100 protein-coding genes, 1 tRNA gene, 5 pseudogenes and 1 riboswitch are annotated in these 113668 nt (G+C 63.1%); of the genes and pseudogenes, 57 read left to right on the plus strand and 49 right to left on the minus strand.

Features of this window, described 5'->3' with window-relative positions:
- The 3 genes and pseudogenes from N430_RS19425 to N430_RS19435 all read left to right on the plus strand — a co-directional run.
- A pseudogene (locus N430_RS19425) lies at positions 1-169 on the plus strand (IS110 family transposase); the annotation flags it as partial.
- A gap of 252 nt (positions 170-421) precedes the next feature.
- Complete coding sequence (ada, locus tag N430_RS19430; protein ID WP_110638387.1) at positions 422-1474, plus strand: bifunctional DNA-binding transcriptional regulator/O6-methylguanine-DNA methyltransferase Ada; 1053 nt, start codon at positions 422-424, stop codon at positions 1472-1474.
- A gap of 56 nt (positions 1475-1530) precedes the next feature.
- Positions 1531-3933: a DUF3772 domain-containing protein gene (locus N430_RS19435; RefSeq protein WP_110638388.1), complete on the plus strand. Its 2403-nt coding sequence runs from the start codon at positions 1531-1533 to the stop codon at positions 3931-3933.
- A gap of 111 nt (positions 3934-4044) precedes the next feature.
- On the opposite strand, the gene N430_RS19445 is transcribed toward N430_RS19435, so the two are convergent.
- From N430_RS19445 to N430_RS19465, 4 genes are all read right to left on the minus strand, one after another.
- A complete protein-coding gene (locus tag N430_RS19445) occupies positions 4045-5262 on the minus strand; it encodes a DUF3422 domain-containing protein (protein WP_110638389.1) in 1218 nt (405 codons plus the stop codon).
- Between the two features lie 290 nt (positions 5263-5552).
- On the minus strand, positions 5553-6983 hold the full coding sequence (locus N430_RS19455) for an aldehyde dehydrogenase family protein (RefSeq protein WP_110638391.1): 1431 nt from the start codon (positions 6981-6983) through the stop codon (positions 5553-5555).
- 13 nt (positions 6984-6996) lie between these two features.
- Positions 6997-8496, minus strand: coding sequence for a cytosine permease (locus tag N430_RS19460; protein WP_110638392.1), 1500 nt, complete (start codon positions 8494-8496; stop codon positions 6997-6999).
- 94 nt (positions 8497-8590) lie between these two features.
- Complete coding sequence (locus tag N430_RS19465; protein ID WP_110638393.1) at positions 8591-8980, minus strand: nuclear transport factor 2 family protein; 390 nt, start codon at positions 8978-8980, stop codon at positions 8591-8593.
- A 194-nt stretch (positions 8981-9174) separates the two neighbouring features.
- Between N430_RS19465 and N430_RS19470 the strand changes: the two genes are divergently transcribed.
- The 8 genes from N430_RS19470 to N430_RS19505 all read left to right on the plus strand — a co-directional run bounded on the left by N430_RS19470 (position 9175) and on the right by N430_RS19505 (position 18353).
- Positions 9175-10164, plus strand: a complete 990-nt coding sequence (locus tag N430_RS19470) for a Fic family protein (protein WP_110638502.1) — start codon at positions 9175-9177, stop codon at positions 10162-10164.
- 134 nt (positions 10165-10298) lie between these two features.
- Positions 10299-11318 carry a transporter gene (locus N430_RS19475; RefSeq protein ID WP_110638394.1) on the plus strand — a complete coding sequence of 340 codons (1020 nt, stop codon included), beginning with the start codon at positions 10299-10301 and terminating at the stop codon, positions 11316-11318.
- A 246-nt stretch (positions 11319-11564) separates the two neighbouring features.
- A complete protein-coding gene (gene ppk2, locus N430_RS19480) occupies positions 11565-12383 on the plus strand; it encodes a polyphosphate kinase 2 (protein ID WP_110638395.1) in 819 nt (272 codons plus the stop codon).
- Positions 12384-12418: 35 nt separating this feature from the next.
- Positions 12419-13609 (plus strand): monovalent cation:proton antiporter-2 (CPA2) family protein, encoded by a 1191-nt coding sequence (locus N430_RS19485; RefSeq protein ID WP_110638396.1) that lies wholly within the window; start codon positions 12419-12421, stop codon positions 13607-13609.
- Positions 13610-13649: 40 nt separating this feature from the next.
- Positions 13650-14747: an AI-2E family transporter gene (locus tag N430_RS19490; protein ID WP_110638397.1), complete on the plus strand. Its 1098-nt coding sequence runs from the start codon at positions 13650-13652 to the stop codon at positions 14745-14747.
- 3 nt (positions 14748-14750) lie between these two features.
- On the plus strand, positions 14751-16265 hold the full coding sequence (locus N430_RS19495) for an efflux transporter outer membrane subunit (protein WP_110638398.1): 1515 nt from the start codon (positions 14751-14753) through the stop codon (positions 16263-16265).
- On the plus strand, positions 16262-17353 hold the full coding sequence (locus N430_RS19500; RefSeq protein ID WP_110638399.1) for an HlyD family secretion protein: 1092 nt from the start codon (positions 16262-16264) through the stop codon (positions 17351-17353). Before N430_RS19495 ends, N430_RS19500 begins: the two co-directional genes overlap by 4 nt.
- On the plus strand, positions 17343-18353 hold the full coding sequence (locus N430_RS19505) for a DUF2955 domain-containing protein (RefSeq protein WP_110638400.1): 1011 nt from the start codon (positions 17343-17345) through the stop codon (positions 18351-18353). Before N430_RS19500 ends, N430_RS19505 begins: the two co-directional genes overlap by 11 nt.
- A 36-nt stretch (positions 18354-18389) precedes the next feature.
- Here N430_RS19505 and N430_RS19510 read toward each other — a convergent pair whose 3' ends face one another.
- The 14 genes and pseudogenes from N430_RS19510 to N430_RS19575 form a co-directional block, all read right to left on the minus strand.
- Positions 18390-20111 carry a SulP family inorganic anion transporter gene (locus N430_RS19510; RefSeq protein ID WP_110638401.1) on the minus strand — a complete coding sequence of 574 codons (1722 nt, stop codon included), beginning with the start codon at positions 20109-20111 and terminating at the stop codon, positions 18390-18392.
- A 302-nt stretch (positions 20112-20413) separates the two neighbouring features.
- Positions 20414-21514: a redox-regulated ATPase YchF gene (ychF, locus tag N430_RS19515; protein ID WP_110638402.1), complete on the minus strand. Its 1101-nt coding sequence runs from the start codon at positions 21512-21514 to the stop codon at positions 20414-20416.
- A gap of 22 nt (positions 21515-21536) precedes the next feature.
- On the minus strand, positions 21537-22121 hold the full coding sequence (gene pth / locus N430_RS19520; protein WP_009686183.1) for an aminoacyl-tRNA hydrolase: 585 nt from the start codon (positions 22119-22121) through the stop codon (positions 21537-21539).
- A gap of 81 nt (positions 22122-22202) precedes the next feature.
- Positions 22203-22796, minus strand: a complete 594-nt coding sequence (locus N430_RS19525; protein ID WP_110638403.1) for a 50S ribosomal protein L25/general stress protein Ctc — start codon at positions 22794-22796, stop codon at positions 22203-22205.
- 120 nt (positions 22797-22916) lie between these two features.
- Positions 22917-23858, minus strand: a complete 942-nt coding sequence (locus N430_RS19530) for a ribose-phosphate pyrophosphokinase (RefSeq protein ID WP_003247410.1) — start codon at positions 23856-23858, stop codon at positions 22917-22919.
- 48 nt (positions 23859-23906) lie between these two features.
- Positions 23907-23981: transfer RNA gene (locus tag N430_RS19535), tRNA-Gln, on the minus strand.
- A gap of 21 nt (positions 23982-24002) precedes the next feature.
- Entirely contained in the window at positions 24003-24863 is an 861-nt protein-coding gene (gene ispE / locus N430_RS19540; protein WP_110638404.1) for a 4-(cytidine 5'-diphospho)-2-C-methyl-D-erythritol kinase, read from the minus strand.
- A 4-nt stretch (positions 24864-24867) separates the two neighbouring features.
- The gene (gene lolB / locus N430_RS19545) at positions 24868-25485 is read right to left on the minus strand and encodes a lipoprotein insertase outer membrane protein LolB (RefSeq protein WP_110638405.1); all 618 of its coding nucleotides are present in this window, start codon (positions 25483-25485) and stop codon (positions 24868-24870) included.
- Between the two features lie 4 nt (positions 25486-25489).
- Entirely contained in the window at positions 25490-27202 is a 1713-nt protein-coding gene (locus N430_RS19550) for a tetratricopeptide repeat protein (protein ID WP_110638406.1), read from the minus strand.
- 611 nt (positions 27203-27813) lie between these two features.
- Complete coding sequence (locus N430_RS19560; protein ID WP_110638408.1) at positions 27814-28788, minus strand: hypothetical protein; 975 nt, start codon at positions 28786-28788, stop codon at positions 27814-27816.
- A gap of 10 nt (positions 28789-28798) precedes the next feature.
- A pseudogene (locus tag N430_RS19565) lies at positions 28799-29287 on the minus strand (Hcp family type VI secretion system effector).
- A gap of 174 nt (positions 29288-29461) precedes the next feature.
- On the minus strand, positions 29462-29839 hold the full coding sequence (locus N430_RS29320) for a hypothetical protein (protein ID WP_133248865.1): 378 nt from the start codon (positions 29837-29839) through the stop codon (positions 29462-29464).
- On the minus strand, positions 29836-30813 hold the full coding sequence (locus N430_RS19570; protein ID WP_110638409.1) for a hypothetical protein: 978 nt from the start codon (positions 30811-30813) through the stop codon (positions 29836-29838). Before N430_RS19570 ends, N430_RS29320 begins: the two co-directional genes overlap by 4 nt.
- A gap of 10 nt (positions 30814-30823) precedes the next feature.
- Positions 30824-31312 (minus strand): type VI secretion system tube protein Hcp, encoded by a 489-nt coding sequence (locus N430_RS19575; RefSeq protein WP_110638410.1) that lies wholly within the window; start codon positions 31310-31312, stop codon positions 30824-30826.
- Positions 31313-31788: 476 nt separating this feature from the next.
- Between N430_RS19575 and hemA the strand changes: the two genes are divergently transcribed.
- From hemA to N430_RS19605, 6 genes are all read left to right on the plus strand, one after another.
- Positions 31789-33066, plus strand: a complete 1278-nt coding sequence (hemA, locus tag N430_RS19580; protein ID WP_110638411.1) for a glutamyl-tRNA reductase — start codon at positions 31789-31791, stop codon at positions 33064-33066.
- A complete protein-coding gene (gene prfA, locus N430_RS19585) occupies positions 33063-34145 on the plus strand; it encodes a peptide chain release factor 1 (RefSeq protein ID WP_027918306.1) in 1083 nt (360 codons plus the stop codon). Before hemA ends, prfA begins: the two co-directional genes overlap by 4 nt.
- Positions 34145-34975, plus strand: coding sequence for a peptide chain release factor N(5)-glutamine methyltransferase (gene prmC / locus N430_RS19590; protein ID WP_110638412.1), 831 nt, complete (start codon positions 34145-34147; stop codon positions 34973-34975). Before prfA ends, prmC begins: the two co-directional genes overlap by 1 nt.
- Positions 34969-35724 (plus strand): molybdopterin-synthase adenylyltransferase MoeB, encoded by a 756-nt coding sequence (locus tag N430_RS19595; RefSeq protein WP_110638413.1) that lies wholly within the window; start codon positions 34969-34971, stop codon positions 35722-35724. The genes prmC and N430_RS19595 overlap by 7 nt, the downstream gene beginning before the upstream one ends.
- Complete coding sequence (gene murI / locus N430_RS19600) at positions 35717-36514, plus strand: glutamate racemase (protein WP_110638414.1); 798 nt, start codon at positions 35717-35719, stop codon at positions 36512-36514. Before N430_RS19595 ends, murI begins: the two co-directional genes overlap by 8 nt.
- A gap of 106 nt (positions 36515-36620) precedes the next feature.
- On the plus strand, positions 36621-37139 hold the full coding sequence (locus N430_RS19605) for an acyloxyacyl hydrolase (protein ID WP_110638415.1): 519 nt from the start codon (positions 36621-36623) through the stop codon (positions 37137-37139).
- A gap of 57 nt (positions 37140-37196) precedes the next feature.
- Here the strand turns inward: N430_RS19605 and N430_RS19610 are convergent, their stop codons facing one another.
- The 5 genes from N430_RS19610 to N430_RS19630 form a co-directional block, all read right to left on the minus strand.
- A complete protein-coding gene (locus N430_RS19610) occupies positions 37197-37895 on the minus strand; it encodes an SDR family oxidoreductase (RefSeq protein ID WP_110638416.1) in 699 nt (232 codons plus the stop codon).
- Positions 37892-39334 (minus strand): deoxyribodipyrimidine photo-lyase, encoded by a 1443-nt coding sequence (gene phrB / locus N430_RS19615; RefSeq protein WP_110638417.1) that lies wholly within the window; start codon positions 39332-39334, stop codon positions 37892-37894. Before phrB ends, N430_RS19610 begins: the two co-directional genes overlap by 4 nt.
- Positions 39325-40224 (minus strand): MerR family transcriptional regulator, encoded by a 900-nt coding sequence (locus N430_RS19620; protein ID WP_110638418.1) that lies wholly within the window; start codon positions 40222-40224, stop codon positions 39325-39327. Before N430_RS19620 ends, phrB begins: the two co-directional genes overlap by 10 nt.
- Entirely contained in the window at positions 40214-41182 is a 969-nt protein-coding gene (locus N430_RS19625; protein ID WP_110638419.1) for a DUF523 and DUF1722 domain-containing protein, read from the minus strand. Before N430_RS19625 ends, N430_RS19620 begins: the two co-directional genes overlap by 11 nt.
- A 108-nt stretch (positions 41183-41290) precedes the next feature.
- Positions 41291-42277, minus strand: a complete 987-nt coding sequence (locus tag N430_RS19630; protein WP_110638420.1) for an NAD(P)/FAD-dependent oxidoreductase — start codon at positions 42275-42277, stop codon at positions 41291-41293.
- Positions 42278-42464: 187 nt separating this feature from the next.
- Between N430_RS19630 and N430_RS19635 the strand changes: the two genes are divergently transcribed.
- Together N430_RS19635 and hemH are read left to right on the plus strand one after the other, a co-directional pair.
- The gene (locus N430_RS19635; RefSeq protein ID WP_110638421.1) at positions 42465-43370 is read left to right on the plus strand and encodes a TIGR01777 family oxidoreductase; all 906 of its coding nucleotides are present in this window, start codon (positions 42465-42467) and stop codon (positions 43368-43370) included.
- Between the two features lie 13 nt (positions 43371-43383).
- The gene (gene hemH / locus N430_RS19640; RefSeq protein ID WP_110638422.1) at positions 43384-44397 is read left to right on the plus strand and encodes a ferrochelatase; all 1014 of its coding nucleotides are present in this window, start codon (positions 43384-43386) and stop codon (positions 44395-44397) included.
- 59 nt (positions 44398-44456) lie between these two features.
- Here the strand turns inward: hemH and N430_RS19645 are convergent, their stop codons facing one another.
- Together N430_RS19645 and upp are read right to left on the minus strand one after the other, a co-directional pair.
- On the minus strand, positions 44457-45722 hold the full coding sequence (locus N430_RS19645; protein WP_110638423.1) for a uracil-xanthine permease family protein: 1266 nt from the start codon (positions 45720-45722) through the stop codon (positions 44457-44459).
- A 2-nt stretch (positions 45723-45724) separates the two neighbouring features.
- Positions 45725-46363, minus strand: coding sequence for a uracil phosphoribosyltransferase (gene upp, locus N430_RS19650; RefSeq protein WP_110638424.1), 639 nt, complete (start codon positions 46361-46363; stop codon positions 45725-45727).
- A 160-nt stretch (positions 46364-46523) separates the two neighbouring features.
- Here upp and N430_RS19655 point away from each other — a divergent pair, with 160 nt between their 5' ends.
- The 4 genes from N430_RS19655 to N430_RS19670 all read left to right on the plus strand — a co-directional run bounded on the left by N430_RS19655 (position 46524) and on the right by N430_RS19670 (position 48438).
- Complete coding sequence (locus tag N430_RS19655; protein WP_054887476.1) at positions 46524-47081, plus strand: hypoxanthine-guanine phosphoribosyltransferase; 558 nt, start codon at positions 46524-46526, stop codon at positions 47079-47081.
- Between the two features lie 2 nt (positions 47082-47083).
- A complete protein-coding gene (locus tag N430_RS19660; RefSeq protein ID WP_110638425.1) occupies positions 47084-47557 on the plus strand; it encodes a WbuC family cupin fold metalloprotein in 474 nt (157 codons plus the stop codon).
- Between the two features lie 52 nt (positions 47558-47609).
- On the plus strand, positions 47610-48080 hold the full coding sequence (locus N430_RS19665; RefSeq protein ID WP_110638426.1) for a hypothetical protein: 471 nt from the start codon (positions 47610-47612) through the stop codon (positions 48078-48080).
- A gap of 67 nt (positions 48081-48147) precedes the next feature.
- A complete protein-coding gene (locus N430_RS19670) occupies positions 48148-48438 on the plus strand; it encodes a PA4642 family protein (RefSeq protein ID WP_027918322.1) in 291 nt (96 codons plus the stop codon).
- Between the two features lie 57 nt (positions 48439-48495).
- Here N430_RS19670 and mqo read toward each other — a convergent pair whose 3' ends face one another.
- Positions 48496-50001, minus strand: a complete 1506-nt coding sequence (gene mqo, locus N430_RS19675) for a malate dehydrogenase (quinone) (protein ID WP_110638427.1) — start codon at positions 49999-50001, stop codon at positions 48496-48498.
- A gap of 604 nt (positions 50002-50605) precedes the next feature.
- Complete coding sequence (locus N430_RS19680) at positions 50606-50839, minus strand: hypothetical protein (protein WP_110638428.1); 234 nt, start codon at positions 50837-50839, stop codon at positions 50606-50608.
- A gap of 145 nt (positions 50840-50984) precedes the next feature.
- Here N430_RS19680 and N430_RS19685 point away from each other — a divergent pair, with 145 nt between their 5' ends.
- Positions 50985-51569, plus strand: a complete 585-nt coding sequence (locus N430_RS19685; protein ID WP_054887481.1) for a YajG family lipoprotein — start codon at positions 50985-50987, stop codon at positions 51567-51569.
- A gap of 70 nt (positions 51570-51639) precedes the next feature.
- Here N430_RS19685 and N430_RS19690 read toward each other — a convergent pair whose 3' ends face one another.
- On the minus strand, positions 51640-51846 hold the full coding sequence (locus N430_RS19690) for a hypothetical protein (RefSeq protein ID WP_060484531.1): 207 nt from the start codon (positions 51844-51846) through the stop codon (positions 51640-51642).
- 160 nt (positions 51847-52006) lie between these two features.
- Between N430_RS19690 and N430_RS19695 the strand changes: the two genes are divergently transcribed.
- Positions 52007-52267: a hypothetical protein gene (locus tag N430_RS19695; RefSeq protein WP_110638429.1), complete on the plus strand. Its 261-nt coding sequence runs from the start codon at positions 52007-52009 to the stop codon at positions 52265-52267.
- A gap of 37 nt (positions 52268-52304) precedes the next feature.
- Here the strand turns inward: N430_RS19695 and N430_RS19700 are convergent, their stop codons facing one another.
- Complete coding sequence (locus N430_RS19700; protein WP_165837368.1) at positions 52305-53474, minus strand: 1-acyl-sn-glycerol-3-phosphate acyltransferase; 1170 nt, start codon at positions 53472-53474, stop codon at positions 52305-52307.
- Between the two features lie 123 nt (positions 53475-53597).
- On the opposite strand from N430_RS19700, the gene N430_RS19705 reads away from it, so the two are divergent.
- From N430_RS19705 to N430_RS19720, 4 genes are all read left to right on the plus strand, one after another.
- Positions 53598-53780 carry a CPXCG motif-containing cysteine-rich protein gene (locus tag N430_RS19705; protein ID WP_110638431.1) on the plus strand — a complete coding sequence of 61 codons (183 nt, stop codon included), beginning with the start codon at positions 53598-53600 and terminating at the stop codon, positions 53778-53780.
- The gene (locus N430_RS19710) at positions 53780-54040 is read left to right on the plus strand and encodes a putative signal transducing protein (RefSeq protein WP_110638432.1); all 261 of its coding nucleotides are present in this window, start codon (positions 53780-53782) and stop codon (positions 54038-54040) included. Before N430_RS19705 ends, N430_RS19710 begins: the two co-directional genes overlap by 1 nt.
- A 15-nt stretch (positions 54041-54055) precedes the next feature.
- Positions 54056-54676 (plus strand): SOS response-associated peptidase, encoded by a 621-nt coding sequence (locus N430_RS19715; RefSeq protein ID WP_110638433.1) that lies wholly within the window; start codon positions 54056-54058, stop codon positions 54674-54676.
- 79 nt (positions 54677-54755) lie between these two features.
- A complete protein-coding gene (locus N430_RS19720; RefSeq protein WP_103445691.1) occupies positions 54756-55571 on the plus strand; it encodes a M48 family metallopeptidase in 816 nt (271 codons plus the stop codon).
- A gap of 38 nt (positions 55572-55609) precedes the next feature.
- Here the strand turns inward: N430_RS19720 and N430_RS19725 are convergent, their stop codons facing one another.
- The 3 genes from N430_RS19725 to N430_RS19735 all read right to left on the minus strand — a co-directional run bounded on the left by N430_RS19725 (position 55610) and on the right by N430_RS19735 (position 58471).
- Entirely contained in the window at positions 55610-56191 is a 582-nt protein-coding gene (locus N430_RS19725) for a TMEM165/GDT1 family protein (protein WP_178083401.1), read from the minus strand.
- Between the two features lie 78 nt (positions 56192-56269).
- Positions 56270-56403: riboswitch (yybP-ykoY riboswitch) on the minus strand.
- Positions 56404-56442: 39 nt separating this feature from the next.
- Complete coding sequence (locus N430_RS19730; RefSeq protein WP_110638434.1) at positions 56443-57441, minus strand: class I SAM-dependent methyltransferase; 999 nt, start codon at positions 57439-57441, stop codon at positions 56443-56445.
- Positions 57442-57505: 64 nt separating this feature from the next.
- Positions 57506-58471, minus strand: coding sequence for a 2-hydroxyacid dehydrogenase (locus N430_RS19735; RefSeq protein ID WP_110638435.1), 966 nt, complete (start codon positions 58469-58471; stop codon positions 57506-57508).
- 163 nt (positions 58472-58634) lie between these two features.
- Between N430_RS19735 and N430_RS19740 the strand changes: the two genes are divergently transcribed.
- From N430_RS19740 to N430_RS19795, 10 genes are all read left to right on the plus strand, one after another.
- Positions 58635-60317, plus strand: coding sequence for a fatty acid--CoA ligase (locus tag N430_RS19740; RefSeq protein WP_110638503.1), 1683 nt, complete (start codon positions 58635-58637; stop codon positions 60315-60317).
- A 329-nt stretch (positions 60318-60646) separates the two neighbouring features.
- Positions 60647-62566 carry a DUF1302 domain-containing protein gene (locus tag N430_RS19750; RefSeq protein WP_110638436.1) on the plus strand — a complete coding sequence of 640 codons (1920 nt, stop codon included), beginning with the start codon at positions 60647-60649 and terminating at the stop codon, positions 62564-62566.
- 25 nt (positions 62567-62591) lie between these two features.
- On the plus strand, positions 62592-63956 hold the full coding sequence (locus N430_RS19755) for a DUF1329 domain-containing protein (protein ID WP_110638437.1): 1365 nt from the start codon (positions 62592-62594) through the stop codon (positions 63954-63956).
- A 252-nt stretch (positions 63957-64208) separates the two neighbouring features.
- Positions 64209-66926: a LuxR C-terminal-related transcriptional regulator gene (locus N430_RS19765; protein ID WP_110638439.1), complete on the plus strand. Its 2718-nt coding sequence runs from the start codon at positions 64209-64211 to the stop codon at positions 66924-66926.
- Between the two features lie 175 nt (positions 66927-67101).
- Complete coding sequence (locus tag N430_RS19770; RefSeq protein ID WP_110638504.1) at positions 67102-68709, plus strand: tetratricopeptide repeat-containing response regulator; 1608 nt, start codon at positions 67102-67104, stop codon at positions 68707-68709.
- Positions 68706-69398, plus strand: coding sequence for a sensor histidine kinase KdpD (locus N430_RS19775; protein ID WP_110638440.1), 693 nt, complete (start codon positions 68706-68708; stop codon positions 69396-69398). The genes N430_RS19770 and N430_RS19775 overlap by 4 nt, the downstream gene beginning before the upstream one ends.
- A 168-nt stretch (positions 69399-69566) precedes the next feature.
- Positions 69567-69845: an AbrB/MazE/SpoVT family DNA-binding domain-containing protein gene (locus N430_RS19780; protein ID WP_110638441.1), complete on the plus strand. Its 279-nt coding sequence runs from the start codon at positions 69567-69569 to the stop codon at positions 69843-69845.
- Positions 69842-70189 carry a type II toxin-antitoxin system ChpB family toxin gene (locus tag N430_RS19785; protein ID WP_110638442.1) on the plus strand — a complete coding sequence of 116 codons (348 nt, stop codon included), beginning with the start codon at positions 69842-69844 and terminating at the stop codon, positions 70187-70189. The genes N430_RS19780 and N430_RS19785 overlap by 4 nt, the downstream gene beginning before the upstream one ends.
- A gap of 19 nt (positions 70190-70208) precedes the next feature.
- Positions 70209-70850 (plus strand): MBL fold metallo-hydrolase, encoded by a 642-nt coding sequence (locus tag N430_RS19790; protein WP_110638443.1) that lies wholly within the window; start codon positions 70209-70211, stop codon positions 70848-70850.
- A gap of 109 nt (positions 70851-70959) precedes the next feature.
- Positions 70960-71685 (plus strand): OmpA family protein, encoded by a 726-nt coding sequence (locus tag N430_RS19795; protein ID WP_110638444.1) that lies wholly within the window; start codon positions 70960-70962, stop codon positions 71683-71685.
- Positions 71686-71744: 59 nt separating this feature from the next.
- Here the strand turns inward: N430_RS19795 and pta are convergent, their stop codons facing one another.
- Positions 71745-73832, minus strand: a complete 2088-nt coding sequence (gene pta / locus N430_RS19800; RefSeq protein ID WP_110638445.1) for a phosphate acetyltransferase — start codon at positions 73830-73832, stop codon at positions 71745-71747.
- Between the two features lie 31 nt (positions 73833-73863).
- Positions 73864-74166 (minus strand): DUF3565 domain-containing protein, encoded by a 303-nt coding sequence (locus tag N430_RS19805; protein WP_110638446.1) that lies wholly within the window; start codon positions 74164-74166, stop codon positions 73864-73866.
- Here N430_RS19805 and N430_RS19810 point away from each other — a divergent pair.
- The 3 genes from N430_RS19810 (at position 74165) to N430_RS19820 (ending at position 76507) form a co-directional block, all read left to right on the plus strand.
- Positions 74165-74650, plus strand: coding sequence for a peptidylprolyl isomerase (locus N430_RS19810; protein WP_027918346.1), 486 nt, complete (start codon positions 74165-74167; stop codon positions 74648-74650). The two genes, N430_RS19805 and N430_RS19810, sit on opposite strands and share 2 nt — an antisense overlap.
- A 146-nt stretch (positions 74651-74796) precedes the next feature.
- Positions 74797-75279, plus strand: coding sequence for a glutathione peroxidase (locus tag N430_RS19815; RefSeq protein ID WP_110638447.1), 483 nt, complete (start codon positions 74797-74799; stop codon positions 75277-75279).
- Between the two features lie 124 nt (positions 75280-75403).
- A complete protein-coding gene (locus tag N430_RS19820; RefSeq protein ID WP_110638448.1) occupies positions 75404-76507 on the plus strand; it encodes an NADH:flavin oxidoreductase in 1104 nt (367 codons plus the stop codon).
- On the opposite strand, the gene N430_RS19825 is transcribed toward N430_RS19820, so the two are convergent.
- A complete protein-coding gene (locus N430_RS19825) occupies positions 76476-77690 on the minus strand; it encodes a glycosyltransferase family 1 protein (RefSeq protein ID WP_110638449.1) in 1215 nt (404 codons plus the stop codon). The two genes, N430_RS19820 and N430_RS19825, sit on opposite strands and share 32 nt — an antisense overlap.
- Positions 77691-77959: 269 nt before the next feature.
- Between N430_RS19825 and N430_RS30025 the strand changes: the two are divergent.
- Positions 77960-78598 (plus strand): annotated as a pseudogene (locus tag N430_RS30025) (PAS domain-containing protein); the annotation flags it as partial.
- Between the two features lie 162 nt (positions 78599-78760).
- Positions 78761-79186, plus strand: a pseudogene (locus N430_RS30030) (methyl-accepting chemotaxis protein); the annotation flags it as partial.
- Positions 79187-79244: 58 nt separating this feature from the next.
- On the opposite strand, the gene N430_RS19835 reads toward N430_RS30030, so the two are convergent.
- The gene (locus tag N430_RS19835) at positions 79245-79634 is read right to left on the minus strand and encodes a hypothetical protein (RefSeq protein ID WP_110638451.1); all 390 of its coding nucleotides are present in this window, start codon (positions 79632-79634) and stop codon (positions 79245-79247) included.
- Between the two features lie 127 nt (positions 79635-79761).
- Positions 79762-80265 carry a hypothetical protein gene (locus N430_RS19840; RefSeq protein ID WP_110638452.1) on the minus strand — a complete coding sequence of 168 codons (504 nt, stop codon included), beginning with the start codon at positions 80263-80265 and terminating at the stop codon, positions 79762-79764.
- A gap of 310 nt (positions 80266-80575) precedes the next feature.
- Here N430_RS19840 and N430_RS19845 point away from each other — a divergent pair, with 310 nt between their 5' ends.
- The gene (locus tag N430_RS19845) at positions 80576-81922 is read left to right on the plus strand and encodes a DUF6861 domain-containing protein (protein WP_116583655.1); all 1347 of its coding nucleotides are present in this window, start codon (positions 80576-80578) and stop codon (positions 81920-81922) included.
- 19 nt (positions 81923-81941) lie between these two features.
- Positions 81942-82559 (plus strand): GAD-like domain-containing protein, encoded by a 618-nt coding sequence (locus N430_RS19850; protein ID WP_110638454.1) that lies wholly within the window; start codon positions 81942-81944, stop codon positions 82557-82559.
- Between the two features lie 45 nt (positions 82560-82604).
- Here the strand turns inward: N430_RS19850 and cysZ are convergent, their stop codons facing one another.
- Positions 82605-83333 carry a sulfate transporter CysZ gene (cysZ, locus tag N430_RS19855; RefSeq protein ID WP_110638455.1) on the minus strand — a complete coding sequence of 243 codons (729 nt, stop codon included), beginning with the start codon at positions 83331-83333 and terminating at the stop codon, positions 82605-82607.
- Positions 83334-83646: 313 nt separating this feature from the next.
- Here cysZ and trxB point away from each other — a divergent pair, with 313 nt between their 5' ends.
- Positions 83647-84609: a thioredoxin-disulfide reductase gene (trxB, locus tag N430_RS19860; protein WP_110638456.1), complete on the plus strand. Its 963-nt coding sequence runs from the start codon at positions 83647-83649 to the stop codon at positions 84607-84609.
- Positions 84610-84664: 55 nt separating this feature from the next.
- On the opposite strand, the gene nadC is transcribed toward trxB, so the two are convergent.
- Positions 84665-85513 (minus strand): carboxylating nicotinate-nucleotide diphosphorylase, encoded by an 849-nt coding sequence (gene nadC / locus N430_RS19865; RefSeq protein WP_103445670.1) that lies wholly within the window; start codon positions 85511-85513, stop codon positions 84665-84667.
- A 245-nt stretch (positions 85514-85758) separates the two neighbouring features.
- On the opposite strand from nadC, the gene N430_RS19870 reads away from it, so the two are divergent.
- The 5 genes and pseudogenes from N430_RS19870 to N430_RS30040 all read left to right on the plus strand — a co-directional run bounded on the left by N430_RS19870 (position 85759) and on the right by N430_RS30040 (position 91632).
- Positions 85759-87903 (plus strand): DUF1631 domain-containing protein, encoded by a 2145-nt coding sequence (locus tag N430_RS19870; protein ID WP_110638457.1) that lies wholly within the window; start codon positions 85759-85761, stop codon positions 87901-87903.
- Between the two features lie 89 nt (positions 87904-87992).
- On the plus strand, positions 87993-88565 hold the full coding sequence (ampD, locus tag N430_RS19875; RefSeq protein ID WP_110638458.1) for a 1,6-anhydro-N-acetylmuramyl-L-alanine amidase AmpD: 573 nt from the start codon (positions 87993-87995) through the stop codon (positions 88563-88565).
- Complete coding sequence (gene ampE, locus N430_RS19880) at positions 88562-89392, plus strand: regulatory signaling modulator protein AmpE (RefSeq protein WP_110638459.1); 831 nt, start codon at positions 88562-88564, stop codon at positions 89390-89392. Before ampD ends, ampE begins: the two co-directional genes overlap by 4 nt.
- Before the next feature lie 1178 nt (positions 89393-90570).
- Positions 90571-90774 (plus strand): annotated as a pseudogene (locus N430_RS30035) (HAMP domain-containing protein); the annotation flags it as partial.
- Between the two features lie 153 nt (positions 90775-90927).
- A complete protein-coding gene (locus N430_RS30040; protein WP_371922784.1) occupies positions 90928-91632 on the plus strand; it encodes a methyl-accepting chemotaxis protein in 705 nt (234 codons plus the stop codon).
- A gap of 70 nt (positions 91633-91702) precedes the next feature.
- On the opposite strand, the gene N430_RS19890 is transcribed toward N430_RS30040, so the two are convergent.
- Positions 91703-92479 (minus strand): TatD family hydrolase, encoded by a 777-nt coding sequence (locus N430_RS19890; protein WP_110638461.1) that lies wholly within the window; start codon positions 92477-92479, stop codon positions 91703-91705.
- A 2-nt stretch (positions 92480-92481) separates the two neighbouring features.
- The gene (cra, locus tag N430_RS19895) at positions 92482-93477 is read right to left on the minus strand and encodes a catabolite repressor/activator (RefSeq protein WP_110638462.1); all 996 of its coding nucleotides are present in this window, start codon (positions 93475-93477) and stop codon (positions 92482-92484) included.
- A gap of 298 nt (positions 93478-93775) precedes the next feature.
- On the opposite strand from cra, the gene ptsP reads away from it, so the two are divergent.
- The 3 genes from ptsP to N430_RS19910 are packed head-to-tail and all read left to right on the plus strand — an operon-like array spanning position 93776 to position 99302.
- Positions 93776-96628: a phosphoenolpyruvate--protein phosphotransferase gene (gene ptsP, locus N430_RS19900; RefSeq protein WP_110638463.1), complete on the plus strand. Its 2853-nt coding sequence runs from the start codon at positions 93776-93778 to the stop codon at positions 96626-96628.
- The gene (pfkB, locus tag N430_RS19905) at positions 96628-97575 is read left to right on the plus strand and encodes a 1-phosphofructokinase (RefSeq protein WP_110638464.1); all 948 of its coding nucleotides are present in this window, start codon (positions 96628-96630) and stop codon (positions 97573-97575) included. The genes ptsP and pfkB overlap by 1 nt, the downstream gene beginning before the upstream one ends.
- Positions 97572-99302, plus strand: a complete 1731-nt coding sequence (locus N430_RS19910) for a PTS fructose-like transporter subunit IIB (RefSeq protein ID WP_110638465.1) — start codon at positions 97572-97574, stop codon at positions 99300-99302. The genes pfkB and N430_RS19910 overlap by 4 nt, the downstream gene beginning before the upstream one ends.
- 111 nt (positions 99303-99413) lie before the next feature.
- Here the strand turns inward: N430_RS19910 and N430_RS19915 are convergent, their stop codons facing one another.
- Positions 99414-99635, minus strand: coding sequence for a DUF3820 family protein (locus N430_RS19915; RefSeq protein ID WP_060512540.1), 222 nt, complete (start codon positions 99633-99635; stop codon positions 99414-99416).
- 201 nt (positions 99636-99836) lie between these two features.
- On the opposite strand from N430_RS19915, the gene N430_RS19920 reads away from it, so the two are divergent.
- The gene (locus tag N430_RS19920) at positions 99837-100313 is read left to right on the plus strand and encodes a PA2169 family four-helix-bundle protein (RefSeq protein ID WP_110638466.1); all 477 of its coding nucleotides are present in this window, start codon (positions 99837-99839) and stop codon (positions 100311-100313) included.
- Here the strand turns inward: N430_RS19920 and N430_RS19925 are convergent.
- The 3 genes from N430_RS19925 to N430_RS19935 form a co-directional block, all read right to left on the minus strand.
- Positions 100310-101806, minus strand: a complete 1497-nt coding sequence (locus N430_RS19925; protein ID WP_110638467.1) for a diguanylate cyclase — start codon at positions 101804-101806, stop codon at positions 100310-100312. The two genes, N430_RS19920 and N430_RS19925, sit on opposite strands and share 4 nt — an antisense overlap.
- A 187-nt stretch (positions 101807-101993) precedes the next feature.
- The gene (locus N430_RS19930; protein ID WP_110638468.1) at positions 101994-103328 is read right to left on the minus strand and encodes an OprD family porin; all 1335 of its coding nucleotides are present in this window, start codon (positions 103326-103328) and stop codon (positions 101994-101996) included.
- A 205-nt stretch (positions 103329-103533) separates the two neighbouring features.
- A complete protein-coding gene (locus N430_RS19935; protein ID WP_110638469.1) occupies positions 103534-103755 on the minus strand; it encodes a hypothetical protein in 222 nt (73 codons plus the stop codon).
- A gap of 450 nt (positions 103756-104205) precedes the next feature.
- Here N430_RS19935 and N430_RS19940 point away from each other — a divergent pair, with 450 nt between their 5' ends.
- Positions 104206-106839: an RHS repeat-associated core domain-containing protein gene (locus N430_RS19940; protein ID WP_158288801.1), complete on the plus strand. Its 2634-nt coding sequence runs from the start codon at positions 104206-104208 to the stop codon at positions 106837-106839.
- 3 nt (positions 106840-106842) lie between these two features.
- On the opposite strand, the gene N430_RS19945 is transcribed toward N430_RS19940, so the two are convergent.
- The 4 genes from N430_RS19945 to N430_RS19960 are packed head-to-tail and all read right to left on the minus strand — an operon-like array spanning position 106843 to position 113145.
- Positions 106843-108234, minus strand: coding sequence for a heavy metal sensor histidine kinase (locus N430_RS19945; protein WP_110638471.1), 1392 nt, complete (start codon positions 108232-108234; stop codon positions 106843-106845).
- Entirely contained in the window at positions 108209-108883 is a 675-nt protein-coding gene (locus N430_RS19950; RefSeq protein ID WP_099814267.1) for a heavy metal response regulator transcription factor, read from the minus strand. Before N430_RS19950 ends, N430_RS19945 begins: the two co-directional genes overlap by 26 nt.
- Before the next feature lie 9 nt (positions 108884-108892).
- Positions 108893-111985, minus strand: a complete 3093-nt coding sequence (locus N430_RS19955) for a multidrug efflux RND transporter permease subunit (protein ID WP_110638472.1) — start codon at positions 111983-111985, stop codon at positions 108893-108895.
- A complete protein-coding gene (locus N430_RS19960; RefSeq protein ID WP_110638473.1) occupies positions 111982-113145 on the minus strand; it encodes an efflux RND transporter periplasmic adaptor subunit in 1164 nt (387 codons plus the stop codon). Before N430_RS19960 ends, N430_RS19955 begins: the two co-directional genes overlap by 4 nt.
- Positions 113146-113668 lie beyond the last annotated feature (523 nt).

Consider the following 113668-nt stretch of genomic DNA (forward strand, 5'->3'; position numbering starts at 1 on the left):
CAAGACTTGGTCGCAGTTTTACGCCCATCATCAAGCACGCGGGAAGAAAACCACCCAAGCCTTGGTGATCCTTGCGCGTCGCTTGGCTCGGCTGGCCTTCGGCCTGATGAGGCATCAGGCCGACTGGAAGCCCGAGGTATATACCGGAGGTGCTAAGCCGGCCAACTGAGGCCGGGGCTGCTGCGCAGCCCAACCAAACTGACGGATAGCACCCAACGCCGAAGAGAAATTCTCTGGCGCACTGACTTGTGCCTGGAGATTGCTGAAAGAGGCCGAAGGCGGTTCAACTGAGAAATTGCCTTCGGCCATAGAATCTCCCACAGGGACCGCATCATGCCCGAGCCCAGTGCAGTACCTGTGGGAGCGGGTTTACCCGCGAAGAGGCCGGAACAGACGAAAGAGATAGTCGAGGTAGACCCCGATGAATGCCTTCACCACTGACACCCAACGCTGGCAAGCCGTGCAGACCCGCGACCCGTCCGCCGCTGGACACTTCGTCTACGCCGTGCGCACCACCGGTGTGTACTGTCACCCCGGCTGCAAATCGCGCATGGCCAAGCGCGAAAACGTCGAGTTCTTCAACGATGCCAGCAGCGCCGAAGCTGCCGGCTATCGTGCCTGCCGCCGCTGCATGGCCAAAGCAGACGCCAACCGTCGCTCCGATCTGGTCGCCCGCGCCTGCCGTCTGCTGGAAAGCAGCGACACCCCGCCCAGCCTCGATCAGCTCGGCGCGCAACTGGCCGTCAGCCCCTTCCACCTGCACCGCCTGTTCAAGGCTGAAACCGGGCTCACCCCCAAGGCCTACGCCAGCGCCTTCCGGGCCCGACGCCTGCGCGAGCGGCTGGGCGACGGGCAAAGCTCGGTGACCGATGCTATTTACGACGCCGGCTACAACTCCAACAGCCGCTTCTACGAAAGTGCCGACCAGCGGCTGGGCATGCGCCCCCGCGAGTTTCGGTCAGGCGGCGCCGGGGCGAACATCCACTTCGCCATTGGCCAGTGTTTTCTGGGGGCGATTCTGGTGGCCCAGAGTGACAGGGGGATCTGCGCGATTCTGCTGGGCGATGAGCCTGAGGTGTTGCTCGAACAGCTGCAGGATCAGTTCCCCAAAGCCCGTCTGATCGGCGGCGATGCCGACTATGAGCGCCTGGTCGCCGAAGTTGTCGGCTTTATCGAAGCGCCGGCACTGGGCCTGGACCTGCCGCTGGATGTCCAGGGTACTGCCTTCCAGGAGCGGGTCTGGCAGGCCTTGCGCGAGGTACCGGTGGGCAGCCGGGTCAGCTATACCGACATCGCCGAGCGCATCGGGGCACCCAAGGCCGTGCGTGCCGTGGCCATGGCTTGCGCGGCCAACCACATTGCCGTGGCCATCCCTTGCCACCGGGTGGTGCGCCGCGACGGCGATATCAGCGGCTATCGCTGGGGCGTGGAGCGCAAGCGGCAGCTGTTGGCGCGAGAAACGGCACTCTCCTGATTGGCGGAAGCCGCGTAGAATCCCCCGCCAAATCGATGGGTAAAGAGGAATATTCGATGAGGCGCGTCTGCCTTGCCCGATTCTACCTGGCTGTCATGGCCCTGATGCTGTCGCTGGGCACTCCGGCCTGGTCGGCACCGGCCACGCCGGTATCCAGCCTGGCGGCTGCGGAACTACCGGTGCTGGACGAAAATGCCAGCTACGAGCAACTGAGCGATCGGCTCGACCAGATCCGCCAGGGCGTCACCAGCAATGCCAACGACGACCTGCTGTCGCAGCTGCGCCTGTCGGCCGTGCAGGTGCAGCGCCAGGCTGAAGCACTCAGCACGCTGCGCACCGCCGATGTGGAAAAGCTCGACGACAAGCTCAAGGTGCTTGGCCCGGTGCAACCGGAAGAAGCCGAAGTACTGACTCGCCAGCGCCAGCAGCTGGATGCCGAAAAGAAGGCAGCGGTTGCCGAGCAGGAGCAGGCTGTCAAGCTGACCCAGTCGGCCCGCGACCTGTCCACGCAGATCGTCAACCTGCGCCGCAGCCAGTTCAACTCGCAGATCCTCAGCCGGGCGACCACGCCGCTGAGCCCGGCGTTCTGGCAGAGCCTGATCCGTCCTACGTCAGATGACGTATCGCGCCTGCGTGATCTGCGCGAGGAGGCCACAGACGCTGTCGCCAGCGCCCTCAGTGCCGAACATCGCTGGTTCTTCATCACCAGCCTGGTGGCAGCCATCCTGGTCTGGACCGTGGTCCGCGGCCTGCTCGAGCGCCTGCTGGCCAGTGTAATGGTGCACCGCCTGCCGGAGGGTCGCCTGCGCCGCAGCGCCTTGGCCTTGAGCGTGAGCCTTGCCACCCTGGGCACCATCTCCGGCTCCGTGTCTTTGCTGCGCTGGGGCCTGGAAAGCAGCTCCGAGCTGGGTTCCGATGTCGCCAGCCTGACCAATCACTTCCTCACCCTGGTGGTGTTCAGCGCCTTCATCACCGGCCTGGGCCGCGCCATGCTGATGCTGCAGCGCCCGTCCTGGCGCCTGCCGCCAATTCACGACGAAGTGGCCAGCGCGCTGGGCTGGTTCCCCAAGCTGCTGGCCCTGGCGCTGATGGTCATGCTGACCATCGAGCGCATCAACAGCGTGATCGGCACCAGCCTGGCGTTGACCGTGGCCACCAACGGCCTGACCGCGCTGGTGGTGGCGGTGATCTTCTCGGTGGCATTGCTGCGTTATCGCCGCACCCTGCGCAAGCACGATCTGGAGCGACCGACTGGTTGGGTCGGGCTGGTCCCGTTCGTGATCGTGGTGTGGGTCGGGCTGATCGTGCTGGCGCTGCTCGCCGGCTACCTGACCCTGGCCTACTTCCTCACCGCCAAGCTGCTGTGGATCAGTGTGGTGGCGGTGTGTGCCTACCTGCTGACCACCTTCCTCAGCGACCTGTGCGAAGCCCTGCTATCGCCACGCCAACCAGGCGGCCTGGCACTGGCCTCGACCCTGGGCCTGGCGCCGCGTCACCAGGCCCAGGCCAGTACCATCCTGGTCGGCATCAGCCGCACGGTGCTGCTGTTCCTGGCGATTCTGCTGGCGCTGATGCCGTCGGGCACCAGCCCCGGCGAACTGCTGCTGAGCCTGGGGGATTGGGACGGTACCGGCGGCAAGCTGCTCGGCAACCTCAACATCGTGCCGCAGGACATCCTGCTTGCGGTGCTGATCTTCTTCGGCGGCCTGTTCGCCATCCGTGTGGTCAAGCGCTGGCTGAGCGAGCGGCTGCTGCCGGAAACCGACATGGACGCCGGCATGCGGGCCTCGCTGGTGACCCTGGTCGGTTACCTCGGCTTCCTGTTCCTGGCCATGCTGGTGATGTCGACCCTGCGCATCAACCTCACCAGCCTGACCTGGGTGGTCAGTGCGCTGTCGGTCGGTATCGGTTTTGGCTTGCAGCAGATCGTGCAGAACTTCATCTCCGGCCTGATCCTGCTCACCGAGCGCCCGGTCAAGGTGGGCGATTGGGTGAGCCTTGCGGGGGTCGAGGGGGACATCCGCCGGATCAACGTACGCGCCACCGAAATCCAGATGTCCGACCGCTCCACGGTGATCGTGCCCAACTCGCAGTTCATCTCGCAGAACGTGCGCAACGTGACCATGGGCAATGCCTTGGGCGTGGTGGGCATTACCCTGACCTTGCCGCTGGAGACGGATGCCAACCACGTGCGCGAGCTGCTGCTGGCGGCCTATCACGAGCATGAAGCGATTCTTGATGCACCGGCCTGCTCGGTGACCTTCAAGGACCTGACTTCAGCGGGCATGGTCATTGGTGTGAGTGGCTATGTGGCGGGGCCACGGCAGGTGTCGGGTACCCGCAGTGACTTGCTGTTCACCATTCTTGGCCGCTTGCGCGATGAAGGCATTGCCCTGTCGTCGCCGCAGAGCATGGTGCTGGTACAAGAAGGCTCGCGTCCGGCCGACGAATCGGCGTAAAGGCCTTCGCGGGCAAGCCCGCTCCCACAGGTACAGCGCCGTACTCGGGCTCTGTGATATCGCTGTGGGAGCTGGCTTGCCTGCGAATGGGCTGCAAGGCAGCCCCCGGCCCTAATGCTGCTTGGCCTGCCTGATTCGCATCAGAATCACCAGCAATAACAGCAGCACCGGCGGCGCCATCCCCAGCAGCGCATCCCGCGCCGTCAGCCCAAGCCCCAGCACATTCAATCCGCCATACAACAGCTTGAACAGGTTCAGCAGGTAATAGGTGATGGCGATGATCGACAGCCCCTCCACCGCCCGCTGAATCTTCACCTGAGCATCGGCACGGGCATTGAGACTGTGCAAGATTCCAGCATTCTGCTCTTCCATTTCCACCTGCACCCGCGCCTGCAGCAGGTCGCCCAGGTTGGCAACGTTCTTCGCCAGTTGCTCCAGGCGCTGTTCAGTGGCCGCGCAATAACGCACGGTCGGCTTGAAGCGACGCTCGATGAACACCCCCAGGCGCTGGCAATCACCGACATGGCTCTCGCGCAACTCACCCAGGCGTTCGAACACCAGCTGCGCATAGGCCTGGGTGGCACCGAAGCGATGGCGGGTCTTCACCGTGCGGCTGACCACCTGGCGCGACAGATGGGCGATGGCTTCGAGCAGGGCCTTGGAGTCGTGGCCATCACCGCCGGCGCTGCGCTCCGACAGTTGCACCAGGGTCTTGTCGAAGGCATCCAGCTCCTGGCTCAGGGCCTTGGCCGTGGCCAGGGTCAGCGAGGCCATCATGCGGTAGGTCTCGATCTCCAGCAGGCGGCGGATCATACGGCCCTGGCGGTAAGCATTGAGGCGACGGTTGATGAACAGGAAGCGGTTGGTGCCGTCCTCGGTTAGGCGAAAATCGCTCCACACCACCGCATCGCCACCGCCGACGCAGGAGCCGCATGGGTCCTTGAACCCGTAATGGGGCAGGTCGAGGTCCTGCTCGTCACGCACCAGCACCTGCACGGCATTGATTACCTGCGCCGCCTGGGGCGCGATGGCCTCGGCAAGTACTGGCGGTAGCGCCTGCCATTCGGTGTCGGCGGCAGAGCAAGGCACTACCAGGGTCAGGGTGAAGAACTCGGTGTGCCGTTCCCACTTGAACGGGTGGCCATCCAGGCGGGTGATGCCCTGGGCGGCCTCGGCGTCGATCGCTTCCGGGCAGCAGCGTTGCAGCAGTGCGGCGCAAGCAGCATCGCCGCCCAGGACGGCCAGGTGGAAGACATGTGCCGGGCCATCGAAGTACAGCGACGGGCGGGCGTGCAGCTCGTTGTGCAAGGCGGTGCGTTGAGGGTGCATGGTGGTCCGGCCTGGTGTTGTGATTGTGGGGGTACCAGGGAGTGGGACTCTGCGGGGGGAGGGGAAAGTCACGCGGGGGAGGTTTCTGTTCATCTGCACGTTGGGAAAAGTCTTACACCTGATGTGCGGCGAATGCGATCGGTTGTAGGAGCGTCCTTGTGTCGCGAAAGGGCTGCAAAGCAGCCCCAGGGGTTCAGCGCAGATGCTCAAATTGCTGGGGCTGCTTCGCAGCCCTTTCGCGACACAAGGCCGCTCCTACAAGGGCCCAGTGCGGCCTTGATGCTGTGGTATCAGCCCAGGCAGCGGGTCACATGCTTCACCGACTGATAACCCGACAACCCCCAGGGCCCAAGCTCCCGGCCAATCCCGCTGCCCTTGGTGCCGCCCCACGAGGTCTCGACAAACACCGCCTGCACCGAGTTGATCCACACATGCCCGACCTCCAGCGCATCGGCCACGCGCTCGGCGCGCTCAAGGTCGGCGGAGCAGACCGTGGCGACCAGCCCGAAGCGGCTGTCGTTGGCCTCGGCAATGGCCTGTTCTTCCGTGGCGAAGCGACGTGCGCACAGTACCGGGCCAAAGATCTCTTCAGTCCACAGGCGACTGTCCTTCGGCACATCGGCATACAGCGTCGGGCTCACGAACCAGCCTTCACGGTCCAGCGCCTGCCCGCCGGCCAGGCATTGCAGGCCCTCTTCACGCGCTGTCGCGAAGTAGCTGGCAACCTTCAGCCACTGCGCCTGGCTGGTCAGCGGCCCCATGTCGACCTCTTCGGTCAGCGGGTTGCCGACCCGCAGCTTTTCCAATGCGGCCTGCAGGCGCGGCAGCAGCGCGTCGGCAATGCCGTCCTGTACCAGCAGGCGCGAAGTGGCCGAACACATCTGCCCGGCGTTCCAGGTGATGCCGGCGACGATCCATTCCACCGCCTGGTCCGGGTCGCAGTCGTCGAACACCACGATCGCCGACTTGCCACCCAGCTCCAGGGTCACCGGCCGGCACTGCGCCGAAGCGCTGCGCATGACCTGGCTGCCGACGCTGTTGCTGCCGGTGAACGACAGTTTGTCGAGGCCGTTGTGGCTGCTCAGGGCGGCGCCTGTTTCGGCCTTGCCGTTGACGATGTTCAGCACACCGGCCGGCAGGCCCAGGGCGTCGGCGATCTGGCCGTAGGTCTGCTCGATCAGTGGGGTCACTTCCGACGGCTTGAGCACCACGGTGCAACCGGCCGCCAGGGCCGGGGCGAGCTTCCAGGCGCTGGTCACCAGCGGGAAGTTCCACGGCACGATCAGGCCGACCACGCCCACCGGCTCCAGGCGCGTGCGAGCGGTGAAGCCCGCCGCAGCCAACGGTACGTCACGGTTCTTCGAGGGCAGTTGTTCGGCCAGCTCGGCGTAGTAGGCGAAGGTGGCGACCGCATCATCCAGGTCGATCTCGGCCTCGTGGCGCGGCTTGCCGTTGTTGCGCATTTGCAGAGTGATCAGTTCTGCACGGCGCTGGCCGAGCTGTTCGGCAAAGCCGCGAAGGAAGGCCGCGCGCGTGCTGGCGCTGACCTTTTTCCAGGTCGGCAGGGCATCACGGGCGGCGGCCACGGCCTGGTCGACCTGGGCCACGCTGGCGGCCATCAGTTCGGCGAAGGGCAGGCCCAGCGCAGGCTCGCTGACGCTGATGCAGTCGCTGCCCTGGCCTTCGACCCAGCGGCCGGCAATATAGTGGGAAGTGGTCATGGTCGGTATCCAGTCAGGCCATTTCGGCGGTGGTCACTGGCGTGCGCGGGGCGCTTTTGCAGCGCACCCAGCGCGGGCCATTGGGGCCATACACGCCAGCAGGTTCAGGGAACAGGTTGAGCAGCAGCAGGTACAGCACGCCGGCCAGGCCCAGAGTCACCGGCAGGCTCAGGTCGATGCCGCCGGCCAGGTCACCCAGCGGGCCGACGAACTGCCCTGGCAGGTTGACGAAGCACAGGCCGACCATCGCGCTGGGGATCCACGCGCCCATGCCGCGCCAGTTCCAGCCATGCAGGAACCAGTAGTGGCCGCCACGCTGGCCGCGGGTGAACACCTGCAGGTCGTCAGCGTGGTAGAAGCCGCGGCGGGTGATCAGGCCGAGGATCATGATCACCATCCATGGGCTGGTGCAGGTGATGATCAGCACGGCGAAGGTCGACACGCTCTGCACCAGGTTGAAGGTGAAGCGGCCGATGAAGATGAAACCGATCGCCAGCACACCGATCAACAGAGTGGCGCCAGCGCGGCTGAGCAGGCGCGGGAACACGCTGGACATGTCCAGGCCGGTGCCATACAGCGCGGTGGTGCCGGTGGACATGCCGCCGATCACTGCAATCAGGCATACCGGCAGGAAGAACCAGCTCGGCGCTACGGCCAGCAGGCCGCCGACGTAGTTGTTGGCGGCGATGTAGTCCGGCGCCTGGGTGGCCACCAGGGTGGCAGTGCACAGGCCGAACAGGAACGGGATCAGCGTGGCAACCTGGGCGGCGATCACCGCCAGCATGATGCGCGACTTCGGCGTTTGCCGCGGGATGTAGCGCGACCAGTCACCGAGGAAGGCGCCGAACGACACCGGGTTGCTCATGGCCAGGATCGCCGCGCCGACGAAGGCTGCCCAGAAGCCCGGCTGGCTGAGGTTGACGCTACCGGCAAAGCCGGCTTCGAACGGCTCGGCAAAGGCGAAGATACCCAGCAGGAACAGCAGGCTCGACGCCCACACGGCGATCTTGTTGACCCACAGCATGAAGCGGAAGCCGAAGATGCACACCACCAGCACCAGCACCGCGAACAGGCCGTAGGCCAGGCCCAGGGTCAGGTCGGTTTCCGGCAGCCCGGCCAGGCGCTTGGCGCCGCCGACCAAGGCGTCACCCGAGCTCCACACCGACAGCGAGAAGAATGCCACGGCGGTGAGCAGCGACAGGAACGAACCGACGATGCGCCCGTGCACGCCGAAGTGCGCGCCCGACGATACGGCGTTGTTGGTGCCGTTGAGTGCCCCGAACAGGCCCATCGGCGCCAGGATCAGCGCGCCCACGCCGACACCGAGCAGGATCGCCCAGACCCCGGCCTGGAACGACAGCCCGAACAGCACCGGGAAGCTGCCCAGCACGGCAGTGGCGAAGGTGTTGGCACCGCCGAAGATCAGGCGGAACAGGTCCAGCGGGGAGGCGTCGCGTTGATCGTCGGGGATCTGTTCGACGCCATTGGTCTCGATACCGGTCGAGTGGCTCATGGTGATGCTCCAGCGCGGTTGTTGTAGGCCCGTCGCGGTGCGCGGGCTCTCTTGTGGGGGCGATGGCAGTGCGGCAAGGCCGCGTAAATTCGGATCAGGCTGCGGTGACGACCGACAGGTGCTCGTGGCACGCCAGCCATTGTTCGCCGTGGCGGCGGAAGACGATGGTCTCGCGCTCGGCCAGTTGGTGCTCCTCACCGGCAATGCGAATGTGCGTAGCCACGTCGTGCATGAAGATCGCCACGTCGCCCTGCAGGCTCACCTGCACGTTGCTCGATTCGCAGCCAAGCACGGCAAAACCCTCGGCCTGCCATTGGGCCCAGAGGTCTTCATAGGCACGGCGCGGCAGCAGCGGTTGCGGCAAGGTGTGGAAGAGGAAGGTGGCGTCTTCGCTGAAGCAGGCGAAATAGCGGGCGGTGTCGTTGCTGGCAAAGGCGTCGACGAGGTCGGCGGCAGCTTGCCGTACCTGGAGTGTCTGGTCCACGGGAGTGGCCTCACGGTTATTGTGATTGTGGTGAAGCGATTCTGGTGGGGGCGGGCGAGGGGAAAAATCGCTGGGGGGAAATAATTAGTTCAGGAATTTGTGAACCAATCTCCCGGCTACCTTTACCGGTGCCCCTGCAGTGGATAAGGTTGGCTGCTATGTTGGCGTTCGACCTTGTCCAGGGAACAAAACAAATGAGTAACTATGAGCCGCCATTGACGGTAACGCCGCGCATGCTGGCATTGGTCGCCGAGATCAGTGAGCACGTCGGGCAGTTGACGGCTTATCGGGACGATGCGCTCACACCACAGCTGCGCCGGGGAAACCGCATCAAGACCATTCAGGCATCGCTAGCCATTGAGAACAACACGTTAAGCGTCGAGCAGGTGACGGCACTGTTGGAGGGTAAGCGTGTATTAGGATTGCCGCGCGAAATCCAGGAAGTGCGCAATGCCTTCGCCACCTATGACGCGATGCCGTCCTGGCAACCTGGTCGTCAGTCTGATCTGCTTGCTGCACATGCATTGTTGATGCATGGCCTGATCGATGATGCAGGTCACTTTCGACAAGGTGGAGTTGGCATCTATCGTGGTTCTCGCTTGCTTCATATGGCACCCCCGGCCAATCGAGTGCCGTTGCTGGTTCAAGACTTGTTGCGCTGGCTCTCACGTAGTGAATGGCACCCGCTGATCGTCAGCTGTGTATTTCACTATGAGTTCGAATTCATTCATCCCTTCGCGGATGGTAATGGGCGGATGGGGCGCTTGTGGCAGACCCTCATGCTCAGCCAATGGCGAGGTGTGCTGGCTTACCTGCCAGTAGAAACGGTTATCTGTGAACAGCAGGAGGCATATTACGGAGCGCTTGCTGCTGCCGATCATGCCGCTGAAGCAACGCCCTTTGTCGAATTCATGCTGGAGGCGTTACTCCAAGCCCTGGTTGAGGCGAACTCGACCGATCAAGTAACCGATCAAGTAACCGATCAAGTAACCAGCCTGTTGAGCATCCTGCCGCCAGGCAAGGCGTTGAAAGCCAGCGAGTTGATGCAGCGTCTGGGGCTTTCGCACCGGCCCACTTTCAGCAAGTCGTATCTCAAGCCCGCTTTGGCTTCAGGCCTTATTGAAATGACAGACCCCGATTCTCCCCGTAGCCCGACGCAGCAGTATCGGCGCGTCCAGAAATGAACTGGACCGATTGAGGCCAAGCAATACGAAGCCGGCATCAAGTACCCGGCGCGGGCAAGCATTCCCGTCATCGAACTGCAATCTGCAGCGCGCACCCTCACAGTCTCCGCTCCACTGCCTCATTGCGAGTTCGAATGGGCCATCACGCGCTATATCCCCAGCAGGAACACGACCTGTTCGGCCTGCTCTACGCGTTTTCCTTTCGCCCCGGCGAGTCTGGCCGCGAGCTTGACTCGGCCCAGACGCTGCGCAAGCTCAGTGAACCGCTAGACCCGGACGAATTCCTCTGGCTGCACCTGAACCTCGCCCACGCCGCCTGCGAGCGCTGGCTACGTTCGCACCTGCCGTTGCCGCAGGCGTTCTTCGAAACCTTGCGCGAAGGCTCGCGCTCGACGCGCATCGAGCATGTCGACTCGACCCTGCTGGCTGTGGTCAACGACGTGGTGTTCAACTTCGGCCTGGTGTCGTCGGACGTCTCTACCCTGTGGGCCTGCGCCAGCAGCCAGCTGCTGGTGAGTGCCAGGCTGCAGCCGTTGCATTCGGTGGACAAGCTGCGCTCGTCAGTCAAGCAGGGTGAGCGTTTCCATTCACCGATCGAACTGCTGGTCCACCTGCTGCGCGATCAGGGCGATCTGCTGACCCAGATCGTGCGTGAGACCACCACCAGCGTCGACCGCATCGAAGACCAGCTGCTGTCCCAGCGCCTGAGCGACAACCGCGCCGAGCTGAGCAGCATGCGCCGGGTACTGGTGCGCCTGCAGCGCCTGCTGGCGCTCGAACCCGGCGCCTTGCTGCGCCTGCTCAACCGCCCGCCCGAATGGCTGCAGGAACAGGACATGCGCCAGCTGCGCGCGGCCACCGAAGAATTCACCCTGGTGATCAGCGACCTGACCGCCCTGGGCGAGCGGATCAAGCTGCTGCAGGAAGAAATCGCCGCCAAGCTCAACGAACAGACCAACCGCACCCTGTTCACCCTGACCGTGGTCACCGTGCTGGCGCTGCCGATCAACATCATCGCCGGCTTCTTCGGCATGAACGTCGGCGGCGTGCCGCTCTCGGACGACCCGAACGGCTTCTGGCTGCTGGTGGCACTGGTGGCGACCTTTACTTTCCTGGCGGGGCGCTGGGCGTTCAGCAAGCGTCGCGAGTACTGAGGCAAACCGACTGACGGCCCCTTGCCCCCACATCCTTGCCTACGCTGATAGCCCCAACCCGTCAGAGCAAGGCATTCCGTCATGGCCTTCCAATACAAGCCTCTGGACTATCGCAACCTGATGACCAGCTACAACAAGCTGGCGAAATAAGGGCTGCTTGGGCGCGGCAATTTGCCTTAACAAGCGAAACGGCAAATTGTCATGGATCGACCATACTGACTCTTCATTCGCCCTCGGGAGAGCGCCATGGCCAAGCCGTCCAAGAAGAAAGATGCGAAAGCGCAGGCAGAGAAACTGGGCGGCAAAGCCTATGAGCAGGCGCTCAAGAAACTGCACGTGGAGCTGGTGAAACTTCAGGAATGGGTGGTGGCCAAGGGCCTCAAGGTATGTGTCGTTTTCGAGGGCCGTGATGGTGCCGGCAAGGGTGGCACCATCAAGGCCATCACCGAGCGGGTGAGCCCGCGGGTGTTCCGCGTGGTGGCGCTGCCGGCACCCACCGAGCGGGAAAAGACCCAGATGTACGTGCAACGCTACCTGCGCCATCTGCCTGCCGCCGGCGAGGTCGTGATCTTCGACCGCAGCTGGTACAACCGCGCCGGCGTCGAACGGGTGATGGGGTTCTGCAGCGAAGAGCAGAGCGCCAAGTTCCTCTCCGTGGTGCCGCTGTTCGAAAAGATGATGGTCGAGTCGGGGATCATCCTCATCAAGTACTGGCTCGAAGTCAGCGCAGAAGAGCAGACCCGCCGCCTGCAGGACCGCATCAGCGACGGGCGCAAGTTGTGGAAGCTGTCACCCATGGACCTCAAGTCGTACACCCGCTGGGATGACTACACCCGGGCCCGTGACGATATGTTCGCCGCCTCCGATTCGTCCTGGGCGCCGTGGTTCATGGCGCACTCCAACGACAAGCGGCGTGCCCGGTTGAACATCATCAGCCACATGCTGACGCGCATCCCCTACAAGGACATCACCCGCGATGAGGTGGTGAAGCTGCCCAAGCGCGGCAAGATCGGCAAATACAAGGCCGTGCCTTATCCCTTCAAAGTGGTCGAAGAGCGTTTCTGATCCCTCCCGTCAGTGCGTAGCAAGGGTGCGAACTTATGCCTCATGACGGCAGCCTGCTGCAGGCAACGGTAGTGTTCCTGCTGGCCGTGGTGCTTCTGGTGCCGCTGGCGCAGCGTTTGAAAATGGGTGCAGTGCCCGGCTATCTGCTGGCTGGCATCCTGATCGGGCCGTCGGTGCTTGGCCTGCTGGGTAACCCCGATAACGTCGCTCGCCTGTCGGAGATGGGCGTGGTAATGCTGTTGTTCGTCATTGGCCTGGAGCTGTCGCCACGGCGGCTGTGGACCATGCGCAAGGCGTTGTTCGGCATCGGCTCGCTGCAAGTAGGTTTGACGGCCGTGGTGCTCGGCCTGCTGGCGTACTTCCTGTTTGGCCAATCGAAGCCGGCGGCGATCGTGCTCGGCTTGGGGCTGGCGCTGTCTTCGACGGCGTTCAGCCTGCAAGTGCTGGCCGAACGCAAGGACCTGGGCAAGCCACACGGCCGCCTGGCCGTGGCAATCCTGCTGTTCCAGGACATCGCTGCGATTCCCTTGATTGCTGTGGTGCCGCTGCTCGGTGGCGATGTCAGTAGCGCCGACGAAGGCAACTGGCCACTGCTGGCGGTGGCGGCGGGCATTGGTGTGGTGATCATTTTTGGCCGCTATCTGTTGACCCCGGTATTCAAATGGACGGTCGGCTCAGGTTTGCCTGAATTGTCCACGGCGACTGCCTTGTTGGTAGTGCTGGGCACTGCCTGGGTGATGGAGCATGTCGGTGTATCCATGGCGCTGGGCGCCTTCCTGGCTGGTGTGCTGATGGCCGACTCGCCTTTTCGGCATGAGCTGGAAACCCAGATCGAACCGCTCAAGGGCCTGCTCCTCGGGCTGTTCTTCGTCGGCGTCGGCATGAGTGCCGACTTGCAGTTGTTGTTCGGCATGCCCCTGATCGTGCTGGGGCTGACGTTGCTGCTGGTGGTGATCAAGATGCCTCTGTTGCTCGTGCTTGGGCGCAGGGCAGGCGGGCTTGAGCGCGCCGAGGCCTTGTGCCTGGCGATCGTGCTGGCGTCCGGGGGGGAGTTTGCTTTCGTGGTGTTCAAGCTGGCGCTGGAGAACCAGGTGTTGACGCAACAGGTTCATGACTTGCTGGTGCTCGCCATCACCCTGTCGATGGCGGTGGTGCCCCTGGTGATGATGGCCCTGGCGCGGCAGTTGCGTGACAACGACCGCCCGGTAGCCGAAACGGGCCACTGAATAGCGCCTTGCCGGCGCGCCTGACGTTCGGAGGTGAAACATGCAGCCGAGTTTGAAGCTGGACAGCGCCCTGTCGCGGGGCTTGCTCGACGTGCTGATCAAGGCGGGCCTGGTGGCCGCCCTGGTGATGTTCTCCTTCCAGGTTTTCCAGCCGTTCCTGGAACTGATGCTGTGGTCGGTGATTCTGGCGGTGACGCTGTATCCGTTGTACTTGCGGATCAGGCGCGGCACCGGCATCAAGGATGGCTACGTGGCAGCGTTGGTGGTGCTGCTGGTGCTGATCGTGCTACTGGTCCCGATCTACCTGGTGGTGATGTCCATTGGCGAATCGGTGGACAGCCTGGTGACGCTGCTCAAGAGCGGTAGCTGGAGCGTACCGGCACCGCCCGAATCGGTGGCGACCTGGCCGCTGATCGGGCCCAAGCTGCATGCATTGTGGCTGTCGGCATCGCAAAACATGGCCAGCGTGCTCAACCAGTGGATGCCGCAGCTCAAGGGCGCGGGGCTGACGGTGCTGGGCGCTGCGGCCAGTGCCGGAGGTGCGTTTCTGCTGTTTGTCGGCGCGATCATCATTTCGGGCGTGATCATGGCCTTTGGCGAGCGCGGTGAAGTCGCCTCGCAGCGAATCGCCATGCGGGTGTCCGGCGAGGAACGCGGCAAGCCGCTGGCCCAGCTGTGCACTGCGACCATTCGTGCCGTGGCCCAGGGCGTGATCGGCATCGCCTTCATCCAGATGCTGCTGATTGGCGTCGGTTTCGTGGTCAAGGGTGTGCCAGGTGCCGGCATGCTGGCCATCGTCATCCTCATGCTGGGGATCGCCCAGGCACCCGCGACGCTGGTTACGGTGCCGGTGATCATCTATGTGTTCAACGTCGAGGGTTTCACCGCCGCGACCATCACCTTTGCCGTCTATACCTTCGTAGCCGGGCTTGCCGACAACGTGCTCAAGCCGATGCTGCTGGGGCGCGGGGTGGATGTACCGATGCCGGTGGTGCTGATTGGTGCCCTGGGCGGCATGGTGGTCAAAGGCATCATCGGCCTGTTCATCGGCCCGGTGATCCTCGGCGTGACCTATGTGCTGTTCTGGCAATGGGTGGCGCTGCAGGTGCCGGAGCAACCGACCCCGCCTGCGGACTGAACCATGCCCAAACGCTGCTATGGCCTGGGATTGCTCATGGTCCTGGCTGGCTGTACCCAGGTCGGCCCGGACTTCGAGAAGCTCCAGGACCCGTGGCTCGACAGCTGGAATACGGCCATGCTGGCGCAGGCCGGGCGCTCTGCGCCAGTACCGGACCTGCGCCAGTGGTGGCTTGTGTTCGCCGACCCGACGCTCGAAGGCCTGATCGCCGAAGCCGACGCCAACAATACCAACCTGCGTGTGGCCGGCCTACGCATTGCCGAGGCGCGGGCGCAGCTGGCCATCGTCCAGACCGGACGTTATCCACAGCTGCAGCAGTTGCGCGCGCAGAGCCTGTACCTGAAGCAAGACCAGTCCGGTACTTCCACCGCCCGTGATTCGGTGTTCTGGCAGTCCAGCGTGGGCTTCGATATCGGCTGGGAAATCGACTTCTGGGGCCGCTTCAGCCGCGCCATCGAGAGCGCCGATGCGGTCTACTTCGCCTCCCAGGCCAACTACGCCGATGCCATGTTGCTGCTGCGTGCGCAGGTGGCTGATACCTACTTCGCCCTGCGTACCGCCGAGGCGCGGCTGGATATTGCGCAAGAAAACGCCAAGCGCCAGGAACGCAGCCTGCAGATCACCGAGCGGCTGTTCCGCCACGGGGAGAACGACGAGCTCGACTGGCAGCAGGCGCGTACCCAGTACCTGGCTACCCAGGCCACCATCCCCGAGTTCGAAAACCAGCTCAATGCCTTGCGCAACGTGCTCTGCTCGCTGCTTGGCAGGCCACCGGGCCCGTTGCCCGAACTGGAGGCGCGCCACGGGCAGTTGCCGTTGCCGGACCGCGCAGTGTTGCAGGACGTGCCGGCCAGCCTGCTGCAACGGCGCCCGGACATCCGCGCCGCCGAACAGGCGGTGGCGGCGCAATCGGCGCTGGTGGGCGTGGCCGAAGCAGACCTTTATCCACAGCTGAGCCTGCTGGGCAGTATTGGCTGGACCTTCTTGTCGGCCAGCCACCTGCCCAACACCTTCGACCTGGCGGCGGGGCCGAGCCTGATCTGGAACCCGTTCGACTACGGCCGGCGCAAGAACGCCGTGCGGGTCGAGGATGCCCGCCTGCAGCAATTGATCGAGCTGTATCACCAGAGCGTGCGCGAAGCTGCACACGAAGCCGACGATGCCGCCAGTGGCCTGGTGCGCTCGCTGCAGAGTGCCAGCATTCGCCAGGATGCCTCCCAGGCCGCCCAGCGTTCGCTGACCCTGGCCAGTTCGCAGTACCAGGAAGGCTTTGCCGACTTCCAGCGTGTGCTCGACGCCCAGCAGCTGCTGTTGCAGCAGCAGGATGGCTACCTGGTCAGCCGTGGCAATGCGGTGAGCAGCCTGGTGAGCTTGTACAAGGCGCTGGGTGGCGGCTGGGACAACCGCCGCAAACCGATCGACCCGGCCACTCGCCAGCAGATGGAAAACCGTACCGATTGGGGCGGCCTGCTCGACGAGCCGGCCCCCGCCGACCCCAAACAAGGTGAGCCGAAATGAGTGACGCCGCGCACGCCCCGCCAGCCCCCGATCGCGGCATGCGTTGGGTGCTGATCCTGATCGTCGTCAGCCTGGTCTGGTACCTGCTGGCCGACCGCTTCACGCCCTACACCCAACAAGCCCGGCTGCAGGCCTACGTGGTGCCGGTGGCCGCCGAAGTGGCCGGGCAGATCAAGCGCGTGGCGGTGGGTAACAACCAGGAAGTGCGCCAGGGCGATGTGCTGTTCGAACTGGACCAGGAGCAGTACCGCATCGCCCTGGCCCGCGCCGAAGCCGACCTGGATACCGTGCGCCGGCAGATCGGCGCCAGCACCGCCGGCATCGACTCGGCCCAGGCCGCGCTGGTGGCGGCCCAGGCCAACGAGCGCAAGGCGCGCCAGGATGCCGAACGGCTCAAGCGCTTGATCGACGAGGACCCGGGAACGGTATCGGTGCGCCGCCTGGAAGGCGCCCAGGCCACCCGCGACCAGGCCGTCAGCCAGGTGGTCGCCGCCCGCGCCGAGGTGCAGCGGGCCCGTGAGCAGCAGGGCGGGGCCGATGCCGACAACGCGCAACTGCGCAGCGCCGCGGCCAATGTGGAAAAAGCCCGCCTGGACCTGGCGCGCACCGTGGTCCGCGCCGACACCAACGGCCTGATTACCGACCTGCGCACCGACGTGGGCCACTACGTGGGCGCCGGCAGCCCGATGATGACCCTGATCGCCATCCATGACGTGTGGATAAGTGCCGACATGACCGAGAACAACCTCGGCCGCCTGCGCCCTGGCGCGCCGGTGCTGGTGGTACTCGATGCCATGCCCGGCACGGTGCTGAAAGGGCAGATCCGTAGCATCGGCTATGGCGTGAGCGTCGGCCAGCCTGCGCCCCCGGGAAGCTTGCCGACCGTGCAGAACAGCCGTGACTGGTTGCGTTCGGCACAGCGCTTCCCGGTGATCGTCGAACTCGACCGTGATCAGCTGACAGACAGGTCTGGCTTGCGTGTGGGCGGCCAGGCCGAAGTCATGGCACTGCCCGGCGAGGGCAACCCGCTGAACCTGCTGGGCCGCGTTTTCATGTGGCTGATGAGCTGGCTGTCGTATGCCTATTGAGCTGCGCCGCCTGCGCGCGCTGCGCCTGGCCTGGGGCGTGGCGCTGTGCCTGGCGACCAGTTTCGGCCTGGGCTTGCCGGTGCCGATCCTGGCGCCGGTGTTCGCAGTGCTGTTGCTGGCCATGCGCAGTGAGGCGCTGCCGATCAAGGCGGCTCCGGCCCTGGCGATACTGGTGATGCTCAGCTGCGGCAGCGGCCTGCTGCTGATTCCGCTGCTGCGCCATGCTCCGCTGAGCGGGGTGCTGCTGGTTGGCGTGGGGGTGTTTCTGGTCTTGCGCTATGCGCTCAAGGGCGGCAATGGCCTGCTGGCCAACCTGCTGGTGATCGGCCTGACAATGATCGCGGCGGCCGGTACCAGCGATTTCAGCCTGGCGCTGTCGGTCGTCGAGGCGTTGGCCAAGGGCATGCTATTGGCGGTGCTGGGCACGGCGCTGGCCCATGTGCTGTTTCCTGAACCGGCTGGTGCGCCTGTGCAGCCTTCGCCGCCCTTGCTCGACAGCGCGGATGTCAGCTGGGTTGCCCTGCGCGCCACGCTTATCGTCATGCCGGCCTTCCTGCTGGCGCTGATCGCCCCGGACCAGTTCATGCCGCTGATCATGAAGGCGGTGAGCCTGGGGCAGCAGGCAGGGGAGACGCGGGCGCGGCATGCCAGTCGCGAGTTGATCGGCTCGACCTTGCTGGCCGGGGTGTTGGCAATGCTGGTGTGGGGCGCGTTGAGCCTTTTCGTGCACCTGTGGATGTTCTTCCTGTGGGTGCTGCTGTTCGTCCTCTGGCAGGCGCGCAGGCTCTACCGTGCGGTAGAGACCCGGCAGAGCCCGGCGTATTGGGTGAGCTGCCTGACGACCATGCTGATCCTGCTTGGGCAGTCGGTGCAGGACAGTGCCGGCGGGCAGGATGTGTACAAGGCGTTTGCGGTGCGCATGGCGCTGTTCGTGGCCGTGTCAGTGTATGCCAGCGCCATGTTGATCTGGATCGACCGGCGCCGGGTGCGGGCTGCCTAGCCCTCCTGAACTGGCCTCTTCGCGGGCACAGGCAATTCAAGGCTTCCAGTCAATCCCGGTATCTGCCAGGTAGGCATCCACTGCCGCCCCGACCGTAGGGTGAAACGCCCGCTCACCCATGTGCTCGAACAACCCGAAGCGCTTCATCTTGTCCTTGACCGGGTCTTTCATCTCGGCAAACTGCAGCTCCACCCCCCGAGCCTCCAGCGCCCGGTCCAGCTCGGCGAGCATGTCTGCCGACGTGATATCGATGCTGGTCACCGGTTCCGCCGCAATCACCAGCCGCTGCACCGGGGTCGGTGATTCATCCACAGCCGCCAGCACCGTGCCCTGGAACTGCTCGGCGTTGGCGAAGAACAGCGGCGCATCCCAGCGCAGCAGCACCAGCCCCGGAATCCGCCGTGCCTGTGGATAACGTTTCACGTCATGGTAGCCACGGGTGCCGTCGACGCGCCCGAGCACCGCGTAGTGCGGCCGCCAGCCGTCCCACAGGAATTCGATCACCGATATCGCCACGGCAATGCAGATCCCCGGAATGGCGCCGAACACCGCGACACCGACGAAGCAGGTGAACGACAGCCAGAACTCCCACTGCTGCATGCGGAAGATGCGTTTTAGATCGGCGAATTCGAACAGCCCTAACGCTGCGGCGATCACCACCGCAGCCAATGCGCTGTTGGGCAGGTGCTGCATCAGGTTGGGCGCGACCAATAGCAACAGGGTTACTGCCAGCGCGCCGATGATGCCGGTGAGCTGAGTTTTCGAGCCGGCCGCCTCGGCCACCGGTGTGCGCGACGAACTGCTGCTGATCGGGATGCCCTGGAACAGGCCGGAGGCCAGATTGGCCACGCCGAGGCCGAACATCTCCTGGTTCGGGTTGACCGGGGTCTTCAGTCGCGCGGCATAGGAACGCGACAGCACACTGGTGTCGGCGAACGACACCAGCGCCACGGCAATCCCGCCCAGTATCACTTCGACCAGGTCGATGTCGCTTACCCATGGGAAGACGAAGCTGGGCAGACCCTGGGGCAATTGGCCGAGCACCTTGACGCCCATCTGGTCAAGGTTGAACAGGCTTACGGCCAGGGTTGCCAGCACCACGGCGATGAGGATGCCCGGGATGCGCTTGAAGGGTTTGAGCAGCAGGATCAGCACCAGGCTGCCGGCTCCGACGATGAAGCTTGGCCAGTGTCCCTGACCGGCGAACAGCGCCTGGCCAAGGTGCCAGAGGTCGCGCAAGGGCCCTTGGCTGTCGACTTTGATGCCGAACAGTTTGGGCAGCTGGCTGATCAGCACGGTAAGAGCGATGCCGTTCATGTAGCCGTAGCGGATCGGCTTGGACAGCAGCTCGGTGATGAAGCCCAGGCGCAGCAGCCCGGCAATTACGCAGAAGGCACCGGCCACCAAGGCCATCAAGCTGGCGATGGCGATGGCGCGCTGCGGATCGCTGGCGGCGTACTGTACTACCACCGCCAGGATCGGCGCGGCCAGCGCCGAGTCGGGGCCGAGCACCAGGATGCGGCTGGGGCCGAACAGGGCATAGGCCAGCAGCGGGATGATGGTGGCGTAGAGGCCGTAGATGCCCGGTACCCCGGACGCTTCGGCGTAGGCGATGCCGACCGGCACCAGCATGGTGGTCAGCACCAGGCCGGCGGCGATGTCCTTGGGCAGCCAGGCGTGCTGGTAGTGCAGCAGGGTGGCCAGGCCGGGGAGCCAGCGTTGCCAGTCGAAGCCCGAACGGGGAGGCGTTTTGTGCATGGTCGAGGCTCTTGGGGGGAGGGCGCAGGCCCTTCAGAGACTCAGCTTAGATGCAGAAAGTTGGGGCCGCTCTGCGGCCCTTTCGCGACACAAGGCCGCTCCTACAGGTGCAGCGCAAATTTCCAGATTTCGCTGTACCTGTAGGAGCGGCCTTGTGTCGCGAAAGGGCTGCAAAGCAGCCCCGGCAATTCCCAACGCGTAAGACAATTTCTAGGCGCTACGCAAAGGCATATGTGCCCCACAAAACAAAACCCCTTGAAGCCATAGGCCTCAAGGGGTTTGTCAGTACTGCAGACTTCCGCTTAGACGTTGAAGCGGAAGTGCATCACATCGCCGTCTTTGACGATGTAATCCTTGCCTTCCAGGCGCCATTTGCCGGCTTCCTTGGCACCGCCTTCACCCTTGAACTGGATGAAGTCGTCATAGGCCACCACTTCGGCGCGGATGAAGCCTTTTTCGAAGTCGGTGTGGATCACGCCAGCGGCCTGCGGGGCGGTGGCGCCGACGCGTACGGTCCAGGCGCGGACTTCCTGCACGCCGGCAGTGAAGTAGGTCTGCAGGTTGAGCAGCTCGTAACCGGCGCGGATTACGCGGTTCAGGCCAGGCTCTTCCAGGCCCAGGGCCTCGAGGAACATGTCTTTCTCTTCACCGTCTTCCAGCTCGGCGATTTCCGCTTCGATCTTGTTGCACACCGGTACCACGACCGCGCCTTCTTCCTCGGCGATGGCCTTGACCACGTCCAGGTGCGGGTTGTCTTCGAAGCCGTCTTCGGCAACGTTGGCGATGTACATCACCGGCTTGCTGGTCAGCAGGTGGAAGCCACGGATGACAGCCTTCTCGTCGTCAGCCATGTTCTTCATCAGGCTGCGCGCAGGCTTGCCTTCGGTGAAGTGCGGGATCAGCTTTTCCAGGATCGCCTTCTGTGCCAGGGCGTCCTTGTCGCCGCCCTTGGCGTTGCGGGCAACCTTCTGAAGTTGCTTCTCGCAGCTGTCGAGGTCGGCGAAGATCAGTTCGAGGTCGATGATCTCGATGTCGCGCTTGGGGTCGACGCTGTTGGAAACGTGGATCACGTTTTCGTCTTCGAAGCAGCGCACCACGTGGGCGATGGCGTCGGTCTCGCGGATGTTGGCGAGGAATTTGTTGCCCAGGCCTTCACCTTTCGATGCACCGGCCACCAGGCCGGCGATGTCGACGAATTCCATGGTGGTCGGCAGGATGCGGTTAGGCTTGACGATTTCCGCCAGCGCCGCCAGGCGCGCATCGGGCATCGGCACGATGCCGCTGTTCGGCTCGATGGTGCAGAAAGGGAAGTTCTCCGCCGCGATGCCAGACTTGGTCAGGGCGTTGAACAGGGTGGACTTGCCGACGTTGGGCAGGCCGACGATGCCGCAATTGAAACCCATGGGTATTCCCCTCTCTAGGAAATCAGGCCTTCTGGCTGTGCAGCTCGCGCATGGCCTTGGCGAAGTCGCCAGCCAGCACGTCCGGCAGCACGCCGAGGGCAAAATCGATGCTGGCGTCGAGCTTCTCCTGCTCGGCGCGCGGCGCGCGGCCCAGGACGAAGTTGGAGACCAGTTTGGCGTCGCCCGGGTGGCCAATGCCAAGCCGCAGGCGGTGGAAGTCGTTCTGGTTGCCGAGCTGCGCGATGATGTCGCGCAGGCCGTTGTGCCCCCCATGGCCGCCGCCGCGCTTGAGCTTGGCAACGCCCGGAGGCAGGTCGAGTTCGTCGTGTGCCACCAGGATCGCTTCCGGCTTGATGCGGAAGAAATTGGCCAATGCCGCCACGGCCTGGCCGCTACGGTTCATGTAGGTGGTGGGGATCAACAAACGAACGTCGTTGCCCTGATGGCTGAACTTAGCCGTCAGGCCGAAATATTTCTTGTCAGCGGTCAGCGATACACGCTGGGCACTGGCAATGCGTTCAACGAAAAGAGCCCCTGCGTTATGCCGGGTCTGTTCGTATTCGGGGCCGGGGTTACCCAGGCCAACGATCAACTGGATGGCGGTCACGTCAGGGGCTCTTCCTTGGAGTTGGTGGGTTACAGGGCGCGGGGCGCACTGTAACCCGATCAACACCGGCGCGCGAGTGGATTACTCGGCAGCGCCTTCTGCTTCTGGAGCAACGCGTGGAGCGTGAACGTTGGCAACAGCTTTGTCATCACCGTGGGCCAGAGCTACGAACTCTACGCCTTTCGGAGCTTTCAGGTCCGACAGGTGGATGATGGCGCCGATTTCAGCGTTGCTCAGGTCCACTTCGATGAACTCAGGCAGGTCTTTGGCTTCGCAGGAAACTTCGATCTCGGAAACAACGTGCGAGATTTCGCCGCCTTTCTTGACCGGAGCTTCTTCACCAACGAAGTGAACTGGAACCTTGGCGGTCAGCTTCTGGCCAGCAACGACGCGAACGAAGTCGGCGTGCATGATGAAGCCTTTGGCTGGGTGACGCTGCATGGCCTTGACCACGACGTTCTGCTTGGCGCCGTCGACGTTCAGTTCGATAACGTGGCTGAAGGCAGCTTCGTTTTCGAACAGTTTGGCGATTTCCTTGGCCACGATGGTCAGGGATTGGGCTTCTTTATCGCCACCGTATACAACGGCTGGGATGCTGGCGGAGTGACGCAGGCGGCGGCTCGCACCTTTCCCCAGGTCAGTACGCGCTTGGGCGTTCAGGATGAAATCAGTCATTTTGCTTCTCCAAAATAGCCTCCCCAAAGGCGTTTGCGACCAGCGCCAGACGGGGATGGCAAAAAAGCCCCGCCCCAACAAATGCTGGGGCGGGGCGCTTCACATCAACACGAGTCCCGCTTAGCGGAACATCGCGCTGATCGATTCTTCATTGCTGATGCGGCGTACCGCTTCAGCCACAACCGGTGCGATATCCAGCTGGCGGATACGGTCACAGGCTTGAGCAGCGGCGGACAGCGGAACGGTGTTGGTCACCACCAGCTCATCCAGTACCGACTTCTCGATGTTCTCGATCGCGCGGCCCGACAGGACAGGGTGCGTGCAGTAGGCGTAAACCTTGGCAGCGCCGTGTTCTTTCAGGGCTTTGGCCGCGTGGCACAGGGTGCCGGCGGTGTCGACCATGTCGTCTACCAGGATGCAGGTGCGCCCTTCGACGTCGCCGATGATGTGCATAACCTCGGAGTGGTTAGCCTTTTCGCGGCGTTTGTCGATGATACCGAGATCGACGCCCAGGGACTTGGCAACGGCGCGTGCGCGCACAACGCCACCGATGTCCGGGGAAACGATCATCAGGTTCTCGAAACGCTGGTCTTCGATGTCATCGACCAGTACGGGCGAGCCGTAGATGTTGTCGACTGGGATATCGAAGAAGCCTTGGATCTGGTCAGCGTGCAGGTCGACGGTGAGAACACGGTCGATACCCACGACAGTGAGCATGTCAGCGACGACTTTGGCGCTGATGGCTACACGTGCCGAACGCGGACGGCGGTCCTGGCGGGCATATCCGAAGTAAGGAATCACGGCGGTGATTCGGGATGCTGAGGAGCGGCGGAAGGCGTCGGCCATCACTACCAGTTCCATCAGGTTATCGTTGGTCGGGGCACAGGTCGGCTGGATAATGAAAACGTCTTTACCGCGAACATTTTCATTGATCTCAGTGCTGATCTCACCGTCGGAGAATTTACCGACAGAGACGTCACCGAGAGGGATATGCAGCTGACGTACGACACGCCGAGCCAGATCGGGGTTAGCGTTCCCCGTAAAGACCATCATCTTGGACACGCGCAGTACCTGAAGGCTGAGGGTATACCTGGATGAGTATAAGGAAAATGGCAGGGGCGGCTGGATTCGAACCAACGCATGGCAGGATCAAAACCTGCTGCCTTACCGCTTGGCGACGCCCCTGTATCTGTTGCTTGCGAACGCTTATGCGCTCGACTTCTTGACCAGACTTTGCAGCTTGCGATGCAACATCGAAACATTGCTTCCTTTCGCCACAAACCCTGTTTGGGTCGCTGAAAGAAGGGCCAGAACTTTATCAGCTTCGGCTTTGCTTGGGAAGGCCCCAAACACACAACTTCCAGTGCCGGTTAGTCGAGCCTCTGTGAATTTACCCAATGAATTCAACGCGTTGCGAACTTCTGGGTAATTCTGCTCTACCACCGGTTGGCAGTCATTTCGACTGTTTCCCTCGGGAACGGGGCGCATCTTAAGGGGGAGTGAATCACGTGTCAACTGCGGATGTGAAAAAATTTCTACTGTGCTGACAGACACTTGCGGCACCAGCACGACATACCAGGGCTCTTCGGGGTCGACCGGGGTCAGTTGTTCGCCCACGCCCTGGGCAAAGGCGGCGTGGCCGCGGACGAACACCGGCACGTCGGCGCCCAGGCTCAGCCCCAATGCGGCCAGGCGGTCTTCGTCCCAGTCCAGCTGCCACAGGTGTGCCAGCGCCAGCAGCGTGGTTGCCGCATCCGAGCTGCCACCGCCGATGCCGCCGCCCATGGGCAGCACCTTGGTCAGCCAGATATCGGCGCCCAGCCGGGTGCCGGACTGTTCCTGCAATTTGCGTGCGGCGCGCACGATCAGGTTGCTGTCGTGGGGCACGGCTTCGATTTCGGTGTGCAGGCGGATCACGCCATCTTCGCGTACGGCGAAGCTCAGCTCGTCGCCATGGTCGAGAAACTGGAAAACGGTTTCCAGCTCGTGGTAGCCGTCGGGACGGCGACCGATGATGTGCAGCCACAGGTTGAGCTTGGCCGGGGCGGGCAGGGTAAGCGTGTGCATGCGATCAGTGCCCCAGCTGGCGTGGCTGCCAGTCCTTGACCACCAGGGTCACGTCGAGGTCTTTGCCATGCAGCTTCATGCGCTCGGGTAGCCAGTAACCGTTCTGTTCGGTGTAGCTCAGGTACTGCACCTGCCAGCCATCCTGATCGAGGCTGGCCAGGCGGCTGTCGCCGTCCAGGGTCAGCTTGCTCTTGCTGTCGGGGGCGGGCAGGCCGCGTACCCACCAGACCAGGTGCGAGACCGGCAGCTGCCAGCCAAGCTGTTCTTCCAGCAGGGCTTCGGGGCTGGCGGCTTCATAGCGGCCCTGGTTGGCCACTTCCAGCACCACGCCGCCGGGGCGGCCAGTCAGGCGAGCCGCGCCACGGCCGAGCGGGCCGGCCAGGCGGATGTCGTAGTAATCCTGGCGTTGCAGCCAGAACAACGTGCCACTGCCGGAGTCGCGCGGGGCGCGGATGCCGACCTTGCCGTTGATCTGCCAGCCATCGAGGCTGCTCAACTGCTCTTTATGGGCACGCCACTGCTGCGGGTCGCCGTGGCCCTGCAGGGCCTCGCGGCTCCCGAAGCCGGCACAGCCGGCCAGCAGGGCGATCAAGGTGAAGGTGATGCAATGGCGCAAAAACATGGCGTTAAAGGGTCTCGGATCCGGTCAGGCGCAGGATGGTCTTGCGCAGGATGGGGCTGTCGGCCTGGGCTTCGAAGCCCTTGGCCCAGACCTGGCGGGCTTCGCGGCGCTTGCCGTTGGCCCACAGGACTTCACCCAGGTGGGCGGCCACTTCGTGGTCGGGGAAGCGGGCAAAGGCCTGGCGCAGGTAGGTTTCAGCCTCGTCGAGGTGGCCCAGGCGGTAGTTGATCCAGCCCATGCTGTCGAGCACCGCCGGGTCGTCCGGGGTCAGCTGGTGGGCCTTGTCGATCAGCGCCTTGGCTTCGTCGTAGCGGGTGGTGCGGTCGGCTAGGGTGTAGCCGAGGGCGTTCAGCGCCATGGCGTTGTCCGGCTCGCGGGCGATGATGGCGCGCAGGTCTTTTTCCATCAGCGGCAGGTCATCGCGCTTCTCGGCGAGCATGGCGCGGGTATAAAGCAGGTTGAGGTCGTCCGGGTAGCGGTTGAGGGCTTGCTGCAGCACCTGGTCGGCCTGGGCGTCCTTGTTGTTGTTGCTGTAGCTTTCCGATTCGATCAGGTACAGCTGCACGGCGTAGTCCGGCTGCGTCTCGCGGGCCTCGGCGAGCAGGCGCGAAGCCTCGGTGCCGCGGCCATTGGCGATGAGGATGTCGGCCTGGCGCAGTTGCGCCGGCAGGTAGTCCGGGCCGTTGCCGACCAGGGCATATTCGCGCAGGGCGCCGGCCGGGTCATGGCGTTCTTCGGCGATGCGGCCCAGGTTGAGGTGGGCGGCGTCGACGTTGCTGTCGCGCTCGATCAGCTCGCGCAGGTAGACCTCGGCTTCGTCCCAGTCCTTCATCTCCAGGCACACCAGGGCCAGGGAGTAACGCGATTCGTCGTCATCCGGGTACTGCTGGACCAGGCTGAGGAATTCGGCCTTGGCGTCGGCCATGCGGTCCTGTTCGACCAGGGTGCGCGCGTAGGTCAGGCGCAGGCGCTTGTCTTCCGGATTATCCCGGATCGCCCCGCGCAACAGCGGCAGCGCTTCCGGGCCGCGGTCCAGCGCCTGGAGCAGGCGGGCGCGCAGCAGGATCGGGGCGATTTCGCCATTCTGCGCCGGGTGCGCTTCGAGCAGGTCGAGAGCCTCCTGGGCCTTGCCGTCCTGGTTCAGCAACAGCGCCTTGCCGAACACCAGCTGGCTGTTTTCCGGGTATTTGACCAGCAGGCGGTCGAAGCTTTGCATCAGGCCGTCGCGGGTGCTCTGGTCGGTTTCGGCGGCGGACAGGGCGAGGAAGTCGAAGTGAGTGTCGCCCTGGCCTTGCAGCACCTTCTCCATATAGGTCATGGAGTCGTCGTAGCGACCGGCGCGGGCCAGCTGGATGGCGGCGGCACGTTGGGCGTCGAGGTTCTCCGGGTCGTTCTTGGCCCAGATCAGCGCGCTGTCCAGGGCTGGCTCGTCGGCGCCGAGGTATTCGGCAATCCGGTAGGCGCGCTCGGAGACGCCCGGGTCCTGGGTCTTCTCGGCCTGGTCGGCGTAGTTGGCCAGGGCGATGTCGAAGCGGTTGCGCTGCCCGGCCAGTTCCGCCACCAGGAGGCTATAAAGCGTGTCTTGCGTGAACGACCCATACACCACGGGCTTTTTCGCCTCGGCCTCGGCGGCGGGAGGCTCGGCCTTGTGCGGGGCCAGGCTCTGGCAGCCCTGGAGCAGGGCGAAGGCAAGCAGCAGTGCGTAGGGTCTGTTCATAGAGAGGCTTAAAAAGACTAACCGGCGGTCGGAGCATGATGACACAAGCGCGGGGGCAAACCCACCTGCGAAGGTCGTGGTTTACAGCATGGTGGTGCTAGGTCGGACCGCGGGGTAGGTGAGAGGTTCGGTACCCTTCATTTCCTGGGTGTCGCCACTGTTCGCTGGGCGCGCGAAGGACGTGCTATATGCGATATGGAAGCTCAGATGAGCTGGTGAGGGAGCAGTACTTCTCTACTTTGAGTCGAGGTATTTTGCAATGCTGCCGAATATTATCAGTGAGAGGGTTGATGTAATAAGATAGTACCAAAAAAATAACAGTATTCGCCTTGTTTTGCGTGGGAAGTTTTTGATTTCGCTGGGGCTTGCCAGCTCTCGACGGATGTAGAAATTTGGAGTTGATAGCATGTCGGCGATCATGCAGAGTCGTATTGTTTTTCCGACTAAGCCTGCATGTGAATAAATTTCAATGTTGCCTTTGACGAAATTACAGTTATTTAAAAGCGATTCAATTTTTTCAATTTTTTTATGTGCGATGTACGTCAGTGCGAAAGTATTGATCAGCAGTGAAGTTATTGTGAATAGGCCTGCTATTGCCAATAGTAGGTTTATCATTTGTCCAGCGTCTCATACAGGAACTCGCCTGTCAGTTTCCCCAGAGCTTTTCCGAGCTCGCCACCTAGCATCCCTCCTGCTGCACCTCCAATCACACCGCAAGAAAGCGCTCCAAGCCCGTCTGTTGGTACGCCAACAGCAAGACATAATTTAGCAAGTGCGAAGCCACCTAGCGCAGCTCCGCCGGTCGAGCCGCCCAGGCTACCGGCCAAGGAAGCACTTTCAATATAACTTGCTTTTCTGCAGGCGTCCTCGCGTCCCAATGTGCATGCTCTTTGAACTTCTAGGCCGGTCGCTGCAACTTCTAGTGCAATGCCTATGTAAGTCCCTTTCTTTACTAGGTTGGCAGCTTTGGCCACCCCGGCAACCTTATCCGCATATCCCGCAATCTCCCCTGAATGCAAATAACTTTTCGTAGAAAGGCCAAGCGTTCTCTTGATCGACCCCTTGTTTCGCAAGCTGGCACCAAACGCTGCCATTTTGCTCAACTGCTCATCCAGCCTGGCGAACAGCTCCGCACGCCTGGCATAGAACTGATCGCGAGCTTTGAGCGTCCCTGAACTCATATGCCCCTGATACAGCTTTTCAATTTCCAGCAACGTGTCCTGAATGGCCTTCAGGTGCCTGCTCCAGCCATCGCTGACTACGCCTGCGCCCGAGGCGGCATGGGTGAGCAGACTTTTGAGCAATTCGAAGTTATCCAGAAAAAACTCATCGGCACCTTGCCCGCTGCGCATCAGTCCCATATGCGTCTTGGCAGCCTTCGCCATCAGATACGCCTCCTGGCTGGTACACGAAGGAGTAGACCAATCACCGACAATGACCAGTTCTCCGCTCCTGACCACATTGTTGTAGATGTGTGCATTGAGAACGTCGAACTTGCTGGCCGAGTGCCCACTGAGCGCAAGGCCGGCCTTGAGAGTGTGGTAGTTCTGCATTTTGGGATTGATGAACGCGCGGGCTTCGGTCATGGCATTTTCCTTATGCGTGCGTCTTGTTGCCGATGCGGTCCCACCCGCCAGCGACGTTGCCGCCGCCGGAGCCGTCGATGCGTTTTTGCTGGATTTAGGTAGTCTTGATCCGGCCGTAATCGAGTTGCACTACCTCGATCGGTACGCCATCGGCAGCGCTCTGTGTGTAATCGGCAATGATCACTTCTTCGAGAATGATCTCGTAATACTTGAGCTTGTCGCCGCCCGCGCCACACAGTGCGAGTTTCACTTCCTTGAGATGCAGGCCTGCACAGCTGGCTTCCATCAATTTGCAGCTGGAACTGTCGAGGAACTTGGTGAATCTGAAGTTGCTGACGGCGGTGCGGCCCGAGGTGGCGCCTCCGGCGGAACTTGAAATGGCTGAAGTACTTTGGCTGACACCAAAATCGTAGCCGGTGACTTCAATCCATTTATTGTATTTTTCATCCAGGGCTTCACCTGGGATTTCGTCAATTTGTATATATGCGTCAAATGCCATGCCTGCGAAGGTCGTGGTTTACAGCTTGGTGGTGCTAGGTCGGACAGCGGGGTAGGTGAGAGGTTCGGTGGTGTAGATCGCTCCGCTGATTCGGTTGTTGGGGGTAATGCTCGCCTAGTTGAGCATTACATGTTACTGCTTGAGTTTGTCACTGTCGGCGCGACAGAGCGAGATTCAAATGAAATGCTGGCATGCGTGAAGCAGCAGTAATGCTAAAAATAATGCCAGGTTGAAGATGACAAGTCTGCATAGTCGTTTTTTCATTCGGGTGGGTAGCTGATCAACTTCATCAAGGTTTATCAGACCCCTGCGCGCATACGCATCTGGGAAAACTAACATGAGAGATAGTGCCCCAAATCGAATGATTTTTCCCGTCAGGCCAAATTTAGAATATAGCTTTCTGTTGTCGCTGATGATTTTGCAGTTTGGTAACAGGGATTCAATATGGTCGGTGTCGCGATGTGATAAATAGAAAGTTATAGGTAGTGAGATGAAAATCGCGGTAAATAGGATGGCGTAGGCCGCTCCCAAAGCAAGTTGGGTTGTGGTCACTTTATTACTCGCTCATACAGAATTTCGCCCAGATATGCTCCTCCGTCACTTCCCAGCTCTCCGCCGATCATTCCTCCCAAGGCTCCGCCCCCTACGCCGCAAGCAATCGCTCCAGGCCCACCCGATGCTATTCCCAGGACCACGCTGCAGGCTGCCATGCCAATCAATTTTCCACCGTATGCGCCAATTAGGCCTCCTCCCAAGCTTCCGGCAAGTGAACCACTCTCAACAACGGTAGCTCTTTTGCATTCTCCCTCTCTCCCTTCTGTGCATGCTTTTTTGATTGATAGGCTTGTGCTTGCGACCTCGAGGGCAATGCCTATATAGACGCCTTTCTTGATCAGGTTGGCAGCTTTGCCGACTCCTGCGACCTTGTCGGCATACCCTGCGATCTCACCGGCGTTCAAATAGCTTTTCGTGGAAATGCCAAGGGTCTTTTTAATCGCCCCCTTGTTTCGCAAGCTGGCGCCGAACGCTGCCATTTTGCTCAACTGCTCATCCAGCTTGGCGAACAGCGCCGCACGTCTGGCATAAAACTGATCGCGAGCCTTGAACGTCCCTGAACTCATGTGCTCCTGATACAGCTTTTCAATTTCCAGCAATGTGGCCTGAATAGCCTTCAGGTGCCTGCTCCAGCCATCACTGACCACGCCTGCGCCCATGGAGGCATGGGCAAGCAGACTCTTCAACAACTCGAAATTATCAAGGAAAAACTCATCGGCACCTTGCCCGCTGCGCATCAGTCCCATATGCGTCATGACAGCCTTCGCCATCAGATACGCCTCCTGGCTGGTACACGAAGGAGTAGACCAATCACCGACAATGACCAGCTCGCCGCTCCTGACCACATTGTTGTAGATGTGTGCATTGAGAACGTCGAACTTGCTGGCCGAGTGCCCACTGAGCGCAAGGCCGGCCTTGAGAGTGTGGTAGTTCTGCATTTTGGGATTGATGAACGCGCGGGCTTCGGTCATGGCATTTTCCTTATGCGTACTTTTTGTTGCCGATGCGATCCCATCCGCCTGCGATGTTGCCGCCGCCGGAGCCGTCGATGCGTTTCTGCTGGGTGTAGGTGGTCTTGATTCGGCCGTAATCGAGCTGCACTACCTCGATGGGTACACCGTCGGCAGCACTTTGGGTGTAATCGGCAATGATCACTTCTTCGAGAATGACTTCGTAGTACTTGAGTTTGTCGCCGCCCGCGCGGCACAGCGCGAGTTTCACTTCCTTGAGATGTTGCCCGGCACAACTGGCTTCCATCAATTTGCAGCTGGCGCTGTCGAGGAGTTTGGTGAATCTGAAGTTGCTGACGGCGGTGCGGCCAGAAGTGGCACCACCGGCCGAGCTGGCAGTAGCCGAGGTGCTTTGGCTTACGCCAAAGTCGTAGCCAGTGACTTCAATCCATTTGTTGTATTTTTCATCCAGAGCTTCGCCCGCGATTTCGTTGATTTGTATGTATGCGTCAAATGCCATGCCTACCTCTCCTTGGCAATTATTTTCAGGGTATGAATGACTGACGGGGAACATGGCCCGGTCAGTGATTGGCAGGCTAGGCACCGATATCGGGGAAGGCAATAGAGGGACATCTATTTGGGAAATGGACTACAAGAGTGTGGATAACTTTGCCTTAGATGTGTCGAGAAGTTTCATTGACAGGTGCTATTTGTAGGAAATATTACCTTGTGACTTGTGAGCGCTCGGGGCGGAGAGTGTCACGAGGGGAGGCGATTGGGGGATTCGCTTCTCCTGCTCTGGCCACTTCGCGGGCATGCCCGCTCCCACAGGTTTTTCGCTTGCCTTGGCGGCGGTGTTTTGCTGGGCGGGCCGTGGACGGGGGGCTGCCCAGGGCTGGGTCGGCCAGGCCTATCACGACAATAGCGAACGGTGGTTGTTCTAAAACCTGCGAAAGAGGACAATTATCGGCTTCTCGTCACAACCAGCGACCTTGCATGGCCTTTCTTGCACTTGGTATCAACCATAAGACTGCCTCGGTAGACGTACGCGAGCGCGTGGCGTTTACCCCAGAGCAGCTGGTAGACGCCCTGCAGCAGCTCTGCCGACTGACCGCCAGCCGTGAGGCGGCGATCCTGTCGACCTGCAACCGTAGCGAGCTTTATATAGAGCAGGACCACCTGTCCGCCGACGCCGTTCTGCAATGGCTGGCCGCCTATCACCGGCTGAGCCTGGATGAGCTGCGCGCCAGCGCCTACGTCCATGAAGAACACGATGCGGTGAAGCACATGATGCGGGTGGCCTCCGGGCTCGACTCGCTGGTGCTCGGCGAACCGCAGATCCTCGGCCAGATGAAGTCCGCCTACGCGGTGGCACGTGAGGCCGGCACCATCGGCCCGTTGCTCGGGCGCCTTTTCCAGGCGACCTTCAGCGCTGCCAAGCAGGTGCGTACCGACACCGCGATCGGTGAAAACCCGGTTTCCGTGGCCTTCGCCGCGGTCAGCCTGGCCAAGCAGATCTTCAGCGACCTGGGCCGCAGCCAGGCCCTGCTGATCGGCGCCGGCGAAACCATCACCCTGGTCGCCCGCCATCTGCATGAACAAGGCGTGCGCCGCATCGTCGTGGCCAACCGCACCCTGGAGCGGGCGAGCATTCTCGCCGAGCAGTTCGGGGCCCATGCCGTGCTGCTGGCTGACATCCCGCAGGAGCTGGCCAACAGCGACATCGTCATCAGCTCCACCGCCAGCCAGCTGCCGATCCTCGGCAAGGGCGCGGTGGAAAGCGCGCTGAAACAGCGTCGGCACAAGCCGATCTTCATGGTCGATATCGCCGTGCCGCGCGACATCGAGCCGCAAGTGGGCGAACTCGACGACGTCTACCTGTACACCGTCGATGACCTGCACGAAGTGGTCGCGGAAAACCTCAAGAGCCGCCAGGGCGCGGCCCAGGCCGCCGAGGAGCTGGTTTCGGTGGGCGCCGAAGACTTCATGCTGCGCCTGCGCGAACTGGCCGCCGTCGATGTGCTGCGTGCCTACCGCCAGCAAAGCGAGCGCCTGCGTGACGAAGAACTGCAAAAGGCCCAGCGCCTGCTGGCCAATGGCGGCAACCCCGAGGATGTACTGGCGCAACTGGCCCGGGGCCTGACCAACAAACTCCTGCATGCCCCTAGCGTGCAGCTGAAAAAGCTCTCGGCCGAGGGCCGCCTCGATGCGCTGGCCATGGCCCAGGAACTCTTTGCCCTCAACGAGGGCTCGACGGACAAATCCCCGCAATGAAAGCGTCGCTGCTGAACAAACTGGAGATTCTCCAGGACCGCTTCGAGGAACTCACCGCGCTGCTTGGTGACGCCGAAGTCATATCCGACCAGACCCGCTTCCGCGCCTATTCCCGCGAATACGCCGAAGTCGAGCCGGTTTACGCCGCCTATAAAGAGTGGCGCAAGGTGCAGGACGACCTCGAAGGCGCCCAGGCGCTGCTCAAGGACGCCGACCCCGACCTGCGCGAGATGGCCGTCGAAGAAGTACGCGAAGCCAAGGAACAGCTGGTCGAACTGGAGTCCAACCTGCAGCGCATGCTGCTGCCCAAGGACCCCAACGATGGCCGCAACGTGTTCCTCGAGATCCGCGCTGGCACTGGTGGTGACGAGGCGGCGATCTTCTCCGGCGACCTGTTCCGCATGTATTCGCGCTATGCCGAGAAGCGCGGCTGGCGCCTGGAGATCCTGTCCGAGAACGAAGGCGAGCACGGCGGCTACAAAGAGATCATTGCCCGTGTCGAAGGCGACAACGTGTACGGCAAGCTCAAGTTCGAGTCCGGCGCGCACCGTGTTCAGCGTGTGCCGGAAACCGAATCCCAGGGCCGTATCCATACCTCGGCCTGCACCGTGGCCGTGCTGCCCGAGCCCGACGAGCAAGCGGCCATCGAGATCAACCCGGCCGACCTGCGCGTCGACACCTACCGCGCCTCGGGTGCCGGTGGTCAGCACGTGAACAAGACCGACTCGGCAATCCGCATCACCCACTTGCCCACCGGCATCGTGGTCGAGTGCCAGGAAGAGCGTTCGCAGCACAAGAACCGCGCCCGCGCCATGTCCTGGCTGTCGGCCAAGCTCAACGACATGCAGACCAGCGCCGCGCAGAACGCCATCGCCAGCGAGCGCAAGCTGCTGGTCGGCTCCGGTGACCGCTCCGAACGCATCCGTACCTACAATTATCCACAGGGGCGGGTGACCGATCACCGCATCAACCTGACCCTGTACTCCCTTGACGACATCCTTGCCGGTGGCGTGGAGGCCGTGATCGAACCATTGTTGGCCGAATACCAGGCCGACCAACTGGCTGCCCTGGGGGACTGATGACCATCATTGCCAGCCTCCTGCGCAACGCGCAGCTGCCGGACTCGCCCAGCGAGCGCCTGGACGCCGAACTGCTGCTGGCTGCCGCCATCGGCAAGTCGCGCAGCTTCCTGCACACCTGGCCCGAGCGCATCGTCAGCAGCGAAGATGCCGAGACCTACGCCAGCTACCTGCAGCGCCGCCGTGCCGGCGAGCCGGTGGCCTACATCCTCGGGCAGCAGGGCTTCTGGAAGATCGATCTGGAAGTGGCGCCACATACACTGATCCCGCGCCCGGATACCGAGCTGCTGGTCGAAACGGCCCTGGAGCTGCAGCCCGCATCGCCCGCCAAGGTCCTCGACCTGGGCACCGGCACCGGTGCCATTGCCCTGGCCTTGGCCAGCGATTGCCCGGCCTGGCAGGTGACGGCCGTGGACCGCGTCGAGGAAGCCGTGGCCCTGGCCGAGCGCAATCGCCAGCGCCTGGGCCTGGGCAATGTCCAGGTGCTGGCCAGCCACTGGTTCGGCAGCCTGGCCGGGCAGCGTTTCGACCTGATCCTCAGCAACCCGCCATACATCCGCGCCGAAGACCCGCACCTGGTCGAAGGCGACGTGCGTTTCGAGCCCAGCAGTGCGCTGGTGGCCGGTAGCGATGGCCTCGATGACCTGCGGGTGATCGTCGCCCAGGCGCCAGAGCACCTGCTGCCGGGTGGCTGGCTGCTGCTCGAACACGGTTACGACCAGGCGGCAGACGTGCGTGCCCTGCTGAGCGCGCAAGGCTTCACCGAGGTGGCCAGCCGCAAGGACCTGGGCGGCCACGAGCGTATTTCACTGGGGCGCCTGCCATGCTGAGCGATCAGGAACTGTTGCGTTACAGCCGGCAGATCCTGCTGGCCCAGGTAGACATCGATGGCCAGCTGCGGCTCAAGCACAGCAAGGCATTGATCGTCGGCCTCGGAGGCCTCGGCTCGCCGGTGGCGCTGTACCTGGCGGCCGCAGGCGTGGGGGAGCTGCACCTGGCCGACTTCGACACTGTCGACCTGACCAACCTGCAGCGCCAAGTCATGCATGACAGCGACAGCGTCGGGATGAGCAAGGTGGATTCGGCGCTGCAGCGGCTTCAGGCGATCAACCCCGAGATCACCTTGGTCGCCCACCGCCAGGCACTGGACGAAGACTCGCTGGCCGCGGCAGTGGCAGCAGTCGACCTTGTGCTGGACTGCTCCGACAACTTTGGTACCCGCGAGGCGGTCAATGCGGCCTGCTTCGCGGCGGGTAAACCGCTGGTCAGTGGCGCAGCGATCCGCCTGGAGGGCCAGTTGTCGGTGTTCGACCCGCGCCGTGATACCAGCCCTTGCTACCACTGCCTGTACGGCCACGGCAGCGAAGACGAGCTGACCTGCAGCGAAGCCGGCGTGATCGGCCCGCTGGTGGGCCTGGTGGGTAGCCTGCAGGCGCTGGAGGCGATGAAGCTGCTGGCCGGCTTTGGCGAGCCACTGATAGGCCGCCTGCTGCTGATCGATGCCCTTGGCACGCGACTGCGTGAACTGCGGGTCAAGCGTGACCCGGCCTGCGCCGTGTGCGGCAAGCGTGATGGCTGAGCGCTCGGCGCCGATCGGCGTGATGGACTCGGGGGTCGGCGGTCTGTCGGTACTCGCCGAGATCCAGCGCCTGCTGCCCGACGAATCACTCCTTTACGTGGCCGATTGCGGTCACGTGCCTTACGGCGAGAAGTCCCCGGACTACATCCGCCAGCGTTGCCGACGCATCGCCGAGTTCTTCCAGGCACAAGGTGCCAAAGCGATGGTCCTGGCCTGCAACACCGCGACCGTGGCGGCGGTTGCCGACCTGCGCGAGTTGTACCCCGACTGGCCCTTGGTCGGCATGGAGCCGGCGGTCAAGCCTGCCGCTGCCGCCACCCGCTCGGGCGTGGTCGGCGTGCTGGCCACCACCGGCACCTTGCAGAGTGCCAAGTTCGCCGCCTTGCTCGACCGCTTCGCCAACGACGTGCAGGTGGTCACCCAGCCCTGCCCAGGGCTGGTCGAGCTGATCGAAACCGGTGACCTCGGCAGCCCGCAGTTGCGCCAGTTGCTGCAGGGTTATGTGCAGCCGCTGCTGGCTGCCGGCTGCGATACGCTCATTCTCGGCTGTACCCATTACCCGTTCCTGCGTCCGCTGCTGGCGCAGATGGTGCCTGCCGAGGTGGCCATCATCGATACCGGTGCCGCCGTGGCGCGCCAACTGCAACGCCTGCTGGCCGCACGCGATCTGCTGGCTGATGGGCCGGCCCGCGAGGCGGCATTCTGGAGCAGCGCCGAACCGCAGTCCTTGAGAAAAATCCTGCCAGTGCTGTGGCATAAGTCGGACAGTGTGCAAAGCTTTCAGTTGTAAAAAAAATGTGAAATACAGCTGAACTATCGTTGCATCACCGATTTCTACCGATTTGCCTGATACAAGGCGAACACTAATAACAGCATCAGGAATAAGGAAGTTTCCCATGAAGAAACGGCTTGGTTTGGCGGCGGTTGCCGCTTTTACCTTGGGGCAAGTGATGGCAGCGCAAGCGGCCGATGTTTCGTTTTCGGTGGGGCAGACCGGTGACTCCACCATGGTGTACCGGCTGGGCCTGCAATCCAACTGGGATGCGAGCTGGTGGCAGAGCAGCGTCGGGCGGCTGACAGGCTATTGGGACGGCGCCTACACCTACTGGGAGGGCGACGAGACGTCGAGCAACCACAGCCTGTCGTTCGCGCCAGTGTTCGTCTATGAGTTCGCCGGCAATTCGGTGAAGCCCTATATCGAAGCGGGGATTGGTGTGGCGGCGTTTGCCCACACCGAGGTCGAGAGCAACAAGCTAGGCTCGGCTTTCCAGTTCGAAGACAGGATTGGTTTCGGGCTGCGTTTTGCCGGTGGTCATGAGGTCGGGGTGAGGGCGATCCACTATTCCAATGCGGGGATCCAGACCCCTAATGGCGGTGTCGAGAGTTACAGCCTGCATTATCGCATGGCCCTCTGAGCATTCCTGTGCCGACCTCTTCGCGCTGAACCGCCGCGAAGAGGCCAAGCCTGAACATCAGCGGGATAACGGCCACAGGCTGCTGATATCCAGCACCTCCAGCACCAACTCCGGTTCGCGCAACGCCAAGCGAGTGATCAGTTCATCCGCCGCACCCTGCGGCGTCCAGGCATTCGGTACCGCCTGCACGGAAGTCACCGGCGTCTTCAGCGACTGGGGTGCCACTACGGTCAGATCAATCCCTTGATCCTTCAATACCTGGCGCTGCTCACGCGACCACTGCGGCACATTGTTCCAGCCCGCCGAAACCTGGGTCGGTGAGTAAAGCTGCAGGGCCGAATAGCGGTTGAAAATCGCCATGACCTGCGGCTGATACCCCTTCGCCAGCAAGGGTAGCGCGCTGGCCAGGCAATGCTCGCTAGCCAGTTGGTTGTCAGTGACGATGGCCTCGAACACATCACTGTCAGCCACGTCATCGGCCAGGTAGTCACTGGTCCCGGCGTTGATGATCAGGCCGTCCAGCGAGCACCAGGCATGGCATATCTGCTCAGCTGCACTGGCGGCCTTGCCTTCTTCATGCAATTGCCAAGGCAGGCGCAACAGCCGGCTGCCATGGCGCACGGCCAGAGTCTCCAGCGCCTCGCTTGCTTTGCCACTTGCGCCAACCCGGTGCCCTTGCTCGAGCAGCCGCTCCACCAGGGCCAGACCCAGCCCGTTGCTGGCCCCGGTAACCCAGAAACTACGCGAGTTATTCAAGATGCTGTCCTCTGATTCTGCCGGCGTGGTAGGCCCTTGAAGGCTTCCAGTGCACGCTGGCGACTGCTGCCGAGATCGACAATCGGACTGTGATAGGAATTATTAGCAAAAAGATCTGCAGACTTCACGGGTTGGTGGATGGATTTTTCATCCAGACCCCGCAATTCGGGTAGCCAGTGGCGGATGAAGCGACCTTCGGGGTCGAACCGCTGCGATTGGGAAACCGGGTTGAAGATACGGAAATAGGGCACTGCATCGGTGCCAGTGGAAGCGCTCCACTGCCAGCCACCGTTGTTGGCGGCCAGATCACCGTCTATCAGATGGCGCATGAAATGGCGTTCGCCCAGGCGCCAGTCGATCAGCAGGTTCTTGCTGAGGAACATGGCAACGATCATGCGCAGGCGGTTGTGCATCCAGCCGGTGTGCAGCAGCTGACGCATGGCTGCGTCAATGATCGGGAAGCCGGTACGCCCCTCCTGCCAGGCCTGGAAATCGTCTGGCGCATCGCGCCAGGGCAGGGCTTCGGTCTGGGCGCGGAAGGCACGATGCCTGGAGACCTGTGGGTAACCCGTCAGGATGTGCTTGTAGAACTCACGCCAGAGCAGCTCGTTGATCCACGTCTGGATGCCGCGGCTGCCACTGTCGAACTCGCCGCGGTTGCTGGCGAGGGCGGCATGCAGGCATTGGCGGGGCGAGATCACGCCTGCGGCCAGGTAGGCCGAAAGCTGGCTGGTGCCAGGTTTGGCCGGAAGGTCGCGCAGGTGCTCGTAGTCCTCGACCGTTTCATCGATAAATCGGGCCAGCCGGGCCTGTGCTTCGTCTTCACCGGCGGGCCAGTGATCGCTCAGTGCGCGGGCAGGTTTGTCGAAGCCATCGATATGTTGCGGGATCGGGTCACTGGCGATATCCAGCGGCTGCTGGCGTTTCACCCGCCGGGCCAGTGACGGCACGCTGCGGTTCAGGTGTTCGAGGCAGACCTTCTTGAACTGGGAGAAAACCTGAAAGTAGTCGCCGCTGCGGGTCAGGATGGTGCCCGGGCGGAAGAACAACTGGTCGAGGTAGCTGTGGGCGCGCACGCCGGAATCTTCCAGCAGCTTGCGCGTGGCGGCATCACGGCGTTCTTCGTTGATGCCGTATTCATCGTTCCAGTGCACCGCCTTGATGTTGTGCTGGCGGCACACTTCGAGCAGGGTGGCCGGTGCCTGGTCCCAGGTGTCGATCTTGCGTACCAGCAGCGGGATGTTCAGTTGCTCCAGCAACTGCCGGAGCTGGCGCAGGTTGCGCAGCCAGAAGTCGACCTTGCAGGCAGCGTCGTCGTGGGCTTGCCATTGGCCGGGGCTGGCCAGCCACAAGGCCACGGTCGGGCCACGCTCGCAGGCGACACTGAGGGCGGAGTTGTCATCGATGCGCAGGTCGCTGCGCAGCCAGATCAGTTGCATGGGGGGCTCGTCTCTACAGGCCGGCGGACATTGCCTTGCAGCACACGCAATGCCGCCTGCGGGGTATCGAACAGGAAAAGGTCGGGCAGATCGAAGGCGTGCAGCTGGGCCTGGTGCAGGGCCAGGGTGGCGCCGCCCAGCAGCTTGGTCCCGGCGATGCCCCGCAACGTGCGCAGCAAGGCGCTGGCATCGATACGTGGGCCCAAATGCATCAGGATTGCCCGAGGTTGCAGGGTGACCACGGCGCGTTGCAGCTGCGCGCCACCCACCGGTTGCTCGAAGACCTCTACGGGAATGCCGTTGCTGCTCAGCAGCCAGGCGCATAGCCACAGGCTGGGGTCGAACGGGCGCTCGCTGTCTTCGCATAGCAGCACGGCTGGCCCTTGCAACGATTGATTGTCGTGGTACACCCGTGCCCCTAGCTTGCTGCGCAGCCAGGTGTGGAAAAACACCTGCTCAAGGCGCGCGTTGAAGTGGCTGCGCCAGCGCACGGCGAGGGATTCCAGCAGCGGCAGCAGTAACTGCTCACACAGCGTCACGGCGGGGTACAAGGCCATGACCTGGTTCAGTTGCTGGTCGAGGCTGCGTTGGGAAAGGTGCGCGACGGCTTCGATCAACTGTTGCTGGCGCGGCTGCCAGTCGCCCACCGGCGCCCGCTCTACCGGCTGCTCGAGCAGCTCGCGAACCTGGCCGACCGACGCTCCGCGTTCAAGCCAGGCGAGAATCGCCTGCACCCGCTCGAACTGGTCTTGCCCATACAAGCGGTGTCCCTTGGCGGTACGTTGTGGCTTGAGCAGGCCATAGCGGCGTTCCCAGGCGCGCAAGGTGACTGGGTTGACGCCCGTGCGCCGGGCCAGTTCGCCAATCGGCACGAGGGTTTCAGACAGCATTGCGCAGGCCCAGGCTGTCGGGGTGTGGCTGCAAGTAAGTCTGTTGCTGCAGGTACGGATCAGGATGCTTGCGCAGATGATGCTTGAGCAGGGTCAGTGGTACCACCAGCGGCACCTCGCCATGCTGGTACTGGCCGATGATGTGCTGCAATTCGGCTTTGTCCTGCTGTGTCAGCGAGTCCTTGAAGTAGCCACTCAGGTGCTGCAGGACATTGCAGTGGGTGCCCCGGCTGGCGCAACGGCGCAGAGCCTGCATCAGCTGGCTGAAATAGCGGGGCCCGACCTGCTCGGGGTCATCCTCCCGGCTCATGCTGCCTAGCAGGCGGCCAAGCTGGCGATAGGCCTGGGGGTTGTTCGCCATCAGCAGGTACTTGTAGCGAGAGTGGAAGCGCACCAGTGCGCCACGGCTCAAGCCTTGCCCTAGCAATTGTTGCCAGTCGGCATAGGCATAGACGCGGCTGATGAAATTTTCGCGCAGCACCGGATCGTGCAGGCGGCCCTCCTCCTCGACCGGCAGGTCGGGGCGACGGGCGCAGAAGGCGGCGGCATAAGCACCCGTGCCGCCTTGTGGCGCAGGGTGGCCATTGTCCTGATAGACCTTTACCCGCTCCAGGCCGCAGGAGGGGGATTTCTGCATGAAGATGTAGCCACAGATGTCATCGAGCTCATCGGCCATCTGCTCGCCATAGTTGCGCAGTGGGCCGGTCAGGTCCGTCCCTGGGTTGCGTGTGCCGACCACGGTGGGTTGCTCAGGGTCACCGACCAGGCGGATCGGGTCACGTGGCACGCTCAGGCCGATGGCGACCTCAGGGCACACCGGTAACCAGTCGAAATGCGCTTGCAGTTGTTCACGGCACAGGTCTGAAGCCTTGTGCCCGCCGTTATAGCGCACGCTATGGCCGATCAGGCAGGCACTGATGGCGATACGGGGCCTGTGTGCGGGGGCGGTTTCGTGCATGGCTGTCTCCGGGAAACTTGTACATGGAAGCAAGCGCGTACAAGTTCATTCCAGCACAGCCAGAAACTTATGCAAACTAGTATTTTTGTATAGCTTTGCCGAATGCTGTTATTCGAGATGTTCCAGCAGCCGTCGCGCGGCTTCCTGGCCACTGAGCCAGGCACCTTCGACGCGTCCCGACAGGCACCAGTCGCCGCAGGCATACAGGCCTTGGTCGGCATCGGCCAGTGCGCCCCATTCGTGATTGCTGGTCGGTCGCGCATAGAGCCAGCGGTGGGCCAGGGCGAAGCTCGGCGCCGGTACCACGCAGCCGACCAGTTCGGCGAATTCACCCCACAAATGTTCGATCACTTCTTCCTTGGCCAGGTCGATGTGCTGCTTGCTCCAGTCGGAGGTAGCGTGCAGCACCCAAGTATCGAGGTGCTCTTCGCGGCCGGGCTTGCTGCGGTTGCGGGCCAGCCAGTCGAGCGCGCTGTCCTGCACGAAGCAGCCTTGCATCGGCGTATCCAGCGGTGTCTGGAACGCCAGGGCGACTGCCCAGGTCGGCTCCATCTGCACACCGGCCGCCACGGCAGCGAGCTTGGGGGTGGCGGCCAGCAACTGGGTAGCCTGGGGCGCAGGCACGGCGATCACCACGCGGCTGAACGGGCCATGGCTGCAACCTTCGGTGTCCTGCAGGTGCCAGAATTGCTTGCCGCGGAACACCTCGGCGATACGGCAGCCGAAGTTCACCGTGACGTCCTTGAGCAGGCCGCGGGTGATGGCGCTCATGCGGGGCACGCCGACCCAGCGGGTCTGTTCGTCGGGGGAAGGGGTAAGTTCGCCATCGCGGTAGTTGTACAGCTGAGGCTTCCACTGCTCGGCCCAGCCGGCGGCGACCCACTGCTGCACTTGTTCGACGAAGCGCCGGTCGCGGGCAGTGAAGTACTGCGCGCCAAGGTCGAGTGCGCCGGCCTCGCTGCGCTTGCTGGCCATGCGCCCACCACTGCCGTGGCCTTTGTCGAACAAGTGGACGGACTGCCCGGCCTTTTGTAGCGCCTGGGCGGCGGAAAGGCCGGCGATACCGGCACCGATGATGGCAATAGGTACTGTCATGATGGCCTCTTCGAACCTGGCTGTAGGCAGACTACGCTGTCAGGCAAACCTGTACAATGCAAAATCTTTGTATAAGGTTATTCCGCTTCATAGGCAGGTTGGCCTATGGTTATCCGATAGCGATGGGTCTGGAAAAGTGCCTTGTTCTTAAAAATAGACCATGGCCGCACGCTGCGAGGACACAGCCATGCATATATTGCTGACAGGTGGTACCGGGTTGATCGGCCAGCACCTTTGCCAGTACTGGCTCGGCAAGGGGCATCGCCTGACCGTGTGGAGCCGACGCCCTGAACAGGTGCCGCGATTGTGTGGCAGCGGCGTGCGCGGCATTGGCCGTCTGGAAGACCTGGGCGCCGATGAGCAGGTGGACGCGGTGGTCAATCTGGCCGGTGCGCCGATCGCCGATCGGCCCTGGTCGGCCGCGCGCCGCACCCTGTTGTGGGCCAGCCGCATCACCCTCACCGAGCAACTGCTGGCCTGGCTGGGCAGCCGAGAACAACGCCCAGAGGTGTTGATTTCCGGTTCCGCCGTGGGCTGGTACGGCGATGGTGGTGAGCGCGAACTGACCGAAGCCTCGCCGCCAGTGCGTGAAGATTTCGCCAGCCAGCTGTGCATCGCCTGGGAAGAAACCGCCCAGCGCGCTCAGCAGCTCGGTATCCGCGTGGTCCTGGTGCGCACCGGGCTGGTCCTGGCCAGTGACGGCGGCTTCCTGTCGCGCCTGCGCCTGCCGTTCAAGCTGGGGCTGGGTGGGCCCTTGGGTGATGGCCGGCAGTGGATGCCGTGGGTGCATATCGATGACCAGATCGCCCTGATTGATTTTCTGTTGCAGCACAAGGATGCCAGTGGTCCTTATAATGCCTGCGCGCCAGAGCCGGTACGCAACCGCGATTTCGCCAAGGCGCTGGGGCGTGCGCTGCATCGGCCAGCGTTCATGCCGATGCCCGCGCTACTGCTCAAGGCCGGCCTTGGCGAGCTGTCGACCTTGCTGCTTGGCGGCCAGCGAGCGCGCCCGGTGCGTTTGCTGGCGGCAGGCTTCACCTTCCGCTTCAACGATCTGCAATCGGCCCTGGGCAACCTGTCCAGCCGCCTCTGACATAGGACGCTGCATGACCGATCACGCTCTGCTGCTGGTCAACCTGGGCTCCCCGGCCTCCACCTCGGTGGCCGATGTGCGCCGCTACCTCAACCAGTTCCTCATGGACCCCTACGTGATCGACCTGCCCTGGCCGGTGCGGCGCCTGCTGGTGTCGCTGATCCTGGTCAAGCGCCCGGAGCAGTCGGCCCACGCCTATGCCTCGATCTGGTGGGATGAAGGCTCGCCCCTGGTAGTCCTGACCCGGCGCCTGCAAGCGGCGATGGTTGAGCACTGGCCACACGGGCCGGTGGAAGTCGCCATGCGCTACGGCGAGCCGGCGTTGCCCGAGGTGCTGGCGCGTCTGGCTGCACAAGGTGTGCGCAAGGTGACCCTGGCGCCGCTTTATCCGCAGTTTGCCGACAGTACGGTGACCACGGTGGTGGCGCAGGCGCAACAGACCGTCGCCGAGCGCCACTTGCCGCTGCAACTGCGGGTGCTGCAACCGTTCTACGATCACCCTGAGTACATCGATGCCCTGGTCGCCAGCGCAAGGCCGTATCTGCAGCAGGATTACGATCACCTGCTGCTGAGCTTCCACGGCCTGCCGGAGCGCCACCTGAAAAAGCTCGACCCGACCGGCACGCATGACCTCCAGGCAGCAGACTGCTGCAAGGATGCCAGCGCCGAGATGCGCGCAGTGTGCTATCGCGGGCAATGCCTGGCGACGGCCAAGGCCTTCGCGACGAAGATGGGCATCCCCGATGGCAAATGGTCGGTGTCGTTCCAGTCGCGGTTGGGGCGGGCCAAATGGATCGAGCCCTATACCGAGACGCGCCTGGATGAGCTGGCCAGGGCCGGGGTGAAGAAACTGCTGGTGATGTGCCCGGCGTTCGTCGCCGATTGCATCGAGACGCTGGAAGAGATCGGCATGCGGGGCAGCGAGCAGTTTGTCGAGGCGGGCGGCAAGGAGTTGGTGCTGGTGCCGTGCCTGAATGATCACCCGGAGTGGGTGAGGGTGTTGGCGGCGATGTGCGAAAAGGTCTGAATTGAGGGGGCCGCCATGCGGCCCCTTCCGGCCGGTCCGGCGCCCCGGCAAGAACGCTCCTACACATCCAGCTTCTTGTGCTTCCAGCCGTCATTGCCTGGCAGGATCAGGTTCAGGGCAATGGCTACGATGGCGCACAGGGCAATACCCTTCAGGCCCCAATCGTCCGGGCCGTCGCCGCTGCCGACCAGCACGCCGCCGATACCGAACACCAGGGTCACCGAAACGATCACCAGGTTGCGCGCTTCGGCCAGGTCGATCTTGTGGCGGATCATGGTGTTCATGCCCACCGCCGCGATCGAGCCGAACAGCAGGCACAGAATACCGCCCATCACCGGTACCGGGATGCTCTGCAGCAGCGCGCCGAACTTGCCGATGAAGGCCAGGGTGATGGCAAAGACTGCCGCCCAGGTCATGATCTTTGGGTTGTAGTTCTTGGTCAGCATCACCGCGCCGGTCACTTCGGCGTAGGTGGTGTTGGGCGGGCCACCGAACAGGCCGGCTGCGGTGGTGGCCAGGCCGTCACCCAGCAGGGTGCGGTGCAGGCCGGGCTTCTTCAGGTAGTCGCGGCCGGTCACGCTGCCCACTGCAATCACCCCACCGATGTGCTCGATCGCTGGCGCCAGGGCGACCGGGACGATGAACAGAATCGCCTGCCAGTTGAAGGCTGGCGCGGTGAAGTTGGGGATTTCCAGCCACGGGGCGGCGGCGATCTTGGCGGTGTCGACCACGCCAAAGGCGAACGCCAGGGCAAAGCCCACCAGCACACCGGCAATGATCGGTACCAGGCGGAAGATGCCCTTGCCGAACACCGCGACGATCAGGGTAGTCAGCAGCGCTGGCATGGAGATCAGCATGGCGGTCTTGTATGGCATCAGCACGCTGCCATCACCGGCCTTGCCCATCGCCATGTTGGCGGCGATCGGTGCCATGGCCAGGCCGATCGAAATGATCACCGGGCCGATGACGACCGGCGGCAGCATGCGGTCGATGAAACCGGTGCCTTTGATCTTCACCATCAGGCCCATGAAGGTGTACACGAAGCCTGCGGCCATCACGCCGCCCATGGTCTCAGCCAGGCCGAACTGGCCCTTGGCGAGGATGATCGGGGTGATGAAGGCAAAGCTCGATGCCAGGAACACCGGTACCTGGCGGCCGGTGACCAGCTGGAACAGCAGGGTGCCGATGCCGGCGGTGAACAGCGCCACGTTCGGGTCGAGGCCGGTGATCAGCGGCATCAGCACCAGCGCGCCGAATGCCACGAAGAGCATCTGCGCGCCCGAGACGACCTGGCGCCAGAGCGGGTCGTTGAAGCCGTCCTGCATGGTCAGGCGTCCTTCTGCTTGGTGCCGAAGATCTTGTCACCGGCATCGCCCAGGCCTGGGACGATGTAACCATGCTCGTTCAGGCGCTGGTCGATCGAAGCGGTGTAGATCTGTACGTCCGGGTGGGCTTTCTCCACCACGGCGATGCCCTCTGGCGCGGCGACCAGCACCATGGCACGGATCTCCTTGCAACCGGCTTTTTTCAGCAGGTCGATGGTGGCAACCATCGAGCCGCCGGTGGCGAGCATCGGGTCGATGATCAGGGCCAGGCGCTGGTTGATGTCCGGCGCCAGTTTCTCCAGGTAGGTGTGCGCTTCGAGGGTTTCCTCGTTGCGGGCAACGCCGACGGCGCTGACCTTGGCGCCCGGGATCAGGCTGAGCACGCCGTCGAGCATGCCGATACCGGCGCGCAGGATCGGCACCACGGTGATCTTCTTGCCGGCGATTTTTTCAACTTGCACCTTGCCGCACCAGCCGTCGATCTCGTAGGTTTCGAGGGGCAGGTCCTGGGTGGCTTCGTAGGTCAGTAGCGCGCCGACTTCCTGGGCGAGTTCGCGAAAATTCTTGGTGCTGATGTCGGCACGGCGCATCAGGCCGAGCTTGTGGCGGATCAGCGGATGGCGGATCTCACGAGTAGGCATAGGGGGCTCCGAAAGGCGGGCAAAAAAACCGCGCTAGATTAATCTATTCAGCCTTTGCTGTCGTGCAGTCCTTTTGCACGTTAGTCCATAAATGCTTGATCTGTGACGAGCGGATGCGTACCTTTGCCCGCTTTTCCAAAATGCCCCCCTGGAGAGCGCCATGTCCGCCGATCTCGAGCACATCCGTCAAGTCATGCGCGAGGCAGACTGCCTGTACAACGAAGCCGAAGTCGAAGCGGCCATCGCCAAGGTCGGCGAGCAGATCTGCAAGGACCTGCACGACACCAACCCCGTGGTGTTCTGCGTGATGAACGGCGGCCTGATCTTCGCTGGCAAACTGCTGACCCACCTGCAGTTCCCGCTGGAGGTCTCGTACATCCATGCCACCCGTTACCGCAACCAGACCAGTGGTGGCGAGTTGTTCTGGAAGGCCAAGCCGGAAGTATCGTTCATTGATCGCGACGTGCTGATCGTCGATGACATCCTCGACGAAGGCCACACCCTCAGCGCCATCATCGAGTTCTGCAAGCATGCCGGTGCGCGCGCCGTGCACACCGCCGTGCTGATCGACAAGGACCACGACCGCAAGGCCAGCCCAGGCCTGAAGGCCAGCTATGCCGGCCTGCCGTGCATTGATCGCTATATCTTTGGTTACGGAATGGACTATAAAGGCTACTGGCGTAACGCAAACGGCATTTTCGCTGTCAAGGGACTGTAACCATGAGTCAGCCTGCATTCATCGATCAAACATTGTTCAGCGGGCTGGCGCAAAAAGCTGCCGATGCACCGCGTCAGCGGCACCATCACAACTTTCATGACATGGAAGACCCTTGCCATCGCCTGGCGATCGGCTTGCAACCTTCCACTTACATCGCTCCGCACCGGCACTTGAGCGACGACAAGGCCGAAGCCTTGCTGGCGCTCAAAGGCCGCATTGGCCTGTTGCTGTTCGATGAGCAGGGTGCGCTGACCAGTACGCGTGTCCTCGAAGCGGGCGGCGAGTGCATGGGCGTGGACCTGCCGCCGGGTGTCTACCATGGCCTGGTGGCGCTTGAGGCCAATACCATCATGTTCGAGTGCAAGGCCGGCCCTTACCGCCAGCTGGTCGAGGGTGAGCATGCACCTTGGGCGCCACGTGAAGGTGAGCCCGGCGTCGCTGAGTACCAGGCCTGGATGCTCGCGCAGTTCGATTGAGGTCTGCCGTTGCCTGCGTGCTAGAGTGCTCCTTCATGCCAAGGAGCCTCACATGCGTGCGATTCTTCCCCTGCTGCTGGCGGTGAGCCTGCCTCTCGCCGCCGCACCGCTGCACAGTCAGTTCCTCCCGCCCGATGACCAGTCCCTGCGCCAGGAAGCGCCGACCGGCCAGCAGTTGCTGCAAGTGACCGACTACTCGGTGGTGGTGGGTGCCCAGCGCCAGTCCGACCAGCAGCCGATCCCGATCACCGCCTCGTTGCAGATGCGCCTGAAGGGCAAGCCGCTGAGCAAGGGTGCAACGATCAGCCAGGTGCTGCTGAATTTCGACGGTGAGGCCGGCAAAAGCCTCAAGAAGCCGGTGTACGACGACAAGACCCGCACCCTGAGCCTCAATTACCCCGTCAGTGACTACCGGGTGATCATGGACCTGCTGCGCAACGAAACGGTCTATGTGCAGTTCCTGACCTATGCCAACGGCCACATCTGGGCCGACCTGCATACCGGCACCGTACGTTCGCGTTGAGGCGCGCCGCCTGTGGGGGGTAAACTGCCGGCCTTCGAAATTCCATGATGGTCAGTTGGAGCCGGCAATGCGCAAAGACAAGAAGCAGGTGATTGGTGACGAAATCAGCGACGACTACATCAAGTCGTTCCTACAGTTTGAGCCGGCCGATGGCGTGACCTCGCCTTCGCACCACAAGCTGATCAAAGGCTACCGCGGCCTGCGTGTCGATGACTTCGAGCGCTTCGTGGGCTTCTTCGTCGAGGCTGGCCTGGATCTGGATGGCAAGGACGAGCACGGCAAGACCTTCGTTGAAGTGATCGCCGACCAGCGCAACGCGCCGGAGTACGTCGAGATCATCGCCAAGGCCCGCGGCTGATAGAGATATCAGGCACAAAAAAACGCCCCGAGGGGCGTTTTTTCGTTTCAGGCCGGCTTAGGCGTAATGCTTGGCCGGGCTGTCTTCCACCAGTTCCAGCGCCACATCGTTGTCGGCGCTGATCTTGCGGTACAGCGCGGCATCGGTGGCCAGGGCTTTCTCGCGAGCCGGGAAGATTTCCTTGAGCTTGGCAGCCCAGGCACCTTTGGCCTGCTCGGGGAAGCAGCGCTCGATCAGCTCGAGCATGATCGAGACGGTTACCGAAGCGCCTGGCGAGGCGCCGAGCAGTGCAGCCAGGCTGCCGTCCTGTGCCGAGACCAGCTCGGTACCGAATTGCAGGATGCCGCCTTTCTTCGGGTCCTTCTTGATGATCTGCACGCGCTGGCCGGCCACTTCCAGGCGCCAGTCCTCTGCTTTGGCCTCTGGGTAGAAGCGGCGCAGGGATTCCAGGCGCTGTTCCATCGACTGCATCACTTCGCTGACCAGGTACTTGGTCAGGTCCATGTTGTCGCGGGCCACGGCCAGCATCGGGCCGATGTTGCCCATGCGCACCGACAGCGGCAGGTCCATCAGCGAGCCGTGCTTGAGGAACTTGGTGGTGAAGCCGGCGTAAGGGCCGAACAGCAGCGAAGTCTTGCCGTCCACCACGCGGGTGTCCAGGTGTGGCACCGACATCGGCGGAGCGCCGACCGCAGCCTGGCTGTACACCTTGGCCTGGTGCTGCTTGACGATTTCCGGGTTGTCGCAACGCAGCCACTGGCCGCTGACCGGGAAGCCGCCGAAGCCTTTGCTTTCCGGGATGCCGGACAGTTGCAGCAGCGGCAGGGCCGCGCCGCCAGCGCCGAGGAACACGAAGCGGGCATCGACTTCACGGGAGCCGCCGCTGTTGACGTCCTTGATGCTCACGGTCCAGCCGTTGCCGTTGCGGCGCAGGCCGACGACTTTCTTGCTGTACTTGACCTGCGCATCCGGGGTGTCGCCCAGCACCTTGAGCAGCTTGTTGGTCAATGCCCCGAAGTTGACGTCGGTGCCTTTGGCCACACGGGTAGCGGCGATGTGCTGGTCGGCCGGGCGGCCTGGCATCATCAGCGGCATCCACTCGTTCATCACGCCCTTGTCTTCGGTGTACTCCATCTCGGCGAAGGCGTGATGCTGCTTGAGCATCTCGAAACGCTTCTTGAGGAAGGACACACCCTTGTCACCTTCGACGTAGCTCAGGTGCGGGACCGGGTTGATGAATGCACGTGCCGAGCCGAAGGTGTTCTTCTTGCTCAGGTAAGCCCAGAACTGGCGCGAGACCTCGAACTGGGTGTTGATGTGCACGGCCTTCTTGATGTCGATGCTGCCATCGGCGGCCTGGGGCGTGTAGTTCAGCTCGCACAGGCCGGCGTGGCCGGTGCCTGCGTTGTTCCAGGGGTTGGAGCTTTCCGCGGCTCCGGAGTCCATTGCCTCGACGACCTCAAGCTTCAGGGTCGGGTCAAGCTCCTTGAGCAGTACGGCCAGGGTGGCACTCATGATGCCCGCGCCTACCAGTACCACATCAACCGATTCGTTCTGCGCCATTTAACGCGTCTCCACAATCTACAGCTACCTAATTGACAGCATAGGACCACTGGGGTTGCCAGGATCGCCATGTCCGACTCTTCGCAGTTCTTGCCACTTCCGCGGACACCGCCAATCAGTCTTTGGGTTGCGATATTGAACCCTGAATGCCACGGGTGCGGCAATTCGACTTATGGTCAAGGTGTCGTGCGTGCGCTATGGAACGACCTCAGGCACTCATCCAGGATGAGCACATTGGCCGCCTGTTCAGGGCTGTTCGGGACACATCTGCCGCTTTTGCACATGCCAGACTGTTCATTTGCTCGCCACACTCTTGTGAAGTAGTGAAAACCGTTTTTTCACGCTCTTTTGGAGACGTGAACCTCAAAAGGGGACTGCGCGATGGCAACCCGCAGGTTCATGCAGTGTGAAGGGCCGGAAAAGCAGGCACGACAGCCGATGCAAGACCTGAGTGGAAGGCTCTCTGTGGGCGAAGCGGGTGAAGGTGCCGGGGTCAATCGGCAAATGCGGGGCCCGATCAGGAGACGTCCTTATAATCGGGGGGAGATTATAACGATGTCGCGGGCAGAAAGGTCGTAATTCGTGGTTTTTATTGCAGCGTTTGTCAGGCCGCGAGGATGCGCTGGTGCCAGCGGCGGCTTGCGCGGGCGCAAACCCGGGCTTCGGCGGGCAGCTCGCGGCCCAGCCAGGCGAGCTGGATTTCGCCGACCTGCACCCATCCGCTACCGCTTGGCGCCTGGCTGCATTGCTTGAAAGCCAGGCATTTGCCTTCGCCGTCGAGGCGGGCATAGGCATTGTGGCGCGGGCGTTGGCAGAGCAGTGTCCAGAGCGAGGCCATGGCGGTACGTCCTGTGCGTTTGGGCTTGGCGCAAGGATAAGGGCGCGGCCATGAAACGATTGTGACAAGCGGGGCGGACCGATGACTGGTCTGTGCCTGGCTGGGTATACTGTGGGCCTTTGCCGTATTTTCTGGAGAAACGCGCATGTTGCAACGTCTGTTGTTCGGTTTGATTGCCGTGGCCAGCCTCAGCCTGGTCGGTTGTGCCCACAGTCCGCAACAACTCAGCCCGCAACCCACGCTCAAGGCTCAGCTCGCACCGGTCGGCCACGGCCAGCCGGTGGTGGTCAAGGTGGTCGACGGGCGTGCTTCGCAGTCCCTGGGCACCCGTGGTGGCATGTACCCTGAAACCAGCACCATCAGCGTCAGTGGCAATGATGTGGTGCCCAAGCTGCAGGCCCAGGCCGAAGCCGCCGTGCGCCTGCTCGGTTTCACCCCGACGCCGAACGCCTACAACGCGCCGCAGCTGACCGTGACCCTGGCTGAACTGAAGTACCAGTCGCCGAAGGACAACCTGTACGTGACTGAAGCCACCATCGGTGCCACCTTCCGTGCCGACGTGCAGAATGCCAGCCGCCGTTACAGCGGCCGCTACGGTGCTTCGCTGGATCAGCGCTTCGGCATGGCGCCGAACCAGGATACCAACACCCAGCTGGTCGGCGATGTGCTGAGCGATGCGCTGACCCGCCTGTTCAAGGACCCGACCATCGGTCAGGTGCTGGGCGAATAAGCCTTACGCTGCAATCGAAAAACCCGCTACCTGAGTGTCAGGTAGCGGGTTTTTTGTTGCCTGTACCGACCTAGGCGGCTTCTATGTGGAAGTCCAGCAAGCTGACGCCGGTACTGGCATCCACCTCGGGCAGGTCCTCGTGCACATGCCCACCCAGCGCGCAGTAGACCAGCCACTGGCGGTCCTGGACATTGATGGCGAAACCATCGATCAACGCCTGCTGCTCATCGCTCTGAGCCACGAGATAGAGACGGTCCTGGTTTTCGGCGTGCAGCATCAACAAGCTCCGGTACGGGAAAAGGCCGATAGAGTGGCCTGCCCTGATGACGAGCATGTGACAGATGAAATCAAGTGACACTTTGTCGCCAAGACCGGGCGGGCGGGTCGGACTTCGGTAGAATGCCGGGCTTCGCTGTGGCTATGACCGAGGTTGCGTGATGTCGTTGCAAGTGCTCTGGGGCTTTCTTTCCGCCCACCCTACCAAGCTGATCAATCTGCTGGCGCTGTTGCTGACCTGCCCTGGCGGGTTGCTGCTGCAGAGTGCGCGGCGGCGTGAGGCGATCAGCCGTGAGAGCCTGGCGGTGGAAGAGGGGCCGGTGGATGCCTTCGACCAGCGCGTGCCGCGCTACTACTACATCCTCGGCTTTTCCTGCCTGGCCATGGCGCTGCTGCTGTCCTGGTTCAGCACCTGGATCTGAAGCGCCTGGGGCCGCATTGCGGCCCCAGGAAGATTGATCAGGCGACAGGCGCCTGCTGCTTGACCTGATACTGGTTGCGCACCGGCGTCGCATACTGCAACACCAGGTACGGCCGCTGCTCCTCGGGGCAGGCATCCAGGCGGCGCTGCCATTCTTCCCTGGCCTTGGCCAGCTCTTCGGCCGGGAACACCTTCTCGGCGCTCGGCACCTGCAGTGCCTCGTCCTTCTCGCTCCACATCGCATAGGCCAGGTAATGCACCGGGAACAGGCGATAGCCGCCGAGGATCTGCCGGTCGGTTTCCTGTGCCAGCTGCTTGGTGTCCTCGTAGTACTCGGTCACCGGCGGGGCGAAGTGGATGTGCACCCGGCCTTTGTAGCCGGTGATGCCCTTGGCGATGCTGTTGTCGTCCTCGCCCGGTGCCTTCTTGTAGGTGCCGGTGGTGGCGCGGATGTACAGCTCGCGAGCCTTGGCCAGGTCGCAAGGGTCGTACTCGTAGCTGATCGACACCGGGATCAGGTTCAGGCTCTGGATCACCGCGCCGAACGGCTCGTCCTTGCGGCTCATGTGGAACATCTTGAGGATCGCCGAATCGGTCCGGTCGTCACCGTCCTTGGCGCGGCCTTCGGCCTGGGCGATCCAGATCGACGCGCCGTCATTGCGGATCGAGTGGTTGATGTAGGCCGAGAGCAGCTGGTAGGCCGCGAGTTTTTCGCGGCGGCCGCTGATCGAGCGGTGCACGATGAAGCTCTTGTTCAGGCGCATCATGTCGCTGACGAACGGCTTCTGCAGCAGGTTGTCGCCGATGGCGATGCGCGGCGTCGGCAGGCCGGCGTGGTACACCGCGTAGTTGACGAATGCCGGGTCCATGACGATGTCGCGGTGGTTGGCCAGGAACAGATAGGCCGTGCCTGACTTGAGTTGCTCGACGCCGGAATAGGTGACGCCGTCGGTGGCGCGTTCGATGGTCTGGTCGACGTAGTATTCGACTTTGTCCTGCAAGGTCGATACGCAGGTGACGCCGGCGAACTCCTTGCGCAGGCGGCGGGCGATCAGCGGCTTGAGCAGCCAGCCGAGGGCACCAGCGGCGCGCGGGAATTTGAAGTGGGTGAGGATATCGAGGAATGCCGGGTCGCTGAGCAGGCGTGCCAGAACGGCAGGGACCTCAGCATCGTCGTACGGTCGGATGGCATCGAATTCGCCCATCATGCTCTCTTGTTGGAAACGGCTAGGGTAATAAGGTAAGGGGTGGGGCCCGAAAAACGGCTCGTGCACACGCAAGCCCTGTAAACAGACCGGCAATTATACGCACAAGTCACCCCGGAGGCCGCGATGCTCGAAGTAGCGATCTACGATTGCCCTTATTGTGGTGAAGAAGTTGAAACGACAGTGGACCTGTCCGGCGGCGACCAGGAGTACATCGAGGACTGCCAGGTGTGCTGCAAGCCTATCCGCTTCGTGCTGCAGGTTCATGGCGACGAATGGATGCTGGATGTCTACGGTGAGAACGACTGATGCGGCGGATCTACGAACCGGAAAACCTGCTGGAAGCCGAAATGCTGCTGGGCATGCTCGTCAGCGAGGGCATCGAAGTGCACCTGGTCGGCCGCGACCTCATCGGCGCTGCCGGTGAGTTGCCGTTGCAGGGGCTGCTTGGGCTCGCGGTGCCCGACCAACAGGCCGAGTACGCACGGCAACTGATCGATGCGTACAATGGTGCCGAGCCGCTTGCCGGCGACGAGCCGGAGAGTCATCCCGGTACCTTGATCTGCTAGGTTCTGAAATCGCCCATGTGTGGACGTTACGCCCTGTTTCGCTGGCCCCAGGCGCTGGCCAGTCTGCCGGGCTTCCCTGCCGGCCAGCCGGCCCAATGGAATATCTCGCCCGGTGCTTCGGTACTGATCCAGCGCCAGCTCGACGGCCAGCAGCAACTGGCCAAGGCGCGCTGGGGGCTGACGCCTGCCTGGCTCACCGACCTCTCCCGCACCCCCGCCCATGCCCGCGCCGAGACCTTGGCCGAGCAGCCGATGTTCCGCGAAGCGTTTCGCCTGCGCCGTTGCCTGATGCCGGCCAACGGTTTCTATGAGTGGCGCGGCACAGTGCGCAAACGGCCTTACTGGCTGACGCCAGGGCAGGGCGCATCGCTGTATTTTGCTGCCGTGTGGGAGGCCTACCCGGTGCAGGACCAGGTGTGGTTGAGCTGCGCGGTGGTGACCCAGGCCGCGATGAATCAGCGCCGGCCGCTGATTCTCGACGAAGCCGGCCAGGCCGCCTGGCTGGACCCGGACACGCCGTTGCCGCGCTTGCACGAGTTGCTCGCCAGCCCGCCGGCAACACTGCGCGAGCGGGCCCTGGCAAACTTCGTCAATGACCCGAAACTGGACGCGCCGGAGTGCCTGACTCCCGCTTAGGTAAAATCTTCCCTGCGGCTATGGCGGGCTACGGGCGACTCAGCCTAGGATACGGCGCATGTAAAAAGGGAGTGTTTTCATGCGTAAGTCTTTTGTCGTCAGCCTGTTGAGTGCTGGCATCTTGCTAGCCGGCTGCCAGGCGGTGAATACCACCAGCGGCGGTGCTGTCGGCGTCGAGCGCCAGCAGTACATGTTCAGCATGCTCTCGACCGATGAGGTCAACCAGATGTACGCCCAGTCGTACCAGCAGACCCTCGGCGAGGCGTCGAGCAAGGGCGTGCTGGACAAGTCCAGTGCCGATGCCAAGCGGGTGCAGGCCATCGCCAGCCGGCTGATCGCCCAGGCGCCCAAGTTCCGCCCCGATGCCGCGCAATGGAACTGGGAAGTCAACGTCATCAAGAGCGATGAGCTCAATGCCAACTGCGGGCCGGGTGGCAAGATCATCGTGTACACCGGGTTGATCGACCAGCTCAAGCTCACCGATGCGGAAATCGCCGCAGTGGTTGGCCACGAAATCGCCCACGCCTTGCGTGAACACAGCCGTGAAGCGATGTCCAAGGCCTACGGCGTGCAGATGGCGCGCCAGGGCGCAGGTGCATTGCTTGGCCTTGGCCAGGACAGCATGGCGCTGGCCGACGCCGTGGTGAACTACTCCATGACCCTGCCCAACAGCCGCGCCAACGAGAACGAAGCCGACCTGATTGGCCTGGAGCTGTCGGCGCGTGCCGGTTATGACCCGAATGCCGCGATCACCTTGTGGAACAAGATGAGCAAGGCTTCGGAAGGCGCGCCGCCTGAGTTCATGAGCACTCACCCGGCGTCCAGCAGCCGGATCGCCTCGTTGCAGGCGGCGATTCCGAAGGTGATGCCGCTGTACGAAGCGGCCAAACAGTAAAACCGATTGGGGCCGCAAAGCGGCCCCAGTTTTTTAGGTCAACCCACCCAGCCACTGGTCTTCATCGCCGAGTACACGGCCACGATCGCCAGCACGAAGAACGCGGTCGCTGCCAGGCGACGAATCAGCGTCAGTGGCAGTTTCTCCGCCGCGAAGTTGCCCGCCAGCACCACCGGCACGTTGGCAATCAGCATGCCCAGGGTAGTCCCGAGGATAACCAGGATCAGGTGTGGATATTGGGCAGCCAGCATCACCGTGGCGACCTGGGTCTTGTCACCGATTTCGGCCAGGAAGAAGGCGATCAGCGTGGTCAGGAACGGGCCGAAGCGGCGGGCCGGGTTCTCGTCATCGTCCATCTTGTCCGGTACCAGGGTCCACAGCGCGGTGGCGGTGAAGCTGGCGGCAAGCACCCAGTGCAACACCGACTCGGTGAAGAAACTGCCGACCCAGGCACCCACGGCACCGGCCGCGGCATGGTTGGCCAAGGTGGCGGCAATGATGCCGGCGATGATTGGCCAAGGCTTGCGGAAGCGTGCGGCGAGGATGAGCGCGAGCAATTGCGTCTTGTCGCCGATTTCGGCCAAGGCAACGATTGCGGTGGGGACCAACAGAGATTCCAGCATCAGGATTCCTACGGGGGCGGGTCGACACGGCTATGACACGTACAGCCTTCCCGCCCCGGGTAAGGTGTGCGTGTCATAGGTCTTGTCAAACCGAGGACCTGTCTGCGCAGGTCGCTGGGTCGCACGCGCCATGGCCTGTGGGCCAAGTATGTTGACGCGTACCGGGCGAGCAGGGCGCTCGCGGGAGACTACTCCCCTAGGACGGTGCGGATTCTGCCTAGCCGAAACCGTTTCGGCAAGCCCTGTTTTTATCCGCGTGTGGCGCGATAGATGCGGAAGCCTTCGGCCTCGGCGCAGGTCTGGCAATTGCCCAGGGCACCTTCGATCAGTGGCTGATAGCGCAGGAAGCTATTCGCCACAAGGCGCATTTCGCCACCTTTTCGCAGATGTTGGCCGGATTTTTTCAGCAGGTTTTCCGATGCCTGGTAATTGGTGTGCACCCCGGTGTGAAACGGTGGGTTGCTCAGGATCAGGCTCAGGTCGGTGGGCGCGGCATCAATACCATCGCCGCTGATGACTTCGCCTTCCAGGCTGTTGGCTGCAAGGGTCAGGCGGCTGGCTGCCACGGCGAAGGCATCGACATCCAGCAGGGTGACCTGGCTCTGTGGATAACGACGCTTGACCGTGGCACCGAGCACGCCAGCGCCGCAGCCGAAGTCGAGCACATGGCCGACCGGCAGGTTGTCCAGATGCTTGAGCAGCAGGGCGGTGCCACGGTCGAGGCGGCCATGGCTGAACACCCCCGGCAGGCTCACTACCTGCAGTGGGCCATCTTCGAGCTCGAGCGTGAAGCGCTCGGCCAGGCTCTCCAGCGGTTTTGCTTGCGGGGCGTTGTCCACGGTCACCTGCCACAGCTGGCAATGCCGCGCGCTGTCGAGCTTGCGCGGCTTGCCGAAAGCTTGCAGCTGTTTGGCCGCGCCTTCGATGCCGCCACGCTTTTCGCCCACCAGGTACAGCTCGCGGCCCGCCAAGCGGGAAGCCAGGGCATTGAGCAGGTAGGCCGCCAGCTCGCGGGACTTGGGCAGGAACAGCACGGCCGTCTCGAATTCGACCGGCGGCACATCGACGCCGTAATGGCTGCGTCCGCTGAAGCGGCTGTCGAGCATGGCCTGATCACCGGCATGCCAGGTCCAGCCATGGGCCTGGGGCAGTTGCCCGAGCAGGCCGTCGGCGGGGGCGCCGGCGAGTAGCAGCGGGCCCTGGAACAGCTCTGCCTGGCGGAGCAACACTTCACTGCGCGGGTCCATGGACGACGCCTCCTGAAAAAAGTGGCGCAGTGTAGCAGAGGCGGGCGCGGGACTGAGCTGGCGCTCAGCTGACCACGCGGCGTGGCTGGCCTTCGAAGAAAGCCTTGGCGTTTTCGCTGAGCTGGCCGACGATGCGCTGGCGCGACTCCACCGCGCCCCAGGCGCTGTGCGGAGTGATCAGCAGGCGTGGGATGCCCTTCTCCAGTAGCGGGTTGCCATTGACCGGCGGCTCGACGCTCAGCACATCGGTGGCCGCGCCGCCCAGGTGGCCGTTGCGCAAGGCGTCGGCCAGGGCCTGCTCGTCGATCAGGCCGCCACGGGCGGTGTTGACCACCAGTGCGCCTTTTTTCAGCAGCGCCAGTTCGTGGGCGCCGATCATGTGCCGGGTGTGCTCGTTGAGCGGGCAGTGCAGGGTCAATGCGTCAACCTGCGGCAGCAGCTCGTCCAGCGCCAGGCGATCGTCACGGGCCGGGCGGCCAGGGATCTGCCCGCTCAGCACGCGCATGCCGAAGGCTTCGGCCAGCCGCGCCACTGCGCCACCCAGCTCGCCATGGCCGAGCAGGCCGAGGGTCTTGCCTTCCAGTTCGACGATCGGGAAATCCAGCAGGCAGAACTGGCTGGCCTTGGCCCACTCGCCGTCGGCCACCGCCTGGTTGTAGTCGCACAGGCGCGTGGCCAGGGCCAGCAGCAGGGCGATGGTGTGCTGGGCCACCGATGGCGTGCCATAGCCCTGGCAGTTGCAGACGGTGATGCCCTGGGCGCGGGCGGCTGCCAGGTCGACATTGTTGGTGCCGGTGGCGGCCACCAGGATCAGCTTCAGCTGTGGGTTGGCGGCCAGCGTGGCGGCATCGAGCATGACCTTGTTGCTGACCACCGCGACAGCGCCCTGCAGGCGTTCGGCGACCTGCTCCGGGCGAGTGGCAGCAAACAGCTCGAATTCGTCGAACTGCTGCTGCAACGGCGACAGGTCGAGGTCGCCAAGGTCCAGGGATTGGTGATCGAGAAACACGGCGCGGCGCAAGCTGGGCATCAGGGGAAGCTCCGGAGGCAGGGCAGGGGTAGATCCATCACCCCGCACAATGCCACTCATACCTCGCGCCGCCAAATCATTCCTTCGGCTGATTTGACCGTCACATTGAGCTACTACAGTAGATCCAGACTTGTCCGGCATGCTTTTCAGAAAAGGGATCACCATGTTGCAGACCCGCATCATCAAGCCCGCCGAGGGCGCCTATAACTTCCCTCTGTTGATCAAGCGCCTGCTGATGTCTGGCAGCCGCTACGAGAAGACCCGCGAGATCGTCTATCGCGACCAGCTGCGCCTGACTTATCCACAGCTCAACGAGCGTATCGCCCGCCTCGCCAACGTGCTGACCGAAGCCGGGGTCAAGGCCGGTGACACGGTGGCGGTGATGGACTGGGACAGCCACCGTTACCTGGAATGCATGTTCGCCATCCCGATGATCGGCGCGGTGGTGCACACCATCAACGTGCGCCTGTCGCCCGAGCAGATCCTCTACACCATGAACCACGCCGAAGACCGCTTCGTACTGGTCAACAGCGATTTTGTCGGCCTCTACCAGGCCATTGCCGGGCAACTGACCACGGTCGACAAGACCTTGCTGATCACCGATGGCCCGGACAAGACCGCCGACCTGCCGAACCTGGTCGGCGAATACGAGCAACTGCTCGCGGCCGCCAGCCCGCGCTACGACTTCCCGGATTTCGACGAGAACTCGGTGGCCACCACCTTCTACACCACCGGCACCACGGGCAACCCCAAGGGCGTCTACTTCACCCACCGCCAGCTGGTGCTACATACCCTGGCCGAAGCGGCGGTGACCGGCAGCATCGACAGCGTGCGTTTGCTCGGCAGCAATGATGTGTACATGCCCATCACGCCGATGTTCCACGTGCATGCCTGGGGCATTCCTTACGCGGCCACCATGCTCGGCATGAAGCAGGTCTACCCGGGCCGTTACGAACCAGACATGCTGGTCAAGTTGTGGCGCGAAGAGAAAGTCACCTTCTCGCACTGCGTGCCGACCATCCTGCAGATGCTGCTCAACTGCCCGAACGCCCAAGGCCAGGACTTTGGCGGCTGGAAGATCATCATCGGCGGCAGCGCCCTTAACAGCTCGCTGTACAAGGCCGCGCTGGCCCGCGGCATCCAGTTGACCGCCGCTTACGGCATGTCCGAAACCTGCCCGCTGATTTCTGCCGCGCACCTGAATGACGAGCTGCAGGCGGGCAGCGAGGATGAACGCGTTACCTACCGCATCCAGGCCGGCGTGCCGGTGCCGTTGGTGGAAGCGGCGATCATCGATGGCGAGGGCAACTTCCTGCCGGCCGACGGCGAGACCCAGGGCGAACTGGTGCTGCGCGCGCCGTGGCTGACCATGGGTTACTTCAAGGAGCCGGAAAAGAGCGAGGAGCTGTGGCACGGCGGCTGGCTGCACACCGGCGACGTCGCCACCCTCGACGGCATGGGTTACATCGATATTCGCGACCGCATCAAGGACGTGATCAAGACCGGCGGCGAGTGGATCTCTTCGCTCGACCTCGAGGACCTGATCAGCCGTCATCCGGCCGTGCGCGAAGTGGCGGTGGTCGGGGTGGCCGACCCGCAATGGGGCGAGCGTCCGTTCGCCCTGCTGGTGGTACGTGACGACAAGTCGATCGACGCCAAGGCGCTCAAGGAGCATCTCAAGCCTTTTGTCGAGGAAGGGCACATCAACAAGTGGGCCATTCCGAGCCAGATCGCCGTTGTTACTGAAATTCCCAAGACCAGTGTCGGCAAGATCGACAAGAAGCGTATCCGCCAGGACATCGTCCAGTGGCAGGCCAGTAACAGCGCCTTCCTGTCTACCTTGTAACCCCGCTGCGGGTCGTGCACGACGGTTTGCGACCCGCATGCTAGACGGCTTGAGGCCTTGCCAAACGAAAAAAATCGGCCATGCTTCAGCACGGCCGATGCGCTACCTGGGAAACACCGGGGCGATTTGGCAGCGGGTGCGCAAATCACACTTTAGAGGGATCAAGCACCTGAGCCTGCTGGCTATAGTCGGGGCCAGGGGATCTTCAGGAATGGGGGAGAGCGGTACGCGCAAGACGTGCCGCTGCAGGGCAAACCTGCACACCGGTCGCTCGGGCCGTTTCTGAAAGGACTCACTGCCATAACAATAAAGTACATGGAGTAGCGTCGATGAAATCTGCAAATCCGTTCTGGCGCCGGGCCAAGCTGCCCCTGGCCGTCAGCCTTGCTTCCACGCTCGCAAGTCCTGCTTTCGCTGTCAGTTTCAACATTGGTGAAATCGAAGGCCAGTTCGACTCGTCGCTCTCCGTCGGCGCCAGCTGGTCCACTGCCAATCCCAACCAGAACCTGATTGGTGCCAACAACGGCGGCAAGGGCCTGTCGCAGACCTCTGACGACGGCCACCTGAACTTCAAGAAGGGCGAGACCTTCTCGAAGATCTTCAAAGGCATCCATGACCTTGAACTGAAGTACGGCGACACCGGTGTGTTCGTACGTGGCAAGTACTGGTACGACTTCGAGCTGAAAGACGAAAACCGCGAATTCAAGGATATCAGCGACTCCAACCGCAAGGAAGGCGCCAAGTCGGCAGGTTCGGAACTGCTCGATGCCTTCGTCTACCACAACTACGCGATCGGCGATCAGCCGGGCTCGGTGCGCCTGGGCAAGCAGGTGGTGAGCTGGGGCGAAAGTACCTTCATCGGCGGCGGCATCAACGCGATCAACCCGATCGACGTTTCGGCGTTTCGTCGCCCGGGTGCCGAGATCAAGGAAGGCCTGATCCCGGTCAACATGTTCTACGTGTCGCAAAGCCTTACCGACAACCTGTCGGCCGAAGGCTTCTACCAGATCGAGTGGGACCAGACGGTTGTCGACAACTGCGGCACGTTCTTCTCCCAGCCCGACGTGATCGCCGATGGTTGCAACAACAACCTGGCGGTGCTCGCCACGAAAAACTCGCTGACCAGCCGCCTTGGGCCGCTGGCGACCCCGGTAAACAACACCCTGGCCGCTCGCGGCGTGACCTACGGCAACCCAGACGAAGGGGTGATCGTGCGTCGCGGCGCGGATCGCGATGCGCGCGACAGCGGGCAGTTCGGTGTCGCCCTGCGCTACATGTTCGAGCCGCTCAACACCGAGTTTGGTGGCTACTTCATGAACTATCACAGCCGTGCGCCCATTTTCAGTGGTCGCGGCGCAGACGCCCAGTTCTACAGCACCACCGGCCTGGCCGGCGCGCTGGTCAGGGCGGGGGTACCGGCTGGCGCGTTGGCCAATCTGCTGCCGAGCCTGATGCCGCTGCAGGTTGCAGGCAACTCCAGCTACTACGTCGAATATCCGGAAGACATCCGCCTGTATGGCCTGAGCTTCTCGACCACGCTGCCCACCGGCACCGCCTGGAGCGGGGAAATCAGCTACCGGCCGAATGCCCCGGTGCAGCTCAATACCACCGATATCCTCTACTCGGGCCTGACCCCGCTCAACCCCAACGTGTCCGTACTGCAAGGCACTCCGGGTGCCGACCAGCCGGGCTACCGCCGCAAGGAAATCACCCAGCTGCAGACCACGTTCACCCACTTCTTCGACCAGGTGATGGGCGCGGAGCGGCTGACCATGGTCGGCGAAGTCGGCTGGACCCACGTCGGCGGTCTGGAAAGCACTTCCAAGGCGCGTTACGGGCGTGACCCGGTGTTCGGCCCGGGCCCGTTGCCCAATGGCCAATGTGAGGCGCTCAACACCAGCACCCTGGGTACCTCCAATGCCAACAACGTGTCGCGCTACTGCGAAAACGACGGTTACACCACCGCCGATTCCTGGGGTTACCGCGTCCGTGCGATCTGGGACTACAACAACGTCCTTGCCGGGGTGAACCTGCGCCCGAGCGTAGCCTGGTCCCATGACGTCGATGGTTATTCGCCAGGCCCGGGCGGCAACTTCGAGGAAGGGCGCAAGGCGATCAGCCTGGGCCTGGACGCGGAGTATCAGCAGACCTATACCGCCAGCCTGTCGTACACCACCTTCTTCGACGGCAAGTACAGCACTGTGGATGATCGCGACTTCGTCGCCCTCAGCTTCGGCGTGAACTTCTAAGAACACTGATCCAGGACGACACGAGATGAACAAGACCAGAAGTCTGTTGCAAGCCGGTGTACTGGGCCTGTCCCTGCTGGCGACCAGCGTCATGGCTGCGGTTTCCGCCGATGAGGCGGCAAAACTTGGCAGCACCCTGACCCCGATGGGTGCGGAAAAGGCCGGCAACGCCGACGGCTCGATCGGCCCGTGGGAGCCGCTGTCGAAGACTGCAGGCAGCGTCGATGCCAAGGGTTTCCTGTCTGACCCGTACGGCAGCGACAAGCCGCTGTTCACCATCACCGCGCAGAATGCCGATCAGTACAAGGACAAGCTCTCGCCGGGCCAGCTGGCGATGCTCAAGCGTTACCCGGATACCTTCAAGATCCCGGTCTACAAGACCCACCGTGGCTCCACGGTGCCTGACGATGTGTTCGCCGCGATCAAGAAGAACGCTACCGCGACCACTCTGGTCGAAGGCGGCAACGGCCTGAACAACTTCCAGACTGCCGTGCCTTTCCCGATCCCGAAAAGCGGCCTGGAAGTGATCTGGAACCACATCACCCGCTACCGCGGCGGCAGCGTCACCCGCCTGGTCACCCAGGCCACGCCGCAGCAGAACGGGTCGTACAGCCTGGTGTACTTCCAGGACCAGTTCGTGTTCCGCGACCGGATGAAGGACTACGACCCGAACAACCCGGGCAACATCCTGTTCTACTTCAAGCAGGAGGTGACTGCTCCGGCACGCCTGGCCGGTACCGTGCTGCTGGTTCACGAGACCCTCGACCAGGTCAAGGAACCGCGCAAGGCATGGATCTACAACGCCGGCCAGCGCCGTGTGCGCCAGGCCCCACAGGTGTCGTACGACGGCCCGGGTACCGCCGCCGATGGCCTGCGTACCTCGGACAACCTGGACATGTACAACGGCGCGCCGGACCGCTACGACTGGAAGCTCGAGGGCAAGAAGGAGCTGTACATCGCCTCCAACGCCTTCAAGCTGGATGACCCGAAGCTCAAGTACGCCGACATCCTCAAGGCCGGGCACATCAACCAGGACCTGTCTCGCTACGAGCTGCGCCGCGTCTGGCACGTGGTCGCGACGCTGAAGCCGGGCCAGCGGCACATCTACGCCAAGCGTGACTTCTACATCGACGAAGATACCTGGCAAGCTGCGGTGATCGACCAGTATGACGGCCGCGGCCAGCTGTGGCGCGTGTCCGAGGCCCATGCCCAGCCGTACTACAACGTGCAGGTGCCGTGGTACACCCTTGAAGCCATCTACGACCTGCAGTCGGGCCGCTACCTGGCCCTGGGCATGAAGAACGAAGAGAAGCGTGCCTACGACTTCGGCTTCAGTGCCAGCAAGGCCGATTTCCAGCCAGCCGCCCTGCGCCAGTCGGGTATCCGCTAAGCTGAAAACCTGCAACTCCGTGTGACCCTCCCAGAACGCCCCGGCTTGCCGGGGCGTTTCTGTATGGCCTGCCGATAAGGCCGATGAATACCTCGCCAAAGCCCCGCGCCAGCCACTGTCCATCAGCCATGTTGCTTTTTGTCGCAGTCTTTTCCGGGGCAATGGTGCCCATCGTCTTCAAATGCGTTGCATTACCCGCTAGTCTCGCAAGCATCCGTACCGCCGTAGTCTTCCCAACAGAACGAGCCGGCCATGACAGATCTGTCCCGTACGCATGGATTCGCCAGCCAGGCCCTGGGCCTGCTGGACGGGCGCTTCTTCCGGCCGCCACAGCCGGACGGCCACGTGCCGCGTGCTCGTCTGTGCCAACGCTTGCAGGGCGGCCTTGGCGGGCGCTTGTTGTTGGTCAACGCCCCCGCCGGCTTTGGCAAAAGCTCCCTGGCCATCGAATTCTGCGAATCCCTGCCCAGCCATTGGCGCAGCCTCTGGCTCGGCCTGAGCCAACGGGATGCCGACCCCGGCCGTTTCCTCGAGCGCCTGCTCGAAGGGCTGCAGCAGTACTGCCCGGCACTGGGCGGCCAGGCCATGGGGCTGCTGAAGATGCGCCAGCGCCACCAACCCTTTGCGTTCGAAGAGTGGATCGACAGCTTGCTCGACGAGTTGGCGCTCTACCTCCAGGCCGATACGCCTTTGCTGCTGGTGCTGGACGACTACCACCTGGCCCAGGGGCCGGTACTCGATCGCTGCCTGCAGTTCTTCCTCAATCACTTGCCCGCTGGCCTGGTCCTGCTGGTGACCAGCCGCCAGCGCCCGGACTGGCACCTGGCGCGGCTGCGCCTGTCACGGCAACTGGTCGAGCTTGGCGAGCAGGATCTGCGCCTGACAGCGGACGAATCTCTGGCAGTGATTGGCCGCCAGCCCACGGGGCTGCGGGGTCAGGCGCTGGACAACCTGATCCAACGCAGTGATGGCTGGGTGGCCGGGCTGCGCTTCTGGCAGTTGGCTGCCAGCGAGGTCGGTGACGAACATGCCTTGCCCCAGGCCCTGCACGGCGGTGAAGGGCTGATCCGTGACTACCTGTTGGAAGAAGTCATCGTGATGCTGCCAGCGGATGTGCAGGCGTTCCTGTTCGACACGGCCTGCCAGGAGCGCTTCTGCGCGGCGCTGTGCGATGCCCTGCGTGAACGTCACGACAGTGAGGCGATCCTGCGTTATTTGCAGGCGCACCAGGTGTTTCTGGTGCCGCTGGACGAGCATGGCCAATGGTATCGCTATCATCACCTGTTCTCTGACTTGCTGCGCAGCCGCCAGTCCAGCGAACCGCTGGCACGCCTGCACCTGCGCGCCTGCCGCTGGTTCCAGGCCCAGGGGCTGCTCGACGAGGCGGTGGAACAGGCGTTACGTGCCGGCCACCTCGACGTTGCCGCCGACCTGGTGCAGAGCCTGTCCGAGGAGCAACTGCTGGCCGAACAGAACGTCGGCATGCTATTGCGCTGGAAGATGGACCTGCCCGACAGCCTGCTGATCAGCACGCCGCGGTTGATCGTGCTGTACAGCTGGGCACTTGGCCTGGCCTGCCAGCTGGATGCCGCTGAGGAACTGGCCGGTTACCTCAGTCGCTTCCTGCCTGCGCCTTCAGCCACGGCTCAGAAGTCGATGCTGGCGCAGTGGCTGGCCCTGAGCGGGGTCATCGCCCGCGGTCGGGGGGACCGCGAACGAACCCTGGCCTATTGCGGTGAAGCGCTGCAGAGCCTGCCGAGCAAGCGCTATGGGCAACGCCTGGTGTGCCTGTCGACGCTGTCCAACCTGGCCATCGCCGACGGCGACTTCTGGCGTGCCCGTGGCTGGAACCGCGAAGCGCTGGAGCTGGCGCAGCGTGTCGGCAATCCGTTGTTCGAGGCGCTGGCGCATTACGATCGTGCGCGGGTGCTGCATGCCCGCGGCGAGGTGCTGCGGGCGCTGGATGAAGTGCGCCAAGGCTTGCAGCGCCTGCAGGGGCTGTCGGCCCAGCGGCTGTACGCGGTACGGGCGCGGCTGACCCTGTACGAGGGCTACCTGCTGGTGGCGCGCCTGCAACCCGCGCAAGGGCGCGCGCGTTTGCGCGCAGGGCTTGGCGAGGCGCGCGCCTGCCGTGACATCAGCGTGCTGATCGGCCATTGCGTGATTGCTTCGCTCGATGGCCGTGAGGGCCAGTATGCCGAGGCGTTCGCCGAACTGGCCGAGGCGGAGCGGCTGATGCACATCTGGGATGTGCCACCGATCTTCTACCTGGCCATGATCACCCTGGTGAAGTGCGAGCTGTGGCTCGCGCAGGGGCGTATCGACCTGGCCGAGTCCTGGTTGCTGCGCCTGGGGCAGACCTACGGCGGCGAGCACCCTGCGGCGGCCCCAGAGTTTCACCCTTTGCTGCCATTGCATATCGAACTGCAGCAGGCCCTGCTTGAGCGCGTGCAGCAGCGCAGCGAAGACGCCGTGGCGCGTCTGTGCGCGTTGGCCGAACGCGGGCAGGCAAGCGGCGGCATGATGCTCACTCTGCACGCACTGTCGCAATGGGTCGACCTGCTGTTGAGCGAAGGTCGTGAAACACAGGCAGCGCAGCTGTTACCCATGGCGTTGAGCGCAGCCCGGGGCGGGGTGGTGCAGCCCTTCCAGCGACTGATCGAATTGCACCCTTCCTGGCTGCGTGAGCAACTCCTCGCGCAACCAGCCTGCCAGGCCCAGGCCGAACTGCTGGCGCGTCTGCCAGAGCCTGTGGCACTTACAGGCAGTGCCACTGAGGCGTTGAGTGGTCGCGAGCTGGCGGTGCTCGAGTTGATCGCCCAGGGCTGCTCCAACCAGCAGATCAGTGAGCGGCTGTTCATCTCCCTGCATACCGTCAAGACCCATGCCAGCCATATCAACAGCAAGCTGGGGGTGGAGCGTCGCACCCAGGCAGTGGCCCGGGCCAAGTCGCTGGGCTTGCTGGCCTGATGCTGGCCGCAAGGGGGATGGCACGTTAAAATGATGGCGCAAGGCCATTATGCGTAACGCTGGTGAGCGTGCTGCATTCACCACCCTCATCTTTCCTGACCGCCTGCCGATACAGGTTTCGGCGGTATGCATCGCCTCGCGCCATCCACCCATCTTCCCAATACAGGTCGTGTTGATGCTGCAGTACGGGCAAAAGAGCTTTCTGATCGTCGACGACTTCACTGACTTTCGCACGTCGACCCGTTCCATGCTGCGTGAACTCGGCGTGCGCGATGTGGACACCGCGGACAGCGGTGAGCAGGCCCTGCGCATGTGCGGGCAGAAGCGCTACGACTATATCCTCCAGGACTTCCACCTCGGTGACGGCAAGAAGAACGGCCAGCAGGTCCTCGAGGACCTGATCCTCGACAAGCTGATCAGCCATGAATGCGTGTTCATCATGGTCACGGCCGAGAGCAGCCAGGCCATCGTGCTCAGTGCCCTGGAGCACGAGCCTGATGCCTACCTGACCAAGCCGTTCAACCGCGTGGGCCTGGCCCAGCGCCTGGACAAGCTGACCCAGCGCAAGACCCTGCTCAAGCCGATTCTGCAAGCGCTCGACCGTGGCCGCCCGGCCGAAGTGCTGGCGGCGTGTGCCGAGCTGTGCAAGAAGGACCCGCGTTTTGCGCCGTTGTGCCTGCGCTATCGCGCCGACGCGCTGCGTGACCTCAACCGCTTCGATGAACTGGAGAAGTTTCTCAAGAGCATCCTCGCCAGCCGCCCGCAACCTTGGGTGTATTCGGCACTCGGCAGCCTGATGCACAAGCGCGGGCAGAACGCCCAGGCCCAGGGTGTCTACGAGCAGGCACTCAAGGCATTTCCGATCATGCCCGGGCTGTACGATGGCATGGCCGAAGTGCTGGTCGCTCAAGGCGAAACCAAGCGTGCCCAGGGCATGCTCGAAGAAGCGGTACGCTTGTCGCCCCTGGCAGTGCGCCGACAGGCCGCCCTGGGCAAGCTGGCGTTGGATAACGAAGACTTCGAGAGCGCCTCCAAGGCCTTCCGCCATGCGGTGAACCAGGGCCAGAGTTCGCGCTACAAGGATGCCGAAAGCAACCTTGGGCTGGTCCAGGCATTGATGAGCAAGAACGCAGGCTTCGGCCTGGATGCCCGCGCCCGGGTCGAGATCAACACCGTGCTCAGCGAAGTGGCCAAGGACAACCTCGAAGACCAGGGCCTGCAAGTGCGTGCCCGGCTGATGAAAGCCGCCAGCCTGCAGCAGGCGGGCGACCCCGAGACCGCCGCCAAGCTCACCGAGCAGGCCATGCAGCGGCTGGAGAAGATGGACCAGTTCTTCTCGGTCGAGGCCGCCTTGACCGTGGCCAGGCAACTGCAGTCGCTGGGCCAGGACGCGGCTGGCGGCAGCATCCTCAAAGGTTGCGTGGAAACCTACGGCGACGATCCCAAAGTCATGCAGAGCGTGGCCAAACTGACTGACGACCCGGCCGTACTGGGCGCGGTCACCGAAGCAGTCGACCTCAACCGCCAGGGCGTGCGCAGCTACCAGGCCGGGCAACTCAACGAAGCCTTGCAGATGTTCCGCAAGGCCCTTTCGCTGCAGCCTAAGAACATCAGTATCGCGCTCAACACGGCGCAAGCCCTGTTGCGCATCGGTGGCGAGGTGACACCGCCGGCGATCCAGCAGGAATGCCGCGACTGCCTGACCCGCGTGGCCGGTATCCCGACCAGCGACAGCCGCTACGACCGGTACCGCAAACTGCACATCAAGGTTTTCGGCGCATGAGTCAGGATAACCAGGGGCTGGATTTTTCCACGGTGATCGCCTCCACCGTGCATGACCTGAAGAACTCGCTGTCGGCGCTGATCCAGTCCCATGACCAGTGGCTGGCGCGGCTGCCTGAAGAATGGCGCAGCGGTACCGAGCAGGGCGTGATCGAGCATGAGTTCCGTCATCTCAACGGCATGCTGGTGCAGTTGCTGGGGCTGTACAAACTGGGGGTGAACCAGCTGCCGGTATGCCCGGACTACCACGAGCTGGATGACTTCATCGAGGCGCAACTGGCGGCCCACCAGGAAGTGCTGCAGCACAACGATATCCTCGCCACCTGGCGTGTCGAGACCGACAACCCGTTGGGCTTTTTCGACCGCGAACTGGTGGCCTCGGTGATCGCCAACGTGATCACCAACGCCACGCGCTATGCCGGCCATGCGCTGCTGATCAGCATCGGCGAGGAAGACGAACACCTGGTCATCAGCGTCAACGACGACGGCCCGGGTTACCCGGCGCGGATGCTCGAGCGCCAGCAGGATTACGTGCAGGGTATCGACTCGCAGAGCGGCAGCACCGGGCTCGGGCTGTATTTCGCGGCGCGGATTGCGGCATTGCATGAGCGAAACGGCGTGCGTGGGCGGATCGAGATTGCCAACGGCGGGGCGCTTGGGGGCGGGTTGTTCAGGTTGTATTTGCCATGAGTAGTTTGCTTCGAATGTAGGGTGCTGTTCAGGCTTGCGGGCTATTTCCCAAGGTCTAGTAGGAAAAATCCTAGTCGTGTTATCGGCTCTGTTTTCCATGGCGGCTGAGTGGCAGTGTAGATACGAGGTTTCTACATTTCACTTGCAATCGTCAGGAGGGTTTCTACTATGTATCTACCTTGGGAGATACTCATGCAAATCAAGATTCAGCAATGGGGCAACAGTGCGGCTATCCGTTTGCCGGCCACTGTGCTCAAGCAGATGCGCCTTGGCGTTGGCTCGACATTGAGCCTGGATGCAGCAGGGGAGACTCTGGTACTCAAGCCCATCAGGCCCAGGCCGAAATACACCCTTGAAGAATTGATGGCGCAATGTGATCTGAACGCGCCAGAACCTGAAGATATGGCTGAGTGGAACGCAATGCGCCCAGTGGGGCGTGAGGTGTGAAGCGGGTCAAGTTCGCCAGGGGCGACATTGTTCGGGTTAATCTGGACCCTACCGTTGGACGAGAACAGCAAGGTAGCGGGCGTCCAGCACTTGTGCTCACGCCAGCGGCCTTCAATGCGTCCGGTCTGGCTGCCATTGTGCCAATTTCTCAAGGTGGTGACTTTGCCAGGCACGCAGGCTTTGCGGTTACGCTCAGTGGTGCAGGCACGCTGACGCAAGGTGTGTTGCTCTGCAATCAGATACGCACGGTGGACCTCGACGCCAGAGGTGCCAAGCGTGTCGAGTCGGCCCCTGAAGTTGTAATTCTCGATGCATTGGCACGCATTCAAACCCTGTTCGAATAACCGGTTGCTGAATCTACTCATGGAAAAAGCAATAGCGCTGATCCGCGAAACCTTCCCCGTAGGCCCCCTGCAGTGCAACTGCACCCTGATCGGCGACCCGGTCAGCAAGAAGGCCATCGTCGTCGACCCAGGCGGTGACCCGGACAAGATCCTCGCCCGCCTGCAGGCCCATGGCCTGACGCTGGTGAGCATCATCCACACCCACGCGCACTTCGACCATTTCCTCGCTTCGGGCAAGCTCAAGGAGCTCACCGGCGCTACCTTGCACCTGCACAAGCAGGACCAGCCGCTGTGGGACAACCTGGAAATGCAATGCCAGATGTTCGGCGTGCCCTATACCCCGGTGCCGTCGCCAGACCGTTGGCTGGGTGATGACGAGGAGCTCGCCTGCGGTTGTGGCGTGGCCCTGCACACGCCTGGGCACACGCCAGGCTCGATGAGTTTCTGGTTCGCCGATGCCAAGCTGCTGATCGCCGGTGACACCCTGTTCCGTCGCGGCATCGGCCGTACCGACCTGTGGGGCGGTGACCAGCGCACCATCGTTCGCTCGATCAAGGAGCGGCTGTATCGCCTGGACGAGGACGCTATCGTGGTCACTGGCCATGGGCCGGATACGCGCCTCGGCGACGAGATGCGCGAGAACCCGTTCGTGCGGGCTTGAGCCTGGATGAAAAGCCTTTCATGGAATTTTTCCGTATCCTAGGGATCTATGCCTGGCATAGATCCCTTTGTGATCTGCCGAACACACGAATTTTTGTAGGAGCTTGTCCATGTTCACCATGCGTCGTCTGATTATCGTCGCAACCGTTGCAGCCCTGATGACCGGCTGCGCCGGGCAGAATCCTTATGACAGCCAAGGCCAGGCTCAGGGCGAGTCCTCGGGCATGAGCAAGACCGCCAAGTACGGCGGCCTGGGCGCGCTGGCCGGTGCCATTGCCGGTGCCGCCATCGACCACAACAACCGTGGCAAGGGTGCACTGATCGGCGCCGCCGCAGTCGGTGCAGCCGCTGCTGGTTACGGCTACTACGCTGACAAGCAGGAAGCCGAACTGCGCGCGAAAATGGCCAACACGGGCGTTGAAGTTCAGCGCCAGGGCGACCAGATCAAGCTGATCATGCCGGGCAACATCACCTTCGCCACCGACTCGGCCAATATTTCGCCGAGCTTCTACAACCCGCTGAACAACCTGGCCAACTCGTTCAAGTCGTTCAACCAGAACACCATTGAAGTGGTGGGCTTCACCGACAGCACCGGCAGCCGCCAGCACAACATGGACCTGTCGCAGCGCCGCGCTCAGGCAGTCAGCACCTACCTGACCTCGCAGGGCGTGGATGCTTCGCGTGTCACGGTACGTGGCATGGGCCCGGACCAGCCGATCGCCAGCAACGCCGACGCCAATGGCCGCGCACAGAACCGACGCGTAGAGGTCAACCTGAAGCCTATTCCGGGTCAGCAGTATGACCAGCAGCAGGGCCAGGTTCAGCAGTACCCGTAAGCCGTTCAGCACGGCGCAATGAGAAAGGGCAGGCCGGTAACGGCCTGCCCTTTTTCATTTCAGCGGATGCTGCTGGCCTGAATCGCCGTCAAGGCGATGGTATGGACGATATCGTCCACCTGCGCCCCTCGCGGCAAGTCGTTCACTGGCTTGCGCAACCCCTGCAGCATCGGCCCCAGGCTGACCCCGTCGGTGCTGCGCTGCACCGCCTTGTGGGTGGTGTTGCCAGTGTTCAGGTCAGGGAACACGAACACCGTCGCCCGCCCGGCCACCTGGCTCTCAGGTGCCAGCTGGCGAGCGACTTGCGGGTTGGCGGCGGCGTCGTACTGTAGCGGCCCGTCGATCAGCAGACCTTGCTCTGCCGCCTGTGCCAGGCGCGTCGCCTCGCGCACCTTCTCCACTTCCTCGTCACTGGCCGAATCGCTTGAGTAGCTGATCATCGCCACCCGTGGCGCGATGCCGAAGGCCTGCGCCGACTCGGCGCTCTGCCGGGCGATCTCGGCCAGTTCGCTGGCGCTGGGGTGCGGGTTCATCACGCAGTCGCCGTACACCAGCACCTGCTCGGGGAACAGCATGAAGAACACCGACGACACCAGGCTGGCACCGGGTGCGGTCTTGATCAGCTGCAGCGCCGGGCGGATGGTGTTGGCGGTGGAGTGCACCAGGCCCGAGACCAGGCCATCGACCTCGTCCAGGGCCAGCATCATGGTGCCGATCACCACAGGGTCTTCCAGTTGTTGCTCGGCCATCGGCGCGTTGAGGTTCTTGCTCTTGCGCAGGTTGACCATCGGCTCGACATAGCGCCCGCGGATCAGCTCGGGGTCGAGAATCTCCAGGTCCGGTGGCAGGGTGATGCCCTGTGCACGGGCCACGGCTTCGACTGCCTCGGGCTTGGCCAACAGCACGCAACGGGCGATGCCACGCGTCTGGCAGATCGCCGCGGCCTGCACCAGCAGCGGCTCGGCGCCTTCCGGCAGGACGATGCGCTTGTTGGCCTGCTGCGCCCGCTGAATCAACTGGTAACGGAATACCGCCGGCGACAGGCGCATTTCCCGTGGCGTGCCGCAGCGCTGATGCAGCCAGGCGGCGTCCAGGTGGCTGGCGACGAAGTCGGTGATGAATTCGGCCCGATCACGGTCATCCACCGGGATTTCGCGGTTCAGCGAGTTGAGCAGGTTGGCGGTGTCGTAGGAGCCGGTGCTTACCGAAAGAATCGGCAGGCCGGCCTGCAGGGCGCCACGGCAAAGACCAAGGATGCGCGCATCAGGCTTGCTGTCGCTGGTCAGCAGCAGGCCGGCCAGGGGCACGCCATTGATGGCCGCCAGGCTTACGGCGAGGATGATGTCGTCGCGATCGCCCGGGGTCACCACCAGGGTCCCCGACGTCAGCAGTGGTACCGTATTGGCCACGGTGCGGGCGCAGATGATGATCTTGTTCATCCGCCGCTGTTCGTAGTCGCCGGCGTTGAGCACCTGGGCACCGAGCAGTTCGGCCACGTCGCGCGTGCGCGGGGCGTTCAGCTCGGGCTGGTAGGGGATGCAGCCGAGCAGGCGGAAGTCGTTGCCGCGCAGCAGTGGCGAGTGCTCGCGCAGGCGGGTGGCGAAGTCGGCCATGCTCTCGTCGGTGCGCACCTTGTTGAGGATCACCCCCAGCACTTTCGGGTCGCGCGGGCCGCCGAACAGCTGGGCCTGCAGTTCGACCCGCCCGGACAGCTCGCTGAGCACTTCGTTTTCCGGGGCGGAAACCAGGATCACTTCGGCATCCAGGCTCTTGGCCAGGTGCAGGTTGACCCGTGCGGCGTAGCTGGCGTGGCGGGTCGGCACCATGCCCTCGACCACCACCACGTCATTACCGACGCAGGCTTGCTGGTACAGGCGGATGATTTCTTCGAGCAACTCGTCCAGCTGGCCATCGCCAAGCATGCGCTCGACATGGGCCAGGCTCAGTGGTACCGGTGGCTTGATGCCGTGGGTACGGGCGACCAGTTCGGTGGAGCGCTCCGGGCCGGTGTCGCCGGGGTGAGGCTGGGCGATCGGCTTGAAAAAGCCGACCTTCAGCCCGGCGCGTTCCAGGGTGCGGACCAGGCCCAGGCTGATGGAGGTCAGGCCGACACCAAAGTCGGTCGGCGCAATGAAAAATGTGTGCATGCGTGCTTCTCGAAATAAGCGGTGCAAGGAATCAACGGCCAAGGGTAGCGCTATCGGCCCCTTGTGCGCACCAGCCGCAAGCGAATGGCTGGCCGATGCGCTCGGCACGCTGTTCGGCGTCGAGCACCCACGGGCGTGCCTGCCACGGTGGCTGGTGACGCAGGTGCTGGGTGTGGCCGCAGGACAGCTCGACCACCCACTGGCCTTCTTCGTCCTGGTGGAAGCCGGTGATCCGACTGATGGGTCGCCCCTCGTCCGCGCTGCGGTCGCAATCGGGCGATGCCTTGGTTACACTTGTCAGTTCTACATACTTTTGCAAAAGGTCTTGCCCCATGCTGATCGCCGCCAACAAGGCTGTCTCCATCGACTATACCCTGACCAACGACGCCGGGGAGACCATCGACAGCTCCGCCGGCGGTGCGCCGCTGGTTTACCTGCACGGTGCCGCCAACATCATCCCAGGCCTGGAAAAAGCCCTGGAAGGCAAGCAAGCCGGTGACGAGCTGGAAGTTGCCATCGAGCCGGAAGACGCCTACGGCGAATACCTGGCCGAGCTGGTCAGCACCCTGAACCGCAGCCTGTTCGAAGGCGTCGACCAGCTGGAAGTCGGCATGCAGTTCCACGCCTCGGCGCCGGACGGCCAGATGCAGATCGTCACCATCCGCGACATCGACGGCGACGACATCACTGTCGACGGCAACCACCCACTGGCTGGCCAGCGCCTGAACTTCAAGGTCAAGGTTGTCGACGTGCGTGACGCCAGCGAAGAAGAAATCGCTCACCGTCACATCCACGGTGAAGGTGGCCATCACCACTGATTTTCTGCGCTAAGCTCAGAAAGTCGCCAGGCGCTCGGACAAGCCGGCATGCCTCCCCAACGGGAGGTGCGCGGCTTGGAAGAGCGCCTTTTTAGTGGGCGCAATTCGCCCCCAGCGGCAACCGGGAACCTGAGAGGGGATTCATCATGAGTGCATTTCACGACCTGACGTTGAAGGCGCTGAACGGCGAGGACCTGCCCCTGGCTCCGTTCAAGGGCCAGGTGGTGCTGGTGGTCAATGTCGCCTCCAAGTGTGGCCTGACGCCGCAATACGCTTCGCTGGAAAAGCTCCATCAGCAATTCAAGGGCAAGGGTTTCAATGTGCTGGGCCTGCCCTGCAACCAGTTTGCCGGCCAAGAGCCGGGCAGCGAAAAGGAGATTCAGGAGTTCTGCCGCCTCAACTATGGCGTCAGCTTCCCGCTGGGCGCCAAGCTGGAGGTCAATGGCCATGAACGTCACCAGCTCTACCGTTTGCTGGCGGGCGAGGGGGCGGAATTCCCTGGTGACATAACCTGGAACTTCGAGAAGTTCCTGGTGGGCAAGGACGGACGGGTGCTGGCGCGCTTCGCCCCGCGTACCGCGCCGGACGATCCAGCGGTGGTGCAGGCCATCGAAAAAGCCCTGAATTGATCTTCTGCCGGGGCGCGTAGCGGCCCCGGCGATGTACCAGAATCACTCAAATCAATAATGCTGGGCCCAGCCCCTCGCACCCCCTAACCTCAGGCGCATTTCCTACCCCAGATGGAAGCGCCCCATGTCCAGCAACCCCCTGTTCCAGCCCTTCACCCTCGGCGCGCTCGAGCTGCCGACCCGCGTCGTCATGGCGCCCATGACCCGTACCTTCTGCCCGGGTGGCGTGCCGCACGCCGGCGTGGTCGAGTACTACCGCCGACGTGCTGCGGCAGGCGTGGGGCTGATCATCACCGAGGGCACCACGGTCGGGCACAAGGCAGCCAACGGCTACCCCAATGTGCCGCGCTTCCATGGTGAGGATGCCTTGGCCGGCTGGAAGCAGGTGGTCGACGCAGTGCATGCCGAAGGTGGCCGTATCGTGCCGCAGCTGTGGCACGTCGGCACGGTGCGCCGGCTGGGCACCGAGCCGGACGCCAGCGTGCCGGGTTACGGGCCGAGCGAGAAGGTCAAGGACGGCCAGGTGCTGGTGCATGGCATGACCCATGACGACATCCGCGACGTGATTGCCGCCTTTGCCCAGGCGGCCCGCGATGCCAAGGCCATCGGCATGGACGGCGTGGAGATCCATGGCGCCCACGGCTACCTGATCGACCAGTTCTTCTGGGAGGCCAGCAACCGCCGCAGCGACGAATATGGCGGCGACCTGGCCGGCCGCTCGCGCTTCGCCATCGAGCTGATCCAGGCCGTGCGCGCTGCCGTGGGGCCGGACTTCCCGATCATCTTCCGCTTCTCGCAGTGGAAGCAGCAGGACTACAGCGCACGTCTGGTGGAGACGCCGGAAGCACTGGCCGCCTTCCTCGAACCGCTGTCGAAGGCGGGTGTGGATATCTTCCACTGTTCGACCCGGCGCTTCTGGGAGCCCGAGTTCGAAGGTTCCGAGCTGAACCTGGCCGGCTGGACCCGCACGCTCACCGGCAAGCCGACCATCACCGTCGGCAGCGTGGGGCTCGATGGCGAGTTCCTGCAATTCATGGTCGCCACTGACAAGGTGGCCAAGCCGGCCAGCCTGGAAGGCTTGCTGCGCCGTCTGGGCGACGAAGAGTTCGACCTGGTCGCGGTTGGCCGTGCCCTGTTGGTGGATGCCGAATGGGCGCAGAAGGTGCGCGAAGGGCGTGAAGCGGATGTGCTGCCGTTCAGCCGCGAGGCGTTGACGACTCTGGCTTGATCGCCAGCGCGGCGCCTGTCGGTTGGCTGCCGGCAGGTGCCGTGTGGCAAGCGTTGAACAAGTGTGACTCGAATTGCTCGACGATCGCCGGCCAGCCTTGGCGGCTGGCGTGTTGGCGGGCGTTCAGGCGAACCCGGCGCAGGGTTTCGCTTTCTTCCAGCAGCCAGCAGGCGGCATCGATGAATGCGCACTGGTCGCCAGGCATCGCCAGCGCGCCGCTGTGGCCATGGCGGATGTGCTGGGCCGCGGCCGCTTCATCGTAGGCGACCACGGCCAGCCCCGAGGCCATGGCCTCGAGCACCACGTTGCCAAAGGTTTCGGTCAGGCTCGGGAACAGGAACAGGTCGCCGCTGGCGTAGTGCTCCGCCAGCGCTTCGCCGCGCTGGGCGCCGCAGAACACCGCATCCGGCATCTGCTGTTCGAGGGCGGCCCGCTGCGGGCCATCACCCACCACCACCAGGCGCAGGCGTCGCTGTGGATAAGCCTTCTGCAAGGCTTGCAGGCAGGGCTGCAACAGCGTCAGGTTCTTTTCCGCAGCCAGGCGCCCGACGTGCAGCACGGCGATGTCGTCCGCGCCGAGCCCCCAGCTTTCGCGTAACGCCTGGCTGCGTCGGGCCGGGTTGAACAGGCTGGCATCGACGCCCCGGGCCATCAAGGCCAGGCGCTCGAACCCGCGGCGTTCCAGCTCCAGGCGCTGGCTGACGCTGGGCACCAAGGTGGCGGCGGTGCGCCGATGGAACCAGCGCAAGTAATGGGTGAGCAGGCGCGCCAGCAGGCCGAGGCCGTATTGACCAGAGTATTGCGGGAAATTGGTATGAAAGCCGCTGACCACGGCAACCCCCAGGCGCCGCGCGGCGCGCAGGGCGCTGAGGCCCAATGGCCCTTCGGTAGCGATGTACAGCACGTCCGGGCGCTGCCGGCGCCAGCGGCGCAACAGCTTGTGCATCGACACCTCGCCCCACTGCAGGCCGGGGTAGCCGGGCAGTGCCCAGCCACGGCAAAGCAACAGGCCCTGGTCATCGTCCGCAGGTGCTTCGTTGGCTTGCCGTGGGCGAACGATTTCCACCTGGTGGCCACGCTGTCGCAGACCTTCGCTGAGGCGGCCAAGGGTATTGGCCACGCCGTTTATTTCGGGTGGGAAGGTTTCGCTGACAAGGCAGATACGTAGGGCAGGTGTATTCATGACAAAAAGTGTCCACCTGCCGCGTTGCGCTCACATGACAACCTTGTGACGCGCAAGTGACGCTTGATTTCCGGCAGTTTCGCCTGTGTGAATATTTCTTTGCAGGATGCTCAAGCAGCACGCGGCGCAGCCGATGAAGATGCATCCGAATCGGTTTGATGCGCTCCGGGAGTGCGGTGATGTTCAACAGCAAGCTCAAGAAAGAAATCCAGCAACTGCGCGAAGAGTTGATGGCCGTCGAGCAGGTCAAAAGCAGCCTCGACAGCGAGATGCTGGTGCTGCAGCTCGACCCCCAGGGGCGCATCGAGCAGGTCAACGGCAACTTCGAAAACGAGATGCTTTACCGTGCCGAGCAGTTGATTGGCCGTAACATCGAAGAGATCGTGCCGGCGCACGTGAAGAAGCTCGACTTCTACCAGCGCATGAAAAACGCCATCACCCGTGGCGAGCACCTCAACGGCGCGTTCCGCCTGCTGCGTGGCAACGGCGAGGAAGCCTGGCTGCGCTCGATCCTGCAACCGGTGAAGACTGTCGACGGGCGGATCAGGCATTTCTCCATGCACTCCAGCGACCTCACCCGCACCATCGAAGCCTCGCGTGAGCACGAGAGCCTGATCAAGGCACTGATGCGTTCCACCGCCGTGATCGAATTCAACCTCAACGGCGAGGTGCTGACGGCCAACGACCGCTTCCTGCAGTCGGTGGGCTACAGCCTGGAGCAGGTGCGTGGCAAGCATCACCGCATGTTCTGTGAGCCGGCGGAAGCCAACTCGACGGGTTACCAGGCATTCTGGGACAGGCTGCGCCGTGGCGAGTACGTGGCCGACCGTTTCAAGCGAATCGACGCCCATGGCCGCACGATCTGGCTGGAGGCTTCCTACAACCCGATCTTCGATTCCCATGACGTGCTGTACAAGGTGGTCAAGTTCGCCACCGTGATCACCGACCAGGTCAATCAGGAGCAGGCGGTGGCGCAGGCTGCCGACATCGCCTACAACACCTCCCTGGAAACCGACACCAGTGCCCGCAAGGCCACCGATGTGGTGACCCAGACCGTGGACGTGATGCGTGGGCTGGAAGGTTCCATGCAGGATGCTGCCGAGGGTATCCAGGCGCTGGACAGGCAGTCCAAGGTGATCGGCGCAATCATCAAGACCATCAGCGACATCGCCGGGCAGACCAACCTGCTGGCGCTCAACGCCGCCATCGAAGCCGCCCGTGCCGGCGAGCAGGGCCGTGGCTTTGCCGTGGTCGCCGACGAAGTGCGGCAGCTGGCCTCGCGTACCAGCAGCGCCACCGAGGAGATTGCCAAGGTGGTGCAGCAGAACGAGCAGCTGGCCCAGGCGGCGGTGGACATCATCGACACCAGCAAGCGCCAGGCCGAACAAGGGCTGGCGCTGGCGGCGGATACCGGTGGGGTGATCGTCGAGATTCAGGAAGGGGCGAAGAAGGTGGTGGATGCGGTGGGGCAGTTTTCCAGCCAGTTAAGCCACTGACGGCAACCTGACAGGCGTGGCGGAAAAGGCGCAGGCCGCACCTTTCCGCCGTGGTTGGTCAATCGGCCTGTTCGGTTTGCTTGATGTGCCGATAGACGATTGAGGCGGCTTCGTGAACCGCCGCCAGGTCTATCGCGACATGATGTTCTTCACCGTTCACACCACGAGCACTGAAGATGCCACCGGCCGGTCCGATGGTGGGAGCCTCACTGTGCAGCACCGCATCGACCAGTAACTCGATCAGGGTTTGGCTGTAGTTGACCGTTCCGTTGTTCGAGTCCCAGGTTGTGTAGTGCAACCGCTCGATCGGCTCATGGATGTCGATGGCTTCCAGGGCCCCGCGTAGCCGCCATTTCACCCGATGCTCGGCGATGGTCGTGCTGTGAAGGTGCTCGGGGATGCCTGCCAGCTCAATGAAGTCATTCGACTTGACGTTTGTGAATTCCATTTTCGATCTCCTTAGATAAGGGCCGCGAAGCTGCGGCCATAACTGTATTGGTAACCGAGCAGTTCCTGCGCAAGTTGTATGTATCGAATGAAGTCGCGAGCAGGCCTGCCAGGCCACACTGTGACTTTCAGACGATGGGGTCCATTTTCAGCATGTGCAGGAAGGTTTCTTCGACGGCAGCCCAGAGATTACTTTCATCGTCAGTGAAGAGGGTTCCGTCAAACTCATATCGGTCGATATCCGATTTCTCCAGTTTTCCCGCTATCAGGGCCCAGATCAGGTATGTCCTGAGCGATGACTTGTCGCCATTCGCGTTATAAACGTAACAGGACATGTTTTGATAATCGTCAAGGCCATGTTCTGCCAGGGCGGTCATGAACGTCGTGTGAACGTGCAACTTGACTTGTTCAAAAGCTGCGAACTCTTCGTCATTGAGATCACGCCCTCCCTTACCTTCTCGAAAAAGACGCGCCAGCGGGCCCTGAGGGTCAATCGGACCGACCGGAATTTTGGGCTCTTCAGTTTCCGGCTCGAGAGGTAGATTTGGGTCGTTAACCTCGGCTTCTACAGGTTCGCCCTCATCGGTAGTCTCGCTCGGCAGTATTTCCGCTAATTTTTCATCGTCAATCATCTGGTTGTCCTCTTGAAATGAGCGCCAGCAGGTGGCAGGGATGATTGAACGATGGATTGATAACCCGTTTGCTCTAACTATCTACCCCATGTCTAGTTACGGGGTCTTGCTTGCAAATCCAGAACAATGATGCACATGCCATCGCCGCTGGCGCTTATGCCTTCAGGTTTGCACGTCGCTACAGCAACTGGTTTTGATGGTCCTCGAACCCTCTAGTTACGAAATAGACTTTTCCTACAATCGTCTCAGGAATTTCCCATCTCACTCCATGATGTGATTTCCCTGCACAAAACTGGCAGGGAGACGCCTCATGCTGCTCTGGCAAATCGTGCCCACCTGGCACGATATCGAGACACGCATCACCGATGAAATGGGCTACCAAGGAGGTGCCCATTTCCGTACTTACCTCAACGAACAAGTGCCGTCACTGGCCCTCAACCTGCGCCGCGTGGACAGCGTGCGGCGCGCGTTCCACAAGGCCGAATGGCTAGCCGGCGCGCTGCTGCGCCAGCGCTTCGCCGACCTCGACATCAGAAGCATCCTCAACGACCTGCTCGGCGTCGCCGAGCAAATGGCGATGATCGTCGCCGGCACTGCCCTCACCGGCGGCTTGCTCGGCGCCGGCATCGGTGCCTTCGCCGGTGGTGCCGGTGCCATTCCCGGCGGCGTTGCCGGCACCGCCATCGGCTTCAAGGTCAGCGGCTGGATCCTCGGCGCGCTGGGCATCGCCTCTATCGCCGAGTTCTTCGTCGATGGCCTGCCGCGTATCGGCGAGTACTACCTCGACGGCATCGGCATCGCCTGGGAAGGCACACGCGGTGAAGAAGGGCTGAACGCGTTCAGCCAAGACAACCCGTATGCCATCAACCAGGCGGCGCATTTCATTGCTACCGGGCATGTGGAAGTGGTGATGCTGCTGTTGGGCGCCATGGTGTCCTACCTCACCCGTGGAGGTGGCAACGCGGGTGTGCTTGCCCTGGAAATGGCCGCCAGCAAGAAAGGCGCGCGGATTGGGCAGTGGATGCTCAAGCACGAGGAGACTTTGAAGAAACGGCCAGACCTGCAGGTGCCGGAGCGACGCAAAGGGGCGGTGGGTGAGCCACAGCCTGGCCAGCCTAACCGGCCGGTAGGGAAAGACACGGAACCATCCAAGGGCAAGCCCGGTAGCATGCCGCTGCACACGGTGGCGTGTTTCAAGGCGGACAAATTGCCGGCATCGAAGCATGGCGAGTTTGAGCGGCAATTAAAAGGACAGCAGGATGGACTGAACCGGCTCACAGTTGAAGAGTTTTTGGATAATGTCGCCAATCCCAAAGCGCGCGATCCGAAGGTTGCGAAAAACGCTAGAAGGAAGTTGTATGATGATTTGAGGAAAAGAGCTTATAGCGAACTCTCCAAGGATATGAGCCCAGTTGAAGCGAAAAAACTCTCAGCAAAACAGGCGAAAGAAACAATGTCCTCGCTTGCAGCATTGCACAATCCAGATTTAATCGCCGGTGGTAAGGATGTTATTTCTGACTTTGGTGATAGGCAGGTAAACTCCACTATCGGTCCCCAGTGGAAAAGCAGGGTGGGTGAGCTAATACAATCAGTCGAAAAGCAATCCAAAGAGGGTGGTGTCTCAGGTTTTTTGAATGTTAAATTGCATAAGTGCTAACAAGCTAAGGAGCGCAAAAATGGACGAAGTTTACTCACTTTTCATAGAGGAAATGGGCGAGCCTATGTTCAGGCAAGAGGTACCTCCCTCTAGCATAGAGCGCTACAAAGGTAAGTTGCCTAGAAAAATGTTGGAGTATTGGGCCGAGCACGGCTGGTGCGGATATGGTGATGGGATTTTTTGGACAGTCAATCCTCAAGACTACGAGGGCGTGGTTGCCTCATTTATAGAAGGCACTGCGCTAGAAGGGCGCGATACCTATCACATGATTGCCCGCGGCGCTTTTGGCGACCTCTATTTGTACGGTGAAAATTCCGGGTTCTCATTAAAAATCACAGCCTTTACTTCAAGCTATTGCGGTACTGTTGATGAGCTTGATGCAGAGGATATGGATAGGGAAGTGGAGGGTTTCTTTCTTTTGATGGAGCGGGAGTCCAATGATTTTGGAGATTTCTTCGAGCCTGCAAAGAAAAGTTTAGGTGTCCTTGGGTGTGATGAGATGTACGGTTTTGTTCCGGCGCTAGCGTTTGGTGGGTTATGCAAACTTGAAAATCTACAAAAGGTAAATGCAGTGGAGCATTTGATATTGCTCTCCCAGTTGTCACCTCTAAAACCCTACAGTTTCTCCGATTTTTAATAGAGCACGCTGAGAAAGGGGCTGCCCAGCAGCCCCTCGCTCAATTCAGTTCCGCTCGCGCACCCAGAACAACGTAGCCCCCGCCACCGCCGCCGGCATCATCAGCACGTTCACGCCCGGAATGAGCAAGGCCAGGTAGGTAATCCCGCCAAACCCCATCGACTGCCAGCGCTTCTGTCGCAGCCAGGCCAGCATGTCCTGCCAGCTCATCTTGTTGTTGTCCGCCGGGTAGTCGATGTACTGGATCGCCATCATCCACACGCCGAACACCAGCCACAGCGGCGCGGCGATCACGTTGACCACCGGGATCAGCGACAGGATGAACAGGCCGATGGCCCGCGGCAGGAAGTAACCGAGCTTGCGCATCTCGCGGCCGAAGGTGCGTGGCACCATGGCCACCAGCTCACCCCAGCTGAAGGCCGGGAACGGGTCCTGGCCGCGCACCACCACTTCGACCTTTTCCGCGAGGAAGCCGTTGAACGGCGCGGCGATGACGTTGGCCACCAGGGTGAAGGTGAAGAACACCATCAGCACCAGCAAGGCGACGAACAGTGGCCAGAGAATGTAGGAAAGGAAGCTCAACCAGCTGGGCAGGGTTGGCATCAGCGCGTCGAGCCACAGGCTGAACTCGTGGCCGGCGAAGTAGATCAGGCCGCCAAATAGCAGCAGGTTGATCGCCAGCGGCAGTAGCACGAACATCCGCAGGTTGGGGCTCAGCACCAGTTTCAGGCCTTCGCGCAGGTACTGGGGGCCGGAGAGGACAGGGGCTTGCATCGGGACACTCCGCAGAGAAGGGAAAACGCGCTGACCTTACCGAGTTTGCCGCGCCGACGAAAGGCAGGCAGACATGAAGAAACCGGCTGTAACAAATGTGCCAAGGGTGTTGGCCCAGGTGAAATTCGCAGATAGAGGATGCCTATGAGGTGGATTGTCGAAGGATATTTCCTTAATCTCTGCCACCTCGCTACAGTGCGCTCAACTTTCCGCTTTCTGGGCCTGCGCGTTGTAGGACTTCCCCAAGTGCTGCGTGGGTCCTTTTTAATTTCCAGCTGGCGGCCCCCTTGGGCCCGCTCGACAGGAGTTCGACATGTCTGAAGTACGTCATTCGCGCGTCATCATCCTCGGTTCCGGCCCTGCCGGTTACAGCGCCGCGGTCTACGCCGCCCGCGCCAACCTCAAGCCACTGCTGATCACCGGCATGCAGGCGGGTGGCCAGCTGACCACCACCACCGAAGTCGACAACTGGCCGGGCGACCCCCACGGCCTGACCGGTCCGGCCCTGATGCAGCGCATGCAGGAGCACGCCGAGCGTTTCGAGACCGAGATCGTCTTCGACCACATCAACGCCGTCGACCTGGCCAACAAGCCGTTCACCCTGCAAGGTGACAGCGGCAAATACACCTGCGACGCACTGATCATCGCCACTGGCGCCAGCGCCCGTTACCTGGGCCTGCCGTCGGAAGAAGCGTTCATGGGCAAGGGCGTTTCGGCCTGTGCCACCTGCGACGGCTTCTTCTACCGCAACAAGCCGGTTGCCGTGGTTGGCGGTGGCAACACTGCCGTGGAAGAAGCACTGTACCTGGCCAACATCGCCAGCAAGGTGACCCTGGTGCACCGTCGCGAAACCTTCCGCGCCGAGAAGATCCTGGTCGACAAGCTCAACGCCCGTGTCGCTGAAGGCAAGATCGAGCTCAAGCTCAACGCCACCCTGGACGAAGTGCTGGGTGACAACATGGGTGTGACCGGTGCGCGCCTGAAGAACAACGACGGTAGCTTCGACGAAATCAAGGTCGACGGCGTGTTCATCGCCATCGGCCACACCCCGAACACCTCGCTGTTCGAAGGCCAGCTGACCCTCAAGGACGGCTACCTGGTGGTTGCCGGCGGCCGTGAAGGCAACGCCACCGCCACCAACGTCGAAGGCGTGTTCGCTGCTGGTGACGTGGCTGACCACGTTTACCGTCAGGCCATCACCTCGGCTGGCGCCGGCTGCATGGCAGCCCTGGACGTCGAGCGTTACCTGGACGGCCTGGCCAACGCCTCGTTCTGATTCAGGAAATAAAAAAACCGGCCATCTGGCCGGTTTTTTCATGCCTGCGATTCGGTCACAGGCTCAGTCGCATCGACAGGTCCACGGCCTTCACATCCTTGGTCATGGCGCCAATCGAGATGTAGTCGACGCCAGTTTCGGCAATCACCCGCAGGGTGGTTTCGTTGACCCCACCACTGGCCTCCAGCTTGGCCTTGCCAGCGTTGATACGCACCGCCTCGCGCATTTCATCCAGGGTCAGTTCGTCGAGCATGATGATGTCGGCGCCCGCATTCAGCGCCTGGCGCAGTTCATCCAGGCTTTCCACTTCGATTTCCACCGGTTTGCCAGGGGCGATGCGGTGCGCCGCCGCCACGGCCTCGGCCACGCCACCGCTGGCGGCAATGTGGTTTTCCTTGATCAGGAAGGCGTCATACAGGCCGATGCGATGGTTGTGGCAACCACCGCAGGTGACCGCGTACTTCTGCGCCAGGCGCAGGCCCGGCAGGGTCTTGCGGGTGTCGAGCAGTTGCACCTGGGTACCTTCGACCAGGTCGGCCAGGAAGCGCGCACGGGTGGCCACACCCGACAGCATCTGCAGGAAGTTCAGCGCGCTGCGCTCACCGCTGAGCAGCGAGCGTGCCGGGCCTTCGAGGTGGAACAGCGGCTGATTGGCGGTGGCACGCTCGCCATCGGCCACCTGCCAGTGCACGGCCACGCGCGGGTCAAGCTGACGGAACACGGCATCGACCCAGGCGGTGCCGGCAATCACACAGTCTTCGCGGGTGATGATGGTGGCCTTGGCCAGGCGCTCGGCCGGGATCAGCTGCGCGGTGATGTCGCCGCTGCCGATGTCCTCCAGCAGTGCACGGCGCACATTGGCTTCGATCTCGGCGGTCAGGTCGGCAAGGCGTAGGTTCGGCATGGTCGGCTCCACAAGCTAGGTGCCGGCGATTATAGGGCAGGGGGACTGCGCCGTGTACAGCTTGCCTTGCAGGTGACCATTGGTCAGGTCAAATGAGCATCTGCCCGGAAACAGAGTCACTTGCCCGCCAGTGAAGAGTGCTGGCAGCTGTCGGCATTTTTACCGATAATGGCGCCTAACAATTGGCGTCATAGCTTTGACGATTTTTCGCGCTGTCGAATACATTACCCAGCAAGGAGTTCGGGATGCATAAAGAAGGCAAGGTGGTGCCCCTGGCGGCGGCCATCGATCGAGGCGCACGCACGCCCTTGCCTTGCCTTCCGGTGTTGCTTCTGCAAGTGCGTGACAAGGCCGCCCTGCAACTGCGCCAAGGCTTGCAGGCGCTGTTCGACAATGCAGACGACACACTTTTCGAAATGGCCGACCGGGCAGCCGACCGCTTCGACCAGAACCTGTATTTCGAGGCCATGCGTGACCTGCGCCTGAAGCGCAAGCACATCGAACGCGGCTTTCTCGACATCTTCTACGACACCTTCGCCCGGATCGGCCAGTTCGACCCGCTGGGCCAGCAGGCGTCGAAAAACCAGGCATACAGGGAGCGTGCCGTCGTCGTCGACGGCATGGTCGCACGGGTGCTGTCGCGTGATGGCCTCGCCCTCGAGCAACTGGGCATGCGTTTGCAGTGCCTGCTCGCGCGCAGCTTCGACGAGCAGCAGAACCCGTTCGGGCCTGCTGCGCTGTGCGGCTATTTCCTCGATGCCGGGCGCAACCTGGGCGTGGGCCTGCGGGTCAAGCTGATCCTGCTCAAGCTGTTCGAGCGCTATGTGCTGCGTGACATCGACGTGCTTTATGTTGAAGCCAACCAGTTGCTGGCCGCTGCGGGCGTGATGCCGGATCTGCAGCCAGCACCGCGTCGGCGTGCCGAGGATCACCGCCTGAGCTCACGGCGCGTGCCGGCCAATCGCGAGCCTGATGCCATGGGCGCAGACAGTGCCGGGCAGGCCTTCATGTGTTCGCTGGAAGGCCTGCTGGCGCCGTGCCGAGGGCGCATCGCCCCGCGCCTGCAAGCCGCTGCCAGTGCCGAGCCGATCAGCACCGCCGACTTGCTGCGCCTGCTTTCGCACCTGCAGCATTATGTGCCGGCCACGATCGAAGAGGATGACTTCGACCTGGGGCAGCAGCTTGAACAATTGTTGCTGCGGGTTAGCGTGCGCAGCGGTACGCGCCGACGCATCGCCTGCAACGACGAGGACATGATCAACCTGGTCGGCCTGCTGTTCGCCTACATCGCCGCCGATGACAATCTGCCGCTGAGCTTGCGCGCGCTGATCGTTCGCCTGCACATTCCGCTGCTCAAGGTAGCGCTGCTGGACAAAGGCCTGTTCAGCCGTGCCAGCCACCCGGCACGGCGCCTGCTCAATGAGATTGCCGCTGTCGCGATCGGCTGGGAAACCGGCAGCGAAGGCCTGCGCGACAGCCTGCACCTGCGCGTGGAGCGCATCGTCCAGCGCCTGCTCAACGATTTCACCGAAGATGCCTCGCTGTTCACCGAACTGCTGGAGGACTTCCTTGCCTTCAGCCAGGACGAGCGCCGGCGCAACGAACTGCTGGAGCAGCGTACACGCGATGCCGAAGAAGGGCGCGCCCGTGCCTTGCAGGCCCGCCAGCAGGTGCAGCAGGCGCTCAACCAGCGTCTGCGCGGGCGCACCTTGCCGCAGGCGGTCGTGCACATGCTGGTTCAGGCCTGGAGCCAGGTGCTGTTGCTGGCCTGGCTAAAGCAGGGCGAAGCGTCCCCAGCCTGGGAGCAGGCGCTGGCGACCATGGATACCCTGCTCGCCAGTATCGCCCCGCATCAACAGCCGCAGGTGTTACTGCAACAAGTGCCAGGCCTGCTCAAGTCACTGCGTGACGGCCTGGCCAGTGTGGCGCTGGACTCGGCGGCTACCCGCGAATTCTTCCTGCAACTGGAGCAACTGCACTTGCGTGCGTGTGCGGGGGCCGAACAGCCAGATGGCAGCCATGAACTGGCCGAAGTCCTGGTGGCTGAAGACATCGTGCTGGCCATCGCCGAAGAGTCCGCCTGCGTGCCACTGCGTCAACGCGATGAGCACGCGGCGGAGCTGCGCCAGGTGCAGCGCTTGCGGATCGGTACCTGGGTAGAAATGCTCGATGACGACGAGCCCTTGCGCTGCAAGCTGGTCGCGCGCATCGACAGCAGCGACCGCCTGGTCTTCGCCAACCGTACCGGGATGAAAGTGCGTGAATGGAACTCGGCCGGCCTGGCGCAGGCCCTGCGTCGAGGCGAGGCGCGGTTGCTGGATGATGGCCTGCTGTTCGAGCGGGCACTGGAAACCGTGCTCGAAGGCCTGCGTCAGCAACAGGTGCACTGAGCCGACGGCATTACAATCATTCACATGCACTACGCCCCGGGAGCAAGGCATACTGCGGCTCTGTACCGGTGTTTTTCAGGATCTGCCCCATGCAATTGGACCGTGCCACTGGCTGGTTCCACGGAAACGGAATCACCCACTGCCCCTCGCCGAACTTCAACGCCCGCCCGGACGGTGAAGCGATTTCCCTGCTGGTAATCCACAACATCAGCCTGCCACCGGCCTGCTTCGGCAGCGGCAAGGTGCAGCAGTTCTTCCAGAACCGCCTGGATCCGAACGAGCACCCTTACTTTGCCAGCATCAGCCACCTGACCGTCTCGGCGCACCTGTTCGTCGAGCGCGACGGAGCGGTGACCCAGTTCGTGTCGCTGCTCGACCGGGCCTGGCATGCCGGCGTATCGAGCTTCGACGGGCGTGAGGGCTGCAACGACTTTTCCATCGGGATCGAACTGGAAGGCACCGACGATCTGCCCTATACCGATGCCCAGTACGCCGTGCTGGAGCAACTGACCCGGCAGATCCAGGCTGTCTGGCCGGTGATCGACCTTGCGCGTATCCAGGGCCACAGCGACATTGCCCCGGTGCGCAAGACCGACCCCGGCCCGGCGTTCGACTGGGCGCGTTACCGCAACGCCGTGAAGGACAACGAGGACAACGCATGAGTTTTCTGGTGCTGTTACTGGCGCTGTGGGTAGAGAAGTTCTCTGCGCTGCGTCATCAGGTACAACGGGACGGTTTCTTCCTGGGTGAGCTGGTGCGCCTGGAGCGCAGTGGCAAGGTGCATCCCTGGTGGACGCTGGCGATTCTGGTGTTGGCGCCGGTGGCGGTACTGGTGCTGTTGCTGCACGTGCTGGACCCGGTGGCCTACGGTTTGCTGGCCTTGCCGGTGCACCTGCTGGTGCTGATCTACAGCCTCGGGCGCGGTGATGCCAAGGGTTCCCTCGGGCCATTTCGCGATGCCTGGCGGCGTGGCGACGACCAGGCCGCGCTGCATGTGGCTGAACGCGACCTGGGCCTGGTGGCCGACGAGCCCCACAGCCTGCTGGTGCGAGTGCAGGGTTACCTGTTGTGGCAGGCCTACCAGAGCTTCTTCGCGGTGATCTTCTGGTACTTCGTGCTCGGCCCAGGCGCGGCACTGGCCTACCGCCTGCTGGCACTGACGGGCGAGCATAGCCACCAGCCTGCGCTCAAGGCCCGTGCCGAACAGCTGCGGCATATCATGGACTGGCTGCCAGTGCGGATGCTCGCCCTGAGCTTCGCGCTGGTCGGCAACTTCGTCGCGGTAATGCGGGTGATGCTGCACGAGCTGCTCAACTGGCATATCAGCGCCGGGCACCTGGTGGCCAGGGTCGGGCGCATTGCCGATGATATCCCCGAGGAAGAAGACCCCCAGCACGGGCTGGGGCGGCTGGACAGCCTGTGGGAGCTGCTGCTGCGCTGTGCGGTGTTGTGGTACGCAGGGTTTGCCCTGTGGACAGTGCTGGTGTAGGAGCGGCCTTGCCGGGGCGCCGGACCGGTCGGAAAGGGCCGCAAAGCGGCCCCAGCCATTTGTGCGTTAAAGCTGAAATCTTGGGGCTGCTTCGCAGCCCTTTCGCGACACAAGGCCGCTCCCACAAGGGCGGTTAACCTTAAGTTACAAACCTCCGATTCGATCTGCGTTATACAAGTGGCCTAGTGCTATCTCTGCAGAACAACAAGAATCCATGGAGGTGCCCCGTGAAGCGTCTGCTCTACCCGGCCATCGCATTGATGAATCGGCTGAGCTTCGGCCAGAAGTTCAGCCTCATCAGCGTCCTGTTCTTCCTGCCAATGCTGGCCACCAGTTTTTATCTGGTGCGCGATGCCTACCAGCAGTTCCATGCCACCCGCGCCGAGTTGCAGGGCATTGCCCCGCTGGTGGACAGCCTGATCCTGCGCGCCGACCTGGAGGCGCTTGGCAACCTGTTGCAGGTCAATGCCGTGCTCGGCCAGTCTGGCCAGGCCGGCGACCTGGAGACGCGTATCAGTGCGTTGCAGGACAAGGTCCAGGCGCAGTTGCGCACGCTGCAAGGGGATGAGGCGGTACCACAAGGCAAACTCGAGGAATTGGCCACTGCATTTGCCAGTGCCCGGGCGGAGTCCTCTCTGCAGAACAAGGCCGCGCTGTTCGACAAACTGCTGGCCCAGGCCCAGATACTGGGTAAGCAGGTAATCAGCCAGTCCGGCCTGAGCCAGGACCGCCAGGCTTCGGTACGCCAGTTGAGTGAACTGCTCGGGGTCGCCACGGCGCAAGTCACCCAGGCCCTGGGTGAGGGTCGGGCCATGGGTGCCGTTGCACTGGGGCGGGGGTTCATCGACTCTGCTGGCAGTGCCCGTTTCGAAGACCTGCTACAGCGCCTTGATCGCCTGGGCGCAGACTATGCCTTGCGCTTGGATGATGCCCTGGCCACGGACCGGGCCGCCAAGACCAGTCTGGCGGGCTCGGCGGCTACGAGCCAGGCGACGCTCAGGCAGGCTGCGTCGTTGTTCGAGGAGCAGGTGGTGGTGGCGGAAACGCTCGATGCCCCATGGCCGACGTTCTATCAGCAGGTCAGCGAACTGATGGCGCAGACCTACCGCTTCAACGACGCCGTGCTCGCGCACCTGCAGGGGCAGTTGCAGGAACGCCTGGCCGAGCAGCGCCTGCGCATGCTCGCCCTGGGCACGCTGCTGGCCGGTGTCTTCGTGTTGATCCTGTACTTGTACGGCGGCTTCTATGTATCGACCCGGGCCACCTTGCGCCGGCTGGGCGGTGCCATGGACAAAGTGGCCGCGGGCGACATGACAGTCAGCTTCCAGGCCCATAGCCGTGATGAATTGGGTGAGTTGGGCCAGGGCTTCAGTGAAACCGTGCGCCGTATCCGCAGCCTGATCGACCAGGTTGGTCGCACCGTGGTGGCCGTCGAGGAGCAGGCCGGGCAGGTGCTGGCCGTGTCGGCGCGGAGCAATCAGGCGGTCAGCGGCCAGCGCGAACAGATCGAGCAGGTGGCCACGGCGATGAACCAGATGAGTGCCACCGCGCAGGAAGTGGCGCGCAGTGCCGCGCTGGCGGCCAACGGCGCACAGCAGGTCAACCTGGAAAGCGCCAACGGCCGTACCCTGGTGGCCAGCCAGCAACACAGCATCGGTCGCCTCGCCGAGGAAATTGACCAGACCGTGCTGGCGATCAACCGGCTGGCCGATGACAGCCAGGCCATTGGCCAGGTGCTGGAGGTGATTCGCAGCATTGCCGAGCAGACCAATCTACTGGCGTTGAATGCGGCCATCGAAGCGGCGCGGGCCGGTGAGCAGGGACGAGGGTTTGCCGTGGTGGCCGATGAAGTGCGTACCTTGGCCCGGCGTACCCAGGACTCCACCGCGCAGATCGCGCAGATGATCCAGCGCCTGCGCGATGGCGTGGAGCAGGCGGTACGGGCGATGGGCAGCAGCCATCAGATGGCGGCGGGCACTGTCGATGAAGCGCGCCAGGTGCAGCAGGCGCTGGGCAATATTCTGGGTGCGGTGGGTGGCATCGTCGAGCAGAACCAGCAGATAGCCGCAGCGGTGGAGCAGCAGACGGCGGTGGCCCATGACATCGACCGCAACATCGTCGCGATCAACCGGGCGGCGCAGGACACGACCCAAGGCGCTTGCCAGACTGAAGATGCCAGCCGGGCGTTGTCGACGCAGGTGGTGGAGTTGAAGCGGCTCATCGGGGCGTTCAGGGTGTGATTGCCTGCATGCAGCTCTTGAGACCTGCGCATGACCTGTGGGAGCGGGCGTGCCCGCGAAGAGGCCGGTACTACCAGCCAAAAATCTCACAGGCATTTCGGCTGCTGGCTTCAGCCAATACTTCGACCTCGATGCCCATCACCTCGGCCAGGGCTTCGGCAATCTCAGGCAAATGCTCCGGGCTGTTGCGCTCGCCTGCAAACATCACCGGGGCCATGTCTGGCGAATCGGTCTCCAGCACGATGCTTTCCAGCGGCAGGCGCGGCAAGGTCTTGCGCAGGCGCAACGCCTGCGGCCAGGTCGCTGCACCGCCCAGCCCAAGCCGGAAGCCCAGCTTGATGTACTCGCGCGCTTCTTCATAACTGCCGGCAAAGGCATGGATCACTCCCGCCCGCGCCGGCTTGTAGCGCTTGAGGGTGGCAATCACCTGGGCGTGGCTGCGACGCACGTGCAACAGGGCCGGCAGCGCGAAGTCGCAGGCCATTTGCAGCTGGGCTTCGAACAGCGCCTGCTGGCGTTCCTTGTCCAGCGCTTCGAGGTAGTAGTCCAGGCCGAATTCGCCCACCGCACACAGCCTTGGGTCACCCTGCAGGCGCTCCAGCCAGTCACGCAGCTGCTTCAGGTGCTCCGGCCGGTGCTGCTCCAGGTAAACCGGGTGCAGCCCTAGCGCCGCATGCACGCTGCCTTCGGCGCAGGCGAGGTCCCACACCCGCTGGAAATTCGCCTGGTACACCCCCAGCACCACCATGCGCTCCACCCCGCGCACCGCCGCGTTGGCCAGCAGGCTCGGGCGGTCGGCGTCGAAGTCGGGGAAGTCCAGATGGGTGTGGGTGTCGATCAGGCGCATGCTCAGGCCGCAGTGATGCGTTGCTTGAAGGTCCGGCCAATGGCGTGCACGCCGGGCTCGTAGCGCTTGTCCTCGATGGCGGCCAGGGCCAGTTCCAGCGCGGTGGCGGCGATCAGGCCGTGCTGCTGGGCCATGGCGTTGACCGGCAGTGGCAGGAAGTCGAGCAACTGGTTGTCACCGAAGGTGCCCAGGTGCAGCTGGCGCGAATCGGCCGGGCGCGCCTGCAAGGTGTCGAATACCCCCTGCAGCAGTACGTAGGAGGTGGTCACCAGGGCATCCGGCAAACCGCCTTGTTCGTCGATCAGCTGCTGCATCAGGCGCTGGCCGCATTCACGGCTGAAGCCCTCGCCCTGATAGCGGCGCACCACGCCGGCGAAACCTTGCATGGCTTCGTCGAAACCACCGGCACGGGCCTGGCTGACCGACAGCTCCGGGCGGGCACCGATCAGCGCGATGCTTTTCGGCGCAGTGGCCAGCAGGCTGTCGGCCAGCTGGCGGCTGGCGTCGCGGTCGTCGCTGATCACCGAGCAGAAGTGTGCCGGGTCCAGGCGCCGGTCGATGGCAATCACCGGCAGGCCCTTGTCCTGCAGCTCACGGTAGCTGTCATCCTCCGGCGGCAGGCAGCTGGCGACGAACAGGGCATCGCAACGGCGGGCGCGGAACAGTTGCTGCAGCTGGCGCTCACTGTCGGGCTGGTCGTCGCTGCTGGCGATCAGCAGCTGGTAGCCACGGGCGCGGGCGCCTTGCTCAAGCTGTTTGGCGATGCGGGCATAGCTGGGGTTCTCCAGATCCGGGAGAATGAAGCCCAGGGTGCGGGTGTGCCGGCTGCGCAGGCCGGCTGCTTGCGGGTTGGGGGTGAAGCCATGGGCCTCGACCACCGCGCGCACCCGCTCGACAGTGCTGTTGCTGATGCGCTGCTGTTCGGCCTTGCCATTGATGACATAACTGGCCGTGGTCACTGACACACCGGCCAGACGGGCGATATCGCTGAGTTTCACCGAATTTTCCTTGTTATTACCGGGACTGGCTACGGAACCAGGACCGGGTAGTTTGACCCGGATTGGCCGCCACGCGCAGGCGACCATTGTCGCAATTGTCCGACAGGATGGGGCTTTTTCCTCGGAAGATTATCGAGTAACGTGGCCGCTTGGTCAGATTAAACGTTTCAGCTATTAAATTTTCTGCCTCGGCTGCCGTGCGTGCAAGGCTGTCGAACTGGCTGATTCTGTGAATATCACAACAATACCTCAGTACCCGGCATCAAAACCGAGCCCGGGGCTGCAAAAGGAGAAGGTCATGCTCGAGCTCGCCAAAGAGCAGATAGCCATGGGCCAGAAGGCCGCCGACAAGTCAGCGGCACTGCGCCTGCTGGCGGATCAGCTGGTGGCCGACGGCCTGGTTGCCGAAGGTTATCTCGAAGGGCTGCAGGCGCGTGAAGCACAAGGCTCGACGTTCCTTGGCCAGGGCATCGCCATTCCGCATGGCACCCCGCAGACTCGTGAGCTGGTGTTCGCCACCGGCGTGCGCCTGTTGCAGTTCCCCGAAGGCGTGGACTGGGGCGATGGCCAGATCGTCTACCTGGCCATCGGCATCGCCGCCCGTTCCGACGAACACCTGCGCCTGCTGCAACTGCTGACCCGCGCCCTCGGCGAAACCGACCTGGCCGAGGCACTGCGCCGGGCCAGTTCTGCCGAGGCGTTGCTCAAGTTGCTGCAAGGCGCGCCGCAGGAACTGGCGCTGGATGCGCAACTGGTCGGCCTGAACCTGCCGGCTGAAGATTTCGACGAGCTGGCCTGGCGCGGTGCGCGTCTGCTGCAGCGTGCCGGTTGTGTCGACAGCGGCTTCGCTGCCGTGCTGCAACAGGCCGAACCGCTGCCGCTGGGCGAGGGCCTGTGGTGGCTGCACAGCGAGCGTCAGGTGCGCCAGCCCGGCCTTGCCTTCATCACCCCGCAACAGCCCCTGCGTTATCGCGACCAGCCGCTCAATGGCCTGTTCTGCCTGGCCAGCCTCGGCGCAGCCCACCAGGCGCTGCTCGAACGCCTGTGCGAAGTGCTGATCGAGGGTCGTGGGCAAACCCTCTACCAGGCCACCAGCAGCCGCGCGGTACTTGAAGTGCTGGGCGGTGAGGCACCGGCGGACTGGCCCACTGCACGGATTGTGCTGGCCAACCCGCATGGGCTGCACGCGCGCCCGGCGAAGGTGCTGGCGCAACTGGCCAAGGATTTCGAGGGCGAGATTCGCGTGCGGGTGCTCGACAGTGCGCAGCCGGCGGTGTCGATCAAGAGCTTGAGCAAGCTGCTCAGCCTCGGCGCCCGCCGTGGTCAGGAGCTTGAGCTGAGTGCTGAACCATCGATTGCCGGCGATGCCTTGCCCGTGTTGCTGGCCGCCATCGAGCAAGGCCTGGGCGAAGAGGTCGAGCCTCTGCTGCAAGCCACCGCCTCGTTCATTGGCAGCGCAACCTCAACACTCCAGGCCCCGACTGCGGGCAGCCGCGTCCAGGGCGTCAGTGCCTCCCCCGGTATTGCCAGCGGGCCGGCGCATGTCTGCGTCGAGCGCGATATCGATTATCCACTGCGCGGTGAGTCGCCCGCCCAGGAGCGCCTGAAGCTGCGCGACGCGCTGAATGCGGTGAATGGCGAACTGCAGGCGCTGGTGCAGCGCAGCGACAAGTCGATTGGCGAGATTTTCGTCACCCACCAGGAAATGCTCGCCGACCCGGCCCTGAGCGACGATGTCGACGCCCGCCTGGCCCAGGGCGAAAGTGCGGCGGCGGCCTGGATGGCGGTGATCGAAGCGGCGGCGCGGCAGCAGGAAGCGCTGCACGATGCCCTGCTGGCCGAGCGTGCTGCCGACCTGCGCGACATTGGTCGCCGGGTGCTGGCCCAGTTGTGCGGCGTGCAGGCCCAGGCCGAGCCGGAACAGCCCTATGTGCTGGTCATGGGCGAAGTTGGCCCCTCCGATGTCGCCCGCCTGGACCCGGCCCGTGTCGCCGGCATCGTCACCGCGCATGGCGGCGCCACGGCGCACAGCGCGATCGTCGCCCGTGCCTTGGGTATCCCGGCGGTGGTCGGTGCGGGCCCTGCGATCCTGATGCTCGCTTCCGGCACACCGCTGCTGCTCGACGGCCAGCGCGGCGTGGTCAGCGTCGCGCCGCCCGCCGATGAGTTGCAACGCGCCCTGGCCGAGCGCGACCAGCGCGAACAGCGCCTGCAAGCTGCCTGGGCCAAGCGCCATGAACCGGCGGTGACCCGCGATGGCCATGCCATCGAAGTGTTCGCCAACATCGGCGAGAGCAGCGGCATCGACAAGGTGGTGGAGCAGGGTGCCGAAGGCGTTGGCCTGTTGCGCACCGAGCTGATCTTCATGGCCCACTCGCAAGCGCCCGATGTGGCCACCCAGGAAGCGGAGTACCGCCGTGTGCTCGACGGCCTCGGCGGTCGGCCGCTGGTGGTGCGCACCCTTGATGTGGGGGGCGACAAACCCTTGCCGTACTGGCCGATCGATGCCGAGGAAAACCCGTTCCTCGGTGTGCGCGGCGTGCGCCTGACACTGCAACGTCCGCAGATCATGGAAGACCAGCTGCGTGCCTTGCTGCGCGCCGCCGACCAGCGGCCCCTGCGCATCATGTTCCCCATGGTCGGGCAAATTCACGAATGGCGTGAGGCGCGGGCCATGGTCGAGCGCCTGCGCCTGGAAACCCCGGTCGCCGACCTGCAGGTCGGGATCATGGTCGAGGTGCCGTCCGCCGCCTTGCTGGCGCCGCAGCTGGCCCGTGAAGTGGACTTCTTCAGCATCGGCACCAACGACCTGACCCAGTACACCCTGGCCATCGACCGTGGTCACCCGAGCCTGTCTGCCCAGGCCGACGGCCTGCACCCGGCGGTGCTGAGCCTGATCGACATGACCGTGCGCGCGGCCCACGCCGAAGGCAAGTGGGTAGGCGTGTGCGGCGAACTGGCCGCCGACCCGCAGGCGGTGGCCGTGCTGCTGGGGCTGGATGTGGACGAGTTGAGCGTGGCCGCCCGCAGCATTGCCGAAGTCAAAGCCCTGGTGCGCCAGGCTGATCACCAAACAGCCCGCGCCTTGGCGCGCGAGGCCTTGCAACAGGACAGCGCCGCGGCGGTTCGCGCGCTGGTGGAGCGTTACTGATGGCCAAGATTCTCACCCTGACCCTCAACCCGGCGCTGGACATCACCGTCAGCCTCGACGCCTTGCGCCCAGGCCACGTCAACCGGGCCCACGACCAGCAAAGCCACGCGGCGGGCAAAGGCCTGAACGTGGCTCAGGTGCTGGCCGACCTGGGCCACAGCGTCACTGTCGGGGGCTTCCTGGGCCGCGACAACCTGCAACCGTTCGAAGCGCTGATCGCCCGGCGCGGGTTTGCCGACTGCTTCGTGCGGGTGGCCGGTGAAACCCGCAGCAACCTCAAACTGGTCGAGGCCGATGGTCGGGTGACCGACATCAACGGCTTGGGGCCGGAGGTCGACGAAGCCGCCCGCGCCGAGTTGCTGAGCCGTCTGCAGCAAGTGGCGCCAGGGCATGACGCGGTGGTGGTCGCGGGCAGCCTGCCGCGTGGCATCAGCCCCGAATGGTTCCGCCAGATGCTCGAGCAGTTGCAGGCACAAGGGCTCAAGGTGGCCCTCGACAGTAGTGGTGACGCGTTGCGTGTCGGCCTGCAGAGTGCCCCCTGGCTGGTCAAACCCAATACCGAAGAACTGGGCGAAGTGCTGGGCCTGGCCGTGCAGAACGCCGCCGAGCAGCGCGCCGCTGCCGGACAACTGCTGGCCAGTGGTGTCGAGCATGTGGTGGTGTCAGCGGGCGAGCAGGGTGTCAGCTGGTTTACTGCTGGCCTGGCGCTGCAGGCGCGCCCGCCCCAGGTTCGGGTGGCCAGTACCGTAGGCGCGGGTGATTCGCTGGTCGCCGGCATGGTCCACGGCCTGCTGGCAGCGGAATGCCCCCAGCAGACCTTGCGCCGTGCCACGGCCATCGCCGCGCAGGCCGTGACCCAGGTCGGCTTCGGCATCTGCGACCGCGCGCAGCTCGCGCAGCTGGAGGCCGCCGTGCAACTGACAGAACAACAAGAGGGTTGCCGATGAACATCGCCATTGTCACCGCTTGCCCCAACGGGCAGGTGTCCAGCGTGCTCAGCGCCCGCCTGCTGGCGGCCGCCGCCCAACGCCGCGGCTGGAGCACCAGTGTCGAGGTACAGGATGCCGAACATCCAGAGCGCCAGCTGACGCCTGCGCAGATCGCCGAGGCCGATTGGGTGCTGGTGGTCGCCACCGGGCCAGTGGACCTTGCCCGCTTCGCCGGCAAGCGCCTGTACCAGAGCACCCCGGCGCAGGCCCTGGCCGACCGTGAGGGCTTCCTCGACGAGGCCGCGGGCAAGGCCGAAGTGCTGGCTGCCCAACCGGTCAGCGCGGTGCCTTCAGCGGCTGTACGGATTGTCGCGGTCACCGCCTGCCCGACGGGCGTGGCACATACCTTCATGGCGGCCGAAGCCCTGCAACAGGCGGCGCAACAGCTGGATTACCAGCTCGCCGTCGAGACCCAGGGCTCGGTCGGTGCGCGCAACCCGCTGTCGGCCCAGGCCATCGCCGATGCCGATGTGGTGCTGCTGGCCGCTGACATCGAGGTGCCAACGGCACGCTTTGCCGGCAAGCGTATCCACCGTTGCGGCACCGGTATTGCCCTCAAGCAGGCGCGTGCGACCCTGGAAAAGGCCCTGGCCGAGGCCAAGGTTGAAAGTGCCGCGGATGCTGCATCGGCGGCACCTGCCAAGGCTGAGAAAACCGGCGTCTACAAGCATTTGCTGACCGGTGTTTCGTTCATGCTGCCGATGGTGGTGGCTGGCGGCTTGCTGATTGCCCTGTCGTTCGTCTTCGGCATTGAAGCCTACAAGGAGCCGGGCACCTTGCCCGCTGCGCTGATGCAGATCGGCGGCGAGGCGGCATTCAAGCTGATGGTGCCGCTGCTCGCCGGTTACATCGCCTGGTCCATCGCCGACCGCCCGGGCCTGGCGCCGGGGATGATCGGCGGCCTGCTGGCCAGCACCTTGGGTGCCGGCTTCATTGGTGGCATCGTCGCCGGCTTTCTCGCCGGCTACAGCGCCAAGGCCATCGCCCGTTGGGCGCGCCTGCCGAGCAGCCTGGATGCACTCAAGCCGATCCTGATCATTCCGCTACTGGCCAGCCTGTTCACCGGCCTGGTGATGATCTACGTGGTCGGCCAACCGGTGGCGGCCATGCTCGAAGGGCTGACGCACTTCCTCGACAGCATGGGCACCACCAACGCCATCCTGCTTGGGCTGCTGCTGGGCGGGATGATGTGCGTGGACCTCGGCGGGCCGATCAACAAGGCCGCCTATGCCTTCTCGGTGGGGCTGCTGGCGTCCTCCAGCTATGCGCCGATGGCGGCGACCATGGCCGCTGGCATGGTGCCGCCGATCGGCCTGGGCATCGCCACCTTCCTCGCCCGGCGCAAGTTCGCCCAGAGCGAGCGTGAGGCGGGCAAGGCGGCGCTGGCGCTGGGGTTGTGCTTCATTTCCGAAGGGGCGATCCCGTTCGCCGCCAAGGACCCGCTGCGGGTGATCCCGGCGAGCATTGCCGGTGGTGCCTTGACCGGCGCGCTGTCGATGTACTTCGGCTGCAAGCTGATGGCGCCCCATGGCGGGCTGTTCGTGTTGCTGATCCCCAATGCGATCAACCATGCGCTGTTGTATCTGCTGGCGATTGTCGCGGGGAGCCTGGTGACGGCAGTGGTGTATGCGGTGATCAAGAAGAGCGAGCGGGTGGAGTTGGCCGTTGCGCCTGTGAAAGGTTGAAGCCTTCTGTTGGCATTGCCGGCCCTTTCGCGGGCAAGCCCGCTCCCACAGAATTTGTGCTGACCTGAGAGTCACACGATCCCTGTGGGAGCGGGCTTGCCCGCGAAGAGGTCAACGCCGATGCTTCTGCCGCAACGGCACCAGCAGATCGGCCAGGCCGTTGTGGTCAACCTCGTGCATCAAGGCCAGCAACCCTCCCAGCTCCCCCGCCGGAAACCCCTTGCGCGCGAACCAGGCCAGGTAATCCCCCGGCAGGTCGGCAATGATCCGTCCCTGATACTTGCCAAAGGGCATGGTGCGGGTAACCAGCAGTTCGAGCATTTCCGGTTTCATCGACGAAGCCTGGCAGTGAATGAGCGCCGACCATACTGCAATCTGCACGAGCGCCCAAGCGGCAATCATGCATAACACCGTTTTCAGGCTATCTTCGTTATCTTTTAACTATATGATTTTAAAGGCTTTATTTTCAGTTCACGGCTTGGCATGAAGCCTGCTCCGGTACAGGTGACTACCACCTGCCAAGGAGTTCGTGCCATGAGCAACCCCAACAAAGACGTGATCGATGTGCTTAACGACCTGGTCGAGTACAGCAAGGATGGCGAAAAAGGCTTCAAGGCCTCGGCCGATGATGTGAAAAACCCTGAACTGAAGGCCTTCTTCGTCCAGCGCGCCGGTGAATGCGCCAATGCGGCAGCCGAGCTGCAGAGTGAAGTGCGTCGCCTGGGTGGCGACCCGGAAACCTCCACCAGCATCAGCGGCGACCTGCACCGTGGCTGGGTCAACCTGAAGTCGATGGTCACCGGCAAGGACGAGGAAGCGGTGCTCAATGAAGTGGAGCGCGGCGAAGACCATGCCCTCAAGGCCTACAAGGAAGCACGCGAGAAACTGGTCAAGCTTGGCCGTATGGCCAGTGATCCGAGCTATGCGTTGGTAGAGAAACAACTGCAGGGCGTGCAGCGTAACCACGACCAGGTGAAAGCGCTGCGCAACGCCGCTCGCGCCCGTTCCTAGTCCAGCGGCCCCTCGACCCGGTTGCGGCCATTGGCCTTGGCCCGGTAGAGCGCTTCGTCCGCGGCACCCAGCACTTGTGTGAGATCTTGCTGGGTGCCGGGGGTATAGACCCCGACGCCAATGCTCACCGTCACCGCGTGGTGATCGTCAGCAAAAGGCGCCAGTGATTCGACCTGTGCGCGGATGCGCTCAGCCAGTACCAACGCGCCGGCCAGCTCTGTCTCCGGCAACAGCACCTGAAACTCTTCGCCGCCATACCGTGCAGCCAGGTCGGCCGGGCGGCGAATGCACAGTTGCAGCGTGCTGGCGACCTCACGCAACGCATGGTCACCCCCTGCGTGGCCATGGCGCTGGTTGAATGCCCTGAAGTGATCCACATCCACCATCAGTACTGCCAACGGCTTGCGGTTGCGCTGCGCGCGCGACCATTCCTGGCGCAGTACCTGGTCCAGCCGGCGGCGGTTGGCGAGGCCGGTCAGGCTGTCGGTGGCGGCCAGGGTCGCCAGGCCTCGTTCGGCTTCGTGGCGGCGGCGCAGTTCGCGGCCCAGCAGCAGGGTCAGCCAGAGAATCCCGATACACAGAACCCCGGTTGCGACGCTGACGACGATGGCGGTACGACGCCACGACTGGAAGACTTCCTCCGCCGAATGCACCACCAGCACGATCAAGGGAAGGTCGGCAACCCGGGCAAAGGTATAGATGCGCTGGGTGCCATACACGCTGGACTTGGCGGTGAAGCTGCCGCTGCGTTCTCCCAGGATGCGTTTGAAGTTGGGCCGGTCGCCGAAGTTGGTGCCGATCAGCGGATCCTTGTCCCGGGTTGGCTGGCGGGCGAGCAACTGGCCATCGGTATTGAGCAGGTTGATGCTGCTCTCATCACCGATGTCCAGGCGTTGGAACAGCTGATTGAAATAGGACAGGCGCAACGCGCCTGCGGCCAGCCCTGCAAATGAGCCGTCAACTGCAGAGATGCGCCGGCTGAAACTGATGCACCAGTCGAGGTCGCCCAGCCTTGCCTTGAAGGGTGGGCTGATGAACAAGCCGAGGTGCGGGTTGTCGCGATGAGCCTGGAATGCCGGGGTGTCGGCGAAGTTGGCCTGGCGTGGTTTGATGCTGATCGAGTCACCGACCACATCGCCTTTGGCATTCAGCCAGAGGATGTCACCTCGCACCGGGGCGGCGAAGGTCTGATTGAACAGGATCTGCTGGCGCAGTTCGGGGGCAACCTTCAGTAGCTCCGGGTGGCGCACGGCCCAGATCAATCCGCGCAGGGACTGATCATAGAGTTCGACGTTGCGCAGGATATCGCTTTCGATCAACTGCACGATGTTGCTGGAGGAGCGCATGGCCGATTGCTCGACGTTCTCGCGCTCGCGGGCCAGCAGGTAGCTGACGATGGCCACGATGGCGAGCACGGCAAGGCAACTGCCCAGGTTGAGGATCAGCTCGGGGTGCGACCTGTAGAGTGCGAAACGCGGTGATCGAGTGGGCATGCGCGCTACTGCTGAGGCAGGGCCATTTGCGGCGGGCGACATTCTAGGGAAGTGCGGATTGTCGGACAACATTTGTCCGACGGAAATGCGTGTGAGGCTGTTTTACAGCCCAATAACGACACAAGGCCCCTGTAGGAGCGGCCTTGTGTCGCGAAACGAGGGCAAAGCCCTCGCCAGCGGTTTCAGGTCAGAAGATGTTCAGTGGGTAATCGACGATCACCCGCACTTCATCGTTGTCGCTGTTGCTGTCGATCGAGGCATAGCCCTGGCTGCCACGGTGGGTGGCATAGCGCAGCTGCACCGCCAGATCCTTCAGGTCGCCTTCCTGGAACACATACTTCACGTCCAGGTCCCGCTCCCAGTGCATGGCGTTCTTGCCATCGGCGCGGTAGTAATCGTAGTGGCTGGTGTCCTGGGTGGCCTTGGTCAGGTCCGCCTCACCGCGCGAGTACGACAGCGACGTGCTCAGGCCCGGGATGCCGATACCGGCGAAGTTGTAGTCGTACTGCAGCTTCCACGAACGCTCGTTCGGGGCGTTGAAGTCCGAGTACATGCGCGAGTTGTCCAGGTACACGCTGTCGCCCAGGTTGATGTAGTCGAACGGCGTGTTGCCGTTGACCCGCTGGTAGGCGGCGGTGACGCTGTGGTAACCGGCATTGACCGTGAAGTGCAGGCTGTAGGTGTTGTTGTCGATCTTGCCCAGCAGCGCCTGGCCGGTGTCCTGGGTGTGGTAGAAGTGCACGCCCGGGTTCAGGCTGACCAGGTCGTTGACCACGTAGGTGTAGTCGAAGTCAGCGTAGTACTGGTTCCAGATGTCCTTCAGCTCAGCCGCGTACAGGTTGGTGGTGATGTTCTCGGTACCGCTCCACGACGCGCCCGCCCAGTTCAGGTGTTTGCTCTTGTCGTGCTCATCCAGCGAGCCGTAGTAGGTGTCGATACGACGGTGGCCGCTCTGGTTGTACGGGTGGGTGAAGCTGACCTGGCCGCCTTCGAGCAGCAGGCCGTCGACGCTGTGGTTGGTCAGGCTCACGCCGCGGAAGGTCTGCGGCAGCATGCGGGTTTCACCGCCAGCGATCACCGGGTTGGTGATGAACAGGTCACCGGCTTTCAACTCGGTGTCGAATGCCTTGAGCTTGACCGCGGCACCGGCCGTGGAGAACGAGTGCGGGGCGGCGCCCAGCTCACCGTTGTCCTTGATGTGCTCGGGCAGGATGCTGGTGCCGGCATGGCCGCCACCGCCGTCAAGCTTCAGGCCCAGCATGGCATGGGCATCGAGGCCGAAGCCAACCACACCCGGGGTGTAGCCGGACTCGAAACGGGCGACCGCGCCCTGGCCCCACTCGCGGGTGTCGCGCACGCCAGCGTTATGGTTGTCGCGGTTGAAGTAGGCATTACGGAAATGCAGGTTGAAGGACGAACCCTCGATGAAGCCATCAGCCTTGTCTTCATCTGCCTGGGCGGCGAAGGGGATCGTTGCAGTCAACGCAATGAACAGCGGGGTAAAACGAAACGCGGAAGGCACCGGTACTAGCTCCTTTGGTCTGGCGGTGGGGCAGTTTTTATTTTTGAATGCGCATCTTTTTATAGGGGGTACGTTACAGCGGGGCTGATAGTTAGAGCACATAAAAAAAGCCGCTGATCGGCAGCGGCTTTAAAAGGCTAACATATCGGCACCAACGGTGCCCATGGCGTAGCCAAGGGAAAACGGAAGCGGGTGCGACGCGCGATCAGCTATCGGCATTGGCGTCGCTGGAAGCTTTCGAAGCTGTCTGTTCTGCGTCTTTGCCGGCATCGGCCTTGTGTGCCAGGGCTTCGCGGGAGTCTTGGTGAACAGCGGCAAGTTCTGCAGTACGCGCTACGAAAGCCGGGGATTCTTCGGCCATGGCCAGGGGCGACAACAACAGGGACGACAGAACGAAAACGCTGGCAATACCCATACTGTTGGACATGTTTAAAACTACCTTCTTGCGGGGCAAGTGCTATGAGGACGGGGGTAAAGTTAGTCCCTTTAATGCCCTGGAAACAGCGTCTTTGGCGATAAGCACTGTTGCACAAAAGGTAATGATCGGTGGAAAAGCAATTGGACTTTAGCCTGAAAGGCCCGTGCTAGACAGCTTGTGCGGTCAATGCTGGAAGCAGCCTTGCATTGCGAAACTATCATTTTTGCCAGGTGACATGCGGTGCGTCAGGTCAGATGCTTGTGGCATGGCTTCCGACCACTTCTCGAACCGCGAGGCAGGCACGACATGGCAGCGCGGTCGACCAGGCAAATGCGAGTACAGGCAGCTGCGCTGCATGCTGGTACGCCGACAGTCACCAGCCCTTTCCGTACATTGACGCTTTACCGTGCGGCGCGTACCCCAGGCGTTTCGCCGCGGCTGTTGATCGAACGTACGGTCATGGATCCGTCAACCCGGGCAACCCGGATTTTCGGTGCGCGAGCCTTGCTCAACGAGGCCACCACAAACGCCGACGCGGTGACGGTCTCCAACCTTCAGGGCCGGCTTCTGTTGCTGCATACCGCAGACGGTGATGCCTCGCTGACGCTACAGGACAGTGCGGGGCGCGCGCTCTGGTCGCTCAATGCGCAGCAGACAGCGACTGCAATGATCTACGAAGCAGGCTCGCTTGGTGGGCGGCCACAGTCGTTGACGGAGATGGCGAGCGGTGCCCCAGCCGTACGAGTGCGTGAACGCTACCACCATGCCCCCGCAGGCTCAGCCCAGTGGAAGGCACGCAATCTCTGCGGAACCTTGCAGGAAACCTGCAACAACGCAGGCATCGACCGATTGCTCGGCCTGTCACTGACAGGCAAGCCACTGGCGTCCGAGCAATGCTTGCTGAAGGTCGAGATAGAACAACCTGACTGGTCTCGCACCACAGAAGAGGATGTCGAGGCGCCTCTGGAGGTCCTGAATCAGCTCGATGCTACCGGCGCGCTGCTGAGTACCACCCATGCCGCCGGTGTCACCACCTCTGAGGTATACGACATCAGCGGCGCGCGGGGGCAGACCCGGGTCAGTTACAGGAACAGTGGCAAGGTCGAGGAGGTCGCCATCTTGCGCGACGCTCGCTATGACGCGAATGAGAGATTGCTGCAGCAGACCGCCGGTAACGGCCTAGTAGACCGCTATGAATACGATTCTCGAAGCTTGCGTCTCAAGCGACACCTGACCGCTCGCCCGGAGGGACATGATCTGGGCAGCCTGGTGATCAGTGACTCTCATTACGATCATGACCCTGCCGGCAATATCCTGAGCCTCGACGATCAGGGGGCGGACCCTGAGTGGCACAACAACCTTGAAGCCACAGGGCTTCGGCAATACACCTACGACACGTTGAATCGCCTGGTCTTGGCAACGGGACGTGAGCGCGTAGCGGCTGCCCGCCATCATCCATCGTCAGGTACCCAGGTGGATCCGAGCGCCGGGAGTGTCTGGGCGCCCTATACCGAAGAGTACTCCTATGATGACGGAGATAACCTCTATCTGATCCGACATAACGGTGGAACAGGTGGGCGCACGCGAGCGCTCGATGTGGCGCAGAGTAGCAATCGTGCCACTGTGAAGAGCGCTGGCATGACGCTTGATGAAGCGTTCCTGGCCGGCGGCCTTCAGAAACGGTTGGCCGATGGCCGCGCCTTGCACTGGCATGCGGACAACCAATTGAGAGCAGTGAGTCTGGTGAGTCGTGAGCAGGCCGAGGATGACAGTGAACGCTACCACTACCTTGATGGCGGTAAGCGAACACGCAAGATGCACTCGGTGGTTGTCGGTCGTGGCAGGCAGATCACATTGACTACCTACACCCGCGCATTCGAAGTGCGCCAGCGTTTGATGGCCGGTGCAACCGAGCTTCAGCGTCATGTGGTCATCACGACAGTGGGCACTGCTCGTTTGGTGATGAACGAACTCAATGGCGACACACAACTGCGCTTCAGTTTCAGTGATCACCTGAACAGTTCGGGCGGTGAAGCGGATGCAGCTGGAAAAGTCATCGCCCGAGAGGAATATGCACCTTATGGCGGTACTGTGGGTGTCGATGAGCCCGCTATTGAAATCGACAACATGACGCAACGAACAATGCGCCATGCTGGCAAAGAGCGGGATGAAACAGGTTTGTATTACTACGGTTGGCGCTATTATCAACCGGAAACCGGGCGTTGGTTAAGCGCTGATCCGGGAGGCACGCGAGATGGAATAAATCTGTTTCAAATGGCTAAGGGTTCACCTGTGAGGTTCCTCGATGCCGATGGCCAAGAGTCAGTTGATCCCGCTAAGCTTATTAAGCAGACACTGCCTGGCTATCCCGCTACCCCTGACACAATTGCTCGCCTGAGTGGGAGAACCCCGAATGATGATGTGATGGATGCTGAGATTGAGCATACTGTGCTCCTGAAAAAATATACAGTGCACTCCGGGTATCAAGAAGGGGTGAGGTTGTTGGGGTTTGTAAATGAGTTCAGGCCCCATGTGTGGATATTAAGGCATAATTTCAGTGACCCAGAGCAAAAAACGTATGCCTCTACCGTGGTGCTCGAACAGTATAGGTTAATTTCAAAAGCCAACGGGTTCTACGGGCAACTGCCAAGAACGATATTACGCTGGGATGTTGTTAATGATGATGCAATTTCTGCGGCGAGGATCACACCAGAGGAATTGCTTAAGTCTCCCGAGCAAAGAAGACGAGTGATCACCGAGCGCTTTTTGGACAGTCCTGGCAACGGGCGGCATACCCAGAGAATTGTCAATGCACTCGGTATGGATGTCACCAGTGTCAAGCTGCATTCAGTCAAGACGCGTGGAGAAAAAATATCAGTCATCGCAATTAACGTAAGACCCCAAGGTGCTCATTCGGAGGAAGCAAGTGCCGTCGATATAGCGTTGGAGAGAGCGCGTGCGCGCGCATCGCCAGAGTTACAGGCATTGGCTTTCGAAGAAATACCATGCAATGCGTTATTTCTTCAGCGACCGTTTGCGTCCGTTGCGTACGCAGGGGCAGAGAGCACAGAGAATGTAAAACAAACAATCTGAGCTTTACGTACGGATACCCGGTAAACGCATGCCAAAGGTATTTGAACCCGCCAGGCTGATGACGAATACTTCGCCGCCGTGCATCAGCGCAATCGCCTTGACGATCGCCAACCCCAACCCATGGTTGCCACCGCCGCTGTTGCTGCGCGCCGCATCCACCCGGTAGAACCGTTCGAACAGCAGCGGCAGGTGCGCCTCTTCGATGGCTGGCCCGGGGTTGCTCACGGCAATGCAGACCTGCTCCGGTCCTGCTTCGATCTGCACCTCGATCACCTGGTGCGGCGCCGTATGCTGCACGGCGTTGTTCAGCAGGTTGATCAACGCCCGGCGCAGCTGGGCCTTTTCGATGGGCGCCTGAGCGTCGCCGCTGACGGTGACGCTGACCTGGGCGTCTTCGAGGATGTAGTCGAGGTAATCGAGGGTGGTGGCCACTTCTTCGGCCAGCGAGGCCTGGGTCAGGGCGGTGGCCTTGCTGCCCTGGTCGGCGCTGGCGAGGAACAGCATGTCGTTGATGATGCTGCGCAGGCGCTCCAGTTCTTCCAGGTTCGATTGCAGCACCTCGAAGTAATGCTCGGCGCTGCGCCCGCGGGTGAGGGCGACCTGGGTCTGGCCGATCAGGTTGGTCAGTGGCGAGCGCAGTTCGTGGGCAACGTCGGCGTTGAAGGCTTCCAGCCGCGAATAGGCCTGGCTGACCCGGTCCAGCGCAGCATTGAAGGCACCGGCGAACTGTGCCAGTTCTGGTGCCAGGTTCTGCGTCTGCAAGCGGCCATCCAGGCGCGGCGGTGCCAGCGCTTGGGCCTCCACGGACAGCGCCAGCAGCGGTCGAAGGCCGATGCGCGCCACCCAGTAACCCAGCACCGAAGCCAGCAGCACGCCGAGCACGGCAAGGCCGACAATGGCCACCAGCAGGCTGTGCTGGGCTTGCCAGAAAGTTTCGGTGTCGATGCCGATCAGAAAGCGCAGCGGCGGGCGCTCGCCCAGGGCCGGCAGTTCGCTGACCAGCACCTTGTACGGGTAGAGGCGGTCGGGCAGGCGCAGGTCACGCATGCCTTGCGGGCCCTCGGCGAAGGCGCGCACCAGTTCGCTGGGCTGGCCGTACTCGTAGGCCGGGTTGCTGCTGACCACCCAGAAGCGGATGCGCTTGTCTTCCTCGCTGAGCAGGTTGAGCTTGTTGTTGATCTTGGCCCAGTGCTCGGGTGTGCCGAAACGGTTGAGGGTGGACTCCAGCACGCTGAAACGCGCATCCAGCTCGGCCGCCGGCAACAGGTCGAGGCTGCGGTCGACCTGGCGGTACAGCGCCGAACCGATCAGCACGAACACCCCCAGCGCCACGAGGATGAACAGTGCCGACAGGCGCAGGGCGATGGAGTTAAGCGGCGCGGTTTTCCAGGACATAGCCCATGCCTCGGATGGTGTGCAGCAGCTTGTTGTCGAACGGCCCGTCGAGCTTGGCACGCAGGCGCTTGATGGCCACTTCGACGACATTGGCGTCGCTGTCGAAGTTGATGTCCCAGACCAGCTCGGCGATGGCGGTCTTGGAAAGGATTTCGCCCTGGCGCCGGGCCAGCACGCTGAGCAGCGAGAACTCCTTGGCGGTCAGCTCCAGGCGCTGGCCGGCACGGCTGGCCTTGCGCGCCATCAAGTCGATCCACAGGTCGCCGACCTGGATCTGCAATGGCTCGTGGGTGCTGCTGCGGCGGGTCAGGGCCTGCAGCCGGGCGACCAGTTCGAGGAACGAGAACGGCTTGCCCAGGTAATCGTCGGCGCCTTCGCGCAGGCCGTGGATGCGGTCTTCGACGCGCTCGCGGGCGGTGAGCATGATCACCGGCGTCTGCTTGCGCGCGCGCAGTGCGCGCAGCACGCCGTAGCCGTCCAGGCCCGGCAGCATCACATCGAGCACGATCACCGCGTAGTCGCCCTCCAGGGCCAGGTGCAAGCCGTCGATGCCGTCCCGTGCAAGGTCGACGGTAAAGCCCTGCTCGGTCAGGCCGCGATGCAGGTAGTCGGCGGTTTTTTCTTCGTCTTCGATGATCAGCACACGCATGGTCTTGTCCTAGCTGGCACTTGGCGCCGCCGCACGGGCGGCCTGGCGGCGGTGGAACAGGCGCTCCAGGGCCAAGTATATGACCGGGGTAGTGAACAGCGTCAGCGCCTGGCTCACCAGCAACCCGCCAACCACCGCGATGCCCAGTGGCTGGCGCAGTTCGGCGCCAGCGCCGAAGCCGAACATCAGCGGCACCGCGCCGAGCAGGGCGGCGAGGGTGGTCATGATGATTGGCCGGAAGCGCGTCAGGCACGCCTGGTGAATCGCCTGCTCGGGTGTCATGCCGTGGTGGCGCTGGGCTTCCAGGGCGAAGTCGATGAGCAGGATGCCGTTCTTCTTGACGATGCCGATCAGCAGCACCACGCCGATCAGGCCCATGATGCTGAAGTCCTGGCCCATCGCCCAGAGCAAGATCAACGCACCCAGGCCGGCCGAGGGCAGGGTGGAAATGATGGTCAGTGGGTGGACGAAGCTCTCGTAGAGCACGCCGAGGATGATGTACACCGCTACCAGTGCGGCGAGGATCAGCCATGGCTGGCTCGACAGCGAACTCTGGAACGCCTGGGCCGCGCCCTGGAAGTTGCCGCTGATCGAGTCGGGCATGCCCAGTTCGCGCTGGGTGCGTTCGAGGATCTTCACCGCATCGCCCAGGGCCACGCCGGGGGCCAGGTTGAACGACAGGTTGGCCGCCGGGAACAGGCCATCGTGGCTGATCGACAGCGGGCCGGTGCTCGGCGGCGCGACATGCGCCAGGGCCGACAGTGGCACCATCTCGTTGGTCAGCGGAGAGCGCAGGTAGAAGAAGTTCAGGCTCTCGGCTTTGCCGCGCTGCTTCGCGTCCAGTTCGAGGATCACCTTGTACTGGTTGGTCTCGGTCTGGAACTCGCTGATCTGCCGCTGGCCGAAGGCGTCGTACAGCGCCTGGTCGACGTCGGTGGTGGTCAGGCCGAAGCGTGCTGCGGCCTGGCGGTCGATGTCGATGCGGGTGACGCTGGCGCCCAGCTGCAAGTCGTTGGACAGGTCACGGAACACCGGGTTTTCCCGCAGGCGGTCGGTCAGGCGCTGGGTCCACAGGTTCAGCGCCACGCCGTCGTTGCTCTTGAGCACGTACTGGTACTGGGTGCGCGAGGGGCCGGAGCTGAGGTTGATGTCCTGGCCGGCACGCATGTACAGGACGATGCCCGGCACCTGGGCCAGCTTCGGTCGCAGGCGGTCGATCAACTCGCTGGCCGACACATCGCGCTCGCCACGCGGCTTGAGGGCGATCCAGAAGCGGCCGTTGGCGATGGTCTGGTTGCTGCCGGTGACCCCCACCGAATGGGAGTAGGCTTGCACCGCCGGGTCGTCGCCGATGATCTTCGCCAGCGCCAGGTGCTTCTCGACCATCGACGGGTACGACACGTCTGCCGCCGCCTCGGTGGTGCCGAGAATGAAACCGGTGTCCTGCAGCGGGAAGAAACCCTTGGGAATGCCGACGTAACCGACCACGGCCAGGGCCAGGGTCACGCCGAACACGCCCAGGGTCAGGCGCTGGTGGGCGAGCGCGCGGTTCAGGCCTTTTTCGTACCACTTCACCAGGCGCTCGCCAAAGCCACCGTGCTGCTCGCCGGGCGGGCGGCGCATGAACAATGCGCACAAGGTGGGGGCCAGGGTCAGCGACACCATCACCGAAATCAGGATGGTCGAGGTGGCGGTCAGGGCGAATTCCTTGAACAGCCGGCCGACCACCCCGCCCATGAACAGCAGCGGGATGAACGCGGCGATCAGCGAGAAGCTGATCGACACCACAGTGAAACCGATCTCGCCGGCGCCTTTGAGCGCCGCCGTGCGGCTGTCGTCGCCGGCCTCCAGGTGGCGGTGGATGTTCTCCACCACGACGATGGCGTCGTCCACCACGAAGCCCACTGAGATGACGATGGCCACCAGCGTGAGGTTGTTGAGGCTGAAGCCCAGCACATACATCAATGCACAACTGGCGATCAGCGACACCCCGAGCACGCTGGACACCACCATCGTTGCAGACCACTGGCGCAGGAACAGCGCCATCACCCCGATCACCAGGGCTACGGCGATCATCAGGGTCAGTTCCACCTCATGCAAAGAGGCGCGGATGGTCTGGGTACGGTCCTGCAGCACCGACACTTCGATCGACGCCGGGAGCATTTCCTGCAGCTTGGGCAGGGCCTCCAGCACCCGGTCGACGGTGTCGACGATGTTCGCCCCGGGCTGGCGGAACACCACCAGGTTGAGCCCTGGCTGGTCGCCGGACCAGGCTTTGACGTAGGCGTTCTCGGCGCCGTTGATGACCTTGGCCACGTCCTTGAGGTGCACCGGCGCGCCGTTGCGGTACGAGACGATCAGCTGGGCGTAGTCCTCGGGGTGGAACAGCTGGTCGTTGGCGGCGATGGTCGAGACGCTGTGTTCGCCGTACAGCGCGCCCTTGGCCAGGTTCAGGCTGGTCTGCTGAATGGCCTGGCGCACATCGGCCAGGGTCAGGCCGATGGCGGCGAGTTTTTCCGGCTGGGCCTGCACGCGGATGGCCGGGCGCAGCTGGCCGGTGATGTTGATCAGGCCGACCCCTTCGATCTGGCTGAGCTGGCGCGCCAGCAACGTCTCGGCGTAGTCGCTGAGGTCATTGCCGGGCATCTGCGCGGAGCTGACGGTGAGCACCAGCACCGGGCTGTCGGCCGGGTTGACCTTGCGCCAGGTCGGCGGGTTGGGCAGGTCCTGGGGCAGGCGCGCGGTGGCGGTGTTGATCGCCGCCTGGACTTCCTGGGCGGCGGTGTCGATGTTCTTGTCGAGGGTGAACTGCAGGATCAGCGTGGTCGAGCCCAGCGCACTGCTGCTGGTCATCTGGGTCATGCCGGGGATGGCACTGAACTGCACCTCCAGCGGCGTGGCCACCGAGGACGCCATGGTTTCCGGGCTGGCACCGGGCAGCTGGGTGGTGACCTGGATGGTCGGGAAGTCCGCTTCGGGCAACGGCGCCACCGGCAGCCGCGGGAAGGCGATGGCGCCGAGCAGCACCAGGGCGAAGGTCAGCAGCAGGGTGGCGATCGGGTGGTCGATGCACCAGGCCGAAACACCGTTGCGGGTATTCATGGCTGGCTCCTGCGGTCAGCCATTTCCGCCGGCGGCGGTGCGTCCGGAGTGACCTCGACCCGCGAGCCGGGCTTGAGCCGTGACTGGCCGTCGAGCACCAGGCGCTCGCCCGGCTTGACCCCGGCGATGATGTTCAGGCCGCTGTCCTGGTACAGCACCTTGACCGGCACGGCGGTGACCTTGTCACCGTCCAGGCGGTAGACGAAGTGCCCGTCGACGCCCCGCTGCACCACCGGTGGCGGCACCACCAGGGCGTTTTCCTCGACCGCCGTGCGCAGGCGGATGGTGACCAGTTGCCCCGGCCACAGGTGGCCGTCCTTGTTGTCGAATTCGGCCTTGACCCGCACCGTGCCAGTGTTGGCCGAGATCTGGTTGTCGATCAGCGCCAGGTGGCCTTCGCCGAGCAGGTTGCGTTCGCCATCGGCGTCCATGTACGCCTCCACCAGCGCCGGGGTTGGCGCCTTGAGCAGGGCTTGCAGGGTCGGCAGCATCTGTTGCGGCAGGGCGAACTCGACGGCGATCGGGTCGATCTGGGTGACGCTGAACAGGCCTTGGGTATCCGTGGTGCGCACCAGGTTGCCGGGGTCGACATTGCGGATGCCGACACGCCCGGTCACCGGCGAGCGGATCTGCGTGTACGACAGCTGCACCTCGGCATTGGCGATGGCCGCCTGGTTGCCCTTGACCGTGGCTTGCAGTTGGTTGACCAGCGCCTGCTGCTGGTCGAGGGTCTGCTTGGACACGCCATCGTCGGTGCTGAGCAGGCGGTAGCGCTTGAGGTCGACACCGGCCACCTGGATCTGTGCCTGGCTCTGGCCGAGCTGGGCACGGGCCTGGTCGAGCGTGGCGCGGATTGCGCGGTCATCCAGGGTGGCGAGCAGGTCGCCTTCCTTCACCCACTGGCCTTCCTTGACCAGCACCTGGGTCAGCACGCCTTCGACTTGTGGTCGTACTTCAACGCTGTGCAGGGACAGCACCGAGCCGATGGCGCTGGCGTAGCGCGGCACGTCTTGCTGGGCGACGGCGACCACGCGCACCGGGATCGCCGTTTGGGCGCGCGGTGTGGTGGCCGGCTGGCGCTGGGCATACCAGACGCCTGCGGTCGCCAGGGCGAGTAGTGCCAATGCGGCGAGAAGTACAGAGCGGGAAGGACGTCGCATCGGCGCGGGCACCTTGGCCAAGGGGTAGGGACGGAGTTGTGTATTGGAGTTTATAGCGCGGTGACCCGGTCGGCAGCGTGACAGCTGGCTGACAGCGGTGACAGGTTGGGGTTCGGGTTGGGTTGGGAGTGAGGGTTCTGGCGCCTGGCTGGAGGTTGTTGTGGGCTTTGGGGGGCATGCCTTGAGTGTTGTGGTGATGCGGAAATCGAGCGCCGCCCGCGCGGCGCATCGCGGGCAAGCCCGCTCCCACATTTGTTTCGGGCCAGTCTCTCCTGTGAAGCCAACAGGGACCGCCTTGGTGCATGACTGGAGACAGGTGGAGCAGCATCTGTGCCCGCCGAGATGCATCGCCGGACCCTGTAGGCTTCCACCGAGATGTATCGCCATACAAACAAGGCGGTCCCTGTTGGCGGCACAGGAGTAACTGGCCCGAAACAAATGTGGGAGCGGGCTTGCCCGCGATGCGCCGCGCGGGCGGCGCTCGATCTCATAGGCGCTGAAGATGTTGTGGCAGGCACATGGT

Source organism: Pseudomonas sp. CC120222-01a (genome assembly GCF_003097235.1).
Classification (GTDB): Bacteria; Pseudomonadota; Gammaproteobacteria; order Pseudomonadales; family Pseudomonadaceae; genus Aquipseudomonas.

Coding starts and splice junctions, on each gene's coding strand:
- ampE (WP_110638459.1), top strand. CDS start 88,562: ATGAGTTTTCTGGTGCTGTTACTGGCGCTGTGGGTAGAGAAGTTCTCT.
- N430_RS19910 (WP_110638465.1), top strand. CDS start 97,572: ATGAACATCGCCATTGTCACCGCTTGCCCCAACGGGCAGGTGTCCAGC.
- N430_RS19925 (WP_110638467.1), bottom strand. CDS start 101,806: ATGCCCACTCGATCACCGCGTTTCGCACTCTACAGGTCGCACCCCGAG.
- N430_RS19835 (WP_110638451.1), bottom strand. CDS start 79,634: ATGGAATTCACAAACGTCAAGTCGAATGACTTCATTGAGCTGGCAGGC.
- N430_RS19510 (WP_110638401.1), bottom strand. CDS start 20,111: ATGCACAAAACGCCTCCCCGTTCGGGCTTCGACTGGCAACGCTGGCTC.
- N430_RS19595 (WP_110638413.1), top strand. CDS start 34,969: ATGCTGAGCGATCAGGAACTGTTGCGTTACAGCCGGCAGATCCTGCTG.
- N430_RS19950 (WP_099814267.1), bottom strand. CDS start 108,883: ATGCGTGTGCTGATCATCGAAGACGAAGAAAAAACCGCCGACTACCTG.
- N430_RS19680 (WP_110638428.1), bottom strand. CDS start 50,839: ATGGCCTCGCTCTGGACACTGCTCTGCCAACGCCCGCGCCACAATGCC.
- upp (WP_110638424.1), bottom strand. CDS start 46,363: ATGCCTACTCGTGAGATCCGCCATCCGCTGATCCGCCACAAGCTCGGC.
- N430_RS19820 (WP_110638448.1), top strand. CDS start 75,404: ATGTCCAGCAACCCCCTGTTCCAGCCCTTCACCCTCGGCGCGCTCGAG.
- ada (WP_110638387.1), top strand. CDS start 422: ATGAATGCCTTCACCACTGACACCCAACGCTGGCAAGCCGTGCAGACC.
- N430_RS19435 (WP_110638388.1), top strand. CDS start 1,531: ATGAGGCGCGTCTGCCTTGCCCGATTCTACCTGGCTGTCATGGCCCTG.
- N430_RS19755 (WP_110638437.1), top strand. CDS start 62,592: ATGAACAAGACCAGAAGTCTGTTGCAAGCCGGTGTACTGGGCCTGTCC.
- N430_RS19575 (WP_110638410.1), bottom strand. CDS start 31,312: ATGGCATTTGACGCATACATACAAATCAACGAAATCGCGGGCGAAGCT.
- N430_RS19505 (WP_110638400.1), top strand. CDS start 17,343: ATGCCTATTGAGCTGCGCCGCCTGCGCGCGCTGCGCCTGGCCTGGGGC.
- N430_RS19655 (WP_054887476.1), top strand. CDS start 46,524: ATGTCCGCCGATCTCGAGCACATCCGTCAAGTCATGCGCGAGGCAGAC.
- N430_RS19765 (WP_110638439.1), top strand. CDS start 64,209: ATGACAGATCTGTCCCGTACGCATGGATTCGCCAGCCAGGCCCTGGGC.
- prmC (WP_110638412.1), top strand. CDS start 34,145: ATGACCATCATTGCCAGCCTCCTGCGCAACGCGCAGCTGCCGGACTCG.
- nadC (WP_103445670.1), bottom strand. CDS start 85,513: ATGCCGAACCTACGCCTTGCCGACCTGACCGCCGAGATCGAAGCCAAT.
- N430_RS19630 (WP_110638420.1), bottom strand. CDS start 42,277: ATGACAGTACCTATTGCCATCATCGGTGCCGGTATCGCCGGCCTTTCC.
- N430_RS19605 (WP_110638415.1), top strand. CDS start 36,621: ATGAAGAAACGGCTTGGTTTGGCGGCGGTTGCCGCTTTTACCTTGGGG.
- N430_RS19845 (WP_116583655.1), top strand. CDS start 80,576: ATGCTGCTCTGGCAAATCGTGCCCACCTGGCACGATATCGAGACACGC.
- prfA (WP_027918306.1), top strand. CDS start 33,063: ATGAAAGCGTCGCTGCTGAACAAACTGGAGATTCTCCAGGACCGCTTC.
- N430_RS19710 (WP_110638432.1), top strand. CDS start 53,780: ATGCGGCGGATCTACGAACCGGAAAACCTGCTGGAAGCCGAAATGCTG.
- murI (WP_110638414.1), top strand. CDS start 35,717: ATGGCTGAGCGCTCGGCGCCGATCGGCGTGATGGACTCGGGGGTCGGC.
- ychF (WP_110638402.1), bottom strand. CDS start 21,514: ATGGGTTTCAATTGCGGCATCGTCGGCCTGCCCAACGTCGGCAAGTCC.
- N430_RS19460 (WP_110638392.1), bottom strand. CDS start 8,496: ATGAGCCACTCGACCGGTATCGAGACCAATGGCGTCGAACAGATCCCC.
- N430_RS19485 (WP_110638396.1), top strand. CDS start 12,419: ATGCCTCATGACGGCAGCCTGCTGCAGGCAACGGTAGTGTTCCTGCTG.
- N430_RS19740 (WP_110638503.1), top strand. CDS start 58,635: ATGTTGCAGACCCGCATCATCAAGCCCGCCGAGGGCGCCTATAACTTC.
- N430_RS19625 (WP_110638419.1), bottom strand. CDS start 41,182: ATGCACGAAACCGCCCCCGCACACAGGCCCCGTATCGCCATCAGTGCC.
- N430_RS19690 (WP_060484531.1), bottom strand. CDS start 51,846: ATGCTGCACGCCGAAAACCAGGACCGTCTCTATCTCGTGGCTCAGAGC.
- ppk2 (WP_110638395.1), top strand. CDS start 11,565: ATGGCCAAGCCGTCCAAGAAGAAAGATGCGAAAGCGCAGGCAGAGAAA.
- N430_RS30040 (WP_371922784.1), top strand. CDS start 90,928: ATGAGTGCCACCGCGCAGGAAGTGGCGCGCAGTGCCGCGCTGGCGGCC.
- ptsP (WP_110638463.1), top strand. CDS start 93,776: ATGCTCGAGCTCGCCAAAGAGCAGATAGCCATGGGCCAGAAGGCCGCC.
- N430_RS19620 (WP_110638418.1), bottom strand. CDS start 40,224: ATGCTGTCTGAAACCCTCGTGCCGATTGGCGAACTGGCCCGGCGCACG.
- N430_RS19720 (WP_103445691.1), top strand. CDS start 54,756: ATGCGTAAGTCTTTTGTCGTCAGCCTGTTGAGTGCTGGCATCTTGCTA.
- N430_RS19455 (WP_110638391.1), bottom strand. CDS start 6,983: ATGACCACTTCCCACTATATTGCCGGCCGCTGGGTCGAAGGCCAGGGC.
- N430_RS19475 (WP_110638394.1), top strand. CDS start 10,299: ATGGGCCATCACGCGCTATATCCCCAGCAGGAACACGACCTGTTCGGC.
- phrB (WP_110638417.1), bottom strand. CDS start 39,334: ATGCAACTGATCTGGCTGCGCAGCGACCTGCGCATCGATGACAACTCC.
- N430_RS19470 (WP_110638502.1), top strand. CDS start 9,175: ATGAGTAACTATGAGCCGCCATTGACGGTAACGCCGCGCATGCTGGCA.
- N430_RS19775 (WP_110638440.1), top strand. CDS start 68,706: ATGAGTCAGGATAACCAGGGGCTGGATTTTTCCACGGTGATCGCCTCC.
- N430_RS19670 (WP_027918322.1), top strand. CDS start 48,148: ATGCGCAAAGACAAGAAGCAGGTGATTGGTGACGAAATCAGCGACGAC.
- N430_RS19920 (WP_110638466.1), top strand. CDS start 99,837: ATGAGCAACCCCAACAAAGACGTGATCGATGTGCTTAACGACCTGGTC.
- ispE (WP_110638404.1), bottom strand. CDS start 24,863: ATGCACACGCTTACCCTGCCCGCCCCGGCCAAGCTCAACCTGTGGCTG.
- N430_RS19750 (WP_110638436.1), top strand. CDS start 60,647: ATGAAATCTGCAAATCCGTTCTGGCGCCGGGCCAAGCTGCCCCTGGCC.
- N430_RS19495 (WP_110638398.1), top strand. CDS start 14,751: ATGCCCAAACGCTGCTATGGCCTGGGATTGCTCATGGTCCTGGCTGGC.
- hemH (WP_110638422.1), top strand. CDS start 43,384: ATGACCGATCACGCTCTGCTGCTGGTCAACCTGGGCTCCCCGGCCTCC.
- N430_RS19665 (WP_110638426.1), top strand. CDS start 47,610: ATGCGTGCGATTCTTCCCCTGCTGCTGGCGGTGAGCCTGCCTCTCGCC.
- N430_RS19815 (WP_110638447.1), top strand. CDS start 74,797: ATGAGTGCATTTCACGACCTGACGTTGAAGGCGCTGAACGGCGAGGAC.
- N430_RS19635 (WP_110638421.1), top strand. CDS start 42,465: ATGCATATATTGCTGACAGGTGGTACCGGGTTGATCGGCCAGCACCTT.
- N430_RS19890 (WP_110638461.1), bottom strand. CDS start 92,479: ATGCGCCTGATCGACACCCACACCCATCTGGACTTCCCCGACTTCGAC.
- N430_RS19660 (WP_110638425.1), top strand. CDS start 47,084: ATGAGTCAGCCTGCATTCATCGATCAAACATTGTTCAGCGGGCTGGCG.
- mqo (WP_110638427.1), bottom strand. CDS start 50,001: ATGGCGCAGAACGAATCGGTTGATGTGGTACTGGTAGGCGCGGGCATC.
- pfkB (WP_110638464.1), top strand. CDS start 96,628: ATGGCCAAGATTCTCACCCTGACCCTCAACCCGGCGCTGGACATCACC.
- N430_RS19840 (WP_110638452.1), bottom strand. CDS start 80,265: ATGATTGACGATGAAAAATTAGCGGAAATACTGCCGAGCGAGACTACC.
- N430_RS19500 (WP_110638399.1), top strand. CDS start 16,262: ATGAGTGACGCCGCGCACGCCCCGCCAGCCCCCGATCGCGGCATGCGT.
- N430_RS19700 (WP_165837368.1), bottom strand. CDS start 53,474: ATGATGGGCGAATTCGATGCCATCCGACCGTACGACGATGCTGAGGTC.
- N430_RS19790 (WP_110638443.1), top strand. CDS start 70,209: ATGGAAAAAGCAATAGCGCTGATCCGCGAAACCTTCCCCGTAGGCCCC.
- trxB (WP_110638456.1), top strand. CDS start 83,647: ATGTCTGAAGTACGTCATTCGCGCGTCATCATCCTCGGTTCCGGCCCT.
- N430_RS19850 (WP_110638454.1), top strand. CDS start 81,942: ATGGACGAAGTTTACTCACTTTTCATAGAGGAAATGGGCGAGCCTATG.
- cysZ (WP_110638455.1), bottom strand. CDS start 83,333: ATGCAAGCCCCTGTCCTCTCCGGCCCCCAGTACCTGCGCGAAGGCCTG.
- N430_RS19730 (WP_110638434.1), bottom strand. CDS start 57,441: ATGGACCCGCGCAGTGAAGTGTTGCTCCGCCAGGCAGAGCTGTTCCAG.
- hemA (WP_110638411.1), top strand. CDS start 31,789: ATGGCCTTTCTTGCACTTGGTATCAACCATAAGACTGCCTCGGTAGAC.
- N430_RS19825 (WP_110638449.1), bottom strand. CDS start 77,690: ATGAATACACCTGCCCTACGTATCTGCCTTGTCAGCGAAACCTTCCCA.
- N430_RS19445 (WP_110638389.1), bottom strand. CDS start 5,262: ATGCACCCTCAACGCACCGCCTTGCACAACGAGCTGCACGCCCGCCCG.
- N430_RS19915 (WP_060512540.1), bottom strand. CDS start 99,635: ATGAAACCGGAAATGCTCGAACTGCTGGTTACCCGCACCATGCCCTTT.
- lolB (WP_110638405.1), bottom strand. CDS start 25,485: ATGTTTTTGCGCCATTGCATCACCTTCACCTTGATCGCCCTGCTGGCC.
- N430_RS19685 (WP_054887481.1), top strand. CDS start 50,985: ATGTTGCAACGTCTGTTGTTCGGTTTGATTGCCGTGGCCAGCCTCAGC.
- N430_RS19770 (WP_110638504.1), top strand. CDS start 67,102: ATGCTGCAGTACGGGCAAAAGAGCTTTCTGATCGTCGACGACTTCACT.
- N430_RS19715 (WP_110638433.1), top strand. CDS start 54,056: ATGTGTGGACGTTACGCCCTGTTTCGCTGGCCCCAGGCGCTGGCCAGT.
- N430_RS19560 (WP_110638408.1), bottom strand. CDS start 28,788: ATGACCGAAGCCCGCGCGTTCATCAATCCCAAAATGCAGAACTACCAC.
- N430_RS19960 (WP_110638473.1), bottom strand. CDS start 113,145: ATGCGACGTCCTTCCCGCTCTGTACTTCTCGCCGCATTGGCACTACTC.
- N430_RS19645 (WP_110638423.1), bottom strand. CDS start 45,722: ATGCAGGACGGCTTCAACGACCCGCTCTGGCGCCAGGTCGTCTCGGGC.
- N430_RS19810 (WP_027918346.1), top strand. CDS start 74,165: ATGCTGATCGCCGCCAACAAGGCTGTCTCCATCGACTATACCCTGACC.
- N430_RS19695 (WP_110638429.1), top strand. CDS start 52,007: ATGTCGTTGCAAGTGCTCTGGGGCTTTCTTTCCGCCCACCCTACCAAG.
- N430_RS19525 (WP_110638403.1), bottom strand. CDS start 22,796: ATGACTGATTTCATCCTGAACGCCCAAGCGCGTACTGACCTGGGGAAA.
- pta (WP_110638445.1), bottom strand. CDS start 73,832: ATGCACACATTTTTCATTGCGCCGACCGACTTTGGTGTCGGCCTGACC.
- N430_RS19940 (WP_158288801.1), top strand. CDS start 104,206: ATGGATCCGTCAACCCGGGCAACCCGGATTTTCGGTGCGCGAGCCTTG.
- N430_RS19550 (WP_110638406.1), bottom strand. CDS start 27,202: ATGAACAGACCCTACGCACTGCTGCTTGCCTTCGCCCTGCTCCAGGGC.
- N430_RS19935 (WP_110638469.1), bottom strand. CDS start 103,755: ATGTCCAACAGTATGGGTATTGCCAGCGTTTTCGTTCTGTCGTCCCTG.
- N430_RS19705 (WP_110638431.1), top strand. CDS start 53,598: ATGCTCGAAGTAGCGATCTACGATTGCCCTTATTGTGGTGAAGAAGTT.
- N430_RS19490 (WP_110638397.1), top strand. CDS start 13,650: ATGCAGCCGAGTTTGAAGCTGGACAGCGCCCTGTCGCGGGGCTTGCTC.
- ampD (WP_110638458.1), top strand. CDS start 87,993: ATGCAATTGGACCGTGCCACTGGCTGGTTCCACGGAAACGGAATCACC.
- N430_RS19870 (WP_110638457.1), top strand. CDS start 85,759: ATGCATAAAGAAGGCAAGGTGGTGCCCCTGGCGGCGGCCATCGATCGA.
- N430_RS19805 (WP_110638446.1), bottom strand. CDS start 74,166: ATGGGGCAAGACCTTTTGCAAAAGTATGTAGAACTGACAAGTGTAACC.
- N430_RS19795 (WP_110638444.1), top strand. CDS start 70,960: ATGTTCACCATGCGTCGTCTGATTATCGTCGCAACCGTTGCAGCCCTG.
- N430_RS19945 (WP_110638471.1), bottom strand. CDS start 108,234: ATGTCCTGGAAAACCGCGCCGCTTAACTCCATCGCCCTGCGCCTGTCG.
- N430_RS19735 (WP_110638435.1), bottom strand. CDS start 58,471: ATGCCCAGCTTGCGCCGCGCCGTGTTTCTCGATCACCAATCCCTGGAC.
- N430_RS19780 (WP_110638441.1), top strand. CDS start 69,567: ATGTATCTACCTTGGGAGATACTCATGCAAATCAAGATTCAGCAATGG.
- N430_RS19955 (WP_110638472.1), bottom strand. CDS start 111,985: ATGAATACCCGCAACGGTGTTTCGGCCTGGTGCATCGACCACCCGATC.
- N430_RS19570 (WP_110638409.1), bottom strand. CDS start 30,813: ATGACCGAAGCCCGCGCGTTCATCAATCCCAAAATGCAGAACTACCAC.